A 114688-nucleotide genomic window follows, 5' to 3' on the forward strand; every position below is an offset into this window, starting at 1 on the left:
TGCTGAGATCCGCCCAATCACCCTGCGCTTCCAGACCAAACACCCACTGGCTGGATTGCCAGCGATAACCGAGCTGGCCACCAATGACGCCACCGGACCGATCGCGGCAGCCGGAAGCGAAGGCGACGCCAGCCGCGTCAAGGAAATCCACGCAGTTGTGGTTCTGCGCCCAGCCACCATTGCCACCGATATAGAACCCCGTCCAATTGTAGATTGGAATGATCGGTGCCGGAGGCGGCGCCTTCACGGCCATATCGGCAGCCATGGCGGGTCCTATGGCCAACGCCACCAGGCCAATTGTTGTCAGCAGAAGTCTTTTCATCATGCTCTCTCCTTGCCGGCCGCTTTTTGATTGCTCGAACGGCGGCTTGTTGCACTGCAATCATCCCCCAACTTCCAGCTGAAACTCTACGGGCGAGGACACAAACTCCACGTGCCATAATGGCAACACTCAAGACATTTCGAACCAGGCTTCGGTTTGCCTCGCCCGCGGAGTCGAACGACCGGCGCCAGTATCCGAAATGACCAAGAGGCAGCCGCGCACTCCGAGTCGCCCCGTCATCGGCATCAATCGTCATGATGGACCGCTTATTTCTCCGGGTCGCGCTTGGCATCGTGGCCGGCAACCTCGTCGCCTCGGCCTTGCTCGATCCAGGAGGAAATGCCGCTCGAGGGAATCAGCCGTCGCGGCAAAAAGGGATTGAGCGTGCCTGCGAACACGATCAATCCCTCATTGAATTTCTCTCGCGCGAAGGTCCGTGCCTCGGCTTCGCTTTCAAATGTACGCGTTTCCCGGGGACTTCGCCGCTTCGGCAAGGTCCCTCGCTTTTGCACCTCGAACGTGACGTACCAGGTCTGCGGCATCCGCCAGCTTTCGGATCGCGATCAAGCGGACATCTGTAGGCGAACAATGACGGGCGAGATTATGTCGGCGTTCTAGTTGCGCCGCTCTTCACGGCGCTCCGTGCGCCCTGTACGCCTTTCCTGGCGGCGTTCAGTCCGGCCCGTGCGCCGTTCCTGACGCCGCTCGTGGCGGGCTCCGCGCCTCTCCTGGCGTCGCTCCATGCCGATCGTCTGCGCGGGCGCCTGTGTTCCAAACAGGAACGTGCCGGATGCCGCCAGTCCGAGAGCAGCGGCCCATCCCAGCAACGAAAGAGCCTCACGGCGATCGACTCGTTCCGACCTTAACGTTGCACTCATGTCAGTTACTCCCGATCTTGAGGACGTTTGATTAGGTAAAGCCTCGACGTGCATTCGTTGACTAGTATCAACGGCGGGCGCCTCACTCCGAAGATGCGACCATCGGAGACGCTCACCAAACCTGGTTGCCAAACCAGCCGTACTGCGGCGGCCGCGCGACGAGCCGGATATTTTTTTCGATGTGCCTCCTCACAATTTTGTTTGGACGTTGCGGCTTCGCATCAACCTTTGCCGACGAACGCGCTGGCGGTCGTTCAGCATCGGGTGCTCCAAGCCGAGCAAGCGCCTCCCTGACGCGCGTCTGCGGGAAGTCGGCGCCCGGCGGGGCGCCGTGCTCGACCTCGGCGACGTCGGCCGCCACGATCGTGGGCCGGCTAGTGTCGAGAACGACCCGCTCGGGCAATTTCCAATCGGAATAGATGCGGATGGTGGCAGAGCGCGCAGCTTCACCGTGTATGGCAGGCCGATCCGGCACCAGGGCGTCCGCAACGAAGAGCATCGCGAGCAACGTACCGCCGACATAGAACAGATATCGTGAGATGGGCATTGTCGGCGCCATTGCCGCCGCAGATCTTCGTCTGGCAAGCAACGGGCCACGGCGGCAGAATTGGCGAAGCAACGCAACCTGCATGGGCATGGCTGCCTAAATCGAGCCGCCGTTGCTTCCGCCGCGGCGCGCCCCTGGTGAAGCACTTGCTGAGGCACGGGCGGCGCTTCGAGAGTAAGCACACACACGCTGCAGCAGGCTAATGTTCACCGCGTCCGAACGCGGCTTCGCTTGAGCCAGATCAACGAATTGAATTATCGCAACACGGCCTCGCGTAGTGTCGCACGGCCTGGTCAGTGTCAGTGACATGCCCCTTGGTACAATGGCCGGAAGGGCAATTGCAGAGATGTGGAACGCAAAGCAAAATTCTCACCGCGTACATCGAGCTTCTGGCAGGGAGGGCCGATGATGAGCCAATTCGAGCTGAGTTCGCGCGCGGCACTTTGCCGGCAGCTTGCAAGCCAGGATCCGGCGAACCAAACGGTCTGGATGGCCGAGGCAAGAAGCTGGTCACGGCTGGCCGCCGAGATGCTTCCTGAAGAGCACCGATTGAAAGGCGGCATCACCGCCCGGTTATTCTTCGCCTTCAACAAATTGGTCGCGGCGCAACACGAGCCTACACCAACCGGCAGAAATGATGAAGAGCAGATCCAAACGCGTCATGCCGTCTCGGAGCTTGTCACCGACGGCCTGACGCATTCAAGCGAGAAGCGTTCGCACGAGTGCACACCTGGCTCAAGTGTGGAGAGAGCCGGTGCACCACCTGACAGCATGCTTTCCGATGCGGCCCGGCGGGCTGCACTCGACGTCAAAGCGTCGTCATCCAGATTCCCTTAACTCGATCCGAAGTTGACCCGGTAAAATCGAAGACGAAGCAGACGCGATTTGTTGAATCCCTTGATCTAGAGCAAGCCACCGGCCCGGTGCTGCGTTGGTGTTACGATGTTGAAGTTCATTTTTGGAGAAGGTCCATGAAGTCAACGAGCGCAAGGAAGATTGCCGCTGCCGTCGCCGTCCTCGTGTGCGGCACGACGTTGTCCATCGGCTGGAGCGACCAAGGCCGAATTTCGCTGCAGGTCGACAAGGCGCAAGCAGCGACGCGATTGTACGTCACCCCCTATTATCGCGGTCACTACTACACGAATGAGGGTCTGCCCTGGTACGCGGTGCGAGCCTATTATTTCGGCGGACCGTGGAGCTACGGCTACAGCGGCTGGACCGACTATGCGGCGCGCAACGGCATCGGTTGCGTCCCAGGCTCGTTGGTGAAGGGCGGCGATGGCATCATGTACGTGTGCCAATAGCGCTTCATGATGACGCGACGGGCGGCGCCCATTAAGCCGCCCGTCGCGCTGATCTGCGCTCAGGAGATCGACGGCTGAGGGGGAAGATACCATGACCTATGTTCTGGTCGTCATCAGCTGGCTCGGCGTCGCGAATGGCGCTGTCATATCGACACAAGAATTTTCAAGCGCAGAGCGTTGCGAAGCAGCCCGGTCGGCGCTGATGGAATACGCGAAGGCGCGCAGCAGCGACGAGACACTGAGGCCGCTCTGCATGCAGAAGTAAAAAAGAGGCGAAAAGGGTGGCGCATGTACCCGAACCCGACTGAATCGTTCTGATGGTTGCCTTCGCTTACCAGCTTACGATTTCGACGGTTCCTTGATCCTGATCAATGGTCCGAGCGCCAGCCCATGGAGCCATCCAAACTCACTCTCACAGGCGGAGACCATCATGAAGCGTGGTTTGGTCACAAAACTATCACTCGCAGTTGCCGTGGTCGCCCTCGGAGTGTCCGGCTCGATGGACTGGTCGGTCGACGAAGGCCTTTCGCTCTCGCCCGGCCGGGCTGAAGCACGGGTCGGGCGGCCCTTGACACCCGTATCAGTCGCCGGCGTAGCACGGCGCACCACCAGGCGCGCGGTCGTCGGCGGCGCGGCAGTTGGTGCAGCCGCTGTCGGCACGGGGTGTGTCCGCGTTCTGGTCAATGGCAGCTACGTCTGCCGCTGATAGCCGTCGTTACCCGCACTGAACACCGCATCCTGCCGGAAAATTTTTCTGCGGGATGTGCGGTTCAGGTTTCGAAGCGCGATTGACGTTGCCACATGCGAGCGGCATGCACCGACCAAATCCTCACTGGGCCACTGTAGATTTTTCAGTCCCCCAGCGGCCCCTTGGCATCCCCGTCGCTCCCCTTCAGCAACTCGTATTTGATCCGCCGCATACGTGCCTGGGCTTCGAGCGGCTTGCAATAGGCCGTTGACGCTGCGAGCAGGTCGATGGTGGCGAGAAATGCATAGCGCGACGCCGTCGGCTTGAGCGCGTCGGGCGCTTCGGGCACATGCACGCCAAGCGCAATATCGGCGATTGAGGCCAGCCTGCTTTGCGGCCTGGTAATTGCGACGATCAAGGCGCCGTACTGCTTGGCGATACTGGCTGCCTCGATCACTTCGTTCGCTGCACCGGTGGTCGAGATGGCAATGACAACGTCATCCCGCCCGAAGGTCGCGGCGATCATGCGCATCAGGCTCGGATCGGAGGCATGCGAGACGGCGATCCCAAGACGAAAGAACCGGTTCTGAACTTCCGCCGCCGCAAGAGTGGAACCGCCCCCCACCCCGAACGCTGCAAGCTTCGAACAGCGGGAGATGGCTTCGGCAGCCCTCTCGATGTCCTCCTTGCGAAGTCCCTCCTCGGCCGCGGCAATTGCACGACGAATTTCCTGAAACACCGACCGCCAGAGCGCGGGGCGCGCCAGATCGGTCCCGACATGCGGGGGAAGCTCAACGTAAATCCGCCCGACCGCCATTGCTTGAGCCAGCCTCACCTTGAGGTCGCGGACGCCCCGGCAACCGACGGAGCGGCTGAACCGGGTGACCGTCGGCTCGCTGACGCGCGCCCTACGAGCGAGCTCGGAATTGCTGGCGTGAACAGCAAACTCCATATCGGCCAGCAGCACCGTGGCAACGCGCTGCTCCGACGGGCTGAGGCTTGGAGCGCTCTGCCTGATGAGGGAGATGATGTCGCCGGCCACGACATTGTCGTCGCCCGGCGGCTTCGAGATCGCTGCACCAACGGCTCTCGCCGGTTGATTTCGCTTTGCACGCGCCATTGCCCGCCCTTCCCCAGGTCAGATCAACCTACGCCCTTGGCAAGAAGCTGCCGTAAGAAACCTTCAGCATGGACCAAACCTATATCGGTATACCCCATCACGAATAGCATTTTCCGCTTGATAATCGCCGAATTGTGTATGTAACTTTCAAACAAGCAAAAGCGTGCCGTCAGACCGAACAGCTGAAAGGCACATCCCCTGCACCGGGAAGCAGGCGGTTCAACAAGGCGGGAGGGCGATCATGAGATACGGTCCAAGTGTCTTGATGCGTGGCGTCGTGGGGCTGGTTACCGCGTCATTCTTGCTTGCGCAGGCCAATGCCGCCACCCTGCTGCGCGAAGCCACCATCGGAGAACCGCCGCCGCTCGATGTCATGCTGACGACAGCCGACGTCGCATCGGTCATCGGCCGTCACATCTTCGAGACCCTGTATGCGCTGGACTCGACCTATACGCCGCGTCCGATGCTTGCCGAGAGCGATGGCACGGAAGACGGCGGTCGGACCATCGTCATCAAGCTCCGCGAAGGTGTCCTCTTCCACAACGGCAAGGAGATGACCGCCAAGGACGTGGTCGCCTCGATGACGCGATGGGGCAGTTTCGGCGCGCGCGGCAAGCTCCTGATGGCGGCGGCAACCTCGGTCGAGGCGACGGGAAAGTATGAAGTCACGCTGAAATTGTCCGCGCCGAACGGCGCCTGGAAGGCTCTCATTGCGGACGTCAATGGCGGTCTTGCGATCTATCCGGAAGACATAGCCGCCAAAGCGGGGAACCGGCCGATCGAGCAAAAGGACTATATCGGCACCGGGCCTTACAAGTTCGTGGAGTGGCGGCCGAACCGCTATGTCGAGGTGGAGAGGTTCGACGGCTACAAGCCGGTGAAGGAAAAGGGTGACGGTTTCGCCGGCGCCCGCGTCGCCGGCTTCGACAAGATCCGGTTCATTCCAGTGCCCGACGTCGGCACGCGCGTGAGCGGCGTGCAGGCGGGCGACTACGACTACGCGGAAATGATCTCCGGTGATCTGTACGAGTCCCTGAGCAAGGATTCATCGGTTCAGGTGCAGCGTACCAACGCGCCGATCTTCGGCCTTTTCTTCATGAACTCGAAGCAGGGAATCCTGAAGGACAATTACAAGCTCCGTCGCGCCATCCAGACCGCGCTGGACAAGTCGCAGGCGCTGCGCGTCGCCTTCGGTCCCAAGGACCTGTGGAATGCCGAGGGATCGATCTTTCCCAACGGAACGCCCTGGTACTCGACGGACGGCGCCTCCAATTACAGTGCGCACGATCCGAAGAAGGCAAAGGAACTCGCAAAGGAGGCGGACTACACCGGGACGCCGATCCGCCTGCTGGTCTCGACGAACTACCAGGCACACTATGACGAAGCCTCGGTCTTCACCCGCCAGCTGGCCGATGCCGGGATCAATGTTCAGATGATGGTCGTCGATTGGGCTACCCTTCTGAAGATGCGCGGCCAGCCGGAGCAATGGGACATCTTTGTCACCCACCATTCCTTCGCGCCCGATCCGTTGCTGCTCACGTTCCTGAATGCGAGCTATCCCGGCTGGTGGGACAGCCCCGAGATCGGCTCGCTTCGGGCTGAGTTGATCAACACGACCGATCCAGCCGCGCGAAAGTCGACCTGGGGCAAGATCCAGTCGCTGATCTATGAGCAGGTACCGGTGATGAAAGTAGGCGATGCCTACACCTATGACATTGCTTCTCCCAAGCTCAAGGGGCTCAACCCAAACGGCCCCGTGTTCTGGAATGTGTCCACGAAATAAGGACAGGCAATGAGGCCGCGAGGACTGTCGAGCGCCGGCGCCGGCGCGCATCGTTGCCGCTGATCAGGCGCTCAATCACATGTGGTCTTACGCATTCAAGCGCGCGGGAACGACGGCGGTGACGCTACTGGCAGCGTCCATCATCATCTTCGCGTTTATCCACATCGTGCCGGGTGACCCGATCTATGTTCTGCTCGGTGACACCGCGACTCCCGACCAGATCGACGCTTTGCGACACCAACTCGGTCTCGACCAACCGATTATCCTGCAATATCTCACTTGGGCCGGCCATGTGCTCGAGGGCGACCTAGGGCGGTCGATCTTCTTCCAGGCGCCCGTGCTGTCGGTGATTGCCGATGGCGCCGAGACCAGCACCTTGCTCGCCACCATGACGATGATCTGGGTTGCGGTCATCGGGGTTCCGATCGGCATGATTGCGGCGGTCCGGCACGGCACTTGGCTCGACCAGGGATTGTCCGGTGCGGCGATGCTGATGGCCTCGATACCCACGTTCTGGGTCGGGCTCTATCTGATCCTGATCTTTGCCGCGTGGCTCGGCTGGTTTCCGAGCTCCGGTTATCCGTCGATCTTCGAAGGCGGTGTCGTCAATCTCCGCTATCTCGTCCTCCCCAGCCTGGCGCTTGCGGCTCCGAATGCCGCTTTGATCCTGCGGCTGACGCGCGCCAGTATGCTCGACGTCTCCCGAGAGGACTATGTACGCACGGCGCGTGCAAAGGGAATCCGGCCGTGGCAGGTCGTGCGCCGCCATATCTGGCGCAATGCACTGCTGGCGGTCGTCTCGGCATTCGGCTTCACCTTCGCCGCGCTGCTGTCCGAAGCGGTGGTGACCGAAACCGTGTTTGCCCTGCCTGGCATCGGCCGCCTCGTCGTTCAGTCGATCCTTCGCCGAGACTACCCTGTGATCCAGGGCGTCATACTGGTCATCGTGGTGGTTTATCTCCTGATCAATCTGATTGTCGATCTGAGCTATCGTCTGCTCGATCCGCGGGTTGAACTCCAATGAGCAGCAACAGCGCGACCTTGTGGCTCAGGCCGTTCCTCGCCCGCCCGGTCGCGTTGGCCGGGCTCGGGGTTCTTCTGGCGACCGTGCTCGCCGCGATCTTCGCACCCTGGCTGTCGCCTTACGATCCGTACGCCATCGATCCCCTGATCCGCCTGACGCCGCCGAACGTGACCCACTGGTTCGGCACCGACCAGTTCGGCCGGGACACCCTGTCGCGCACCATTCATTCTGCACGCATGGCACTTCTGATCGGCTCGGGCGTGGTCGTCTTCGCTCTCGCGACAGGCGTTCCGGCCGGCGTACTTTCCGCTCTGTTCCCGCGGCTGGGTCACCTGCTGATGCGCATGGTCGACGTGCTGATGGCCTTCCCGACTCTGCTTCTCGCACTTGGCCTGATTGTCATCTTGAGCCCGAGTGTGGCCACCGTCATTCTGGCCATCGGGATCGGCTACATGACAACGACGACCCGCATCGTCTACGGACTGACACTGCGCTTGCGCGCGGAAACCTATGTCGAGGCGTCCCGCAGCATGGGCGCCGGAGCGGCATGGCTCATCAGTCGGCACATCTTGCCGAACCTGGTCTCACCACTTCTCGTGCAGGCCAGCTTCGTCTTCGCCTTCGCGCAGCTCGGCGCGGCTTCGCTCGATTTCCTGGGCCTCGGCGCCCCGCCGGACATTCCGAGCTGGGGAAATATGCTGGCGGAATCGCGGACCTTCATCACGCGCGCGCCGTGGCTGCTCTTCTTCCCGGGCATGATGATCGTGGCGACGGCATTTTCTCTGAACCTGGTCGGAGATGCATTGCGAGATCGACTCGATCCGCGGTTGCGTCAAGTCTTTGGTGAGAAGGGTTAGGCCGTGCTGAGCGTTCGCGACCTTACGGTGTCAGTGGGGCCGGAAACCGCGCCGGTCGACATCGTCGCGGGCGTGTCCTTCGGCTTGGCCAAGGGCGAGATCCTCGGTCTCGTCGGCGAGTCCGGTTGCGGAAAGAGCATGACCTCGCTTGCAGTCATGGGATTGCTGCCGCAGCCCGGTCCCCGGGTTCGGGCCGGGCGGGTCCTGCTGGAGGGCTGCGACGTAACGCAGTTGCAGCCCTGGCAACGTGTCGAAGCCGGCCACGGCCGCATGGCAATGATCTTTCAGGAGCCGATGACCTCACTTAACCCGGTTCGTCGGATCGGCGATCAGATCGCCGAAGCCGTGCGCGTGCATGAGGGGATTTCGGGCGCGGCGGCGCTCGTCCGCGCGCGCGAACTGCTCGAGCTGGTGCGTCTGCCCGACCCCAAGATGCAGCTGTCCGCGTATCCGCATCAGTTGTCCGGCGGCCAACGCCAGCGGGTCATGATCGCGATTGCGCTGGCCTGCAGGCCACAGGTGCTGGTCGCCGATGAGCCGACCACCGCGCTGGATGTCACCATACAGGTTCAGATTCTCGGGCTCTTGCGCGAACTCTGCAATCGGCTGGATATGGCGATATTGTTCATCACCCATGACATGGGTGTCATTGCGCAGCTCGCCGATCGCGTGGCTGTCATGTACGCCGGCCGGATCGTGGAAACCGCAGCGGTCGATGAGCTGTTCGGGAAGCCGCGTCACCATTACACCCGTGGACTGATGGATTGCATGCCGTCGCGAAATTCCGGCGCGCGCCGGCTGCCAACCATTTCTGGTCAGCCGCCGCTGCCAGGTTCGGTCGCTGCTGGCTGCGTCTTTGCCTTGCGTTGCGCCGCGGTGCGCGATGAGTGCCGCGTGGCGACCCCGCCTCGCCTGGAGGCCTCCCAAGGGCACGAAGTGCTCTGCGCATTTCCGCTGGCCGGCGGGGAGCTGCCATGAGCGGCAATGTCATCCTCGACGTCCGGGACATGATGGTCTCGTTCAGTGCCAGGCGAGCCGGTCGGAAATACCGGGTGCAGGCGGTGGATGGTGTATCGCTGTCGCTGGCCGAAGGCGAGGTCCTCGGGATCGTCGGCGAGTCCGGCTGCGGCAAGACCACGCTGGGCCGAACCCTCGTCGGGCTGGTCCAGCCCGACAGCGGCAACATCAATTTGAAGGGAACCGAAATGATCGGAGCCGGCGGCTCCGGCCTCCGCGAGATGCGTCTGAGCGTCCGGATGGTTTTTCAGGATCCCAATGCATCGCTCAACCCGCGGCGCGCCATTGGAGATTCGGTGGCGGAGGCGGCCGACATCAGCGGCTTCTTCAAGAGCCGCGCCGGGCGCAGCGCGGCCATAGCTGCCACCTTGACGGCCGTCGGGTTGAACCCGTCTTTCGCCGCTCGTTATCCCTACGAGCTGAGCGGCGGGCAACGGCAACGGGTCGGAATCGCGCGCGCCATTCTTCCCACGCCGTCCATCATCGTCGCCGACGAGCCGGTCTCGGCCCTCGACGTTTCCGTGCAGGCGCAAGTGCTCAATCTGATGATGGATCTGCGTGACCAATTAAGACTGTCGATGCTCTTCATCTCGCACGACCTTGGCGTGATCGGACAGATCAGCAGCCGCGTTGCTGTCATGTATATGGGCCGGATCGTGGAGCAGGCCGGGACGCGGACGGTCCTCGATCATCCGCTCCATCCCTATACGCGCGCGTTGGTGGCAGCAATTCCGAAGCCGGATCCATCGAAACGGATCCTGGGCGCGATCGAAATGGGTGAACCGCCAAGTCTCTTCACGCGACCGCGCGGCTGTGCATATGCGCCCCGCTGTCCAATGGCCAGCGATCGCTGTCTCGTCGATGCGCCACAACTTCGATCTGCCGGTGCGGACGGTAGGACAATCGCCTGCCACAACGTATAACCAGCGAGTGCCGCGCGCAGCAAAATGACGCAACGCTACAATTGATTTCTGTTCTATTCGAGCGATCCTATTCGCGCTGCGGAAGTCCGCGACCGCCATGCGGCACGCAGGTGCAAATTCGGCAAGCCTGACGCCTATTGCACCGCGATGTTAATCGCGACGCAGCATTCAAAATGAGACTGCCCGTTAAGCCGCGCACGGCTCCGGCACGTGCGCTGCATCGAAGTTCGGTTAGCTTCCACTTCAAGAACCGTTGGCCTTGCCCGAACGCCGCACCGCGCGACGGACGCGCCAAGGCGCGGTGAAAAAACAGCGACAAGAACGTCCAGGGAGGAGAGCAATGTTGAAAGGCAGTCTAGGACTGATCGCGTTGAGCAGCCTGTTACTTTCGGGCACCGCCTTCGCACAGGAGAAGATCAAGGTCGGCGTCACCGCGACGCTCGAAGGCACCTACACCGTGCTCGGCGAGGACGGTATCCGCGGCTTCCAGACGGCCCTCAACGTGCTTGGCAAGAAGGTCGGCGACAAGGAACTCGAATTTGTCATCGCCTCGACCGACGCGACGCCGGACTCCGCCGTGCGAGCCGTGCGCAAACTGATCGAGCAGGACAAGGTGCAAATCCTGCTGTCGCCGCTGTCCGGAGACGAAGGCATCGCGGTCAAAAATTTTGCTAAGACTCATCCCGAACTGACCTTCATCAATGCCGCCTCCGGCGCCCAGGAAACGACCTATGTCGATCCCGCTCCGAACTTTTTCCGCTACAACATGGATGGCGCGCAGTGGCAGGTGGGCCTCGGCAAATACGCCTATGACGAAAAGAAGTATCGCAAGATCGCGACCGTCGGCGAAGACTATTCTTTCATCTATACGCAGGTATTCGGCCTCGTGCTCGAGTTCTGCGGTGCCGGCGGACAGGTCACTAACCGGCAATGGGTGCCGCTCGGCACCAAGGACTTTGCCTCGGTTATCGCCGCATTGCCCGATGACGTCGACGCGATCTATCTCGGCCTCGGCGGCGCCGACGCCGTCAACTTCCTGAACCAGTACCAGCAGGCCGGCGGCAAGGCGCATCTGATGGGCGGCTCGATCATGATCGACCAGACCATCCTGTCGTCCAAGGGAAACGCCAAGAATGCGCTGATCGGCACGCTGGCCGCGAGCGGTCAGGCAGATACCTGGGAGAACCCGAGTTGGCAGAAGTTCGTGAAGGACTATCAGGACGCCTTCCCGCCCAACAAGCGCTTCCCGAGCCCATCGCTGCTCGCCACCAACTATTACGGCTCGACCATGGCGCTGATCCTGGCGCTGCGTCAGGTCAACGGAGATCTCTCCAACAACCAGGCCAAGTACAAGGAAGCCCTCGCCAAGATCGAGATCGACGCACCCAACGGCAAGATCAAGCTGGACTCCAACCGCCAGGCGATCGGCACCAACTTCGTCACCGAGGTCGTCGACGACGGCAAGGGCGCGCTCTTTTCAAAGGTCGTGAAGGTGATCCCGGACGTCAACCAAACGCTGGGCTACGATCCCGCAGTGTTCGCCAAAATCGGTTTGCCAAGCCGCACAGTACCGGAATGTAAGAAATACTGACCTAGTCTCGTTCGCCAGCGATGGCTGACCGGGGAGAGATTTGCAAGGCGCGGACATCGTGCGCCCTTGCATTCTCTCCCCGGTTGTTGAACGCTACCAAAAAATGGCAAAAAGTCTTGGGAGGAAAGGCATGAGCCGGGCGCTCGCCGTCTTCCACGGCCGCTTTGGCCGGGCGACGGTCTATCAGTTGAACCGCCCTTTCAACATCCACGCACATCGCGAGGGTCATTTGATCTTCCATGTCGGTGGGCGTTCCGCATGCATCGATGTCAGCGACGGACGTTACGAGCTCACCGAAGGCTCCGTCGTCGCGGTCAATCCGTGGGAGCCGCATAATTTCCTGCCGTCCGATCTCGAAGGCGGCGCCGTTTTCTTCGTGCTTTACGTCAATCCGGAGTGGTTCGCGCCCGACGCGCCCGGTGCCGACCGCCTGCGCTTCGGCCGTACCCAGTTCACGCGGTCGGTTGCGCTGGACAAGCATATCAGGCACGCAGCCGCCCTGGTGTGCGGCGCACCGTCGCTCAACAGCCTCGATGGCGAGCTGAGAGGTCTGATCGACATCTGTTACGACGAAAGCTGGCAACAGGCCGCGACCGCGCGCGATCCGCGTGCAAACGGTTCCGTCACGGATTTTCGCGTGCGCAAGTGCATCAAGATGATGTCGGAGAGCCCCGGCGCCGAGATCGAGCTCGACACCATCGCGCGCGAATCCGGCCTGTCGCGGCCGCATTTCTACCGGCTGTTCCGCACCCAGACAGGCGTCACGCCACACCTCTATCTCAACACGCTGATGATGGAGCAGGCGCTGGAGGCGCTGGTGGCGAGCGAAGCGCCGATCGCCGATATCGGCTTCGATCTCGGTTTCTCGTCGCAGAGCGGATTCACCCGCTTCTTCGCCGCCAATGTCGGCATGGCGCCGACCGATTATCGCCGCGCGGCCAAGGTTTTGCGGGCCTGAACCGCACGCGAAAAGATACTCACGATCAAGCGCCTCCCCTACAGCCGCATTAGGATGCGTCAAACGCGGTCCCAAAAAGAGGATCGCGCACGATAGGGAGCGCATGTTCATGGCAGGGCTTGCGGCCGGCAACGGTCTGCGTGCCCCTCCGCCCCGCTTGCGGGGTAGAAGATGGGGTGACGTGAAGACGGAGCGGCGATCATGAGCCGCTTTGTCGAACGCCATCCCGCCTGGGCACTGATCGTCGTCATCGCGATCGCGGTAGCGCTCTGGCTGATTTTCGCAGTGTGGCCGCAGGGCCTTGAAGATGCGGTCGGCCGCAAGCGGGTCTTCCTCAACGCTCTCTTCAACGGCATCACGCTCGGCGGTCTCTATTTCCTGGTCGCCAGCGGTTTTACCCTGATCTTCGGCCTGATGCGCAACGTCAACCTCGCACACGGTTCGCTCTATTTGTTCGGCGGCTATGTCGGCTACGCCATCAGCGCCGCGACCGGCTCATGGGTCCTCAGCTTCGTCGTCGCTTTCATCCTGACGGCACTGGTCGGCGTCCTGCTCCAAGTCATCGTCTTCCGCCGCATGGAAGGCCAGGACCTGCGCCAGACCATGGTGACGATCGGGTTGTCAATCGTGTTCGCCGATTTGATGCTGTGGGCCTGCGGCGGCGATTTCTATCAGGTCCAGACCCCGAACTGGCTGATCGGGCCTGTGGAGCTGCCGCTGGTCACCGCGGTCAAATCCTCAGGCGAGCCGGTCTATCTCCGCTATCCCCTGGTCCGACTCGTGATCTTCGCCGCCTCCGTCGTGATCGGCGTGGCGATGTGGCTGGCGCTCAACCGCACGCGCATCGGCATGATCATCCGCGCCGGCGTCGACGATCGCGACATGCTGGCTGCGACCGGGGTGCGGATACAACTCGTTTTCGTGGTGGTGTTTGCGCTCGGCGCGGGCCTCGCCGGCGTCGCCGGCGTCGTCGGCGGAACGTTCCAGTCGCTCTCTCCCGGCGAGGATATCCGCTTCCTGCTCGCCTCCCTCGTCGTCGTGATCGTCGGTGGCATGGGCTCGATCCCAGGGGCTGCGCTGGGCGCGCTCATCATCGGCCTCGCCGAGCAACTCGGCTCGGTCTACATCCCGACCTACGCCATCGTCGTGACCTTCCTGATCATGGTTCTGGTGCTGGCAATTCGGCCGCAGGGCCTGTTGGCGAGGCGCTGACATGTCCCTCGCTCACGACGCCCGGGTCACGGTTCGTCCTACCGCTGCGGTGCAGCGCTCCAGATTGCGCGGATGGCCGGAGATCGACAATCCGGCGGCCTGGGCCGTCGCGGCCATTCTCCTGATCATGCCGCTGATCGCCAACGGCTTCTTCCTGATCGAGATCTTTGCGACCACGCTGATCCTCGGACTCATGGCACTGAGTCTGATGTTTCTTGCCGGCTATGGCGGCATGGTCAGCCTGATGCAGCTCACCATCGCGGGCTTCTCCGCCTATATGGTCGCGGTGTTTGGGGTCAGCGGCAACGCCAATATCAGCCTGGGCTGGCCGTGGTGGCTTGCGGTCCCGATGGCGCTAGCGCTCGCAACCATCTTCGGCACGCTCGGCGGCGCGCTGGCGGTGCGCACCGAGGGCATCTACACCATCATGATCACGCTCGCGATCGGCGCGGCGTTCTATTATTTCACCAACCAGAACTGGGCGATCTTCAACGGCCATACCGGGATTAATACCGTTGCCACGCCGAATTTCTGGGGCGTCAACTGGCGCGCCGACATACCCTTCTACTATATCGTCCTCGCGGTAGCCGCACTGTGTTACTTCGCCGTCGACTACATCTCCCGCGCGCCGTTCGGCCTCGCGCTGCAAGGCGTACGTGACAATCCCCGCCGCATGGCGGCGCTCGGCTTCAACGTCAATGCGCATCGCGTCGCGGCCTACGCCTTCGCGTCCTTCGTCGCGGCGCTGGCAGGCGTGCTCCAGGTCTGGAATTACCGGCAGATTTCGCCGGGCTCCGTGAGCGTTGGAGCCTGCATCGATATCCTCATCATCGCAGTCGTCGGCGGCATCACGCGCCCCGTCGGACCCTTTATCGGCGCACTGATCTTCGTGCTGCTGCGCACCTTTGCACTCGACTTCCTGGTCAAGCTGGGGCTCGACGGCAACCGCTTTCGGCTCCTGATCGGCCTCGGCTTCCTCGCCATCGTGTTTTGGTCCTCGGACGGCGTCATCGGGCTATGGCAGAGCTGGCGGCGCCGCCAACGCTCCGGCGCGGGAAGTTCAAGCGGACGACGAGACCGGGAATCTGGCCAAAGATCTAGCCAAGGATCCCGCCATGGATAGCGTCGCGCAACGCCTCTCTGTCGTGGGCGCCGGCGCGGCGTTGGAGCTGCGCGGCGTGACCCGTCTGTTCGGCGCGCTCGCGGCACTCACCGACGTCACCATTACCGTCCGCCCCGGCGAACGGCGCGCCGTGCTTGGCTCCAACGGCGCTGGCAAAACCACGCTGTTCAACTGCATCACCGGCGACTTCCCGCCTTCTTCCGGCACCATCCGCTTCTTCGGCGAGGACGTCACGCACTTCCCGCCCTATGAGCGCATCCGGCGTGGCCTGCGCCGGACTTACCAGATCTCCGCGCTGTTTCCGGGCCTCACCGTCCAGGACAATGTCTACCTCGCCTGCCGTGGCGTCTCACGGGGGCGCTTCTCGTTTCTCCGCCCCGGTCAGAACGATGCGTTGATGCACGCGGCCGAAAATCTCGTGCAGGCGGTCCATCTCACAGCCGTGAAGGACCAGCGCGTTGCCGAGCTCGCGCATGGCCAGCAGCGCCAGCTCGAGATCGCACTTGCGCTTGCCGGCGCGCCGCGATTCGTTCTGTTCGATGAACCGGCCGCGGGACTGTCGCCGACCGAGCGTGCCGAGCTGATCGAGATATTGACCTCCCTGCCCGCGCATATCGGCTACATCATCATCGAGCACGACATGGACGTGGCCCTGCGCGTCGTCGAGAGAGTCACGATGATGCACAACGGGCGGATCTTCAAGGAAGGCCGTCCGCAGGAGATCGAGTCCGATCCCGAAGTGCAGGAGCTTTACCTCGGAGGCGGCCATGAATGAGGTCCGCCGTACCGCCGCCGCGCTCGAAGTCCGCGGCCTCGACGTCTATTATGGCCATTCGCACGCGCTGCAGGGTGTCGATCTGACACTCGAGGCCGGCGTGTTCTCGGTCGTCGGCCGCAACGGCATGGGCAAGACTACGCTGTGCAAGGCCATCATGGGGCTGGTGCCGGTCAGCGGCGGCTCGATCCGCATCCGCGGCGATGACATCACCCGGCAGCCGCCCGCCCACATAGCCCGACTCGGCGTCGGCTACGTTCCGCAGGGACGGCGGCTGTGGCGTTCACTCAGCGTCGACGAACATCTGCAGCTTGCCGCCGGCTTGCGCCGCGGCGCCTGGACGGTCGAGCGCATCTACAAGACGTTTCCGCGGTTGGCCGAGCGCAAGGATCACGGCGGCGGCCAGCTCTCCGGCGGCGAACAACAGATGCTCGCGATCTCCCGCGCGTTGCTCACCAACCCGCGGCTCCTGATCATGGACGAGCCCACCGAAGGGCTCGCGCCCGTCATCGTGGCCCAGGTCGAGGAGATGCTGCTGCGACTTGGCGAGGACGGCGACATGTCCGTGCTCGTGATCGAGCAGAATATCGGCGTGGCGACGGCCGTGTCGCGCAACGTCGCGATCATGGTCAACGGTCGCGTTAACCGCATCATCGATTCGGTACGGCTTGCCGCCGATCGCGAACTGCAGCAGCGCCTGCTTGGTGTCGGAATGCACGCCGGACTCGAGCTCGACCTCGACGTGCCGTCGGCGGAGGCGGAAGCGAAGCCTTCTCCGCCGCAGAGCCGTTCAGGCGGAGCGATCCGCATCTATATGTCCAACCCGACGCCGCCGACACGATGGTCGCAACCGGTGCCGATCGCCCGCATCGAGGCCGCGGCCCGCACGTTCTCGGCCCAGGTGATGCGTCTCGACGAGACGGCACGGCGCAGCCGCGAGCCGGTCGCGGCGCAAACGCAGGGCTCTCCGGTTGTGCTCGTCGTCGGTACGCTCGACACCAAGGGCACGGAGCTCCGTTTCATCCGCGACATCATCGCCGGGACCGGCCTGCGAACGCGTTTGGTCGATGTCTCCACCAGCGGCAGGCACGCGGCCAGCGATGTCTCCGCGCAGGAGATCGCCTTGAACCATGGTCGCGGCGGATCGGCGGTGTTCGGACCCGACCGCGGCGCCGCCGTCACCGCGATGGCCGAGGCCTTCGCCAGCTGGCTGCGGCGGCAGAGCAATGTTGCCGGCGTGATTTCGGCGGGCGGCTCGGGCGCAGCGTCGCTGGTCGCGCCCGGTATGCGGGCCCTTCCTGTCGGGGTGCCGAAGCTCATCGTCTCGTCCGTCGCCTCCGGCGACGTCGGGCCCTATGTCGGCCCCGCGGACATCACCATGATGCATTCGGTTGCCGACGTGCAGGGCCTCAACTCGATCTCGCGCGCCGTGCTGGCCAACGGCGCCAACGCGCTGGCCGGCATGGTCAAGGCGCGCCTTGATCAGCATGCACGAAAGGATCGCGACGACGGCGGATTGCCGTCGGTCGGCATCACCATGTTCGGTGTCACCACGCCGGCGGTGCAGAAGATCGCGGCCGACTTGCGCGAGGATTTCGAGTGTCTCGTTTTCCACGCCACCGGCGTTGGAGGACGCTCAATGGAGAAGCTCGTCGATTCCGGGCAGCTCGCAGGCGTCATCGACCTCACGACCACGGAGGTCGGCGATCTCCTGATGGGCGGCGTGTTCCCGGCCAACGACGACCGCTTTGGCGCCATCATCCGCAGCCGGGTGCCTTATGTCGGCTCGGTAGGCGCGCTGGACATGGTGAATTTCGGCGCCCCCGAGACCATCCCGGAGCGCTACCGCGGCAGGAAATTCCACGTCCACAACCCGCAGGTCACCTTGATGCGGACGACGGCAGAGGAGAACGAGCGCATCGGGCACTGGGTCTCCGATCGGCTCAATCGGATGGACGGCCCGGTGCGCCTCTTCCTGCCCGAGGGCGGCGTCTCCGCGCTCGACGCGCGAGGGCAGCCGTTCTGGGATCCGGACGCCGATGCGGCGCTGTTCGGTACGCTGGAGCGCAATGTGCGGCAGACCACCAACCGTCAGCTCATCCGCGTTCCCAAGAACATCAATGACCCCGAGTTCGCCTCCACCATTGTCAGCGCGTTCCGAACATTGTTCGGCCGCAACGGGGCGCGCCGGAGACTTGCGAGGTGACCAATGGCCCGGTTTGAACGCGCTGCACTGTTAAAGCGCTTCCGCGACATGGCGAGGCGCGGCGAGCCCATTGTAGGTGGCGGCGCCGGCACCGGCCTTTCGGCCAAATGCGAGGAGGCCGGCGGTGTCGATCTCATCGTCATCTACAATTCCGGCCGCTACCGCATGGCCGGCCGGGGCTCGTTGGCAGGATTGATGGCTTACGGTGACGCCAACGCCATCGTGCTGGAGATGGCCGGCGAAGTGCTGCCCGTCGTCACCAGGACGCCAGTGCTCGCTGGCGTCAATGGCACGGATCCGTTCCGCGACATGGATCTCTTCCTGGACCAATTGAAAGCGCTCGGCTTCGCCGGCGTGCAGAACTTTCCGACCGTCGGCCTTATCGACGGTGTGTTCCGCGCCAACCTCGAAGAGACCGGCATGTCCTATGCGCTCGAAATCGACATGATCGCAAAGGCGCGCGAGAAGGATCTGCTGACGACGCCCTATGTCTTTAGCGAGAAGGAAGCCGCCGCGATGGCGATCGCGGGCGCGGATATCATCGTCTGTCATCTGGGCCTGACGACCGGGGGCACCATCGGCGCGCAGACCGCCCTCAAGCTGACGGATTGCCCGGCGCATATCGACACCTGGGCCTCCGCCGCGCTCGGCGTCAATCCGGACATTCTGGTGCTCGCTCATGGCGGACCGATTTCCGATCCGGACGATGCCGATTTCATCATGAGGAACACGCGCCACTGCCACGGCTTCTACGGCGCCTCCTCGATGGAGCGACTGCCGGTCGAGCGGGCGCTGACGGATCAAGTGCGCAAATTCAAGGCGATCGGCGCGCGATAACGCCGAAAGGTCGAGGGAGAGAAACATGTCAGGGACTCTGGTCGGTGAATTGATCCTCTGGCTGATCGTCGCCATCGTGGTGATCGTGGTCGGCGTCTACATCGTGAATTGGCTCTATCACCGCTCGTCCAAGGAGACCTCATTCGTCCGGACCGGCCTGCTCGGCGAACGCGTCGTGATCAACGGCGGCGCCTTCGTGCTGCCGTTCATCCACGACTACACGCCAGTCAACATGAACGTGCAGCCGATGGGCATCGTACGCTCCCGGCAAGACGCCGTGATCACCCGCGACCGCATGCGCGTCGACATCGAAGCCGATTTCTATGTCCGCGTCCAGGCGACCCGCGAAGCCGTGTCTATCGCGGCCGCCACGCTCGGCCGCCGCACCATGGAGCCCGAACAGCTCCACGCCCTCCTCGCCGGCAAATTCATCTCAGCCATTCGTTCCGTTGCCTCGGAGATGACCCTCGAGCAGATGCACGAGCAGCGCGGAGAGTACGTCGCCCGCCTCAAGGCGAACGCGGCAGAGGCGCTTGCCCAGAACGGACTCGAGCTGGAATCAGTCGCGATCACCGATCTCGATCAGACCGATCTCGAATTCTTCAATCCCTCGAACCGCTTCGACGCCGAAGGCCTCACCCGCCTGATGGAGGACATCGAGGCCAAGCGCAAGCTGCGCAACGACATCGAGCAGGATTCGATGATCAAAATCCGCTCCCGCAATTTGGAGGCCGAGCGGCAGGCGCTTGAGATCGAGCGAGAAAGTGAGACAGCGCGCCTCGACCAGGAGCGTGACATCGAGATGCGCCGCGCCCTGCAGCGCACCGAGGTCGCACGTGAGCGGGCCCTGCGCGAGACCGAAGCCGAGCAGGCGCAGATTTCCGCCCGCGAGACCATCGAGAAGGCACGAATCGCCAACGACCAGGCGATCGCCGAAGCCCGCATCGCCTCGGAGCGTGAGACCCGTCAGCGGGAGATCGAGCGCACCCGCACCATCGAGGAGAAGGAACTGTTGGCACGGGAGGAGATCGAGAAGACCCGGATCGCCAACCAGCGCTCGATCGATACCAACCGAATCGCCTCCGAGCGCGAGGTGCGCCAGCGCGAAATCGAGCGAATGCAGACCATCGAGGAAGCAGAGATCGCCGCCCGCGAGGCGATCGAGAAAGCGCGTATTCAGCAAGACCGCGTCGTGACCGACGCCCGCATCGCCAACGAAGAGGAGACCCGGCGCAGGGAGATCGACCGGACCCGCGCTGTGGACGAAGCCGAGATCGCTGCCCGCGAGACGACCGAAAAGGCCCGCATCGCCCAGACCATGATTGTCAATGTTGAGCGCATCGCATCCGACGAGCGCACCCGCGCGCTGGAGATCCAGCAGGTGCGTAACATCCAGGAAGCCGAGATCGAGGCGCAGCGCGCGGTCGAGGCGGCGCGCATCGCCCGCGAGCACAGGCTCGCCGTCGAGCGCATCGCGGTCGACCAGAATACCCGGCAGTTGGAGATCGAGCGCAACCAGACGCTGGAAGTCGCAGAAGTCACGGCGCGCGAAGCCACGGAAGCTGCCCGCATCACCCAGCAAGAACGCGTTCGATCCCTGGAAATCGCCCGCAACCGCGCCGTCGAGGAAGCCGACATTGCCTCACGCGAAGCCATCGAAGCCGCCCGGATCGCGCAGGAGAAGTCCGTTGCAGCCGAGCGTATCCAGGCCGAGCGTGATACGCGCGCGCTCGAGATCGAGCGCACAGCCGTGCTCGAAGCCGCTGAGTTGAACCGGCGCGACACCATCGAGCGCCAGCGCATCGGCGTCGATCTCGCGCTCGAAGCCGAGCGCATCACGTCCTCCAGGAAGCGCGAGGTACTCAATATCGAGCACAAGAAGGCGATCGAGATCGCGGATGAGGACCGCGTCATCGCGCTCTCGGCCAAGAAGTCCGAGCGCATAGACGCCGACCGCCAGGTCAGGCAGGCCGAGATTGTCGCACGCAAGGAGGTCGAGACCACGGACGTCTCGCGCGAGCAAGCGCTGGAGACGGCGCGGATCGAACGCCGACGTTCGATCGAACAACTCGAAGTCGCCCGTGTCCAGTCGCTCCAGGAAGCCGAGATTGCCGCGCGCGAAGAGGTCGACCGCGCCCGCATTGCCTCCGATCGCGGCCTCGACGAGGCGCGCATCGGCCGCGAGCGCGAGCTGCGCAAGCTTGAAATCAATCGCGAGAAGGAGGTCGAGACCGTTCTGATGGAGAAGGCGATTGCCATTCACCTGAAGTCGTTGGAGGAATCCGCGGCCAAGGCCTCGGCCGAGGAAGCGCGGGTGCATGCCACTGAAGCCACCGAGCGCGTCATTACCGCGCGCGAGAGCGAGATCGCGAAGCGCCGGAAGACCGTGGAGATCCTGATCGCCGAGAAGCAGGCCGAGGAGACGCGAATTGCCGCGGAAGCCGAACGTATCCGCGCAGCGGTCGAGGCCGAGGCGCAGCGTATGCTCAACGAGGCTGAGAACGTGCTGACGGACCAGGCGCGCTACTCGCTGTTCCGGAGAAAGCTGCTCGACCGCATCGAGGGCATCGTCCGTGAGAGCGTCAAGCCGATGGAGAAGATCGAGGGCATCCGCATCCTTCAGGTGGATGGCCTCAACGGCAACGGCCATAGCGGCAATGGCGGCCGCAGCGCCACCGACGAGGTGATCGACTCAGCACTGCGCTACCGCGTCCAGGCGCCGCTGATCGACTCGCTTCTGGCGGACATCGGCGTCGAAGGCGGCAGCCTCGCCAAGATGCCGGGCCTGATCCGGGAAGCCCGCGACATGCAGGGCATCAAGGAGTCCGCACGCAAAAGCGGCGGTGGCGGCGAGAAGCCGGCTGCTGCGCCCTCGCCTTCAGCCGACGGCGAGCCGCCCGCCGAGCGCAGCCCCCGGAAGAAGGGCTGAGGTCGCACCATGGCCCGCGTCTACGTCTCAACCGTCGTCAACGCGCGCAACGATCGCGTCTGGGCGCGGGTACGCGACTTCAACGGTCTGCCGAACTGGCATCCCGCGATTGCGGAAAGCCGCATCGAGGGCGGCGAGCCCTCCGACAAGATCGGCTGCGTCAGGGATTTTCGCCTGCGCAACGGCGATCGCATCCGGGAGAAGCTGCTCGGCCTGTCCGATTACGACATGTTCTGCACCTACTCGATCCTCGAATCCCCGATGGGGGTCGAGGACTACGTCGCGACGCTTCGGCTGACGCCGGTCACGGATGGCGACCAGACTTTCATGGAATGGACCGCCGAGTTCGACTGCGCACCCGAGCGGGAGGCGGAGCTCGTCGCAAGTATCGGCGGCGGCGTGTTCCAGGGTGGCTTCGACGCCCTCAAACGCCAGTTCGGAGGCTGAGCGCCGTGCCGCATATCGTCAAGAGCACGATCCTGGATGCGCCGACCGGCTCCGTGTGGGCCGTGCTGCGCGATTTCAACGGGCACGATCGCTGGCATCCGGCGGTCGCGTCCTCCACGATCGAGCGCGCACAGGCCCCAGACAAGATCGGCTGTGTCAGGCGGTTCAAGCTGCAGGACGGCTCGGAGCTGCGCGAACAATTGCTGACGCTGTCGGATCTGGAGCAAACCTTCAGCTATTGCCTGCTCGATACGCCGGTCCCGATGTTCAACTACGTGGCCCACATCCGCCTGCTGCCGGTGACGGACGGCGACCGCACCTTCTGGCACTGGGAATCCCGCTTCTCGACGCGGCCGGAGGACAAGGACCGCATCACCCACATGGTCGCGGAAGACATCTACCAGGCGGGGTTCGAAGCGATCCGCCGGCACCTCAAGGAGGCTGTGTCAACATGACTGTGACGGTGAAGACCTTCACGAGCTCGAGCGAGGCCGCCGCCGCGCTGTCGTCCGATCGCAACGCGCGCTATCTCGGCGGCGGCACGCTGGTGATGCGCGCACTGAACGAAGGCGACATCTCGCTCTCGACCGTCGTGCGCGCCAATGACCAAGCCTTGACGCGCATCGACTCATCCGGCCCGCGGATCACACTGGGGGCTGGCGTGACTTTCGCCCGGATTCTGGGTGAGCGCGACCTCGCTTTCCTGCACGCTCCTGCCCGCTCGATCGGTGGCCCGGCGGTCCGCAACATGGGTACGGTCGGTGGCAATCTGTTCGCGCCCAATCCCTATGGCGATTTCACCGTGGCTCTGCTTGCGCTCGATGCCACGGTGGCCCTGCAAGGCGGCTTTGGATCGCGCGACATTCCAATTGAGGAGTTTTTGCAGTCGCGTGATAGGCAGGCCGGCACGCTCGTGCTGTCGGTGTCCTGCACGCGACCGACCAGCGCGGAGGCTTTCCGCTACCGCAAGATCGCACGGATCAAGCCCAAGGGCGGCTCGGTCATCACGCTCGCCGCACATCTGCCTATCAGTGGCGGACGGATCGCCGGAGCACGGATTGCATTGGGGTCGATGGCGCCGACGCAAATACGTGCGCGGGCGGCCGAACGCGCTCTGGAAGGCCGCGCACTCGATGCCGCGACCGCTGCGGCCGCAGCCTCTGCAGCCGCGGAAGGAACATCGCCGTCCGACAACGCGCTCGGCAGCGCCTGGTACCGCCGTGAGATCGTCGGCGTCCATCTGCGTCGTCTTCTCTTGGGTCAGGAATAGATCGTATGGCCAAGACTGCCCTGCAATTTCGTCACAACGGCAGCGATGTCGCCATTTTCGTTGATGGCGGCACCAACCTTCTCGTTGCACTTCGCGAATTGATCGGCGACATGACGCCGAAGTTCGGTTGCGGCCAGGGCGGCTGCGGCACCTGCAGCGTCCTGATCGACGGCGAGCTGCATCTCTCCTGTCTGACGCTGGCCGAGACCGTTGCCGGCCGCTCCGTCGAGACGTTGGATAGCCTGAAGCAGGGACCCAACCTCCATCCGCTGCAACGCGCCTTTGCCGAGAATTTTGCTGCCCAGTGTGGCTACTGCACGCCGGGCATGCTGATGGCTGCCAAGGCACTGCTCGATCGCAATCCCTCCCCGAGCCACGCTGAAGTCGTCGAGGCGATCTCCGGCAACATCTGCCGGTGCACCGGCTACGAGCCGATCATCAACGCCATCCTCGCCGCTTCCGGCGGCCGGGCGAGCGCCTGAAGGACCAGATCATGCTGGAACTGCGCAAAGACATTTTCGCCGACGAGCGCGACGACAATCTCAAGGAGATCGGCAAGGGCACACAGCGCCAGGACATGCTCGGCCATGTCACGGGTACCTCGAGCTATTTCAACGACCACAAGCTCCAGGGCATGCTGCACCTGAAAGTCGTCCGTTCGACCCATTCGCATGCAAGGATCCGGCGGATCGACACCGCGGACGCCGAGCGCTCAGCCGGCGTGCGCCGGATCATCCGCGGCGCTGACGTTCCCCGCAACCTTAACACGCTCTTGAGCCTGATCAATTTCGGCAAGGACGACGAGCCGTCGCTGGCCGTCGACAAGGTCCGCTACAAGGGTGAACCGATCCTGGCTATCGTCGCCGACAGCGAGCGCGAGGCCTTCGAGGCGATCGCGAAGGTGCGGATCGACTATGAACCGCTGCCGGCCGTGTTCGACGTAGAAGATGCGCTGAAGGCCGGTGCACCAGTCGTCAACGACACTTATCCGAAGAATGCCTTCATTTATCACGACGTATATGACCACCAGAAACTCCGCTTCGGCGACGCCGATGCCGCACTCGCGACCGCCGATCACGTGCTCGAACAGCGCTACCAGATGTCGCCTATCGAGCACGCGCCGACCGAAACCAACGGGTCGATCGCGGCGCCCGACACCAACGGGCGCTATGTCGTCTATACGTCGACGCAGGCATTGTTCTTCTCGGTCGACACCTGCGCCAAGATCCTCGACGTCCCCTCCAACACCTTCCATTTCATTGGCGGCACCGTCGGCGGTGGCTTTGGCGGCAAGGTGGACACGCTGACCGAACCTTTATGCATCCTGGGTGCGATGCTGACGGGACGTCCCGTGCGCTACGTGTTCGGACGCGAAGAAGAGATGCAATACGGCCCGCCGCGCGGCGCCGAGCGCATCTACATCAAGGACGGCGTGATGCGCGACGGCCGTGTCGTCGCGCGAAAGGTCCGCGCATATTTCGACAGCGGCGCATATACGCGGCTCTCGAGCTATGCCGCGGTGAAATGCGCAGCCCATCTGCCAGGGCCCTACACCATCCCGAACGTCTATGGCGACGTCTACTGCGTCTTCACCAACCGCACGCCGGCAACCGCGATGCGCGGCTTCGGCGTCACCGCGATGGATTTTGCGATCGAGTGCCAGATGGACAAGCTCGCAAACCTCGTCGGCATGGATCCGATGGAGTTCCGCATCCTCAATGCCTATCGCGACGGCGACATGAAAGCGCATCGGCGCGAGGCCAAGAACACGGCGCTGGTCGAGTGCGTCCAGGTCGCCGCCGAGAAAGCCAAATGGCCGATCCGCGACGAGTTCAAGCGCGCCTCCTCCCGCAAGGACGGTGGTGGCAACCGCGCCGCCATCCCGCGGACGCCTGCCGACACCCTCGCGAGGACAACCGCGCCGGCGCAGCAGCGCACGACTTATGATCGCCTGCCGACGGCCGCGTTGCGCGAACCACCGCGCGAGCCCCCACCATCCGCGCCGCCCCCGCCACAGCCACCGCGACCAGCATCGCCCGCGCATGGGGCGGGCCGCTTCTCATCCGTGTTCGGCACCAGGAGACGTTGAGATGACACGACATCGCGGACGCGGCATCGCATCGGTCAATTATCCCATCGGCATGAACCTCGGCGGCGATCCCAGCCAGGCCCTGGTTCATTCCAATCCAAGCGGTAAATTCACCGTGGCGCTATCCTCGATCGATCTGGGCCAGGGCATGAAGTCGGTGACGCGGCAGATCTGCGCAGAGACGCTCGGCGTACCCGTCGAGGACGTCTATGTCGACACTGCCGATTCCGACACCGGCCCGCATTGCATGGGCTCGTTCGCCTCGCGCGGCACCCATCGCGTCGGCAATGCCGTGATGGCGGCGGCGCGCGAGGCGCGCGGCGTGATGATGGAGGCCGCCGCAGAGGAGCTCGAGGTCAACGCCGCCGATCTCGAAACCGACGGGCGCGGCAACATCCACGTCAAGGGCGCGCCGCACCGCTCGATCTCCACCAAGGATGTCGCCATCGCCGCGCAGTTCAAACAGGGCAAGACCATCGCGGGCCGTGGCATCTTCCTGGTTCCTCTCTCCAACGTCGATCCGGAAACCGGCGAGATGTCGCCGGCGACCTGTTACGCCCATGCCTGCCTTGTCGCCGAGGTTGAGGTCGACGACGAGACCGGCGAGGTCACGATGATCCGCATGGACTCTGCCTATGAGCTCGGCCGTGCGCTCAATCCGCGCCTGGTCGAGCAACAGCTCGTCGGCGGCGCCTGGATGGGCGTCAGTCACGCGCTCTACGAGACGCCTGAACCCTATTATCCCGACCCTATCCACGGCCCTCGCGACTTCGTCGAATATGTCATGCCTGGTCCTGGCGACATCTGCCCGCATGACATCGCCGTGCTGGAACGCCCCGCTCCCGATGGCCCCTTCGGCGCCAAGGGCCCCGGCGAAATGTGCGCGAATCCCGTATTGCCGGCCGTTGCGAACGCCATCTTCAACGCCGTCGGCGTCCGCATCGACGACCTGCCGATTACGCCGGAGAAGGTGCTGCGCGCGATCAAGGCCGAGGGCGGCGCGCGCCCTCAGGCGCGGCGCTGAGGTCTCGATGGCCGTCCGCAGCAACATTGTCGGCATCGACAGCCCCGAGGCACTGGAGAAGGCGCTTCGGGCGGCCTATTACCTCGCCGACGAGGGACTGGCGACCGCAGCCTATCTCGGGCTGGCACTCGGCAAGCCATTGCTGCTCGAGGGTGCGCCGGGGGTCGGCAAGACCGAGGCCGCCAAAGCCATCGCCGCCGTACTCGGCCGCCGCCTGATCCGCCTGCAATGCTACGAAGGCATCGACGCGTCCGCCGCACTCTATGAATGGAACTATCCGCGCCAGATGCTCGCAATCCGCCAGGCCGGCGATGAGAGCATCGATATCTACGGCGAGGCGTTTCTGATCGAGCGACCGATGCTGGCGACGCTGCGCGCGCCTGACTCAACCGTGCTGCTGATCGACGAAATCGATCGCGCCGACCAGGAGTTCGAAGCTTTCCTGCTCGAGTTTCTGTCCGACTTCCAGATCTCGATCCCGGAGCGCGGTACGGTGCGTGCCTCGGAGCGCCCGGTCGTGGTGCTGACCTCAAACCGCACGCGGGATCTTCACGAAGCCTTGCGGAGGCGGTGCGTCTATCACTGGATCGGCTATCCCTCCGCCGAGCGTGAAGCACGCATCGTGATGATGCGGGCCTCCAGCGTCGCTGAAGGGACCGCGCGGGCCGTCGTCGCGGCCGTCGAGAAGCTGCGACGCGAGCCGCTCAGCAAGGCGCCCGGGATCGCCGAAGCCGTCGACTGGGCTGAGGCTGCCACACTGCTGCACAAGGGCGGCGCGCGCTGGCCCGATGCCTTCAGGCGCTCGATCGGCGTTGCCCTGAAAGACGAGGAAGATCTGCACTTCATTTCGCCGCGCCTCGACGCCCTGCTGGCGGAGTCCTCTGCATGAGCGCCGAACCCGAACTGCCGCGCGCTGCGCGTGTTTTCATCTCGTTCGTCGGATTGTTGCGAACCAACAGATTTGCCGTCGCACCGGAACAGACGACCTCGTTCCTGGCCGCGATCCAGTTGCTCGGCCCACGCAGCCTGGAAGACATTCGGCACGCAGCCCTCGCAACACTGGCCCCCCCACCGGAGCGTCGCGCAACGTTCGACCGGCTGTTCGATCTGCACTTTCGCGGAAACGAGGCAATCGAGCGCGTCGATGACGGTGAGGACGACGAGACAGTTCGGCTACAGGAGGAGGCCCGTGGCAACGACGAGCCGCTGTTGTCGGACGAGGTCAATGAGTCCGGTCTCGCAGCCGCACGCGCCGAAGCCCTGGTCGAGCGCCGCTTTGCGCAGCTCTCGACCACCGATGCGCTGCGCCGGCTGTCCCGTGAGGCGCCCAGGCGCCTGCCGAAGCGGCGCGGCCATCGCCGCATGCGGGCTCGCAGCGGGCCCTATGCGGATTTGCGCCGCACCTTACGCGACTCCGTTCGCAGCGACGGCGAAATCCTCCGGCTGGGACGTTTGAAGCGGCGGCAGCGCCCACGCAAGGTGTTGCTTCTGATTGACGTCTCCGGCTCGATGAAGACCCGTACCGAAGAGAATATGAAGTTCGCGCACACGCTGGTGCAGGCGGCACCCAACGTCGAGGTCTTCACCTTCGGCACGCGGCTGACCCGCATCACCCGCCCGATGCGCCTCAAGCGGCGCGAGCAGGCGCTCAACGCCGCGGCCCACGTGGTCAGCGACTGGGACGGCGGCACCCGAATCGGAGACGCGCTTCAGGCCTTTCTCGCCGTGCCCCGCTTCGGCGGATACGCGCGGGGCGCCGCCGTGATCATCGTCTCCGACGGCCTGGAGCGGGGCGAACCCGACGCGCTGCGCGATGCGGTAGCGAAACTATCGCGCCGTGCGTGGCGCGTGAGCTGGCTGACACCGCTCGCGGCTGGTCCCGGCTTTCGCCCGCAGACCGAAGCGCTGGTCGCGATCGAGCGCTTCGTCGACGACCTCGTGGATGGTGGATCAAGCGCGTCGATTGTCGCCCATGTGCTGGCGCTGGGACAAAGGAGAGTTGCGTGACCGACATCGTCGATGGGCACCATCATATCTGGCGCCAGGCCGACCTGCCCTGGCTGGTGGGTCCGATGCAGCCGCGCATCTTCGGTCCGTACGAGCCGATCCGGCGCGATTATCCGATCGAGGAGTATCTCGGCGACCTCGAAGGCAGCGGCGTCACCCGCTCGGTCTATGTCCAGACCAACTGGGCCAATGACCGCTTCGAGGACGAGGCCGCCTGGGTGCAGCAGACGGCCGAGGAGCACGGCTGGCCGCATGCCATCGTGGCTTACGCCGATTTTTCGGTGGACGACGTGCGTCCGCAGCTCGACCGCTTGAAGCGCTATGCCCTCGTGCGCGGCGTCCGCATGCAACTTCATTGGCACGAGAACCCGCTTTATCGCTTTGCCGCGCGGCCGGATCTTTGCACCGATCCCGTGATCCAGCGCAACGTCGCCCGGCTTGCGGACTATGGCTGGAGCTTTGACCTTCAGGTGTTCACGCCGCAGATGCCAGACGCCGCACACCTTGCGGAAGCCTGCCCGAAGGTGACCTTCATCCTGCAGCACGCCGGCATGCTGGAGGACCTTTCACCCTCAGGCCGCGCCGCGTGGCGCGCCGGGATGGCCCGCCTCGCCGCATGCCCGAACGTCGTCTCGAAACTGTCGGGGCTCGGAACCTTCATCCACCGCAACGACCCCGCGCATATCGCATCCGTCCTGACCGACACGATTGCGATCTTCGGCGCCGAACGTTGCCTGTTCGGCTCGAATTTCCCAATCGAGAAATTGTGGACCAGCTACCGCGAGTTGATCGACGCGTTCCGTGGCGCGGCGGCGCCGCTCCGCGATGATCAGCGCGAAGCCATTTTCAGAACCACCGCCATGCGCGTCTATCGGCTTTGAGAGCTGAGGAAACGAACGAAAACGGACACAGGGAGGGACGGAATGCCGCTGGAGATCAAGATCCTGGACTATGGCGATATCGAGCTGGAATCGAGCTTTCTGGTTCTCGGCCACGACTGCGGCCGGACCCGCCGTGTCCTCACCCTCGGCTTCCTGATCCTCGGCGGCAAATATCCGGTCGTGGTAGACACGGGTTACCGCTCCAACCAGATCATGGAAACGCTGGGGATGCGCGGCCTGCAGTATCACGAGCACATGATCGAGAACCAGCTTGCGCGGCACGGCGTGCGGATGGGCGATGTGCGATTCGTCTGCCACACCCATCTGCATATCGACCACGCCGGCAAGGACGATCTGTTTCCGATGAACACGACCGTCGTCCTCAACCGTCGGGAGCTCGAGTATTCCGTGTCCGGCCTGATGCATCCGCAATATCCGGCGCCGGATATCAAGCATCTGATCGACCGTCTGCACACCAAGAGTGCGCTGCGCTTTCTTGACCTCGAGATCACAGGTCCCATCGAGCTAATGCCGGGCGTCTACTGCGACGCAGCGAATGCGCATACCGAGGGCTCGATGAACATCATCGTCGAAACCGCCGACGGCATCGCCACTATCTGCGGCGACGTCATCTATGATTTCAACGACCAGATCGTGACGCCCTTCAACGAGATCCACGACTGGGAGCCACGCACCACGGGCAACCACGGCACCACCAAGCGGGCCGAGAAGGCCGCCATCAAAAAGCTGCTCAGCAATTCGCGCTATCTGCTGCCGGTCCACGACCGTCCCGCCAAGATCGAGGGCGGCAACGTCGTCGGCAGGCTACACGACCAGGTGCCTGGGCCGATCGTGCAGTCCCTGCCCCAGCGCAACTGGTTTCCTGCCTAGACGCCAGAGGATGGACGATGACGCACGTCACCTTGCGCTCCGAATTCGAGACCCTGATCGATCCTTATGCGCCGGTCGCGCAGATCGGCACCGGCTTCGACTTTACGGAGGGACCGATCTGGCATCCGGTCGATCATTATCTGCTGTTCTCGGACATGCCAGGCGACGTGCGCCGGCGCTGGGATGCGCGGCGCGGCATCGCCGAGGTCAAGCGTCCCTCGAACAAATGCAACGGCATGACCTATGACGCCGAACTCAATTTGATCGTTTGCGAGCACGCGACATCGTCGTTGATCCGCGAGCGGCCAGACGGACGACGCGAGGTGCTGGCCTCGCACTTTGGGGGACAGGAGCTCAACAGCCCCAACGACGTCTGTGTGCACTCCTCCGGCGCCATCTATTTCTCGGATCCCTGGTATGGCCGCATGCCGGTCTATGGCGTCGAGCGGCCAAGGCAGCTCGGCTTCCAGGGCGTCTATCGCGTCGTGCCCGGCGCCGACCCGAAGCTCGTCGTGGACCGCAATCTGTTCGACCAGCCAAACGGTCTGTGCTTTTCGCCGGACGAGAAGATGCTCTATGTCAACGACACCGTGCAGGCACTGATCCGCGTGTTCGATGTCAATTCCGACGGTTCGCTGTCGACCGCACGGGTGTTCGCAAGCGGCATCCGCTCCGAGCTCGAGCCCGGCTTGCCCGACGGCATGAAGTGCGACCAGCACGGCAACGTCTGGGTCACGGCACCCGGCGGGGTCTGGGTCTATTCGCCGCGGAGCGAGCTGCTCGGCAAGCTCCGCCTGCCCGAACTCGTCGCCAACCTTACCTGGGGCGGGCCGGATTTCCGCACGTTGTACCTGACTTCGACGCACTCGGTCTATGCTGTCCCGACCAAGGTCGGCCCGCGCCACGAGCCCTATATGAGCGGCAAGCGAGGTAGCAGCACTGCAGCGGCCGGCTCTGCTTCCGCTGCATCCGTGCTCGCCGACGGCGAGATGCAGCTCGACCCTCGACGCTGTGCCATGATCATCCAGGATCTCCAGAACGACGTCATCATGGACGGTGGTGCCTTTGCCGATTCCGGGGCACCAGGTCACGCGAAGCAGCAGCACGTCGTCGAAAACGTCCGGCGTCTTGCGGAAACTGCGCGCGCCCGCGGCGTCGCCGTCATTCATGTCTGGTTCGTCGTCGAACCCGGCGCGCCCGGCGTGACGCTGAATGCGCCGCTGTTCGAAGGTCTCGTCGACAGCAAGGCGATGGTGCGCGGAAGCTGGGGGGCGGCACCGGTGTCAGGTCTCGAGCCGAGGCCCGGCGATTTCGTGGTCGAGAAGGTGCGAATGAGCGCCTGGGAAGGCACGAAGCTCGAAACGATCCTGAAAGCCACCGGCCGCGACATGATCATCAACACCGGCGCCTGGACCAACATGTCGGTCGAGCACACGGCACGGACCGGCGCCGACAAGGGCTATTTCATGATCGTTCCTGAGGATTGCTGCTCGACCATGAATTCGGAGTGGCACGCTGCATCGATCAACTTCGCCATGCAGAACGTCGCCGTCGTGACCAAGGCCGATGCGGTCATCAAAGCGCTGGGATGAGCGGTGGCGAAGCTCCTGCACCTGTCCTGCTCGCCCCGCGACGACTCCTGGTCAAGCGCCGGCGCACGCGTTTTCCTTGACGGCTTTCGCCGAGCTCGGCCCGACTGGGACGTGGACGTCATGAATCTCTGGCGGGAGCGCCTGCCAGAGTTTTCAGGCCCCATTGTCGAAGCCAAATATGCACAGATGAAGGCGCAAGCCTTCAACGACGCGCAGCGGGACAGCTTTGCGGAAGCCGAGCGGATGGCGGTACGCTTGGCGCTTGCCGATCGTGTGCTGATCTCAACTCCCATGTGGAACTTCAGCATTCCCTATAAGCTCAAGCAATGGTTCGACATCATCGTCCAGCCCGGGCTCACCTTTCGGTTCGACCCGTCCCTGGGGTATGTCCCGCTGCTGAAGGACCGGCCGACCATCGTCATCATCGCCAGCGGCAGCGATTTCGCCACCGGAATGAACCGCGGGCGCATCGACATGGCAACGCCTTACCTGCGTGAAATTTTGCGTTTTGTCGGGATCAACAATGTCCATTTCATTCCAATCGGACCAACCACTGGACCACAACAGCCCATTGAGGTGGCCCGCGAAAGAGCCCATCAACGTCTGGCGGCAATGGCCGCGAGCTTCTGACGCGCCCTGCAGGCCAGTCGAGGCTACGGCAGATTGTCCCGCAGAAAAATGTCGATGCGGATGCGCTCCTGGTCGGGGCTGATGGGCTCGCCCGAACAATGCGCGAGCAGGATTCGCGCAGCAGACCGTGCCTCGTGGCCGGGATCCTGGTTGATGATGGCATCAAGTGCGCCGCGGACCAGGAAACGCCGAGTGTATTGAGTCAGCTCATGGGCAATCCAGACCACCTCGCGCGCGCGTCCCGAGGCCTCGAGCGCGTCGGCGATGCCACGGTTCCCGGCACCGCAGGAGTATATGCCGCGCAGATCGGGCTGGCGCGCGAGCAGCGCCGCCGTGAGCTCCCGCGTGCGCTCGCTGTCGTCGCGGCCCTCGATCACCAGTAGCGCGAGCAGGTTCGGATATTCGCCGGACAGGATCTGGTGGAAGCCGAATTGCCGTTCGGTGTGATCGCGCAGCGACAACGATCCCGCTATCACGGCCACCGTCCCCTCGCGACCAGCGAGGAACCGTCCCATCAGCGTTGCAGCGGTGCGGCCTGCCGCAGGATTGTCGATGCCGACATAGTGCAGCCGGCGCGAGCTCGGCGCGTCCGACACAAGGGTCACCACAGCGACGCCGCGCGTAGTGAGTTCGTCGATCGCGGCGCGCACCCTCGGATGATCGAGCGCGATGACGGCGACGCCCTGGTAGGCGGGCGAAAGATTTTCCAGTGCGGCAGCGAGTACGTCCGGATCGAACACGTCGACATGCAGGATATCAATGAAGCCGCGCTGGCCGGCGAGCCAGTCCGCAGTGCGCTGGACCTGCTCGGTCAGGTTGGTCATGAAGCTGTTGCTGCCCGTCGGCAGCACGAAGGCAAAGCGGAACGTCTGCCCCCGGGCAAGCCGTGCGGCCGCGACGTCGGCTCGATAGCCGAGTTTTGCCACCGCGGCCTCGACCCGCGCGACGGTCTTGGCACGCACGCCCTCACGCCGGTTGACGACGCGGTCGACCGTGGCGAGAGAAACACCCGCCGTGCGCGCGACGTCCTCAAGCGTGGCGCGAATCACCGACTGGGTCGCAACGGCTGTCATTCGCGCGCAGCCCACAACATGCCGCGGACCATCAACGTTCGAATCTCCGGTACGTCGAGCTCGTAGGCGCGGTGGCCGAGCGAGGAATAGAACACCCTGCCCGCGCCGTATCGCTTCTTCCAGACGACGGGCATCACCACGCCCTCGATCCAGGGCGCGTGCTCGCCGCTGAAGGTCGTCGTCGCCAACACCTCGTTGGCCGGGTCGACATGCATGTAGTACTGCTCGGAACGATGCTCGAAACTCTTCAGGCCCTTCATGATGGGATCATCCGGCTTCGTCAAGTCGACCTTGTAGTCGATGATATTGCCGGGATGCGCAACCCACTGCCCGCCGCACAGGAACTGGTAATCGACGGAATCGCGGAATGCATCGCCCATGCCGCCATGATGGCCGGCGAGCCCGACGCCGCTACGGACGGCAGCGCAGAGATTGAGCGCTTCCGCCTTCTCGATTGTCGACATGGTATAGATCGGGATGATCAGCGACAAATCGTGAATCGCGGGATCGGCGAACGCAGCGGTGGTGGTTTCGATCCGCACCTCGAAGCCTTCCGCCATCAGCCAGCCGCGGATCATCGAAGCACAGAGATCAGGATCGTGGCCCGGCCAGCCGCCCCATATAATCATTGCCTTGCGCATGTTTCTGTCCTTAGTCGATCTGTCCGGTTTCACGCCCGGCCGGCAGCATCGCCGGCCGCTCGACGCAGCTCTCGATCTTGACGCGCCGTCCTTCGTCGGCGGAGGTCTGGAACGCCTCCATCACCTCCAGCACATGGAATGCGAGCGCGCCGCTGGCACGATGCGGCCGGTTGTTCAGGATCGCGGAGGCCATGTCGGCGACGCCAATGGAACGGAACTCACCGTCGACATGACCGTGAGTCAGCGGCACCGGCTCCCATTCGCCGCCGGTCTTGGCGACCTGTACTTCGCCGCCGAAGCGGTTCGGGTCCGGCACCAGCATGCTGCCCTTGTCGCCATAGATCTCGATCGGTGCGTGCCGGTGCTTCGGCACGTCAAAGCTCATCGCGATCAAGACGACCGCCCCGCTCTCAAATTCGAGCGTGCCGGCGACATGGGTCGCAACTTCGACCGGGATCAACGTTCCGTTCATCGGCTGGCTGGTGACCAGCCGCTCGGATTTCGGACGCGCGGTCGAGCCCATCACGCTCGCCACGGGGCCGAGCAGCTGCACGAGGTCGGTGATGTAGTACGGGCCCATGTCAAGCATCGGCCCACCGCCGCGCAAATAGTAGAAACCCGGTGCCGGATGCCAACGCTCGTGGCCGGGGCAGCCGAAGAACGCGCTGCCGGCCACAGGCGTGCCGATCGCGCCATCGTCGATCAGCTTGCGCGCGGTCTGGTGCCCGCCGCCAAGGAACGTATCGGGCGCGCAGCCGACACGAAGACCCTTTTGCGCGGCGAGATCCATCACCTTGCGGGCTTCCGTGACGTTGATGCCGAGCGGCTTTTCCGAGTGAACGTGCTTGCCGGCGTTCAGCACTGCGAGGCTGACGTCGGTGTGGGCGAGTGGCACCGTAAGATTGATGACGATCTCGACGTCGTCTCGCTTGAGCAGTTGATCAACCCGCATCGCCGGCAACCCGAAGGCGGCGCCCTGCCGCTCCGCGACATCGCTGCGCATATCCGCGAGCGCCTTGATGTCCATGACCGGGAAGCGCTGGGCTGCCTTCAGATAAGCGGTGCTGATATTGCCGCAGCCGATGATGCCGATGCCGACTTTTCTCATTTCGATCTCCGTGAGGTACCGTTCATCCCTTGACCGCGCCTGCGGTGAGGCCTGCGACGATGTGCTTTTGCGCCAGGAGGAAGAGAATGATCGTCGGCAGGATGGTCAACGTGATGAAGGCCAGGATCAGATGCCACTCGGACGAATACTCGCCCTGATAAATCATGATACCGAGCGGCCAGGGATAGAGCGCGTCGGTGTTGAGCATCACCAGCGGCAACAGATAGGCATTCCAGCTGTTGACGAAGGTGATGGTACCGACGGTCGCCAGGATCGGCCGCGACAAGGGCAACGTCACATAGCGGAAGAATTTGATATAGCTGCAGCCGTCGACCAGCGCGGCCTCCAGCAGCTCGTACGGAATGTCCTTGAAGAAACGCCGCAGCAGCAGCACGCTCATCGCAAGACCGAAGGCCGCCTGCGGCAGGGCAACGCCAAAATATGTATCGAGCAATCCGAGATCGCGCACCTTGATGAAGAGCGGCAGCACCGCCGTCGCAGCCGGAAACAGCAGGCCCAGCGTCAGGTAGCTCAGCAGCATCGAGCTGCCATAGAACCTGATATGGGCAAAGGTGAACGCCGCCATCGAAGCGACGATCAGGGTCAGGGCCACCGTGAGGGTCGAGATGATCAGCGAGTTCCGCAAGAGCTGCCAGTAGCGTGCAGAGAACAGGATATCAGCGTAGTTCTGCCACTCCCAGTGACGTGGCAGGCCGAACGGGTTGACGCGCAATTCGCCAAGCGATTTGAAGCCACCGAACAAGGTCGCGAGCAGCGGCACCACGACGATGATGGCAACGACGGCGAGGAACACCATCTTGAACAGCATTGTGGGATCGAACGGCGCGCGGATCGCCTTGGCGTTACTCATCGCGCATGAACCATCGCTTGTACGTGAAGGCAAAGGTCACGCAGATCGCGAACAGGATGACGCCGATGGCACTGCCGTAGCCGACCCGCATCCGTGAGATGCCGTTGTTGTAGAGAAAGCTCACCATCGTGTTCGAGGAGTCCGCGGGCCCGCCGCGCGTCAATGGCATGACGAGATCGAACAGCTGCAGCGAGCCGACGATGGCGAAGAACACGGAGAGCCGAATTGTCGGATAGAGCAACGGGATGACCACATGTCGCAGGACTTGCGATCGGGTCGCGCCGTCGATACGCGCCGCCTCGACCAGGCTCTTGTCGAGGCCTTGGAGCGCTGCGATGAACAGCATCATGTGGAAGCCAAAGTACTTCCAGACGATCACGATCAGCACCGCCAGCATGGCCGTATCCGTCGAGGCAAGCAGATGCGGAGGCTCGGCGCCGAAGCTGCGCCAGATCGACGCTACAAGGCCGTAGTCGCCATCATAAACGAAGCTGAAGATCAGCCCGGTCGCGATCTCCGCCAGGATATAGGGCATGAAGAACAACATGCGCAGCGCCACCGCCCCACGAAAGCGCTCGGCGAGCATCAAGGCCAGCGTGAGCGCAAGCGGCAGCTGGATGGCGAGCGAAACAGCGATGATCAACCCGTTGTTACGCAGCGCGAGCCAGAAGGCGCGTGTCTCCAGCACAAAGCGGTAATTGTCCAGGCCAATCCAGTTGGTCGGCCTGCCAAACCCGTTCCAATTGAAGCCCGAATACCAGGCTGCTTCGCCGATCGGCAGCACAACGAACAACGTGAACAATAGCAGCGCCGGCGGCAGGAACAGGACGAGCACGGTCAGCCTGCTGTCCCAACTCGGGCCACGGACCGTAACCCGCGGTACCATCTCGCCCGCAGCGCCGATCGCCGACACGCTCGCGGTCCGCCGCGCCACCGTCAATTGCCCTGCTTCCACGCCGCCTCGATCGCCTTGGCAGCCTCTTGCGGGCTCATGCTGCCACCAGCGATCTCGGCGGTGACGTCGTTGACGACGCGGCCGACCGATGGACCCAGGCTCTGGTCATAGAAGTTCTGGTGGTAGTTCGACTTCGCCAGATTGGCGGCGATCAGCTTCATGAAGGCGTTGTTCAGCCCTGCGTCCGCGCCCTGCACCACCGGGATAATGAAGTTGCCCGCGGCAAGCCGCGTCTGCACATCTTTGGACACGAAGTATTTCAGGAAATCGACAGCCTCCTTGGGCGAGCCTTTCGTAATCAGCCAACCGGTGATGCCGCCGAGCGTATCGGTCGCCGCGCCCTTGCCGCCGGTCACGACCGGGAAGTCGAACCAGCACATCTTGTCTTCGGTCAATCCGACCTTGTCGGCGGCGAGAGCGCGTTGCAGATGATAGACCGTGCTGATCGCGAGCGTCATCGCCGCCTTGCCGTCACCGAAATAGCCGACGGCCTGCGGATTCTTGAAACCAAGGAAGCCATTCTGGAACGGCTGGAGATCCACGAGCTGCTTGAACAGCTCGCCGGATTTCAGGAAGGTTTCCCCGGCGAAGCCGCCATTCTCGCCACGCAACGCCGCATCGAACGCCGCCTTGCCGCCGATACGCACCGCAAGATGCGTCCAGTAGAAGTGCAGCGGCCATTTGTCGGCGCCGCCGACCACGATCGGGGTCACGCCGGCGGATTTCAACGTCTTCACGGCAGCAAGCAGATCGTCCCAGCTCTTGATCCCGGCAGGATCGACCTTCGCCTTGGCCATCAGCTCCTTGTTGCAGAGGAAGCCAACCTGCGAGAGCGCTGTGGGCAGACCGTAGACACGGCCGTTGCTGGTGAAGGCGGCGACCGCCGCCGGTGTCAGACTGTCGCTGTAACCCTTCACAGAATCGGTGATGTCGTCGAGCACACCGGCCTCGATCTGCGTCTTCAGGACACCGCCGGCCCAGCTGTAGATGATGTTGGGCCGGTCCTTGGATTGCAGGATGGTCGGCAGCTTGGCCTTGTAGGACTCGTTCTCGAGGAACTGCATCTCGACCTTGACGCCCGGATGCGATCCCTCATAGGCGCGCGCAACCTCCTCCCAGATTTTGACCTGGGCAGGGTTGGCCTCGATGTGCAGCCACTTGACCGTCGTGTCGGCCACAGCGAGTTTCGCTCCGAACAGGCATGCGACAACGGCCAGTCCCAGTTTCCCGAGCAGTCTCATCACATCCTCCCAACGGATCTTATTCTTTGGTGCAATCCTGCCTTCGATTTTTGAGGTACGCAACTGAAATTCTGACCTATGCACCTCACGAAGGAGATAGCTAAGGTGCGCGGGAGAGTCGGGCCGCGCGTCGCTGCCCCAACGCAAATCGAGGGAATATCCATGGCTGCCGTTTATTCCGACCTCGCCGGCAAGGTCGTTCTCGTCACCGGGGGCGCATCCGGAATTGGCGCTGCGATCGTGCGGCGCTTCGCACAGCAGAAATCCAATGTCGTGTTCTTCGACATCAAAGCCGATGAGGGCCAATCCCTGGCACGCGAGCTATCGGATCAAGGTCTCGGCGCGCATTTCATGCGTGTCGACTTGACCGATATCACAGCGTTACGTGCCGGCGTCGCGGAGGCGCGCAACGTGCACGGCGCGATCAACATCCTCGTCAACAATGCCGCGCATGACGAGCGGCACAGCACCGAGGAAATGACACCGGAATATTGGGACGACCGCATCGCGGTCAACTTGAAGCACCAGTTCTTTGCTGCGCAGGCCGTGTTGCCGGACATGAAGGCGGCGAACGCCGGCGCCATCATCAATTTCGGCTCGGTGTCGTGGATCGCCGGACAAGGCGGCATGGCCGCCTACACCGCCAGCAAATCAGGCGTGATCGGTCTCACTCGCTCTCTGGCGCGCGATTACGGCGCCTACAATATCCGCGTGAACGCGATAGCGCCGGGATGGATCATGACTGAGCGCCAGCTCGATAAATGGATGACGCCACAGGGCGAGGTCGAGCTGATGCAACGACAATGCCTGAAGCGCAAGCTCATGCCGGACGAGGTCGCGAAGTTCACTATCTTCCTCGCTTCGGAAGAGGCTTCCGCCTGCACAGCCCAGCACTACATCGTCGACGGCGGCTGGGTCTGAGTCGGACCAGGCCGGATCGTGCATTGCTTGCGAGCGGCTCGGAACCTCGTCAACCAAGCTCATGCCGAACCTTGGCCGCCGCATCGCACATCGCCTTCAACTTCCCAAACGCGACAGCGCGTGGCATGTATTTCATGCCGCAATCGGGCGCCGGAACGAGACGCTCAGGCGACACATATTTCAGGCCGTTGCGAATGCGGTCGGCGACCGTCTCGACGCTCTCGATCTGGGGGTCTGCGAGGTCGAGCACGCCGAGCATGATCTTCTTTGACGAGAGATCCTTCAGAACACCGAGGTCGAGTTTTGGCTGCGCCGCCTCGATCGAGATCTGGTCGGCAGTCGTATCATCGAGCTCGGCGAGGAACGAATAACCGGCCGGCTTGTTCGAGCCCGGCACGATCGCCGCATAGCCGAAACAGAGATGCACGACGGTCGGCACTGTGATGCCCTTCAGCGCGCGGTTGATCGCCTTGACGGCGTAGCGCTTGGCGCACTCCGGATTGTTCCGTACCCAGGGCTCGTCCAGCTGGATCACGTCTGCGCCAGCTCTTTGCAGATCGAGCGCCTCGGCATTGACGGCCTCCGCCAGAGCCATCGCGAGTTCTTCGTCGTCCTTGTAGAACTCGTTCTTGGCCTGCTGGCTCATGGTGAAAGGACCCGGCAGGGTGATCTTCGCTGCACGATCGGTGTTCCTGCGCAGGAACTGCATGTCGTGCAGCTCGACCGGCCCCTTGCGTTTCACCGGTCCGACGACGCGCGGCACCGGGGTCTGGGTATTGCCGGTGCGCGCCACGATCATCGCGGGATTGTCCCCGTCGATGCCGTCGAGCGCCGTGGCGAAGCGATTGGAGTAGCTCTCGCGGCGGATTTCGCCATCGGTCACGATGTCGATGCCGGCGCGCTCCATGTCGCGGATCGCGACGATCGTCGCATCGTCCTGTGCCTCCTCCAGATGTTCCGCCGGCAACCGCCACATGTCGTGCAGGCGGGTGCGCGGCACCACCTTCGACAGCATGGCGCGATTCACGAGCCATTCCGGTTGCGGATAACTTCCGACCACCGTGGTCGGGAGGATATGCGTTGGCATCGGCATGAGGGTCTCCTTCTTGTTGTTGTCGAGCGCAGCGAATCAAGCTGCGCGCGTCGCCTTGGCCGGCTCTTCGTCCTTTACGGGATTGCGGAGAATCCCGATCCCGGAAATCTCGATCTCCACGACATCGCCCCCCTTCATCCACAGCGGCGGATTGCGGTAAGCGCCGACACCGCCGGTCGTGCCCGTGACGATGACGTCGCCTGGCGCGAGTTCGGTGAAGGTCGAGCAGTAAGCAATCAGCGCCGGCACGTCGAAGACGAGATCGGAGATCGGGGCCTTCTGCACCTCGACGCCGTTCAGCCGGGTAATCAAGGTCTGCTTGCTGACGTCGGTCAATTCGTCGGTCGTGACGATCCAGGGCCCGAAGCCGCCCGTGCCGGCGAAATTCTTGCCGGGCGCGAATTGCGAGGTGTGGCGCTGCCAGTCGCGGATGCTGCCGTCATTGTAGCAGGCATAACCGGCGACATGGCTCAACGCGGCTTCGCGCGAGATGCGGCGGCCGGCCTTGCCGATGACAACCGCCATCTCGCCCTCATAGTCGAAGCGCTCGGATTCGAGCGGCCGGATCATCGGCTGGCCATGTCCGACCTGGCTGTTGGCGAAGCGGGTGAATATCATCGGGTGTGGCGGGGTGGGATGGCCGCTCTCGGCCAGATGGGTGGCGTAATTGACGCCGATGCAGAAGATCTTGTCGGGATCGGGAACCGTCGGCAGCAGCGTGACGTCCCGCAGCGCGTAGTCGGGCTTCTCGCCGGCAAGCTTCTTCAGTTCGTCGAGCGATCCCTTGGCAAGCAGCGTCTTCAGCGTCGGATATGCCTTGAGACGCTTGCCGGCATCGATGACGCCGTTGTCGGTGACAATGCCAAAGCTCGCGGTGCCGGCGATCGTGAAACTTGCGATTTTCATCAGTCAAACGCTCTCTTCGATGGAGGAAACATAGTCGTTGATCGGAAGTGCGATCGCGCCATTGCGGATCGGAACGCATTGTGGCGGGAAATCCTGGCGGAAGCGGGCGCCGGCCGCCTCGGCGCGGTCGAGGAACCGCTCCAGATGGTCCATCGCTCCGGTTGGAAGATCGTGCAGGACCATCAGCGTCCAGGGCTGCCGGCTGCACTGGACAACGGCTCGCTCGGTCCAGCCGTCGGGATCGTCCCAGTCGCGGGGGATCGCATTCCAGAGCACGCAGCTGTGCTTGTTGCGGGTGAGGTAATCGACGACGGACGGCTTCAGCAACCGCGTATCAAGATTGCCGCCGCCACCGAACGGCCGGAACCAGCGCTGCGGATGGGCGAGATCACCGATCGCAGCCTGCGTGCGGCCAATTTCGCTCTTTGCTGTATCGCGATCCGGCTGCTCACCGAGCGGGACGCTGTGGGTGAAGGTGTGATTGCCGATCCAGTGCCCCTCCCCGTGCGCGCGCTTCGCAAGGCCATGTCGCGCGGGATCGGCGAGCTTCTCGCCGATGACGAAGAACGTGGTCTTGATGCCGCGCTCGCCCAGGATATCGAGCACGCGCGGCGTCACGCTGGGATCAGGGCCGTTGTCGAATGTCAGGGTCAGATCGAACACGCGAAATTTCCTCAGCTCGCCGGCTGCATCGCGCCCGATGCGATGTCGTCGTTGGCCTGACCGGCGCGCGTGCCGGTCTGCCAGATCGCCGCCTTGCGCTCGATCCACCGGATCGCGGCGTTGAAGGCGATCGCCATGAACAGCACGAGAAGGACGCCGGCGAACACGTGCGGACTGTCGAGGATCGTACGGTAGCGCGAGATCAGATAACCGATGCCGGCCGAGGAGATCAGCATCTCCGAGACGACGACGCCAACGATGACCAGCGCGCCTCCCACGCGGAGCCCCGACAGCACGGTTGGAATCGCCGCGGGAATGATGACGCGAACCAGCCGCTGGCTGAGCGTGGCGCCCATGCTGCGTGCCGCGAGCAGGAGTTGAGGGTCGATGGTCTGGATGCCGGCGGCGGTGGCCAGCATCGTTGGCAGGAAGCCGTAAATCGAAGCGAAGGCGATCTTGGATTCGGAGCCGATGCCGAGCCACACCGTGAAGACGGGATAGAGGATCACGAGCGGCACCGCATAGAGGCTCGACACCATCGGCATGATCAGGACGCGCGGACGCGGCAGGCTGCCGACGATGGCGCCAAGCAGGATGCCGCCGCCGCAGGCGAAAGCCATGGAGATCAGCACCTCATAAAGCGTCACCGCGAGCGCGTGACCGTATTCGGGAGCCTCGGTCCATCCGGCCATCAGCGTCGATGACAGGGACGGCAGGAACAGCTCGGGAATGAGAGCTGTGCGCGGCAGCAGCTCCCACAGCGCAATCAGGCCGACCACGATCAGATACCGCAGCGTCTTCGCACTTATCTTCGCGGTCATCTTCTTCGCAGTCATCTTGGCGCTCATCTCTGTCTCACGCCGATTTGCGGATATGCCGCCAGATGCGGTCGCGCAAGCTCCCGAAGGCATCTCCGCTCAGCATCTCATAGGTGCGGGGCCGCGGCAGCTGGACCTGGAGATGATCGACGATACGGCCGGGCCGCGCCGACATCACGATCACCTCGTCGGCGAGATAGACCGCTTCGGTGAGGCTGTGTGTGACGAAGACGACGGTCTTGCCGGTCGCCGCCCAGATGCGCAGCAGTTCGTCACCCATGGTCATGCGGGTCTGCTCGTCGAGCGCCGCGAACGGCTCGTCCATCAGCAGCACCGGCGGGTCCTGCACCAGCCCGCGCGCGATCGAGACGCGCTGCTTCATGCCGCCTGACAACTCGTGCGGATGGCGCTTGCCGAAGCCGTCGAGGCCGACCAGCGTGAGCGCATCCTGCGCCTTGGCGCGGCGCTCCGCCTTGGGCACGCCACGCAGGGCCAGCGGAAACTCGACATTGTCTTCGGCCGTCAGCCAGGGGAATAGGCTCGCCTCCTGGAACACCACGCCGACCCTGTCCGGGTCGGGCTGCGGAATCGGCGCGCCGCTGATGGTGATCGTGCCCGAGGTCTGCTGGCGCAGGCCCGCCATCATCATCAGAAGGGTCGACTTGCCGCAACCGCTCGGCCCGACCAGCACGACGAAGCGACCCGGCTTGATATCGAGCGAAACATCTTCCAGGGCGACGACGTCCTGAGACCGGGTCTTGAAGACCTGGCCGACATTCTTGACCTCGATCGCGCCGGCGCGCGCAGGAGGTTTCAACGGGGTCACGTTCGCCAATGGCTGCATCGCGTTTCCACCCATCTGACAAGTTCGTTGAAGGTCATGGCGATCGCGGCGACCATTACGACGCCGGCGAGGAGCTGCTTCATCTGGAAGTTCTCGCCCCAGGTCGCGATCTGGTGGCCGATACCGTCGCGCGAGGCGTACATCTCGGCAAGGATCACGCCGGTGAGGTTGAAGATCATGGAGATCCGCAGGGCCTCCAGCAGCACCGGCAGCATGCTCGGCAGATAGACCCGGAACGCGGTCTGCATCGGAGTTGCGCCATAGGAGCGGGCCACCGTGAGATGCTCGACCTTGACCGACTCCACCGCCGTGGTCGTCGACATGATCACGATGAAGATCGTGGAGAAGAAGCCAAAGCCGACCTTCTGGGCGAAACCGACGCCGAATACGAGGATGAACATCGGCAGGAAGATCGACTTCGGGATGCTGAAGGCGAAGAACAGCAGCGGCTTGGCCACGTCAGCGAAGTAGCGGTTCTCCGCAACCAGGAAGCCGATCACGGCGCCGAAGGGAACGGCTAGCGCGAACGCGGCCAGCACTTCGGTTGCCGTCACCATCAGGTCTTTCCTCACGGCCGCGCGCTGCAGGAGATCGCCGAGCGTCGCGAACGTGTCGGACGCCGAGGGCAGCAGGCGCGGATTGACGATGCCGGTGCGCGACAGCACCTCCCACAGGGCCAGGACCGCGATGACGATCGCGATCCGTGCAAGCTTGATGGCGTGTGAGTTCTGCATCGTCAAGGCTTGGTCGGAACTGGCTTGAACCTGGTCGAGATCACGTCCTCGACCGGTACGATATCCTTGAGTCCGCCGAGCTTGGCGAGGTCCAGCGACAGCTGCACGGCCGCGTTCACGTCAGGCGCGCCCATGTCGCCGCTGGTCTCGAGCTTCATGATCGTGTTGTCGTATTCCAGGGCGGCGATCTCAGCCGGCATTTCGTAGAGCTCGGCGATCAGCTTGACGGTCACGTCGCGATTGGCGCGCATGAACGCAACCGCGCCATAGAGGGCGTTCACCGCCTTCTGAACCAGCTGAGGCTTTGTCTCCGCCAATTTGTCGAGCACGATCCAGCCTGCCGTGAGGTTCGGCGGCACCGCCGTGGCGTAATCGAGGATCGACTTGGCTTCGCCCGACTTCGAGATCTGGAAGCTCAGCGGCGAATAGACCACGGCGGCCTCGACGTTGCCTGCCAAGAGGTTCGGCACCAGACCGCCCCCACCAACCGGGACGCGTGTGAAATCGATCTTCTTGTCCTGGAGCGTCCATAGTGCGAGCAGGTCGGAACCGGAGCCGGCGGCGGTGATCGCGACCTTCTTGCCGTTGAGGCCCTTGACGTCGAGCGTCGACTTGGTCGGAACCATCAACTGCCAGCCGAAATTTCCCATCGCGGCATTGGCCACGATCCGCGACATCACCCCCTTCTTGCGCCCCGCGGAGACCAGCGAGGGTGGATCGAGGATGATGTCGGCCGCGCCCGCAGCCATGCCTTCGAACGTCTCTGCACCACTGCGGTAGATCGTCAGCTCGGCCTGGATGCCTTCCTTCTCGAACAATTTCTGCCGCACGGCCGTCTCGGCGATCGTCGTCGGCCAGTAGGTCTTGGTCGGCAGGCCCACGCGAATGGTTTCGGCAGCAGTGGCAGGGCCGGCGAGCACGCCGGCTGCGAAGAGCGACGCCAATAGCGCCTTGCGGCGAGTTATTTTCATGATCTGTTTCCTCCCGGTCTCTGTTTTTCTTTGCCGGATTTTTCCGGATCGTCAGGTTGCGCCGTTCACCTCCGCGATGCGAGGCGCGGCGAGCTCGACAAACTCTTTGGTGATGCCGAAGTGCTTTGCCAATGCGCGAACCGCCGCATCCGCGTCGCGTTTGACGACGGCGGCGACAATTGACTTGTGTTCAGCCTCGACGTCGCGCGGCTTGCCGACCTCCCTGCGGATCGAGAGGCGGCGATATCGCTCGCTTTGTTCGTGCAGCACGTCGCGGAAGCCGAGGAGCCACGGTGAGCCGCAGGCATTGACCAGCGCACGATGGAAGATGCGATGGCGGACCACCCACTCCTCATAATGCACCGTCGGATCGTCGGGATAGCGATAGGGAACGGCCTTCAGGTCCGTCCAGGCGGATTTCACCGACGCAAGCCAGGCATCGTCGCCCCGTTCGATCGAGCGACGGAGCGCAAGGCCTTCGATGTCGATCCGGGTCTGCGTCACGTCGGCGAGATCGGCGAGCGACACCGGGCTCACCCGGAAACCACGCTGGTCGGACGCCAGGACGAGCCCATCGGCGACCAGTCGGGAAAGCGCCTCACGTACAGCGGCAAGGCTCACGGAAAACTGCTTGGCGAGGCCGGCGATATGCAGCTTCTGCCCCGGAAGCAGCCGCGTCGCCAAGATGTCGGCGCGCAAGCGCTCGTGCAACGCCGATGTCAGGCTGCGCGGACCATCCCCGGGGCTTCCGGTCATATGAAACTGAAGCGGACCCATGGGACGAATGATGGCAAGGCAACGCGGAGGGGTCAATAGAAAATCGAAAATCGATTTTTCTAGCCGAAATTGTTTCACGCCCTATCGGACGCCTGGGGAATGCAGCGGCGCCATCGCGATAAGCCGCCTCTGGATGCCCAAAACGGCCCACCGGACCAGCTCGGCGCAGGCCGGATCCCCCGTGCCACTGCCCTCGTACAAGATCCGATTGGCGCGCCGCTACTTTGCCAGGCGAAACTTTCCGCCTTCGACCTTGATCAGAAAGGCCGAGCGCTCATCATAGCCGTTGTGATCGGCCTTGCTCATGTTCGACAGCCCGTTGTTGAGATAGATGTTCTGCCCGCGCTCGAGTGCGTCCCGCAGCGCCGCGCGAAATTCGGTTGTGCCAGGCTTTGCCATCTTCAGCGAATCCGGTGCAGCTTTTCCGATCAGCGCGACGACATCCCAGAGATGAGCAGCGAACATGTTGGGCTTTTGCCCGTTCGCCGCTTCATACGCGGTCACGAACTCCTCCGTCGAGCGACGGAACGGATCTCCCGTGGGAAGATCGGCGGCAATGGTGAAAGCCTCGCCCGCGAATACGGCACCTTCGACGTTCGCGCCACCGAGCTTGATGAACTCCTCGCTTGCCACGCCGTGTGTCTGAAATATCTTCCCGGCGTAGCCGCGCTCGCGGAGCGCCTGCTGCGGCAAGACCGCCGGAGTTCCTGCGGACGCGATGAAGACGGCATCGGGATTGGTAGACATCACCTTCAGCGCCTGACCGGTGACGCTGGTGTCGGCGCGCGCATAGACTTCATGTGTGGTTACGGTCAGCCCCAGCGCGGGCGCGAGGCGGCTCACCTCCTTGTAGTAGCCCTCGCCGTAGCCATCCGAAACGCCGATATAGCCGAGCGTCTTCACGCCTGAATTCGCGATATGCTTGAGGATGGCCGCCGCCATGAGGTCGTCATTGGGAACGACCTTGAAGGCCCAGGCGCGCTTCTCATCCATCGGTTGAACGATGGCGGTAGCGGCAGCGAGCGACAGCAGCGGCGTCTTCGATTCGAGCGCGATGTCCAGCATCGGCATGGTCACCGGGGTCAGCGAGGAGCCGACCAGCACATCGACCTTGTCCTGTATCACCAGCCGGCGTGCGTTCTGGACCCCTTTGGTCGAATCCGACTCGTCGTCCAGGACGATATAGGTCACCTTCTCTCCACCGATCTCTTTCGGAAGAGCTGCAACCGTCTTGAGCTGCGGCTGCCCCAGTGCCGATCCCGGGCCACTTGCCGAAATCACAATTCCAATTTTGATCTCCGCGTGAGCGGTATTTCCATAGAGGACGCATGCCACAAGAAGCGAGGCTCGCGCGAAACCGATCTTCATGTCCTGTTCCTCCCTGTCCGCTTTGATGCGTCCGCCGGCTGCATCGGGCGCCCCGGCTCGAGCTTGCAGCGCTCCCCACGAGGCACCGTCGCCCCTCAGAAGGCATGTCGTCCGACATACGCGTTTCCTCCTGCGGTCCCGGGCAACCGGGCGGACCATGCTAAGCGGATTGCAGCAACGTGTCTGTCCCTAGCGTTAGGGACAAGACACAGGTGCCCGAACCGGAATCTCGAAGTAGGCGGACGCACCGCCGCGTTCTCGCGGCGCAAATCGCCCGAGGTTTGCTTCGTCACTCCACCCTCTTGTCCAAGAAGGCGCAAGGAAGGCCGGGTGCTGACAACGCGCCCGCGGTCTGCTGCGCGAAAAGCGCACGCAGGAAAACCGCACAGCAGCATACAGGTGGTGCCAATCACTCGGCCTTCCCTGCGCGATGGTTGGACGGCTTATGCCGTGCTCTCCCGGGAGCCGAACTTTCCCTCTGGCCTCCCTCGCTCTCACAGAAGTCGCCGACAGCGCGCCGGTTGACGCAGATGCCGCATCCGCAAGAGCTTGACCGTAGCAACGACGGCCAGGACCACACGTCTATATTTTGGCATTCGATGAAACACGCGGAAACTAACAAAAGACTTTAAAACAAGCGCTTTTCTACTACCCTGATGCAGGTTGTTTCAGCGGGCTTCGCAAAATTAAGGGCCCGGCCCTAAGTCTTTCAGCGTTCGCACGACAAACTGAAGCTCCCGAAGCCGAACCCTTTGGTTCCGACCATCAGGAGCCGAAACTACATGGATACTACCATCATCGCGGGCACCGCGGGCAAGTTCGGCAAGCCCTCTGTCAGCTCGGACTCGCCTTGGTTGCTGATGAAGACGGCAAGGATCACGAACAACACGTTGGCGATTGGGATGACTGCCTTCGCGATGATGGCGTTCATTTCCTTCTTGTTATGCCGAAAGTCCCCCGAACCACGCACCGAAATAGCCGGCGTAGAGCGCGGGCATTTCGAGATTCATCGAGTGTCCGATACCGGGCACCAAGACGAGGCGGCAGTCCGGCATTGCCGCGGCCATCACATGAAGATCGGCGGGAGGGATCCAGCCGTCCCGTTCGCCCCACAATACCAGGTGCGAATGCCCGATCTCCGGCATGCGGCTCTCCAACTCCCGGCTCTCACGCTCGCGCGTAAGATTGACGGGTGTCCCAATCCAGATGCCTTCGGAAACGCCAAAGGTTTGTTCGATGATCCGGTCGAACAGCGCCTGGATGTCCGCGCCCCCTGGACGGAATTGCGGGACCCTATTCGGCGCCATGCTTTCCGGCACGAACAGCGATGAGGCCGCGGTCGCCATTACTGAACGCGTCAACTCCTTGCTAGCCATCATGGCCCGAAACAGTCCGATCTGATCAGTATTGAAGGCCATGCCCAACGGCGTGACCGGATCAAGCGCGAACACCCGTCCGAAACGGCGCGGTTGCATCAGCAGCATACGAGCTGCGATGATGCCGCCGGTGGAATGCGTTGCAAGATGGCAGTAGTTGATATTCAGGGCATCGAGCGCCGCCAGCATGTCCTTTGCGTGCTGCTGCATCGTGTAGTTGGTGTAGTCAACCGTAGGCTTCGGCCGGTCGCTGTCGCCGCAGCCGCGCCAGTCGATGCCGATGACACGAAGACCAGAAGGAAACAGCGGGGCAGCAAGCTCGATCCAGTCCTTGCTGGCGAGATTGCCATGGATGAAGACGACCGTGACGTCGCCTCGTCCCCACTCTCGCCAGCCCAGCTGGACTTCGCCCGCCTGCACCCTCGGCATGAACCGGCCCTACTTGTTCAGGCCGGCGGTAGGCGCGGCGCCGGGCGGTGTCGGAGCCACCGGCAAGGCCGAGACCACCGCCCCCTTGATCATGCGGTCGGTCCCCAGCGGCGATGAGGTGTCGACGCTTCCCCGCGTCACGAAATCCACAACGTCAAACGGGTATTCGACCGGATTGTCTGTGTGAATGAAGTGCCCGGTCTCCGGATAGATCTTCAGGATCGGCCGATTCCCCGCATTAGTCATGCGCGTCATGAAGGGCGTGATGGCGTCGCGTCCGAGGTCCGTGAGCCCGTTGAATGCCGGCGTCGGGATAAACGGTTCCTTGTCGCCGAATGCGAGGAAGATCGGCGCCTTTATCTGCGTGAGCCGCTCGTACAGGTTCTTCGGATCATCCTGCTGCAGCTCCGCGCCGATTGTATAGACGTCGTAGATAAAGATGTTGCACCACTGCTCCAGCTCCTTCGGATTGCCCTTGGTCAGCCCGACGCGCTGCTCGGTATGGAGGCGGGCATATTCGCTGTCGCTGAAGAAATAGCCGCTTTTGGCGGCCGACACCGCGCCGGTCTCCGGGTCACGCTTCTTGAAGTAGAAGAAGTCCCGGATGTTCTGCTCGTCACGCGCCTTCTCCGCGGCGAGGATCCCGGTCTGGTCCCAGGTCGCCTTCCACTTGTCGAAGTCATGATCGAAGGCCGGGTCGAACAGCGGCGCCTTTTTGCCTTTTGCGATGGTGATCTCGCGTGGATATTCCTCGAGACCTGACGGCGCCTCCAGCGCCAGGCCCTGGACTGCATCCGGCCAGGTCAGGGCATAACCCATCACGAACTGACCGCCGAGCGAATGGCCGAGATAATACGCCTTCTTGACGCCGAGTTGGTTGACGACGAGGTCGTAGATGACCTCGCGCATGTCCTGCATCGTGCGTGCCGGGCTCTTGTCGAGATTGCCGGGTCCGGACATGCCGTAATGCGGCAGGTCGGGCACGATCACGCGAAGGCCGCTGCGCAGCGCATACTGCATGATGTTGCCATAGTGACCGCCGAAAGCGCCTTTGCCATGGATGACGACGAGGACCTTCGGATCCTTGTCCGTGCCGGCATATTCATCCATGTAGCCGATCTGCCAGGAACTGCCGCCCTTGTCTTTGGCATTGGCGTATTTGACTGGATAGGGATAGGTCACGAACTCTTTCCAGAACGACTTTTTGGGGTCGATGTTCTCGGCGACGCCGGGCACGCGATAATTCTTGTCAACGAATTTCTGCGCGCGGTCGAGGCTCGCCACATCATCCATGAAGGCAACGAACTTCGGGTCATTCTTGCGCTGGTTGATGATCGGAAACACACCATAATGGGCGACCGGGCTTTCCTGAGCGATAAGGTCTGCACCGGGCACGCGGTCGACAGCCTTCTGAGCCAGCTTGAAGTTCAGCCACAGATCGTTGGTGATGTGCATCACCAGCGTGCGCGCCTGGATGCGGCCGAGATAAGCATTGATGTTGTGCGTTTCGCCGACACGGTTACGCCAGACCAGGTCGACCGCATCGTAAAGCTTGGCACGGTTAACGACGTTCAACGCCGCCTTTTCGTTCGGGGGGTCCCAATAAAAGATTTCGGGCTGGACGGCCCCCCAATTCTGGGTCGTACGGAAGGCAAAGTCATAGCCCGTCATGCCAAGGATCGACCAGCCGAACGCCACGCCCGGCATCGGATGCTTCTCCTTGGGCAGCTTGTAATAATCACCCTTCGTTTCCTGCCACACCGGATCGGATTCGATCGCTGCCGTCATCATCTGGAATGTCCAGTTGCCGACGGGATCCTCGCCATCCGACTGCGTGGTGCCGCCGATCGGCATCAGTGCGCCGATATATTCGGGATGCATCACGCCCCAGACGTAGGTCTGCGTGCCGCCCATGGAAACGCCGGACACCAGCGCAACGCGCGCGACCTTCAGCCCGTCGCGCAGCATCCGGTAATTGGCCTGGACCATGTCATAGTAGCTATACTGCGGAAACTTTACGCCGAGACCGTCCGACGGTTTGCTGGCGCCCCAGGTTCCGAGGGGATCGACCATGATGACGTAGTAGCGATCCGTATCGATCGGCCGGCCCGGGCCAATAATTGGCACGGTGCCTGACAAGGCTGCTCCTTTGACCCACTGCTCGTACATGTCGGTGGCATCGCCGGAATAATACGAGTTGATGACCACGGCATTGGTGATCTCACCGGCGGCGTTGCGCCGCGGCGTACCGACCGCGATATAGGCGGTGTGCAATTTCCCGACGCCAAGCGATTCGAGCGTGACGCCGCCCTCGCCGCCATTCTCCCACTTCGAGGGATCAGCGAGATCGTACTTGCCGCCAAGTCGGAAATTCGCGATCTCGTAGGTCTTCTTCAGCCCGTCATGCTGCATCTGCGACGAGCGGCGCGTGAAGGGCTGCGCGACCGCGATGGATGTCCCGATCAACAGCAACAGCAGGCTGATGAGATACCGCCGCATGACATGTCTCACGAGCATGGCGAACTCCTCCGGCAGGCTTTGATTTTACCGAACGCTAGGAGCGTACGCGGCGCGACCCTTGATCTAGCGCAAGGTAATTCGCACTGCCCGCGCGAGAGTCTTCAAACCGAATTACATGCCGGGTCGCCGCGATGCCTTTCCTCACGCACGGCTCCTACCGGATCCGGTATGAGCTCGATGGTCCTGCGACGGCACCGGCCTACGTGCTGGTCAACGGACTAACCCAATATTCCGAACTGTGGACTGCTTATCGCGACGCGCTCATCGCACGGGGATTTCGCGTTGCGACATTCGATCTGCTCGGCCAGGGTGCCTCCGACAAGCCTACGCTTTTCATCAACCAGGACGACCATGTCCTTGCGTTGCATCGCCTGATCGAAATGCTCGGTGAAGGTCCGGTCTTCCTCAGTGGAATCAGTTTCGGTGGCCTGATCGCGCTGCGCTACGCGATCGAGTATGGGAGGCGCCTCTCGGGTCTGGTGCCAATGAGTTGCTTTGCCGAGCTTTCGCCTCAACTCCTCCTGATCGGCAATGCACTACGCACCGGCTTGATTTTGGGTGGAACCGGTTATCTCCAGGATCTGCTGCTGCCGATGAATCTGTCCAATGAATGGTTGAGACCGCTGCTGGACAAGCTCGACGGGGTCAAGCGGCAGGGCTGGCTGGTCAATGACCTCTACGCGTTGCAGAACCTGATGGATTCGTTCCTCGACTTTCAGCCGCTGACGCCGCAACTCGCCTCGATCGCCGTCCCGACCATGATCCTGAACGGAGAGTTCGACTTCCTGACGCCGCGCGCCCTGCACGAGACGCTGCGGGTCGGAATCCCCAACAGCGCGCTCGTGATCATCCCAAGCGCCTATCACGCTTTCACGTTGGAGAAGGGTGCGCTCACAGCCGACCTGCTCGCGCGCTTCGCCGATGACGTGCTGGCCGGACGCTGGCAAGGTAACAAAGCGGTCTGGATTGCGCCCGAAGAACCTGGCGGTGAGCTCACTCCGTTTCCCGCCGGCTACGACCATCTGCGTGCCATCCCCGTCCAGAGGACCCAGGCATGAGCGGACTTCTCGGACCACTCGACTCCGAAGGCCGCGTGCCGCACGGCCAGCAGACCCGTGTCGCCGCTTTCCTGATCTCGGCCCATGGCGCTCTCGCAAGGCAATTCGCCCTCGCCCTGCCGGCGAAGTTCGAGGCCGGCTGGCAGACAGAATTGAATGCTCAGTTCTACCGTGAGAGCGAAATTGTCTCGCTTCTGATGCGCGCAACCGCATGGGTGCCGGATCTCGCCTTGGGCTATATGACGATATCCTGGGAGGCCGCCTGGCTTCCGATGCCGAACGAAGGCATTCCCGATCGCTCTCTCTGGCAAGCAGTCCACCTCGCCACGCTCGCGCATGCCGTCCACGCAGGGATCCGGCCAGCGGCGTTGCTACCGCTTGAGGCAAACCCGAATGACCCCTTCGTGATGGCATTGCGCCGCATCGAGTTCGAGAGCGGACGTCTGTTGCAGGCACAGATCTTGTTCCTGAAGGGTCCCGACCAGTTACCCTTCCGCGACACCGTCAGCAGAGTCCTGGAAAGCCGACACACCGAACTGCGCAAGCTCTGGCATGACACGCTCGCGAGCCTGGGAATCGTGCGCGAATGATGCGGAGCCTTGACGCAGATCAAAGCTGCGTAACTTCCGCCCTCCAGCATCAATTGACAGCCATGCACGCGCCGACCGGAGTTCGTTCTCATGAAGGCCATTTCCCTCGAAGAAGCCGTCGCAATGATCCCGGCCGGCGCGAGTGTCATGGTCGGCGGGTTCATGGGTGTCGGAACACCGGAGCGTCTGCTCGACGAGATCGTGCGCCAGAAGAAGACCGGCCTGTCGTTGATCTGCAACGACGCGGCGATCCCCGGCAAGGGCGTCGGCAAGCTGTTCGATGCTGCGCTGGTCGCGCGATTGACCGCAACGCATATCGGTCTCAATGTGAAGGCACAGCAGCAGATGCTGGCAAACCAGATTGCCGTTGATCTGGTACCCCAGGGAACCTTCGTCGAGCGCATTCGTGCGGGTGGATGCGGCCTGGGTGGAGTTTTGACGCCAACCGGCGTCGGCACGCTGGTTGCGCAGGGCAAGCGCGAGATCGAAGTCGACGGAAAGCCTTTTCTGCTTGAGACAGCCTTGCGTGCACAGTTCGCGCTGGTTCACGCCTTCCTTGCTGACTACCTCGGCAACTTGGCGTACGCACTGACCTCGCGCAACTTCAATCCAGTCATGGCGATGGCCGCCGACACCGTGATCGTCACGGCGGAGAACATCGTGCCAGTCGGCGTGATCGCGCCCGACCACGTCGTGACCCCGGCGCCGCTTGTCGACTACCTCATTACAAACGGGTGACGACATGGATCCGCAGATCATCATCGCCCGGCGCGTCGCCAAGGAGCTTCGGAGCGGCGACCTCGTCAATCTCGGCATCGGTATCCCGACGCTGGTCGCGAACTACGTTCCAACGGACCTGAAAGTATTCTTCCAGTCGGAGAACGGCCTGATCGGAACGGGGCCTATCCCCGAGCAAGGCCTGGCGCACCCGACGCTAACGGACGCAGGGGGGCGGCCGATCAGTGCGCTGCCGGGTGCCTCGACCTTCGACAGCGCGATGTCGTTCGGGCTGATCCGCGGCGGCCATGTCGACGTCACGGTGCTTGGCGGCCTTCAGGTCGATGCCCATGGTCATCTCGCCAACTGGATGATCCCGGGCAAGATGGTTCCTGGCATGGGGGGCGCCATGGACCTCGTCAGCGGTGCCAAGCGGGTCATCGTCGCCATGCAGCACGCAGCAAAGGGCAAGTCGAAGATCGTTGCGAAATGCAGCTTGCCGCTGACCTCGGTGCGACCGGTGCATCTGGTCGTCACCGACATGGCTGTGATCGGCTTTGCCGCTGGCAGCGCGACGCTTCTTGAGACTGCGCCGGGCGTCACGATCGGCGAAGTGATGGCTGCGACGGAAGCCGACCTCCTCGTCGGCGACCATGTCCCCGAGATGATGATCTGAAGGTAAAGGACATGCGGATATTCGGCGACTTCAATGAGATAAGATCCGCGGTCGGCACCGAAATCGGCGCCAGCGACTGGATCGAGGTGACGCAGGACCGGATCAACAAGTTCGCAGAAGCGACCTGTGATGAACAGTGGATCCATGTCGACCGAGAGCGCGCGAGGACAGAAATGCCCGGCGGCACCACCATTGCCCATGGCATGCTGTCCCTGGCGCTGGCACCGATGTTCATCCGCTCGGTGATGGGGTTGAAAGGCCTCCGAAACACCCTGAACTACGGCGCCGACAGGATCAGGTACCTTTCGCCGGTCCCGGCGGGCTCGAAGCTGCGCGGCCGTGTCAGCGTTGCTGAGACGGAGGACGTGCCTCCCGATGGGCTGCGCGTGAACTATCATCTGGTGATCGAGATCGAAGGCGGCAAACGACCGGCCTGCGTCGCCGAGTTGATCGCCCTGCACTATCGCTGAGTCGCGTCCCATCCTTTTCAATCGATGATATGATACCCGCCATCAATATAGAGAACGCTTCCCGTAATGAGCTTGGCGCCGTCGAGCGCGAGAAATGCAGTGGCGTTGCCGACGTCGTCAATGCTGACGAGACTGCGCGCCGGCGCCTTGGATTGCGCCTTGTCCATCAGTTCATCGAACTCGGGAATGCCTGATGCCGCGCGCGTGGCCAGCGGGCCGGGCGAAATCGCGTGCACGCGGATACCCTTCGGGCCCAGCTCGGCGGCGATGTAGCGCACCGAGGCCTCGAGCGCAGCCTTGGCTACACCCATCACATTGTAGTTCTCCACCACCATCTGGCTGCCGTAATAGGTCATGGTGAACATGGTGCCGCCGTTTTTCATCAGCGGCTCGGCCAGATGAGCCATGCGCATGAAGGACCAGCAGGAGACCTCCATCGTCTTCAGAAACCCGTCGCGGCCGACGTCCACCACACGTCCGTGCAAGGCTTCCTTCGGTGAGAAGGCGATCGAATGCAGCAGGAAATCGAGCTGGCCCCAGTCCCTCTCGACGCGGGCAAACACCTCTTCGGTCTGCCCTTCCGTCATTACATCGAGTGGCATGAAAATAGACGCCTCAAGTGCCTCCGCAAGAGGCTCGACGTGCTTCTTCGCGCGGTCGTTCAGGTAGGTGACGGCGAGATCGGCACCAAGGGCGCGAAAGGCCTTGGCGCATCCCCATGCGATCGACTGGTCGTTGGCGATGCCGACGACGAGGCCTTTTTTCCCCTTCAGGGCAATCTTGGTATCCGGAAATACGGGGATCATGACGCCCTCTCCTGTCGCTGATTGGTCGATGCTGTCTTCATCAGCAGCGACACTGTGTGCTGCGCAATCATCAACTCCTCGTCGGTCGGAACCACATAGACTGGAATGCGACTGTCGGAGCCTGAGATCAGCTGTGCGTTGCGCGAATTCAGGGCCGGATCGAGCGTGACGCCAAGCCACGCGAGCTGGCCAACGACATGCGCGCGAATTGTCGCGGAATTTTCGCCGATGCCGGCCGTAAACACAAACGCATCCAGCCCCTGCAGCGCCGCGGCAAGCATGCCGGCATTGAGGCCTATGCGATAGTTGAAATATTCGATCGCGAGTCTGGCTCGCGGATCCTCACTGCTCTCCAGCTCCCGCATATCGTTGCTGACGCCGGACAACCCTTTCAAACCGCAATCCCGATAAAGGAAGTTCTGGATGTTGGAGGCTGACATCCCCTTCTCGGAAATCAGATAGAGCACCACCCCGGGGTCGATTTGACCCGGGCGGGTTCCCATCGGAAGCCCGTCGAGAGCGGTGAAGCCCATGGTGCTTTCGACGCTTCGTCCCGCGCTGAGAGCGCACATCGAGGCGCCGCTTCCGAGATGAGCGACGATCACGCGCCCATTCGCGATTTTCGGCGCGACCCGTGGCAAGGTCTTCGCAATGTATTCGTAGGAGAGACCGTGAAAGCCGTAGCGGCGCACGCCTTCGGCATAGAGCTGATGCGGAATCGCATAGTGATCGGCGACCGGGCTGTGCGTACGATGAAATGCCGTATCGAAACAGGCGACCTGGGGAAGCTGGGGGAAATTTGCGAGAATGGAGCGGATTGGCGCCAAATTATGCGGTTGATGCAGCGGTGCGAGCGCGATGAACCGCTCCAGCCGGGTCACGACACCATGATCGACTTGAATTGGCCGGTCGTAGTCCGGGCCACCGTGAACGACGCGATGACCGACAGCGATCGGGTGAATGCGTAGTTCGTCCCGCAACCAGGCGCCGGCGATGTCCATCGCAGCCGGCACGTCGGGCACGGCCTCGATTGGATAGGCGCGATCCGCCAGCGGATTGCCGGTGGATCCAGTCGCCCGCAAACGCGGGCGGCTGCCGATCCCATCCATCTGCCCTTTCAGCTGTCGCCGCAGTATTCCTTCGCCCTCGATCGAGTAGACTTGGAACTTGACGCTGGAGGAGCCGGCATTGACCACAAGGATGGTGTCCATGGCGTTCACGCGGCAATCGTTGGAGCACGCCGGCGCCGGGCATGGGCATACAGCGCGGCGACCGCGCACGAGGCCATCCGCGCGCGCGCCGAATCCGCGCGTGAGGTCAGGACGACCGGGACCCGGGCTCCGAGCACGATGCCCGCACCGTCCGCCTTGGCGAAATAGGCGAGATTCTTTGCAAGCATGTTGCCGGCCTCCAGGTCGGGGACGACGAGGATCTGTGCCCGACCGGCGACCTCGGACTTGATCCCCTTGATCCGTGCCGCCTCCACATCAATGGCGTTGTCGAAAGCCAGCGGTCCGTCGAGGATCCCTCCGGTAATCTGCCCGCGGTCTGCCATCTTGCAGAGTGCCGCCGCCTCGATCGTAGATGGAATTTTTGAGGTCACGGTTTCAACTGCAGACAGGATTGCCACGCGCGGCGATTTGCCGAATCCCGCTTCCAAGTACAGGTCGATCGCGTTCTGGACAATGTCGCGTTTGGCGTCCAGATCAGGGAAGATGTTGATGGCCGCATCCGTCACGAAGATGGTCTCGGCATAGGCGGGCACGTCCATCACGAAGACATGGCTGATACGACGGTCGGTGCGCAGGCCTCCGGCCTTCGCGGTGACGGCGCGCATCAACTCGTCCGTATGCAAGCTGCCCTTCATCAACAGCTCACCTCTGCCGGCGTGGATCAGCTCTACCGCCTTTGCGGCCGATTCATCACTATGCGCTGCGTCAACAACCTCGAACTCCGCGATATCGAGACCGAACGTAGACGCCGTAGTCCTGATCTTCGTCTCAGGGCCGACCAGGATCGGGCGGATGATGCCGGCCTGCGCGCTGTCGACCGCGCCGCGCAATGAGCTTTCATCGCAGGGATGAACGACGATCGTCGGGGCTGCCGGCACGGCCCTAGCGGCCGCGATCAAGCGGTCGTATTTGCTTGGAGACTGTGCCTGCGATGTGTCGGCTGACATGAGCCGGTTCCTTCCAGACAGTGTTACGATGCCTTCGCCTTGGGGTCGAAAGGGGCAACGTTCGACGCCCTCCCCGACGTTTCGGCGTCGAGACCGAACAGCTGTGCGACACGCTGCAGGCGGCTGGCGCGCTCGCCAGTGATGTCCTCGCTGGCCGACAGCACCTCGCTCATCGTGGTGAAAGCCGCGCGGCGTTGATTGACATCGTCGGGAAGCAACTTCGGGATAACGGCCAGCGCCGCCTCACGATCGAGCAGCAGCATGAAGAACTGCTCGCGAACCAGCATCTTGAACTCGGCAAGCGTTAATCGCGCTCCGCTGTCGTCGCGACGAGCCTGACGCAACGCCTCGATGCTGCGTTCATCCACCATTCCTCTCGCCGAGCCGATATAAAGCAGGGCACGGATGGCCGCCTCGCGAAGCCCGCCTTCGTCAATCCTGGATCGGAGCTCGGCGATCCGTTTGTCGAGCATGGCACGGTGTTCGGCCGGCATCTCGCGCCCGCGCGACGGTTCAGCTTTCGGATCTATGCCGACCGCCGCCTGTAGCGCCGGCGAGCCGTAGACGTTGAGGAAGATCGCCTCGCTCATCGCTTCCTGCGAATCGCGCCAGCTGTCCAGCGCATGAACGATCTGCTTAGAGACCTGCTCCTGAAATGCCAGGAACGGATTGTCGTTCGAAACCGCCTTGCGGTTTTCTTCTAGCCCTTCCGCTGCCGACTTCACCGCTGTCATCCACGGATTTTGACTGCTGAAGGCCTCATACTGCGTCCGCAGCGGGTGCAGGTTACGCATCAACTCTGCCGTCTGCGGCGCCACCATGCCCTTGATCCAGGGCTGCACGAACTTGCGATAGGCGGCAAGATTGAGCTCCGAGACGCGTTTGGCCGCGGCAAAGCGCCGCTCGTCCTCAGGCGAATTGCCGCCCATGGCCCGAATATCGTCGAGCGTTCGAGCCTCGCAGCGCATCACCCATTGGCCCACAACGAGATCTGAACTGGTGGTTTCCTTGTCCTTGGCTTCGAACGTCGCTTCGTAAAGGCCGGGCGGTAGTACATCGATCAGATCGATGTTGCTGGAAAATTCAGCGTGCTCCTTCTTGGCGACGCCGCCCGAGACGAAGATGCCGAGATGGCCGACGCTCTCGTGAACGGTATAGACGATCGTTTGCCCATAGGCCCTGATGTCATCCACGTCGGCGTAGCATTCGAGGATCCAACCCAGCGCCTGCTGCGGCGGAGTGATGTTGTCGCCCTTGGAGCAGAACACCACGATCGGCGAACTGATGTTGCGCAGGTCTACCTTCTGCCCGTCGGACAGGGTGATATTGCCGGCGGCCAGGTTGTTTCCAACGAAGAGTTCGTCGACAATGAACTGAATCTCCTCGGCGTTGAGATTGACGTGCCCACCCCACCAGCGCTCGAATTCAAGGTAGCGATCGGCTTCGGTATCGACCTTCGAATAGACATTGTACTGCTTGGTCCAGAGCGTGTTCGAGGGGTTCTGGCCTTCGAAGTTCTGGACAAGCCAGGCACCATCGAACTTCCCGCCGCCGAGATCGCTAACGAGCGCAGTTAGCCAGCTTCCGCCCAGCAGGCCGCCTGAATATCGCATTGGATTTTTACCATGCACGCCCGCCCAGTAAGCGAGCGGGGCTCCGGCGATGATCAGTGGGCCGAATAGTTCGGGCCGAACCGAAGCCAGGATCATGACCGCCCAGCCGGCTTGGCAATTACCTATGACGCAGGGTTTCCCGTCGGCTTCCGGATGACGACTGATCACCTTTTCGATGAACAGTGCCTCGGCACGCGCGATACGCTCGATCGTCTGGCCCGGCACCGGCTCCGGCAGGAAGCCGATGAAGTAGCAGGGATGTCCCGCCTTCATCGCGACGCCGATCTCGCTGTCGGCCTTGAACCCGCCGATGCCTGGACCGTGCCCGGCGCGCGGATCAATCACGATGAACGGCCGCCGCGCGGAATCGATTTCGACGCCGGCTGGCGGGACGATGCGGACAAGCGCGTAATTGACAGGCTCGTCCAGCTTGCGGCCATCGATGATCAGTTCGGCCGCATATTGCAGAACGTGTGGGGCAGTTTGCGCGACGTGCTCCCGATATTGGTCGCCGCGCCGGCGCATCACATCGAGAAACAGTATGCTCCGTTGTCCCGCATCGACCATGTATTCGACGGCCGAGGCGACGAGACCGGACATCGGACCACCGGGCAATCCAGGCACTTCCATCTGCATGCTCCGATCTCTATGTCGTATGAATGCATCCAAAGCCCGCCGCAACGGCAGGCCATTGATATAGGTCAATGCTGGACGGCCCGTACGCTGGCCAAGTCGTGTCACGTCCGTCATCCCGACCGAATGTGTCGAGTTGACTGCCGAGGTTCAGGCCGCCGGCTTTTTGCGGGCCCCCTTGACACAAATCAAACGTGCAACCGACCGCCCCGTCATAGACCAGTCTGAGGCCGACGTTTTTTCCGGCCGTCCGAGCCGAGACCTCGCATGTCGAACATCGCTAAATACAGCGTGACGGAACACTTGCGGGACGGCAGCACGGCCGAAATCCGAGCGCTGCGGCCGGCCGACGAGACGGCTGTTCTCGACGCGCTGGATCAGACCAGCAAGCAGTCGTTGCAGCGCCGTTTTTTCGGGATCAAACGTCATTTCTCGGACAAGGAGCGCGCGTTCTTCATGTATGTCGACTTCATGAATCACGTCGCGCTGGTGTGCGAGGTCGAGAATCCCGAACGGAGAATGATTGTCGGAGGCGCTCGATATGTCGTGTTTGAGCCCGGACGAGCCGAGGTGGCGTTCGTCGTCATCGACGCTTGGCAGGGCCGAGGCATCGGCTCCATCTTGATGCGCCACCTTGGCGAGATCGCCTTCAATAACGGATTACGTGAGCTGACTGCGGAGGTCCTGCCCGAAAACAAGTCAATGCTGGCGGTGCTCGGCAAGTTTGGCTTCAGGCGGGACGGGAACCGCGACCCCCACACGATGCATTTAACGCTACACCTGGGCAAAGAGGGGCGGTGATCGATGAGCGGTGCATGGTTCGGGCCCGCGCTCAAGATCATGCCGCGCGAGTGCATCGTCGCACCCCATCGCCGGTCGGCCCGGGCGCCCTGGTTATCCTGTTGCCGGCCGTCCCGGTCGGCCCGGTTATCGTCCCAGGGCTGGTTATCCGGGCTGCTACTATGGCTACCGCGTATACGGAGCGGCGGGCGCCGTAGGAGGGGCCGCCCTCGGAGCTGCAGCCTAGGGGAGCTCCAGCAGCTGCTAGTACGACAACTATGGCAATTACGTCCCGGTCAGTATCCTTACTGACTGCTGCCCATCGGCGACAGGTCACCTCACGCCGTCGCCGGCGCTTTCTTCGTACCTGTGTATCGATCCGTGGCAGAGACTTTGCGCCCACACATTTGTGGCCTCAAAGAACAAAAACTTGGCGACTTCCCGCAAGCGAGTGTCTGCCGAGTACTGCTATGTCCGACTCACCCCAATGCGCAGGCTGGTTGCGGACGACCAAAGCGCTTGGTCAATGCTCCCACAAGACATCCAGGATCGAATTTTGGTCGACGGCAGCACGCCCGAAAGAGCACTTACGCAACTGAAGATCGCGCAGGCTTACGTTAGGCTTGCGTGCATCCCCGACAACGATCAAACTTTATCCGTTTCGGTCGCCACGGTGGCAAGCTGTGTAATACGCATGTTGCGGGGTCCCGAACTCGATCTGAATGGCGTACCACTATTTTGGCTGGAGCTGTTCGATCTCAGTGCCGGGCTTTCACTCGACAGCTGCTGCTGCCACAGGATCGAGGATGCGGTACCGGTGTTTGAGGGCTTCGTTGCCCAGGCCGCAGCCATGAGCCAGCCCGAAGGTGAGCCGCTATGAACGATCACCGGGATCATCTCGAAGCACTGCGAAAGCAAGCAGCAGAGGCTGCGTTGATAAGCGCGCTTGCGACATCGCCTGGGAAGCGAGACCTTTTCGCCAAGATTGCGGAACATCTCAACACCCTGGCGGCTGCTGTGGAGCTGGCATCGAAGGCCGGCTTCATGTCAGAGGCAGGTCCCGGACCACATAGTTAGGGGCTGCTGGGGCAAAGATTTGATCTAGCTCAACGCGGCCTTTGGTTGTGCGCCGACGGTCGGCACATGAAACCGCTCGTCAGAAAACGCGGCACGGCTAAAACGCTGAAGCTGTCCTACACGGAATGGCGCGCCGAATTGTCGCGGAATACGCCAACCAGCTGGGGCGACCATCAAGCAACTCCGCCGCCGCCTACATTAAAGCCGCGATCATCTACAACTCCGGACGATGCTCGATCCGAACGCTTCCATCCACCCTGCTGCAACCTGTAGCATAGTCTTGACGGGTGTTCGGTATGACAAATTTGAAATCGCGAGCCGCCTATCTGGCTCTTCTTTTGGTTCAGCTCAGTGGAGCCCTTTTCATAATCTTGGAGGGCTTGCCCGAATTTAGGCGCTTGATGAACCATCCCGGTGAGCAGCTGCCGTTCGAACGATCTGACAATCTTGCTGCACCGATCATGATCATGGCAATGCAGGTCGCCTATTGGTATCGCCTGCAGCGCGTTCCGCTTCCCCCTCAGCGCTCGAATCCAATCCTGAGTCACCTGTTTTTGTTTCTGGGGCGTCTTGCCTTCATTTTTGGTGGGTCGCTGTTCGGCGTCGTGTTCTTCAGACATTTGCCCGAGATCCATCAGGGCGCCGATCTATGGCTCATGTTTCGTCGCGGGCTGCAACTCCTGGCGTCGCTGTTCGCGCTATTCTGCGTAACGCTTGAATTAGAGCGATTAGGGCGCGCGCTTGGAAGTAACCAATAGCCGCCTCGCCTACTTCAAGACCCGCCGGCTTCACGCCGCGGCCAAACCTGCATTGGGACAAAATACCGAAGCCAAACACTATTTCCATCTCGTGCGGGCGAAGAGCTGCAATGACGGTCTCAGTCGAAGAGGCACATTATGAAAATTCTTGCCCTGTTGCTCGCTTCCACATTGTCGATTGCATGCGCAAGCCAGAGCCAAGCCCTAGTGAGAATTGCGAACGATCGAGGTGGCTTGATCCAACGTTACCTGGATCGTTATGATGAGTTAAAGGGCACGGGGCAAACCGTGGTAATCGATGGCCTCTGCGCGTCCGCTTGCACGATCGTATTGGCAAAGATCCCATCAGGTAGAGTTTGCGTAACTGAAAGGGCAAACCTTGCTTTCCACGCAGCATGGGACCTCGGCGCTGGCGGACGACATATTACAAATCGAGAAGCTACACGGATGATCTATTCGATGTACCCGGCTCCAGTTCGGAGCTGGATCTCAGGGCGAGGTGGTTTGTCGCCTCACACAATTTTCCTCCGCGGGACGCAGTTGCAGACCATGTTTCCGCGCTGCTATTTGGACGCTGCAGTTTTCCTGCGGTCGTAGTCCACCAAGGGCGCCTCTAGTGCGGAAAGAACGGCCTGGTCGTCGGGCGGCCCACCACAGCACCGAGTGTGCTTTGCAGTTCGACAATTTCAACCGCGGCATCCATACTGAATGCTCTCGCTCACAGGAACTCCTAATTCCTCCGAGATGCGATCTTCTTAAGCGTGGCGATTTGTCGAAAGAAGTCTTTTATCGATTGAGCCGGGCTTCCAAGAACCTTGGCCCCGGGTGCAATATCTGAGATGACGCCTGCTTGCGCTCCGATCTCCGAACCTCGCCCTATCCGGAGGTGCCCCGCCATAGCCGCCTGCCCCCCAACGCGGACGAAATCCTCAAGCACGGTTGAACCCGAGATCCCGACTTGCGCAACTACAATGCAACAGCGACCGAGAGTAACGTTGTGGCCGATTTGCACGAGGTTATCGAGGCGAGAGCCAGCGCCGATCACCGTGTCACGCGATGATCCGCGATCAATCGTCGAATTGGCACCAACTTCAACATCATCTTCAAGAATAACTCGCCCAAGCTGGGGGATCGAGAGAAACCCCCCACTGGTGGAGGCAAATCCGAACCCTTCCTGCCCAATCCGCGCACCCGGATGAACGTAGACGCGCGCTCCCAAAACCGCGAAACTAAGGCTCACATGTGCGCCAATCCGGCAGTCCCTACCGATGGTGACGCCGCTTCCGATGACTGCACAAGGACCGATCCGACAGCCCGGTCCTATCTGCGCTCCGCTTTCGACAACAGACAGGGGCCCAACTTCTGTTGAAGGATCAATTTGAGCGCCATCCGCTATTATTGCCGAAGGGTGAACACCAGGACGAGGCGGTGGCACAGGGTAGAACAGGGCAGCAACGCGGGCCCAAGCCGCATACGGTTCGCTCGTTTGGATCGCCACAGTTGCCGCTGGTACTCGTGAAGCCATATCAGGGTGAACGAGCACCGCGCCGGCGGAGGTTTGTTCCAGGGCGGAAGCGTAACGGCGATTGTCTAGAAAGCTCACTTGAGTCGGTCCGGCCGTTTGTAAAGGGGCCAAACCTTCCAGCAATAATTCACGATCGTCTGCCACACCCCGCGCCGTGCTAGCGACGAGCGCGAGTGGATGCGGACCAGTTCGCCGGAAGAACCTTGCATTGCCGAGCACTGTTTCGAGCATCACCTGCCCCTGCAGCAAACCGAGTTCAACTGGCATTCCTCGTACGTCTGTCTCAGCCACGTCGATTTCTGGTCAGTAGCAGGCGCGGAGAAACGCGTTCCCTAGATCCGCCCACCCAACAGCAATGTTGCTCTCCGCTTGTCGGCAGAATTGATTCAGATCAAGCCACACCTTTCAGCTGAGCACTTCACGCTGGATAGTGGGACCCGCAACGCGTTCAGAACCGGTTACAAGCAACTCGATGGCCGAAATCGATGTTGCCACCACGCCGCCCTTGGTCCGCCCATTGAAACGTTGAACTTGCCGGCTCTTCTCTAGGCATGCCAGAGTTGACTTAGATCAACCTTCCGCTCGGCAACCGCCCTTTTTTGATCGGGACAGGCTGGCAACTATCAAGCTTTCCGTTTCCGAGATGAAAAGATGACACGAGCATTGCTCTTCATTGTGGTGGCAATCCTGTGCGCATCATGCAGAACCGACGCGCAGCTTGACCCGATCCAGGCCACCGCGATTATCGATGCCGCCGAAGTCACCGATAGAGAAGAATGCCTCTACCAAGAAGTCGCCCGACTATTGGAGCCAAAGGGCAGTTCACCCATCAGCTTGCAGAATGTTGCGGTGGCCGCCACTCGGTTTTGTAGCGCTGCTGTGACAAAACGTCTCCAGAGGGCGGCCTCCGTATCGCCATCTGATGCGCAAACTCTCGCACGCGATGATCAGATGAAGACGGAACATCGCGCGTTCGCCATCGGGTTAGAATTGCGTGAGAAAAGGACAAATGCGGGAGTGGCACGAAACTGAACGTGGCGGCTCCCGCCCGTCTTGTGCGTCTTGCAACAGGTCCACCTCAGTAGCCACCCCGCCAGTGTCTTCGCAGCGATCTATCGCGGAATATTCGAAGCTTGCCGCTCCTGTGCTTCGTAATATTCGGCTGAAAACTTGATCGACCACCGGGAGAAGAACGAACGTAATTTCTGCGTGGGTCTTTCCACGCCAAGATGTTCGGCGACGTGCGCATTGCGAAGCCATCCAGCGAGCGACGCAAAACATGCTGAGCGCATCAACGCGTGAAGCACTGCGAGGCCGACCGTATCTGCCTGTCGATAACGATAGCCTAACTTTTTAATGACGTACTGACGCTGGATGCTTTCGTAGGCCCTGCCCATGAGCCGAGCGAACGAACTTTTCTTCGCCTGCGGCCACGCTGCCGGATACACCGGCAAGACTAGGAGCTTGCTCTTAGCGATCACCGTAGCCAACGGATGCAAAAGCTGTGTCCAGGCTGGCCAAGACGCTAATTTGGCAAACAATATCGCATGCATCACTGTCGCGACCCCGAAAGAGATCGGAAGCCACACTACCGCAGCCACGATTACAAGCAATGCGATGTTCGGGGTGAGATGACGACATTTTCGAAACACCCACGCCATACCTTTTGCAAAGGCAACGTGCAGGATTCGCTCGAACGCCCGATAGCTAATTCTGCGCCGTAGGCACGACCAGCGACGGCGCATTGACACGATCCACTTTCGACGCTTCGTCTCGGATAGAGGAAGGATGCACAGCGCACCGGTGGCGACAGCGACGATTAGGTTGCCCAGAACCTTGGCCGCGAAAAGCGGAAGCCTGACAATCTCCATGACCACTGGAAAAGTATAGTCGAGCAATCGCATCAAAACCGCGATAGTGAAACGCAGGATCTTGTTCGCGGCGATCGCTATCAAAGCAAGTGGAACGATGATCACGTCGTCCAGTGCACCGCGCACACGGCGCTCTTCAATCCATGCGGGGCTCTGCTCATTGGCCACGGCACTACCGGTCGAGACGCGTTTTTTGCCTAATCAGCTACGCTGACCGCGAGACAAACTACTGCTCTATCTGAGTCAGGCGTTAGCAGGTCATTCCGGTCGCACATCTGCGGACGGCTCGACGGGTTTGCCGGACGGTTGTTCGTGCCACACAAACGCCGTTCACCCGAGTTCTGCCCACACCGCAGGCAGCAGCGATTTCCGTGATCATGCTGTCCGGCTGCGCGATCATGGGAGCAACGGGCGTGGCTTGCGCCGACACCGCGAGAGACAGAGCGAACGCGCCAATTGCAATCAACCTGATCATTCTCACCTCCTCGAAGAGCGATGAACGGGCCAAGCTGACGTCGCACTTGCTTCCAAGACTTGAGATGGATCAAAGGTTCTTAACTAACCCGGCTTCTTCAGCGGTGTTGGGATAAGTGGTCTCGGCTCCTCAGGCGACCTTCCCAATCGATTGCAGTCTGCGTGCGGAGCCTTCCATCATTGGGTGCTGAGGCACAAACTGCATAGACTTCCTCTCGTGACAGTTCTACCATTTTACCCGGTTGGCGTGTATCGGGGGACACTATGATCAGCTTGACCCGCGTTTTTGATGTCGCCGTGCTAGCGTTAGGCACGTTCAACCTCGTGCTGGTGGCACTGCTTATCTTGTCGTTCTGAGGTGCTCCGCAGGCCTCGCTTTGCGATGAAGTGCGGACAGTCGCGCTACCCCCATAGACAGACATCGTCCCTATCCGCAGCCAAAACCTCGCACATGTAAGGGACCCAAAAGAAGCATGCTTTGCCGAGGATTTTTCCCTCCCCCTTCGGGCGCAGGTAACTCCTCCCTAGCTGCAATCAGGAGTGGCTCACTCCGCAAATGCGCGATAGATCGTCGCCCGGCCGATCTTCAATGTCTTGGCAATCGTAGACGGCACCACGCCGTCGGCCCTCATCCTTCTAATCTTCTCGGCATCTATGATCGCCTTGCGGACCTCGTAGACGCCGCGCGCGCTCCTTCAAGCAGTGGCTCGCCGCGAGTGACCAGGGCAATCACGCCTTGGCACAAGGTGCACTAGTCAAATCCTGAGTTTCTGCTTGTCTGGGGCGCGCCTTGCCGATTCTTTCCAGCCCCCAAGCTTCCAGGATTGGCGAGATCGTACAGGCCCCGGCGCGGCATCAGCTTCGCCGGGGCCACGGAGGCGGGGATGGTCCAGGACTATGGACACAGAGGCAGATCGGCAACGAGGTTTGGAGTTGGGTCGCCGCTGGGCAGAGCATGCTTCGGCGCACGAGCTTGCCACCATGGTGAGCGGGTCGTTTGATGATCTCAGCGAAATTCTGCCAGCGGACGCATCTGATCAGTTCGTCGGCGGCTTCCGCGAAGGCGTGTTGCACGTCTGGCGCGGGGCCTAGGATCTCAGCATAGGGGTGCGGGGATGAGACCAAGCGCCCTTGCCCCATCGCGGAAAATTCCAGGCGGCCAGTTGACTGGTCAATATTCCTGACACAACTCAAGCGCGCAACTTGCTCAATTTTCCCAACTGTTGCCACGTAAGCACATCGAATTCCAGTCGGCTCAGCTAGCTTCGAGCTGGACCGCCGGACTGCCAAGAAAAGAACCGGCATCGTTAGCGTGAAACGTGGATGGAGCAAAAAGAATGAAGAAGATTTGGTTGAGTGGCATGGCCTTGCTGGCGGTGAGCATGGCGGCACCCGCGTCAGCGGCTGATCTGGCTGCTAAACCTTACGTCAAGGCCCCGCCCCCGGTGATCGCGCCGATCTATGATTGGACCGGGTTCTACATCGGCGCCAACGGCGGTTGGGGACAAAGCCACGGCTGTGTGGATTTCGTGACGCCAGCAGGGACGGTCGCAGGTGGTTGCGCCGATCGCTCCGGCGGCCTCGCTGGCGGACAGATCGGGTACCGCTGGCAAACCAATCAGTTTGTGCTCGGCCTGGAAGCGCAGGGAGATTGGGCAGAAATCAAGAATACGCGCGTCAGTCTGATCGACCCATTGATTTCGACCACTGGGAAGATTGACGCCATCGGACTCTTCACGGCGCAGCTCGGCTGGGCATGGAACGCCTCGCTGTTTTACGTGAAGGGCGGCGCCGCCGTGACGCGCAACCGATTCGACATATTCAACAACGTCACCGGGGTCGGCCTGGCATCGGCAGGCCACACGCGTTGGGGCGGCGCCCTTGGCGTGGGTTGGGAGTACGGCTTCACGCCCAATTGGTCGTTCGGTGTCGAATACGACCATCTCTGGATGGGGCGTGACAGTGCCGGCTTCGCAGGAGTAGTCACTCCCGGAGGGTTCGTCCTCACCGGCAGCGGGGTCAGCCAGGATGTAGACATGGTCACGCTTCGGTTGAATTACCGTTTCGGGGGATACGGCGCACCGGTCACGGCCAGATACTGATCGCCTCCATTTACGCAACCAAAGCCCCGGCACCGCCGGGGCTTTTTTGTGGTTATAAATTTTTGGCCCTTGCTAGCTTCGGTTTCTGCATTGCGTCAGTAGCGTTGGTTTTGACGCTGGCCTGCAGGCTTCCGTCCTCTACCTATGAACCCACATTTGGCTACACCACTTCACGGCGAGCGATGCGCCAGGAACAAAACCTCGCTTAGAAAGGAGCCGAACATCTCCAGCGCAAGCAACTCTCGATGGAGATGAGACTGCGTCATCGCCGCAAGACAATCATCGCGAGCTGTTACCATTCTGTGACGCATTTGGACGCCGCTTATGCCTAGTAGTGAATGCCCATCGTAGATCAAGGCCCCGAGTTTCGCGCTAGCCACCACTGGTTGCATTATACTTCCCAGAGGTTTTGCAATGAGATTAAACAAACCGGGAAGCTCCTTCATCTACGCGGCCGCGGTTGCTGCTCTCGCGCCTTGCGCTGATGTTTCGTATGCCGATCAGGGCGGTAGCTCATTCTGGTTTCCGGGCCAGTTTGCGAGTCTAGCCGCCGTGCAGCAGACGCCGGGCTGGGCGCTCAGCGTCATCGATTACCATTCCGGGGTCGCCGCCGCGGGGAGCGCTGCCGTGGCCAAGCAGATCCTCGCCAGCAGGATCCCAGCCAACGTCAACGTCAGTTTGAATCTGCGTCTGAGCGGGCGAACCGATCTAGTCGCCCTCGCGCCATCCTATACTTTCGCGGCGACAGTGCTTGGCGGTCAGTTGGTAGTGGGCATGTCCGGCCAATACGGCAGAGCCGCCGCCAGTATCGCAGGAACACTGACTGCGATAGCTGGACCGATTGTGGTGACGCGCATCGGAACGCTCGAAGGCTCGCTTGTCTCATACGGCGACCTCGCGCCATTCGCGGAGGTGTTTTGGAACGATGGCGTCAACAATTATATGGCTTACGTCACCGGCAATATTCCCGCCGGGGACTATGATCCGACGCGGATCCCCAATATCGGGCTCGGTCATGGCGCGATCGACATGGGAGGCGCCTATACCTATTTCGACCCGGCGGCGGGAAACGAAATATCAGGGGTCGCCGGCCTCACCTACAATTTCAAGAACCCAGACACCCAGTACCAGAGCGGCATCAATCTCCACTTCGACTGGGGCGTATCGCACTACCTCACCAAGCAGCTTTTCGTCGGCCTTGCTGGCTACGCCTATCAGCAAATCACCGACGACTCAGGGCAGAACCCGATCCTCGGTGGCTTCAGATCACGCGTGTTCGGTCTCGGTCCGCAAATCGGATACAGCTTCCCGGTCGGAGATATGCAGGGCTCCGTGGGTCTCAGGGGATACGGCGAATTTGGTGCAGCCAACCGTCCGTCGGGATGGAACACCTGGCTGACGTTCACTATTTCCCCGTCCGCGCCTGCCGCCGTAGCACCCAGGAAGCATTTGGTTGTGAAATAAACCTCTTCCGAACTGGAAGGTCCGCTGCGGTCGGCCGACGTCTCAAATGAGTCAACTGCGAAGACCTCCAACCTCGCATGAATGCGCCGCTACTTGGCTGACGGCCATTAGCAGGAGCCAAACTAATGCAGGGCGCGCTCTGTTGCTCGCAAGCGGCGGGAGACTGGTCCAGCTAAATAGCTCTATTTTGAATGGCCGTTGGTAGAGTGCGAGATTTGTTTTTCTTGCAATATGCGACGACCGCACTGGAGTTCCTCTGCAGGCGCTCGTAGTCCAAAACACTGTTGCTTGCTGCCGCGTTGTAGTAGCCGCTCATGAAGTATCTTACAAAATCTTGATCCGCCGGACCGTAGGCCAACCATGTTCCACAGGTGATCTTGTTAAAATCCAGCGTAGCGGCAGGCACTGCGGTCACGCCTATCGATTTTTCCAGCCCTGCCATCACACTGGCATTCGGGTTGGATTGGCACCACCCTCTTACGCTAATGACATTTGCCCGATGCAGATCAAAATCTACAAATGTCCTCCGACTTTCATAACTAAACCAGCCGGTCATCCAAGCCGAAAATTTGCTCGACGGTGCAGCCGGCATGGCGAGATATTCGCTACAGGTGATGCTGCGAATATCCGCGGTCGTGGCAAGCGCCTCACTGGCGAACGTTGGGACAATTAGGACGAATGTAAGAATACTGAACCTGCACCTCATTGTGATGACCTCCCGTAACGAGTGACCGACGGACTAGTCGCGATTTGCTGTCACAGAACCTGCATCCCGTGACTCCCAGAAGTAAACACCCTCGGTGGCAAGTGCCCTATTTGATCTAGATCAACCTATCAGGTAGGAGGGGTGCAGCCCGCTGCGCTGGAGGCCCCGATAACTGCAAATCGTCCCATCATTGTCGAACCGATCAGGTCGATCCTGGCAAATTTATTCGGCTCATCCCGTCATAGCAGACGTTCTGAATCGCAAACGGCAGGTCCAAAGGCCCATAAGCGGAAGTGCGCTGGGCGGCACTGATCATCCGACAGGCGTCAGTACGGCAGGTGCGCATCGACATAATAGTCGCGATCGAAATACATGCCGCGCTGCAGGTCACTATCATTATGTGCCCGACGGGTCGTGACCCGATACTGCTTCCGCGAAATGAGCGGACTCGGGGACGCGATTTCAACGCGTCGGCGGCATCAGCGCACGCAGGATACCCGGCTTCCAGGCCTGACGCGCACTGTCGAACGCCGCGAAGTCGTGATCGAACTGCCAATAGGCCCAAGACCAGCCGAGCCTGTCGGCGCTTCTCGCCACGAATGACAAATATCTCTGCCGGCTGTCGGATGGTGCACGCTCGTAAACTCCGAACTCGCCGACATAAACCTGGCGCTGCTCTTTCTCCGCCCAGAGGCTCATCTTCCGGAAGTCGGCGTCAGCCTTCGCCTCATCCTCCGGGCTGCCCCAGTCCAGGGGCCCGATCCGCGAAAACGTCGGAGACCACGGCGCGCCCTGATGGGTGAACCGTATCGGCGCGTAATAATGAAACGTGACGATGAGATGCCTGTCCTCGGCCGGCAGAACCAGCTCGTCGACAGGGATCTCATCGGTATTGAGAACGGCGGCGATGACCGGCCGTTCGGGATTGGTGCGGCGGATGATGCCGAGACATTCATTGAGGAGCGCATTCCAGCCGGCGGACGTCATTGCTCCGCCAGGCTCGTTCAACACCTCGAAGACGAGCGCCGGATATTTGCCGGCATAGCGCTCGGCGAGCTGCCGCCAGAATGCCTTGAGCTTCTCGGCGCATTCGGAAACGTCGCGTTGGCAGAGGTGGGTATCGTGCTCGTCGACGATGGGAACTAGCTTCCTCGCGAGAACCTCCTCGATGACGGCGTCAAGCCGTCTCAGGACGATCTCGTCCATGACATTCCCCGGGCCCATGAACTTGAAGCCGAAGAAATTGATCCTGACATGCGCGAAACCGGCCTTCTTGATCGCGGTCAAATTGTCCAAGCGAAATGGCGCGTTTTGGCCGCCTTCCCAGATTCCATCGTAGCCGAGAATGTTGATACCGCGGCCCAGTTTTGGCGTGTCACGGGAGGCGGCCTGCTCGGCCCCATGGGCGTGGGAGACCAGCAATGCAAGGAAGAACGCCGCGGCCGCAAGATTGAAGCTTCTCGGCCAACGCGCGCGCATGGCGGTCATACTGCTTCCATTCCTAAAGTCTGGAATTCGGTCGGTCGCACCGGCCTACATGCCGCAAAGAAAAAACCCACCAGGAGCACCGATGTGAACATCGTCGAACGAAGGAACGTCGTCTCCGTAAAATTGGTCTGAAAGCTGAGGACGACGAATCCGATGATGAGAGCACAACGCGACCGGTCGATCGTGCGAGCGGAAATCAGATGGAGAATCTTGTGCGAGAACAGGAGGACGCTCGCGGCAAAGAGCGTGTACCCCAGAAATCCGGTTTCCATCAAGATCGCGATGTAGCCGCTATGATAATTGTCGAGCACCCAGCCGTGGTTCTGTTCGAAATAATCGTAGATAGACGGGATCGTCCAGAAGCCGTTGATGCCGAAGCCGAGCAGCGGCGCATCGTTGAAATGGCTTATTGCGTAGTGCCAGATGAAGGTCCGTTCGGTGAAATCGATACTCGCATCGCCGATATGGATGGCGTCGTATCCCGTCGCGTAGAAATACAGGATCAGAAGTCCGGCCAGGACGCACATGATGAACGGCAGGAGCGCATAGAGCCTCATGCAGCCGACCGACCACATCGAAGTCACGAGCATGGCGCAGGCGGCCAGAGCGACAGCGCCGGCGCCGCGCGATTCCGACGCGAAGACACAGGTTGACGCCAGCAGGAACACGGCGAGGAAGGCCAGCCACCCCTGCCCCGTCATCTTTCGATAGCTGGCCAAGAACATCAGATACGCGCCGACGAAGCCGAGCGTTTGCTTCGATTCGTAGACGCCCTGCCATTGACCGTTGTGCATCCAGCTGTGGTCGATCCCGATGTCGGGCACGGCTACCGCACAGACAGCCGACGCGGCGACCAATATGAGAAGCCCAAGGGCCGTGGCTCTCACGATTTCGTCCAGGTCGACGCGCGTGACGAGGCAGAATGCGCCGAACGTCGTCATCGCAAGCGCCGCGCTCTTCATGATCGCTGCGACGCTCAGGCTGGACCAGAACACTGAGACAATTGCGAAGGCGTAGAATGCGACCAGCGCCACCAGATCGGGGTTGACCTGCAACCGCAGGCGCGGCTGCACGAATGCGCTTGCGTAGATCAGGACAGCCCACATCAGAAGGGCTATGGCCTGTTGCAGAAAGCTCAGCTCCGCCGGCAGTAGCGCGGCGTTGAAGATGCCCATCGATGCGACCACGTTGATGGTGATCGAACAGCTGATCGCGACCCTGGCAATCCTCTCGACGCCAATGCTGCGCGTTTTCCAGATCGCGCTCCCGGGTGCTCCGGAATCCACCTCGGTCTGCAGACTGGCCATGAGATGACCTTCCTTAAGCGCGGTTAATAATTCGCTAGCGCGGGTCGATCTCCACGCCGCCAGGCGGCGCCGTTGCGAAATTAACGGTTTGGTAACGATATGAGCCTTGCGCGAGGCATTAATGAAAACGGCACGCCGCCGGTGTCTCGCCCGTAACGACCCTGCTATAAAGCGCATGTCCGGCTCGATCGATCGTCCCGAGCTATCCGGTTTCCCTGGTTATCATGAACAGACCTAGCAACACGTTCGACATCGCCATCGAGCAGGGATTCGACTTCCTGTCGCCTGATTACGCGGCGCTGTTTGATAACTCGGCCGCCACCGCGTTCCAGCATCCGCTCTGGCTGGACACCCTCTACACCAGGCTCGCGTCTCATGCAGGCGCAACTCCTCTGGTTGTCGTGGTCCGCCACCGCGCGACGGGCGCCCTTGCGATGGTGCTGCCCTTGCTGCGGATCCGGCGCGGCCCGATACGGACCGTCGAATTCGCCGACCTCCGCGTCTCCGACTATCTGGCGCCGGTGTGCAGCCCGCAGGTATTTTCCGAGCTGCTCAAGGACGAGAGTGCCTGCGCAGAAATCCGGTGTCTCATTCGCCCGTTCGATCTGCTCCGAATGACCAAGCTGCCGGACGGACGGCTTCCGATCGAGAACCTGCTGGCGACGCCCCGCCGCGTCGCGATGGACTCCAATGCCTATGCGACCGTTCTTGTCGCGCCGTTCGAGCAATGGCGCGCCAGTGCGATGGACCGTTCCTACCAGAAGGAGCTCGCAAAAAAATCCCGCCAGCTCCAGAAGAAGGGGGACTTAAGTTTTTCATGCTGCAGCGACAGCGCCTCCGTCCTCGACGCGCTGGATGTGATGCGGAAATTTCGCGGTCCGCGCTTTCAGGCGCAAGGCGACGGAGATCTGCTCCAGCGTCCCGAATATTACGGCTTCTATTCCGAAATGGCGCACCGCGGCCTCGGCTCCTTTGTCCGGCTCTACGCCATGAAGATGGATGGCGAGGTGATCGCCGCCGTGCTCGGGCTCTGCCATCAGGGCAACTTCCTCGTCATCATGAGCGCCTTCGACATTGCCGGATACAAGAGCCAGTCCCTGGGCGCGCTGATGTTCGAGCAGGTGGCGAAGGACTGCATCGAGCGTGGGGATCGGATGCTCGATTTCACCATCGGTGACGAGCCCTACAAGAAATTGTTCGGCGCGCAGCCTTCGCCGATGTGGGCGGTCACGCAGGCCGGCAGCACCACGGGCGCCATTTCCTTGTTCGCTCTGAAACAGGCTCCCTGGCTCAAACTGGCCGCCAAGCGAATGTCAGAGTTCAGGCTCCTGCCGACCCGCACCTCGACGCCCACGCGCTGACCAGCGCGAGGACCCGACGGGCGCGGCTCTCAGGCGCGTAGCGCGCTTCGAACATGCGCGAGCCAGCCCGGCCGCATCTGATCGACCCGGTGGGTGATACTGCGTCGCAGGAAGTGCAGCCGCCGCCGCACGTCCCAGCCGATATCACTGCGGGACGTCAGGGCCTGCCGGAAGCGCGCCATCTTCAGTGACTGCTGGTCCGCCGCGATCTTGTCGGGATCGGAATAGAATTCCGAAATCTTCTCCTGGCTCATGCCCTCGGTCATGAGCCAACGCGGCGCATATTCGGTGCAGAGGCGCTCGACGTCGACCAGCAGGCGGGCGACGCCGGTGCCGGCGGCGGGGCAATTGGTCTGGAAGGCATCGCCGATGAGCACGACGCCGGGCTGGAGATGTCCTTCCACGACGGACAGGTCCATCACCCAATTCTGCACCCGGTCGGTCACGCGGAAATCGCCAAGGTAAGGCCGCAATCCCGGCAGCAGGCGCAGAACCGTCGCTTCCGGTTCGCGGCGCAACTCGCGCATGATCGGATCGGTCGGGTCGCGGAACATGAAGAGGTTTGCCCGCATGCCGGCACGCACGGGAAACAGGCTGAGATAATCGATGCCGTCCGCCGTGCGCTCGCCGTAACAGGTCAGCGCTTCGAAATCGAACGGCGCATCGTCCCGGCGGGCGATCGTGAAGCCGAACGAAACCGAATGGCGCTCGGCCAGCACACGCCGCCTGATGCCGAGCTTGTAGCCGAGAACGCCCGCCATGCCCGTGGCCAGCACGACGAGGCGCGCAGTTATACGCCGTCCGGATGCGAGCTCGATATGCTGGACATCGTCGCTACAGTTGACGGCAGTAACCTCGTCGACGATCAGGCTGGACGGATCAGGCAGTTGGCTGCGCGCCATGGCGACGAGATCGGCATAGGCTAATCCGTAAGCCCGGCCGACGCTGACATCGACCACCTTGCCTTCCCTGATATTGAGCACCTGATCGTATCGGCAGGCCACATTGTCGAGCGCGTCAAGGAAGCCCAGCTTGTGCAACATCTCCAGCTGATGGCCACCGATTTTCTCGACCCGGAACTCGTCCGGATAGACCGCGCGCTTGTCGACGAGAGCGACCCGATGCCCTGCCCGCGCGAGCACGGCCGCCGCGAGCGAACCCGCGAGGCCGCCGCCAACGATCGCGATGTCGGCGACGATCGTCGAAGGGCCTGCTGCGGCAATCGGCTCGGGCACGTTGCTATCCGCCGTCATGGTCCAGGCTCCCACGGTCAACGATGGTTGCCCGTGCAATTCTCTCGCCTGATGTCGCATCGCAGGACCAAACGCGATCATTTCTCGATATCTCGGTTAATGCAGCGGAGACCTGCCCGGCCCGATGAGATTCGGCACGCGCCTTGCTCGGGAAGGCCATTCCCGGCGAGCCGGTCCGCATTCGAGCGGCTCATCTCGCCTCATCGGCCGTCGATGCGGCGCTGTGCTGCCACGCGATCGGGCGGACTTTGCTCGATCTGGGACAAATGGGGTCAGCGATGTTCCATAGTGAAGCAACAGGCATGGCCGCGACGTCGCCGCGGCCGGCAGGATCATGGAGGCCGCCATTAACACTCGCGGTTTTTCGGCATGCTAGGCTGTCGCAAGTATCGGAATATGTCTCTTCAGGGGAGGTCGCCCCTTAAATCTCCATGATCGAATCCATCATCCAGTTCATGCGGCGCGACGTGACGCGCGGTGTTGCCGGAACCATCCTCCTCAAGGTTGGTAGCGGCGCGCTTGCGTTCGCGTTGTTCTCGCTTGCCGCACGAACGATGTCGCCCGATGGGTTCGGCATCTTTGCGACCTGGCTTTCGGTGGCCCAGATGGCGGCGGTCGTCGGTCTGGTGGGACAGGAATCGCTGCTGGTGCGATTTCTGAACGAGTATCGGGTGGGAAATCAGCCTGATCTCACCAAAGGCGTGCTGCTATCCAGCCTCAAGATTTCCTCCGTCGCTATGCTGATTGCGATCGGCGCAATCGCGATCGGCGCGAACATCAAGGGCGCCTCGTGGCTGCTGGTTCTCGCGGTGTCGGCCTACACGGCCGTGAATGCGGGACTGATGCTCGGCAGCCAGATCGCACGCTCGCTGGTCAGCATTCTCATGGGAGAGGGAAACCGGGAGTTCTTCTGGCGCGTCAGCGTCGTGCTGTTTCTGCTCGCGATCATGTTCGGCCATCGCCAGCTCGATCCCGCCGAATTGATCGCCGTGATGACGATTGCAATGTCGGTCGGACTGATCGCACAGATCATCGCGATTGCGCGCACCCTGCCGGATTTCCGCGGCACGGCGGTGGGATCCGAGACGTCGCGCTGGAGATCGAGTGCGCTCCATTTCTGGATCGCCTCCATCCTCGAAGCAGCGAACCAGTATTTCGACGTCATTCTGGTCTACTGGATGCTGGACCCGACAACCGCCGGAATTTACTTTGCCGCTTCGCGCCTGGCCAACATCTTCGCCATGCTGTCGGCCGCACTGTACAGTTTTGGCGCACGTCGGCTCCCCTCGCTGTACTTCAGCAAGAACCATCAGGAATTCGAGCGAACGTTGCGGCTCATGGCGGAAGTGACCGCGGTGTGCGTGGTCAGCGGACTTTTCCTGATCTGGGTTGGCGGTCCCCATCTGCTCAACCTGTTCGGGCCGCATTTCGCTGCGCAGCACTGGGTCCTGATCGTGCTCGCGATCGGGACGGCGTTCCAGGCGGCGGGCGGTCCGTCTGCGGCGATCCTGCAGCTGACCGGCTATGAGCGCGAATATGTCCCCGTGATTGCCGGGAACGTCGCGCTGCGGCTGGTCGGATTTCTCGTCCTCATTCCCTGGCTCGGCGTTCTTGGCGCAGCGATCTCGGCCACTGTGTCGCTGGCGCTCGCGACCATCGCCCTCAACATCCTCTGTCGCCGGCGAACCGGGGTCGATCCTTCTGTTTTGGGGCTTCTGCGCTTCTCGGCATCGAAGCCTAGCGCCTACGCGGTCCGTGGCGCGGACTCTGCCGAATAGACCTCTGGTCAACCGAGGCAATGGCACGGCTGGGCTTTCCGTTGCCGGATAGCGTCAACCAGCCAATCCCAGCACTTCGCCGCGACGCGATGCCGAAGGGCCGGCCGGCACACGATTGACGACGATGCCCGTCGGCACTTGGGGAAACCGGGAGAGCGCAGCGATTGCCCTGCGCATTGCGGCCGAGTCGACAGCGTCTTCGCGCGCGACCAGCATGACAAGATCGGCGTGAGCAGCCAGCGCCGCCGCCTCCGGCTGCAACGCCAGGGAGGTGGCGTGGACGACGATCAGATCGAACTCCGAACGAATATCGTCCGCAGGCAACGGCTCGGGCCTCTTGCTGGCGCTCAGGAGCTCGTCGACGCTGCGAAAGTCCGCGGTTGTCATGCCGTCGGCCTGGCCCTTGGCGAGGCCAGCCCCGGCACCGCCGAGGTCCGGCTCGACCCGGATCAGGACGCTCAGCTTCCCGGTGTTCACCGCCCATCGATTCAGCGACCGCGCGACGGTGTTGCCGCCGGCGCGCTTCCCGACCGACATCACGAGAACGACCTTGCCACGAGGTCCCGGCACCTTCTCCAACCGCTCCAGCAGCGGACGCAGATGGGGACCGAGATCGAGCTCGGTCGTCGCGGACACCGGACCTTGCCAGATGTTTCTGGGGACTTCGCCGGGCGTCAAGTCGGGAATGCGGGCCCATACGGGCGGACGTGACCACGTCGCAGGCTGGCGCGGAGCCGGCTCGGGGTCGCGGATATCAGGAGCAGATTTGTCCGATCCGCGTCCCGTGGCGGCAACGACCGCCGTCGATGTCAGCAGCGAACCGATCGCGAGAGCGGCGAGCAGCAAAGACAGCGGTGGAAGGGTCGAGCGCAGCGGCGGAATGGCGGACGACGCAATCTTGGTCTGAGAGCTCTGCAACAGGCGTTGCTCGTTCGTCGTCTTGGAGCGCGAGAGGAACTGCTCGTAGATGTTTCTGTTGGCCTCGGCGTCGCGCTGCAGCTCCTGGAGCCGGACCAGTGCCTGACCATCGACCAGAAGCTGCGATTCCGCCGCCTTCATCTGGCCTTCCAGCGCCTTCTGCTGTTCGCGTTGGGCCTCGTATTCCGATTTTGCGGTATCGATGCCCTTCGTCCGCTCGACCTCGATCTGCCTGTTGAGATCGGTCAACTGACTGTACGACATGACGAGGTCGGGATGGCGATCGCCGAACACCGCCCGCTTCTGCGCAATCTGGTCATTGAGCGCCGACCGCTGTGCGCGTAGGGCGCTCAGCAGATCCTGCTTGATGGGGCCCTCGACATTCGCCTTCACGTCGCGCTGTGCCTGCTCGTAGCGGGCCTTCGCCTCTTCGGTCCGGGCGCGCGCGGCGGCAACCTGCTGCGACAGTTCGGTGACCCGCAATTGCTGGGTGGTGGAATCCTTGCCCGCGTTGACGATCCTGTGCTCGAGCTTGAACGTGGCGACGGCGTCCTCCGACGTCTTCAACCGTTCGTTCAATGATTTGAGCCGGCCGCTGAGCCAGTCGGCGGCCTCGTCGGTCGCATCGGTGCGGCTGCGGCCCTGGCTGGCGACGAACGCCTCCGCAATGGCATTGGCATAGTAAGCCGCCCGCTCCGGCCGGTTCGACGTGAAGCGGATGGCGATGACATAGGTCAGCCCGCGCCGGGAAATGTCGAGGCGGTTGCGGAATCTCTCGAGCAGGCGCGCAGGGTCGGTATGTCCCCCGGAAATGTCTTGGTCGTCCCGAATCTTGAGCTGCTCGATCAGCGGCTCGAGAAAGCCGTCGGACTTCGCCACTTCGACGAGGCTTTGCAGCGCGGCGCTATCCTGCCCGATGCCCGGCAGAACGTCCTGCTCCGAGGTCACGCGTTGCTCACGGGGATCCACCACGACCAGCGCGGTCGCCGCAAACCGAACCGGGATCACCAAGAGAACGACGACGCCAAGGACAAAAATAGCGAGAGCGAGCGTCAGGATGCGGCGAGCATTGTCCCGGATGAAGGAGAGCGCACCCGCGGCCGTGAGCGCACCGCCCAAGCGCGGGACGGATTCGCGCGACTCGCCGTTCGACGCATTTCGCGTTTGCCACGACGCGGCGGCACCGGTCGATCCGGAACTTGTCGGGTCTGCACGGCGACCGAACGGCATGGATTTTACTCGGATTCAACTGCGAACACTGTTCAGTGCCTGCTCCAACGTAAATATCTATGGTTAATCCGCGGTTACCCGTGCCTGGCGCGGCCATGACCAATTGGTTAACGCGCTCGCTTCACTTCGTCGGGAACCAGCGGAATTCCCGCGCGAACGACGCCGTTGCGGCAGGCCGCGCATTAACTCCGTTTGTTGCTAGTCGGTGTCCGGACGATACCCGCATGGTAGATACGGGGTTAAGAAGTTGAAAAATTCGTTTCTTCAGTGGGTCGGGATCCGTGCTCCATTACCAGCCAAACAAGGCGTTGGGCGAGACGACTGCGACAGCACTCCCGCCGCCCAACGGTGGCGGGCGAAAGCTGCACGTGCTTCTCGTACAGACCCAGGCGGAGAACGCGGGTGCGCAGGAGATCTCGCGCCTGCTTGGCGCCGGGCTGACCGCCCGCGGCTATCGGGTCACCAATCTGTTCTTCTTCCGCAAGTCGGATTCGTTCGATGAGCCACCCGACACGCTCTATTGCGCGTCGAGCCGGCCGGGTAATCCGCTGGCGCTGCTGCAAATGCTGTGGACGCTCGGCGGCCATATCAGGGCCACAAGGCCCGACGCCGTTCTGACCTTTCAGCACTTCGGCAATGTCATCGGCGCCGGTGTGGCGCGCCTCGTCTGCCGCGCGCCTGTCATCGCCAATCAGGTTTCATCCGCGCTGTCGATGAGCTGGCCGGTCCGCACCGCCGACATCGTCATGGGCAGCCTCGGCTTCTTCGACCGCATCACGCTCAACTCGCTGGACATGCAGCGCGAGTATTCGCGCTACCCCAGGGCTTATCGTTCGCGCATGGTCCATGTCCCGCACGGCTTCGACGACAAGGCGCTCACCCTGACCAAGCCAGCCGCGCGACAGAAATTCAATTTGCCGCCGGATCGCACCCTGCTCGGCTGCGCAGCAAGACTACACCCGCACAAGCGCCTCGACGCGGCGATACGTCTGTTGCCGGATCAACCCTCCTGGCATCTCGCGCTCGCCGGCCAGGGAGCCGACGAGGCCCGGCTGCGGCAGTTGGCGGATGAGTTGAGAGTATCGGACAGGCTGCATCTGGTCGGTGAAATCACCCCGCGCCAGATGGCGGAATTTCTCGCCGCTCTCGACGTGTTCGTATTTCCGACACAAGCGGAGACCTTCGGCCTCGCCGCTGTGGAGGCCGCGAACGCCGGAGTTCCCTCCGTCGTCACCGATCTCCCGGTCTTGCGCGAGGTGTTGTCCGTCGAAGGAAAACCGACAGCGCTGTTCGTCGATGCCTCCGATCATACCAAGCTGTCGGCCGCCGTCTCCAAGCTTCTGACGGACCAACGACTGAGCGACGAACTGCGACAAAACGCCAAAGGCCTGAAGCTGCGCTATTCAGTGGATGCCATGGTGGAGGAATACGTTCGAATTCTCGGCCAGGTCATTTGATCGGGACGCATTGAAACGGATCGGCTCGACATGACCATCGGGTTTCGCTGTGAGATTGAGCATGCGCGGCGGTGGATGGTCCGCGAGACGCTGTCGATCGACGGCCGGGATGTACCGGTTCGGATCGCATGGTCGGCCACGGCGGAGCCGCGGCCGACGGGTCTCGACATGCTGTTTGAGCTCGAACGTTTGGTGTTGCACAAAGGCAAGCACAGCGGCACCGACAGGCTGAAGATCGATCCGGACCGGATGCAGGCTCGCGCCGGCACGACTGAGGTGATCGTCGATTTCACCGGTGCCGCGCGGGATCCGAACTGCTCCGCCCGGCAGTATCTCCGTCCGCTGTTCAATGGAGCCGCAGGCGAAAACGCAGCCCTTGCCGCCATACTCGCCGGCGATCTGCCGGTGATCGAAATCATCGACGAGGTCGACGGTGCAGTCCTCGATCGTGGCCACCCCTCCGGAGAAATCGCAGCCGGCTTGAGCGGCGCGCTCGAGACGGTCATGGCACGAACCCTGACCATGTTGGCAGCGATCCTGTCGGGACGACCGCGCATCGTGCCGCAGCTGGCACGCCCCGCCCTAATTGGTAACGGCCGCCCGCCGGCGGCGTACGTCGCGCGCGGCCTCGCGATATCGATCGCCAAGGAGATCTATCGCCTCTGCTGCTATGCCCCGCACTGGCATGTCGGATGGCGCATCAACAGAGGTGCAGGCGTCTGGCAGACCGGAGATCTGTCTGGGCCTCGCTGGAACGTCCTTTCCGATCCCGGAAACCACTTCTACGCCGATCCCTTCCCCATCACGTGGCAGGGAAGAACATTTGTCTTCTTTGAGGATCTCGATCACCGGATTGGGAAAGGAATCATTTCCGCGATCGAGTTCAACGACGCAGGCCCGGTCGGAGAAGTTGTGCCCGTGCTGAACGAGCCCTGGCACCTCTCCTATCCTTTCCTGATCGAAGACGATGGTGCGTTGTGGATGATCCCGGAGAGCTCGATCAATGGGGACGTCGCCATCTATAAATGCGTTCGGTTTCCAGACAAATGGGAGCGGCACGCGACGCTGCTTTCGGGCGTCGAGCTGGCCGATGCCACGATCACGCGGCACAACGGCCTGAATTATCTGTTCGGAGCCTGGCGCGACGGCACCGGCGGCTATTCGGATTCGCTCGCGATCTATTACGCCGAGCATCTCATGGGCCCTTGGTTGCCGCATGCCAGCAACCCGGTCCTGATCGATCGCGCGAGCGCGCGGCCGGCGGGGAATTTCGTCACCATCAATGAGCGATTGTGGCGACCGGTCCAGGATTGTGCCGACGGATACGGCGCAGCGCTCGCCCTGGCGGAAATCGTCGAACTGTCGCCGACGACGTTCAAGCAGATTGTCCGCCACTCTCTGCGGCCCGGACCGGCATGGCCCGGTAGGAAGTTGCACACCTTGAACCGCTGCGGACAGCTCGAGGTGATCGACGGATCGCGTGTCCAACCCAAGGCCCGCGCCTTCGGGGGCAAATTTCCATTGACTGTTTTGTCGCCGCGAACCAGTCCCTCTACCGCCAGCTAGCGCGGATGGCTGAATTCGAGAATGTCGCTCACTTCGCCGCGTCGATCCATATCCCCGGCTGCGAATGCTCGCGGATGTGGCCGACCAGGAAGTCGGAAAAGACCCTGATCTTGGCGGGCAGTCCGGCACGGTTCTGGTAGGCGATGTTCATCGTGAGCAGCGGCAGCTCCCAGTCCATCAGAACCGGGACGAGACGGCCCGCCGCGATATCGCTTTGCACGATGTAGAGCGGCTGGATGAGGATGCCGAGCCCCGCCAGTGCGGCGCCGCGGATGACCTGGCCGTCATTGCTGTCGAGCGTCGGCGTGACGCGGACAGTCTGCGCGCCGTTGCCTTTGCGCAGGCGCAGCGAATAGGGATCGTTGGCGAGATTGTAGACCAGCATGTTATGGCGCGCGAGATCGACGGGCTGCTCCGGCTCGCCGCAGCTGGCCAGATATGAAGGCGCAGCAGCAAGCACACGCCGCATCTGGCCGATGCGGCGGACGATGATGTTCGAATCCGGCTCCTGCTCGCGCGTCCTGATCGCCACGTCGATGCCGGCCTCGATGAAATCGGAGTAGCGGTTGGCGGTGGTGATCTGCATGTTGAGCTTCGGATAGCGCGCGCGGAAGGCCGGCAGCATCGGCGCCAGATAGATCACCGCAAAGGACAGCGAGCTCGTGACCCGCAGCGTGCCCTGCGGCGACAGCGCGCGATCACTGGCGATGTCCTCGGCTTCCGCCAGTTCGCTCAAAACCCGGCTCGAGCGCTCCAGCAGCTCCTGCCCCGCCTCCGTCAACCACAGCCGACGGGTGTTGCGCTCGATCAGCCGGACCGCAAGGCGCTCCTCGAGCGCGCTGAGATGGCGGCTCGCGGCCGCATTCGACATGCGCAGGGCTTCGGCAGCTTTGGACAGGCTGCCGAGCTCGGCCGTCTTGGAGAACACTTCCAACTGGAGCAGGCGGTCCATTTTTTCGCGAACAGGAAAAGAGACTTGCGATTATTGACCTTTATTTCCTTATCCCGCAAGTCAAGATAGCCCAAACACAAGCAAGATAGCAGGCGAGGAAACAGGGAAATGTCGGGCCCGATCAGGCACATCGTGATGTGGCGGCTGCGCGGGGAGACGCCCGCGGAGCGTTCCGCCGCCCGGGTCAAGGTCAAGACCCTGTTCGAGGGGCTGCGCGGCCGGATCGACGGCCTCACCCATATCGAAGTCGGTCTCGATGTCAGCGATGTCGACTACGCCTGCGACGTCGTTCTGTTCTCCGAATTCACCGACCACGCTTCGCTCCAGGCCTACGCCACCCACCCGGAACATCTGCGCGTGCGCGAGGCGCTGGGCGACTTGCGGATCGGGCGCTTCCAGGTCGATTATCCCATCAAAGAGACCGGCGCATGATCGGTACGTTCACCTTTGAAAACCTGCCCTGCCGCGTCGTGTTCGGCAGCGGAACTTTGGCTAGCGCCAAGGCCGAGGTCGAGCGGCTCGGTGGCAAGCGCGCGCTGGTGCTGACGACGCCGCAGCAGGAGGCGCAAGGCAAAAGCTTGGGCGCGGCGCTCGGTGCGCTCTACGCCGGCATCTTTCCAGGCGCGACCATGCACACGCCGGTCGAGGTTACGGAGCGTGCGCTTGCGGCGATGAAGGCGTGCGAGGCCGACTGCGTCGTTTCCCTCGGTGGCGGATCCACGACCGGCCTCGGCAAGGCGCTGGCCTTGCGCACCGGAATCAACCAGCTCTGCATCCCCACCACCTATGCCGGCTCGGAGATGACGCCGATCGTCGGCCAGACTGAGAACGGCCTGAAGACCACGGTGCGCGACGCCGCCATCCTGCCCGAGACCGTGATCTACGATGTCGACCTCACCTTGACGCTGCCGGCGAGCCTGGCCGCGACATCAGGCATCAACGCGATCGCGCATGCGGTCGAAGCGCTCTACGCGCGCGATGCCAATCCCGTCACGTCGCTGATGGCGGAAGAAGGCATTCGCGCGTTGGCACGTGCCCTGCCCGCCATCGCCGCCAAGGGCGACGATCGCGAGGCTCGCACCGAAGCGCTCTATGGCGCCTGGCTGTGCGGCGTCTGCCTCGGCACCGTCGGCATGGCACTGCATCACAAGCTCTGCCACACGCTCGGCGGAACCTTCGACCTGCCGCATGCCGAGACCCACACCATCGTGCTGCCGCATGCGTTGGCCTACAACGCGCCGGCCGCGCCCGATGCGATGGCGCGCATCTCACGCGCAATCGGCGTCCCGGATGCATCGCAAGGACTTTTCGAGCTCGCGAAGCGACTGGGTGCGAAGCTCGCATTGCGCGACATCGGCATGCCCGAAGGCGGCATCGACAAAGCTGCCGACCTCGCGGTCACCAACGCCTACTGGAACCCGCGCCCGCTCGACCGCAACGCCATCCGCGACCTGATCGCGCGCGCCTGGGCCGGCGAGCGGCCCAAAGCGATGGCTTGATTCGATGCAGCGCACGCTCATCAAATCCGCTGTCATCATCAGCATGGATGACACGATCGGCGATTTACCCAGCGGCGACGTGCTGATCGAGGGCAGCCGCATTGTTGATTTGCGTCCGTCGATCGACCTCGGCGGCAGCGCGGCCGAGACCGAGATCGTGGACGGCACCGGCCACATCGTCATCCCTGGCCTGATCAACGCGCATATGCACACCTGGCAGACGGGCCTGCGCGGCTATGCCGCCAACTGGACGCTGCTGGAATATTTCCGCCGCATGCATGCCGGGCTCGCAACGGTCTTCCGGCCCGAGGATATCTATATCGCGACCTTGGCGGGCGCGCTGAACCAGATCAACCAAGGCACCACCACGCTGGTCGACTGGTGCCACAACAATCCGACACCCGATCATACCGACGCCGCCGTGCGCGGCCTGATCGAGAGCGGTATCCGCGCGGCCTTCTTCCACGGCTCGCCCAAGCCCGAGCCGAAACCGGGCGAGCCGCATTTCTCGGAGATCCCGCATCCACGCCATGAGGTCGAGCGACTGCTGGCGGGGCCCCTCGCCGACCGCGACGGCCTCGTCACGCTTGGGCTCGCGATCCTCGGCCCGCACTATTCGACGCTCGACGTCGCCCTGCACGATTTCCGCATGGCGCGCGAGCTCAAGCTGATCGCATCGATGCATCAGGGCGGTGGTCCCGCGAAGACGCCCGGGGGTTGGGAGAAGCTGATCGAGGCGGGTCTCGTCGGCGCGAGCACCAATATCGTCCATGGCAACGACCTGCCTGACGCGCTGCTGGACCGGATGGTCGATCTCGGCGTCTCCTTCTCGGTGACGCCGGAGAACGAGATGATCCAGGGCCACGGCTTTCCGATCACCGGACGGCTGCTCGAGCGCGGCGTGCGGCCGACTATCGGCATCGATCTGGAATCCGTGCTGGCCGGCGACCTCCTCTCCGCCGCGCGGGTTGCGCTCTCGATGCAGCGGGCAATGGATAACGCCGAATCGCGCAAGGCCGGCGGCACCATTCCGGCGACGACCACGATCCCGGTCCGCGAGGCGCTGCGCTGGATCACGACGGAAGGCGCGCGCATGCTCGGCCGCGAGGACCAGATCGGCTCGCTGACGCCGGGCAAGCTCGCCGACCTCGTCATCATCGATTGCTCCAATCTCAACCTCGTCCCGGTGCACGATCCCGTTTCCACCGTGGTGATGCAGACGAGCCTTGCCAATATCGAGGCCGTGATGATCGGCGGCGTGTGGAAGAAGCGGAATGGGCGGCTGCTGGCCGACGGTCTGGAGTCGAAAAAGCAACTGCTCGTGCAATCCGGCCGACGGCTGGTGCAGGACATCGAACGACAGGGACACGCCGCCTGAGGGCGTCAAGGACAACAACAATGACGGACGATTCGAAGAACATCGCTTTCATCGGGATCGGCAAGATGGGCCTGCCGATGTCGGTGCTCGTCGCCAAGGCCGGTTACGCCGTGACCGCGTTCGACCGGAGCGCCGCACGACTCGACGAGGCGCGCGCGCAAGGCATTTCGATTGCCGCTTCACCGGCCGAGGCCGTTGGCGGCAAGGCCGCGATCGTCACGTCGTTGCCCGATGACGCTGCCTTGCGCGGCGCGTTGCTCGGCCCCACCGGCCTCATCGCCACGATGGCTGCTGGATCTGTTCTGATCGAGACCAGCACCGTGAGCGTCGAGGCTTCCGCAGAGGTCGACGCCGCCGCACAGGCGCGCGGTGTCTTCTATCTGCGTGCGCCGGTCTCGGGCAATGCCAGCATCGTCCACACCGGCGCGCTGAGCTGCTTCGTCTCGGGCCCGAAGGACGCCTACGAAAACGCAAAGCCGCTGTTCGCCGCCTTCACCCGCGCGCAGACCTATCTCGGGCCTGGCGAGGAAGCGCGATATGCGAAGCTTGCGGTCAATTTGATGATCGCGGTGTCGGCCGCAATGATGGCGGAGAGCCTGGCGCTGGCGCGCAAGGGCGGCATCGGCTGGCAGGACATTCTGAAAGTCCTCGACGACAGCGCAGTGGCCTCACCGATGGTGAAGTACAAGACCGCGCCGCTGCGCAACCGCGACTTCGACTCGACCTTTTCCTGCAGGCAGATGGCCAAGGATCTAGACCTGATCCTCGGTGCCGGACACGCCGTCGGTGTGCCGCTGCAGCTCGCAGCCCAAGTGCGCGAGACCTATGGCGCGCTGGTCGCGCAAGGCGACGGTGACGCCGACTTCATCGCGACCGTCAAGCATCTGGAACGGTTGTCCGGGCTTGGCGAACCGAAGCTCTGATTTACGAGGCACCTATGCGCAATTTCAACGAGAACACGATCACCGACGCGGTGCTGGAGCGGATCGCGGGCGCGACCGACCCGCGGAACAAGCAGGTCAGCGAAGCGCTGGTGCGCCACCTTCATGCCTTCGTCCGCGAGGTGCGACCGACCCAGAAGGAATGGGAGTACGGCATCGACTTCCTGACCCGCACCGGCCACATGTGCGACGACAAGCGCCAGGAGTTCATCCTGCTGTCGGACGCGCTCGGCGTCTCGATGCTGGTCGACGCGATCAACCATCCGGTGCCGGAAGGCGCCACCGAGACCACGGTGCTCGGTCCGTTCTTCGTGCAGGCGTCGCCCGAGAAGAGCAACGGCGAGGACATCTCCGGTCCCATGGAGGGCGATCCGATGCTCGTCACCGGCTCGGCGTCGACCGTCGACGGACGGCCGCTTGCCGGCGCGGTCGTGGACGTCTGGCATTCCGACGATGATGGCTATTACGACGTGCAGCAGCTCGACAAGATCGGCGATCTCGCGATGCGGGCGCGCTTCCACACCGACCAGAATGGTCGCTTCAATTTCTGGTCGATCAAGCCGGCTGCCTATCCGATCCCGCATGACGGCACGGTCGGCGACATGCTGGAGGTCCAGGGCCGCCATCGCTGGCGCCCGGCGCATGTTCATTTCATGATCTCGGCGCCCGGCTTCGAGCAGCTCGTGACCCATGTGTTCGTCGCCGGCGACCAGTATCTCGACTCTGATGTGGTGTTCGGCGTCAAGGACAGCCTGATCCGCGAATTTGTGCGGTGCCCGCCCGGCCGTGCGCCCGATGGTCGCATGGTGGACAGCGAGTATTTTCACCTCAACTATGATTTCGGCCTGAAGCAGGTCGCTAGCAGCGCAAGAGCCGCTTAAGCTGAACGACGGCGGACCAGACAAGAGTCCGACAACAGGGCCAGACAGGGAGCAAGGATGGGACCGCGGGTCAGCACGAGCATATTGGCCGATCGCCTCACAGGCATGATCGGTCCGCGCGCGAGCGTCGCGCGTGGCGTGCTCGATCAGCACGGGCAGAGCGAGTCGCATTATCGCAACCTGCCGCCTGACATCGTCGTCTTTCCTGAAACCACGCAGGAGGTCGCGGAGATCGTCAAGCTGTGCGCGGGCGCGAATATGCCCATCGTGCCGTTCGGCGCCGGGACCTCGCTCGAAGGCAACGCGGCCGCGGTCGCGGGCGGCGTCTGCTTCGACTTCGCACGCATGAACAAGGTGCTGACGGTCCACGACAGCGACATGGATGTCGTGGTGCAGCCGGGCATCACCCGGAAGCAGCTCAATGCGGAGCTGCGCGGCACTGGATTGTTCTTTCCGATCGATCCCGGCGCCGACGCCTCGATCGGCGGCATGACGTCCACGCGCGCCTCCGGCACCATGGCGGTGCGCTACGGCACCATGAAGGACAACGTCATAGCGCTGGAGGTGGTGCTGGCCGATGGGCGCGTGATCCGGACCGCCAGACGCGCGCGCAAGTCGGCCGCCGGCTACGACCTGACCCGCATGTTCGTCGGCGCCGAGGGCACGCTCGGACTCATCACCGAGATCACGCTGAAGGTACATCCCGTGCCGCAGGCGATCTCGGCCGCGGTCTGCAGCTTCGGCACCCTGCAGAGTGCCGTGGACACCGCGATCTCGGTGATCCAGTCCGCGATCCCCGTCGCGCGTATCGAGCTGCTCGACGACGTCATGATGCGCGGCATCAACGCCTATGCGAAGCTCGGCTATCGCGAAGCCCCGACCCTGTTCTTCGAATTCCATGGGTCCGAGACCTCCGTCGCCGAGCAGGCCGAGGCCGCGCAGGCCATTGCCGCCGACCATGGCGGTCATGGCTTTGCCTGGGCCAAGGCGCCTGAGGATCGCAGCCGGCTCTGGCACGCCCGCGACAACACGCTCTATGCCGGCCTGGGCTTGCGCCCCGGCGCGCGTGCCGTGATCACCGATGTCTGCGTGCCGATCTCGCGGCTGGCGGAATGCCTCACGGAGACCCGGCGCGACGCGGACGAGCACGGTTTTACGGCGCCGATCGTCGGCCATGTCGGCGACGGCAATTTCCACATGCTGATCCTGATCGACCCGGCAAAACCGGAGGAGACCGAAGGCGCCAAGGCGCTCCAGGCCCGCATGGTCGCCCGCGCGATTGCCATGGACGGTACCTGCACCGGCGAGCACGGCATCGGGCTCGGCAAGATCGACTATCTTACCGACGAGCTCGGCGAGGCCGTCGATGTGATGCGGTCGATCAAGACCGCGCTCGACCCCCACGGCCTGATGAACCCCGGAAAGATCTTTGCAAGCGGAGCGCGCGCATGAGCACCGCCGCATTGGCCGTCGAGCCCGCCGCCCCCACGCCGCTGCTGGAGCTACGCGGCATCAGCAAGGAGTTTCCCGGCGTCAAGGCGCTGGATGACGTGTCCTTTGCCGTCTTTCCCGGTGAAGTCCACATGCTGTTGGGCGAGAACGGTGCCGGCAAGTCGAGCCTGATGAAGGTGCTGTGCGGGGCCTATCGCGCCGATGCCGGCGAGTTCTACTATGGGGGCAAGACGGTCGCGATCAACTCGGCGGCGGATGCGCAGAAGCTCGGCATTGCCGTGATCTTCCAGGAATTCTCACTGGTCCCTCATCTCGATATCGCCCAGAACATTTTCCTCGGCCGCGAGCCCAAGGGCCGCATCCCCGGCACGATCGACCGCCGCAAGATTTTGGCCGACGCCGCGCGCGTGCTCGGCACGATCGGCTTTGACATCGATCCCTCCACCATCGTCGACAAGTTGGGGGTGGCGCAGCAGCAGATGGTCGAGATCGCGAAAGCGATCAGCCAGAACGCCCGCATCCTGGTGATGGACGAGCCGACCGCGGCGCTATCCGATCGCGAGACCGAGCTGCTGTTCGCGCTGATCGCGCGGCTGAAGGCCGACGGCGTCTCCATCGTCTACATCTCGCACCGCATGGCGGAGGTGTTCGCGCTCGGCGACCGCATCACCGTGCTGCGCGACGGTCGCCGCATCGACGGCGTCCGCCCGGCCGACGTCACGCCGGACCAGCTCGTCCGCATGATGGTCGGTCGCAACGTCGACATGACCTATCCGCGCAATTTTGCCGACAAGCCCGGCGAAGTGCTGCTCGAGGTCAAGGGCCTGAGTGCTACCACCGGAATCTCGGACATCAGCATTGAGGTGCGCCGCGGCGAGATCGTCGGCCTCTGTGGCCTGGTCGGCTCCGGTCGCAGCGAAGTCGCGCGCGCGATCTTCGGCGCCGATCCCGTGAGCTCAGGCGAGATCATCTTCGACGGCAAGCCCATGTCCGGCGAACCCGACCTCGCCGCCCGCCGCGGCATCGCGCTGATCCCGGAGAGCCGCAAGAGCGAGGGCCTCGCGCTGTTGCGGTCGGTGGGGGACAATCTGGTGGTGTCAGCGCTGCGAAAACTGTTCCCGAGCGGTCTGTTCGACCAGCGCCGGGCACAGCGCACGTCCGACGGCCTGATCCGTCAGCTACGCATTGCGACGCCAGGCGCGCGCCAGACCGTCGGCCTGCTCTCGGGCGGCAATCAGCAGAAGGTCGTGATCGGCAAGTGGCTTGCCGCCGGCTCGAAACTCTTCATCTTCGACGAGCCGACCAGGGGCATCGACATCGGCGCCAAGTCCGAAATCTTCGCCCTCATCGACCGCCTTGTCGCGGAGGGCGCGGCGGCGCTGATGATCTCGTCCGAACAAGTCGAGATCTGCCATGTCTGCGACCGCGCCTATGTGATGCGCGAGGGGCGTATCGCCGGGCACCTCGCGCGCAACGAGCTGACGGAGGAGAACATCGTGCGACTGGGGATGCATCATGCGTGAGGCCGCGGTCGTCTCTCAACCCAATCCGCTGCAACGCATTCCCGGCGTTGCCATCGTGCTGGTGCTGCTCATCGCGCTGTTCAGCACGATCGCGCCCGGCTTCCTGTCGGTCGCCAACCTCTCCAACGTGCTGGTGCAGTCGACGATCCTGACCATGCTAGCGCTGCCGATGACCTTGATTATCATGACCGAGGGGCTGGATCTGTCGATGGGCGCGGTGCTGACGCTGACCTCGCTCTGCGTCGCGATCGTCTCGCTCGCCACCCACTCGATGTTGCTCGGCCTCGGTGCCGGGCTCCTCGTCGGCGCGGCCTTCGGCTTCGCCAACGGCTGGCTGGTCGCCATCGTGGGCATCCCGCCGTTTGTTGCGACCTTGGGCACGCTCGGCATGGCCCAGGGCCTGTCGCTGATCGTCAGCGACGGCCAGAGCGTGGTCGGCATCCCCCACAGCGTGCGCGACATCTATTCGGCGACGCTTCTCGGCGTGCCCGTGCCGATCGTGATGGCACTCGTCACCTATGCGGCCTTTCACGGCCTGCTCTATCACACCCGCTTCGGCACCTACATCTTCGCGCTCGGCGGCAACCGGGAGGCGCTGCGCTATGCCGGCCTGTCACCCAACCGGCTGCTGATCGCGGTCTATGCAATCGGCGGCGCCATGGCCGGGATCGCCGGCCTGCTGATGACCGCGCGGATGAATTCCGGACATCCAACCGCGGGCCTCGGTCTCGAATTCGATGCGATTGCGGCCGTCGCCGTCGGCGGCACCTCGTTCGAGCGCGGCAATGGCTGGCTGCTCGGGACGTTGCTCGGCGTGCTCTCGGTCGGCGTGCTGCGCAACGGGCTGAACCTGATCTCGCTGCCGTCCTCGGTGCAGGTCGCGAGCGTCGGCGTCCTCGTCATCGTTGCCCTCTTCCTTGACGGCCTGCGGAGCCGCGCATGACCGACATCAGCAAAGACGCCATCGCGCCGCCCCGCTCGTTCCTGTCGCAGGACGCGATCCAAGTGTTCTATCGCCTACTTGCGGCGCTGCTGATCTGCGCGGTGCTCGCCGTGCTCAGCGATTCCTTCCTGAGCCTCGGCAACATCCTCAATGTGCTCAGGCAGGCGAGCCTGACCTTCTTCATCGCCTCCGGCCTGACCCTGGTGGTGCTGACCGCGGGCCTCGATCTCTCTGTCGGCGCCAATGTCGCGCTGTCCGCCTGCATCGCCGGGACCGTGATCCACAAGACCGGCTCGCCCGCGCTTGGCATCCTCACCGGGCTTGCCTGCGGCGGCATCGTTGGCCTCCTCAACGGCGTGATGGTCACCGCGCTGCGCATCCCCTCCTTCATCGCCACCTATGGCATGCTATGGGTGCTGAACGGTCTCACCTATTGGTACATGGCGGGCGAAACCCTGCACGGCTTTCCGGCCGGCTTCCGCCAGATCGGCAGCGGCTATCTGTTCGGCCTGCCGATCCCGGTCTATCTGCTGCTGGTGTTCCTCGGGATCGGGACGCTGTTTGCGCAGCGAACGATCTGGGGCCAGGAGATCTATGCGATCGGCGCCAATCCGGTCGCGGCACGGCTCTCCGGCATTCCGGTCGCGCGCCGCCTGCTGCTGGTCTACGCCGTCTCCGGCACCATGGCAGGGCTCGCCTCGATCATCTTCCTGTCGCGGCTCAATTCGGCCGAGGCTGACATCGGAGAAAGCCTGACGCTGCCCGCGATCGCCGCCGTGCTGATCGGCGGCACCTCGCTGTTCGGCGGCGTCGGCACCGTGTTCGGCACCTTCATCGGCGCACTGATCCTGACGCTGGTGCTGAACGGCATGAACCTCTTGTCGGTCAGCGCCAACTGGCAGCCGCTGGTCACTGGCATCATCGTCATTCTCGCGGTCTGGCTCGACATGAAGACCCGCCGCCGCGCGCAATGAGTTCTTGGACGACCAACAAGTAAAATGAGGGATGGAGGCTACATGAAACAGAAACTGGGCTATTTGGCGCTGCCGCTGCTGATGGCGGCCGCGCTCACAACGCAAGCGCGAGCCGACGGCGAGACCATCGCCGTCTTCACCAAGAACCAGACCAACCCGTTCTTCCAGACGGTGCGGGTCGGCGCCGACAACATGGCGAAGACGCTGAACGCGAAGACGCTGCAGTACATCCCGACCAAGCCCGACAGCATCCCCGAGCAGCTAAGCCAGATCGAGGACGTCGTGGTGAAGAAGCCGAGCGCGATCGTCTTCACGCCGGTCGACTACAAGGCGATGGTGCCGGGTGTCGAGAAAATCAACGACGCCAAGATTCCCGTCGTCAACATCACCGACCGCTCCGCCGGCGGCAAGTTCCTCTCCTTCGTCGGTGCCGACGATTACAGTCTCGGGCTCGAGACCGCGCGCTTCCTGCTCAAGACGCTGGGCGGCAAGGGCAACATCGTCATCATCGAGGGCGTCAAGGGCTCGCTGACCAATGTCGATCGTGTCCGCGGCTTCAACGACGCGCTGAAGGAAAATGCCGGTGCAAAACTGCTGGCCTCGCAGCCCGGCAACTACCAGCGGCTCCAGGCGCTCCAGGTGATGGAGAATCTGATGCAGTCGAACGCGCAGATCGACGGCGTGCTCGCCGCCAACGATGCGATGGCCGTCGGCGCGATCGAGGCGCTCGACGGCGCCAACCGCAAGGCGCAGGTGATCGGCATCAATGGCACCAAGGAGGCGATCGACGCGATCAAGTCCGGCAAGCTGCTCGCGAGCGGCGACTACAACGGATTCTTTCAAGGCTGCCTCGGCACCATGATGGCGATCCGATCCTTGCGCAACCAGCCCGTCATCGCCGAGATCGTGCTGAAGCCGACCGTCATCACCAAGGACAATTACCAGCCGTTCGACGTGCCGCTGGAGCAACGGAGCTGCCCGACTTTCGAGGAAGCCAGTAAGCTCGGCGGCAAGTAAGTCAGCACACTTTCACGACAAGACCGGACGGCCGCAGCCGCGGCCGTCCCAAGAACACGAGACATAAACGGAGACCATCATGCTGTTCGCTATTCACGCCCTCGACCGCGCCGGCGCGCTACCGGCCCGGCTCGCCAATTACGATGCCCACAAGGCTTTCCTGAGCGACACCACGCGCTTCGGCGTCAAGATCGTGATGTCGGGGCCGCTGGTCTCCGACGACGGCGAGAGGATGATCGGCAGCCTGTTCCTGATCGAGGCGCCCGGCCGACGCGACGTCGAAGCCTTCAACCGCGCCGATCCGTTTGCGGCGGCCGACATCTGGGACAAGGTCACGATCACCGGCTTCCTGCGCCGCCAAGGCTGAGGGCGGCTAAACAAAAAACGCGAAAACAACCCCATGCACAGTAGAACGAGGTTGTTTTTGCAGATGAATTTTTGTCGCAAACGTTTTTGAATCGTCGGGCAAAACAGGAGCAGAGTGCCATCCTCGCCCTATAGTCGCCCCAGCGCCTCGATCCAGAGCCTTGCCGCCGCCCCAACGGCTAACCGCTCGCCACCGCCGCACCATCTTCGAGATGACAGGCCACCCACTGCTCGGGTCCGGCCGCGCGCAGCGTCGGCTCCTCGCTCCGGCAGCGATCGAACACGTATGGGCAACGGGTATGGAAACGGCACCCGCTCGGCGGGTTGATGGGGCTCGGCACGTCGCCCTTGAGGATGATCGGATTGCGCTGAGCTCCCGGCTCCGGCAGCGGCACGGCCGAGAGCAGCGCCTTGGTGTAAGGATGCCTTGGCGCGGCGAAGATCTCGTAGCGCGGCGCCACCTCGACGATCTTGCCGAGATACATCACAGCGACGCGATGGGTCATGTGCTCGACGATCGCGAGGTCATGGCTGATGAACAGCAGCGCCAGGCCGAACTCGCGCTGGAGATCCTGCAGCAGATTGACGATCTGGGCCTTGACCGAAACGTCGAGTGCCGAGACCGCCTCGTCGCAGACGATCAGCTCGGGCTCGGCGGCGAGCGCCCGCGCGATGCCGATGCGCTGGCGCTGGCCGCCGGAGAATTCATGCGGCCTCCGGTTCAGCGCCTCGCGCGGCAGGCGCACGGTGTCCATCAGCGCCGTCACGCGGGTTTCGAGATCGATCGCGGATTTGGCCAGGCCGAAATTGCGGATCGGCTCGGCCAGGATGTCGCGCACGCGCATGCGCGGATTGAGGCTCGAGAACGGATCCTGGAACACCACCTGCACGCGGCGGCGCATCTGGCGCATCGTGCTCGGATGAGCGTCGTCGATGCGCTGACCGTCGAGGATAACCTGTCCTGACGTGATGTCGAACAGTCGCAGGATCGCACGGCCGACCGTCGATTTGCCGCAGCCGGACTCGCCGACCAGCGAGAGCGTCTCGCCGCGCGCGATCTCGAACGACACGCCGTCCACCGCATAGACCCATTCGGACTTGCGGCTGAACAGGCCCTTTTTGACCGGGAAGTGCTTCTTGAGGTCGTTGACCTGGAGCAGCGGGGGACTCATGCCGCGACCGCTCCCTTGGCCGCATAATGGCAGGCCGCGACGTGACGTGGCCCCTTCTCTTCGAGCCCCGGCGCGTACTGCCGGCAGAGATCGGTCGCGAGCGCGCAACGTCCGGCGAAGACGCAGCCGACGATGGGCTTGCGCAGGTCAGGCACCTGCCCGGGAATCTCTGCAAGCCGCCTCGCGGTGCCGGTCAGCGACGAGCCGAGCCGCGGCACTGCGCCGAGCAGGCCCTGCGTATAGGGATGACGCGGCGAACGGAACAGGTCCGCCACCGGCGCTTCCTCGACCTTGCGGCCGGCATACATGACCATGACGCGCTCGGCGATCTCGGCGACGACGCCGAGATCGTGGGTGATCAGGATGATCGCTGCGCCAACCCGGTGCTTGAGATCGAGCATCAATTTGAGGATCTGCGCCTGGATCGTCACGTCGAGGGCTGTGGTCGGCTCGTCGGCAATGAGCAGCTTCGGATTGCAGGCGAGCGCAATGGCGATCATGACGCGCTGGCGCATGCCGCCGGAAAGCTGATGCGGATATTCGCGCACGCGACGCTTCGGCTCGGGAATGCCGACCAGAATCAACATCTCGATGGCGTGTGCCTCGGCGGCCTGCTTGTCCAGCCCCTGGTGAATCATCAGCGTTTCGCGGATTTGACGCCCGACGGTCAGCACGGGGTTGAGGCTGGTCATCGGCTCCTGAAAAATCATCGAGATGTCGTTGCCGCGGATCGCGCGCATCTCGCGATCCGACATCTGCAGCAGGTCCTTGCCCGCGAAGCGGATGCTGCCGGCGATCCTGCCCGGCGGTTCCGGGATCAGCCGCATCAGCGACATCGAGGTCACCGACTTGCCGCAGCCGGACTCGCCGACGATGGCGAGCGTCTCGCCCTCGTTGACATGGAACGACACGCCTTCCACCGCACGGTTGATGCCGCTGGGCGTACGGAAGTGGGTCTGGAGGTTTTCGACTTCAAGCAACGCCATCGGGATCAGCCTCGAAACATCAGAGGCTCTTGGCCATGCGCGGATCGAGCGCATCACGAAGGCCATCGCCGAGCAGGTTGACGGCGAGCACGGTCACGGACAGGAAGGCCGCCGGAAAGAACACGATGTAAGGCTTGACCTGCCACAGCGCCCGCCCCTCGGCCATGATGTTGCCCCAGGACGGAATGGTCGGCGGCGTTCCCGCGCCGATGAAGGACAGGATCGCCTCCGTGATCATCGCACTGGCGCAAATGTAGGTCGCCTGGATCAGCATCGGCGCCAGCGTGTTGGGCAGGATGTGGCGCAGGATGATCATCGGTGTGCGCGTGCCACAGGCTACCGCCGCATCCACGTAAGGCTGCTCCCGCAGCGACAGCACCACACTACGGACAAGACGGGAAACCCGCGGAATCTCGGCAACCGTGATCGCGAGAATGACGTTGCCGACGCTGCCGCGCGTCAGAGCCATCAGTGCGATCGCCAGCAGGATGGGCGGGATCGACATCAGGCCGTCCATGAAGCGCATCAAGATGCCGTCGGCCCAGCGGATGAAGCCGGAGACGATGCCGATGGCGAGACCGACCGCGGACGCGCATATCGCAACTGATAGTCCGACCGTGAGCGAGACCCGCGCGCCGAACAGCACGCGCGAATAGATGTCGCGACCGAGCACGTCGGAGCCAAACCAGAAGGCAGCGGACGGCGCGCGGGTGCGCTTGGCGGGCGCGAGCGCGGTCGGATCGACCGTTCCAAGATAGGGCGCGAAGACCGCGATCAGGACCAGGATGAGCAGCAGCGTGCCACCGATGGCGACGGTGGGATGGCCCCGCAGGAGGCCGATGAAGCCGCGCCGGATCACGACGGGCCGGAGTATCTCAGGCAGTTGCGGCGCGAGGACGAAGCCCGCCGGCAGCGCTTGCGGATTGACGGTCGTGTCGGTCAATAGCGGATCCTCGGGTCAACGAGCGTATAGGTGACGTCGATCATCAGATTGACGAGGACGTAGACGAAGCTGAACAGCAGCACGATACCCTGGATGACGGGATAGTCGCGGCGCAGGATCGCGTCGATCGTGAGCCGGCCGAGTCCGGGAATCGCGAACACGCTCTCCGTGACGACCGCGCCACCGATCAGGAGCGCGATGCCGATCCCGATCACGGTGACGATCGGCACCGCCGCGTTCTTCAGCGCGTGGACGAACAGGATGCCGCCCTGCCCGAGCCCCTTGGCGCGCGCGGTGCGGATATAATCCTGCTGCAACACTTCGAGCATGGTGGCGCGTGTGATACGCGCGATCAGCGCGATGTAGACACAGCCGAGTGCGATCGCCGGCAGGATCAGGTTTTGCAGCCAGGGCCAGAAGCCTTGGGCAAGCGGCGTATAGCCCTGCACGGGAAGCCATTCGAGCTCCAGCGCGAAGACGTAGGCGAGGACATAGCCGACGACGAAGACCGGCAGCGAGAAGCCGAACACGGCAAAGGCCATGATGGCCCGGTCGATCAGGCTTCCCGCCTTCCAGGCCGCCAGCACGCCGAGCGGCACCGCGACCACGATCGTGAGCAGGAGCGTGACCATCATCAGCGACAGCGTCGGCCCGAGACGCTGCCCGATCATCGTCGAGACCGGCAGATTGGTGAAGATTGAGGTGCCGAGATCGCCGTGCAGAATGCGCCAGACCCAGCTGCCGAACTGGATCAGGAAAGGTCGATCGAGGCCCAGGCTCTGCCGGATGCGCTCCACATCCTCCGGACTTGCCTGATCGCCCGCGATCACCACGGCGGGATCCCCCGGCGCGATGTAGAGCAGGCTGAACACGAACAGCGCGACAATCGCCATCACTGGCAAGGTCGAGGCGATACGCCGGAGGATGTAGGAGAGCATCTGGTTTCAGCGCAGGGTCATGCGGATTTCGACACGCCCCAGAAGAACGGCAGCGGCCCTTTCGTGATGCCGGAGACGTTCTTGCGCCAGGCCGTGTAGCTGAGGAAGAACCCGGTCGGCGCGTAGACGACGTCCTCGAGCGCGACCTTGTTAAGGCGAGCGACCGCGGCCTTCTCCTCGTCGAGGTTCTTGGCCTCGAACCAGGACGTAACCTCCTTCTCGGTGCCGGGGCTGTTGGGCCAGCCGAACCAGGCCTTGTCGCCGTTGGCGCGAATGGCAGTGTAGGGCGCCGGATTGATGCAGTCCGAACCCGCATGCCAGGTGTGGAACATGTTCCAGCCGCCCTGTCCGGGCGGCGTCTTCTGTGCGCGGCGGGAGCCGACCGTGCCCCAATCGGTCGCGACGAAGTCGACATTCATGCCGAGCTTCTTCAGTAGATCCGCCGTCACATCGCCGAACGCCTTGGTGATCGGCTGATCCTGCGCCACCAGGCACGTCACGGGCTGGCCGGAATAGCCGCTCTCGGCGAGCAGCTTCTTGGCAGCGTCAAGATCGCGCTTGCCCTTCAGGACCTCGCCGCCCGCCTCGGTGTAGAGCGGCGTATCGGGCGTGAAGAAGCCTGGCAGCGGCTTCCACAGCGAAGTGTCGTCGCCGACGAGCGCGCGCATGTAGTCTTCCTGGCTCATCGCCATCAGCACCGCGCGCCGCGCCCGCACGTCGTTGAACGGCGGATACAGGAAGTTCATACGGAACGAGCCGACATTGCCGAGGGGATCGCCGATGTCGACGCTGATGTTCTTGTTCTTCTTCAGGACGGGCACGAGGTCCGCAATCGGATTCTCCCACCAGTCGATCTCGCCGTTCTGCAACGCGGCCGCAGCGGTCGCCGGATCCGGCATCACGATCCATTCGACGCGGTCGAGCAGCATCTGCTTGCCGCCGGCGAGCCACGACGACTTTTCCTGCCGCGGTACATAGTCGGCGAACTTCTCGAACACGGCTTTCGCGCCCGGGACCCACTCACCCTTGGCGAACTTCATCGGCCCCGAGCCGACGTAATCGCCGATCTGCTTGAACGGGTCGGTCTGCGCAATGCGCTCGGGCATGATGAAGGCGCAAGGCGAGTTGTTCTTGCCGAGCGCATAGAGCATCTTCGGAAACGGCTGCTTCAGCACCCATTTGAAGGTGCGGTCGTCGACAGCGGTGAGTTCCTGCTGCAGCGCCTTGAGCATTAGCCCCATCGGATCGCGCGCCGCCCAGCGGGTGAGACTTGCAACGACGTCCTTGCTCAGCACCGGCTCGCCATCGTGGAATTTGAGGCCCGTTCGCAATTTGAACGTCCAGGTGGTGCCATCGTCGGTCACTTCCTCGGACTCGACCATCTGCCGCTGCGGCTGGAGCGAGGAATCGACGCCGTAGAGCGTATCCCAGACCAGCGCGGCGGCATTGCGCACGACATATTGCGTGCCCCAGATCGGGTCGAAATTGGCGAGGTTTGCTTGCGGCACGAAGCGCAGGGTGCGCGCGGAGGCGCCTTGTGCGATCGCCGGGGCTGAAATGCCGCTCAATGCCAGACCGCCCGCGCCGGCCAGTCCCTTCAATACGGTCCTGCGATCCATGAAATCCTCCCAATAGTGCCGTGATGCCGGCCATCGTTGGCCAAGAACAGGTGAAACCAGAGCTCATTGGCGTGCAAATGGTATGCCACTAACCGGACCTTCGCCAGCGGGATATCCGCACCATCTGGGCCAGTCGAGACATCAAAGCGCAGCCGCCAGCACCGGGCCGGTCTCGATATGCGGGATCGCCTCGACCAGCTTGCGCGTGTAGTCGGTCTTGGGATTGTCGAACAACGCCCGGCTCTCGCCCTGCTCCACGATGCCGCCATTGCGCAGCACGATGGTGCGGTCGCAAAGCATGCGTACCACGTTGAGATCGTGGCTGACGAACAGCAGTGCGATATCGTTCTCGCGCCGCAGGCGGTCGAGCAGTTGCAGCACTACGGCCTGCACGGAGACGTCGAGCGCGGCGGTCGGCTCGTCCAGCACCAGAAGCCGCGGCCGGCAGGCGATGGCGCGGGCGATGCCGACGCGCGCCTTCTGCCCGCCGGACAGCTGATGCGGAAAGCGCGGCAAGAGATCCAGCGGCAGCCCCACACGCTCGGCGCAGTCCTCCACCCGCTTGCGCAGCGCATCGCCCCCACGCATGCCGTCGAGCCGCATCAGGGGATGGGCGATGCAGTCGAAGGCCGTGAAGCGCGGATTGAGGCTCTCGTTCGGGTCCTGGAAGACCATCTGGATGTCTTTGCGGAAGCGTGAGCGGTGAAAGTCGCGCGACGCCACGTGGCCGATCGACTGCCCGTCGAAAACGATCTCGCCCTCGCTCGGATCGATCAGGCGACAAATCATCCGCGACGTCGTGCTCTTGCCGGACCCGGATTCGCCGACGAGGCCGACGCTCTCGCCGCCGGCCATCGTCATCGAGAAGTCTGCCACCGCCGCGGCACCCTCGTCGAAGCGTTTTGCGAGCTTGCGCACTTCCAGCAGCGGCGGAGTCCCGTGGGCGAGCTCCTGCCGGGGCTTGCTGACCACAGCCGCGTGGCGCTCCCTCTCCTCTTCCGTCACGAGGTCCTCGATCTGGGAGGTCGCGGTCGGCGACGCCGCCACCAGACGCCTGGTATAGGCGTGCTGCGGCGCGCCGAACAGCGTCCTGGGGCTTGCCTCTTCGACGATGCGGCCGCGTTCCATCACGGCAATGCGGCGGCAATATCGCGCTGCTAACCCGAGATCGTGCGTGATCAGGATCGTCGCCATGCCGCGCGCGGCGGCAATCTCCGCCACGAGGTCCATCACCACCTTCTGCGTGGTGACGTCGAGCCCGGTCGTCGGCTCATCGGCGATCAAGAGCGCGGGATTACAGGAGATCGCGATCGCGATCATGACGCGCTGGCACATGCCGCCGGAGAGCTCGTGCGGATAGGCGTTCATCCGCGCTTCGGGATCGCGGATCTGAACGGCGCGCAGCAGCTCCAGCGCCTCGGCGCGGGCAGCGTCCTTCGATATCCGCTTGTGAGTTAGGATCGCGTCCGCGATCTGCAGGCCGATCGCGCGGATCGGATTGAGCGCCGCCCGCGGGTTCTGGAAGATCATCGACATCGCGGCGCCCTGGAGCTGACGCAGATCGTCACCCCTGAGTTTTGTGACGTCCTGGCCGCGAAACAGGATCTTGCCTGCCGTGACGCGGCCGGCCGCATCGAGCAGCCGCGCCGTCGCAAAGCCGGTCACCGACTTGCCCGATCCGCTTTCGCCGACGAGGCCAAGCATCTCGCCGGCTTCGACCGTGAGCGTCACGCCGCGCACGGCCTCGACCATCCCGCGTCGCGTCGAGAATGCGACGTGGAGATCGTCGATCCTGAGCAATTCCTCGCTCATGTGCGCATGCGCGGATCGAGAATGTCCCGCATCCCGTCGCCGAGAAGGTTGAAGCACAGCACGGCCATCATCAACGCGAGGCCCGGAAATGCCACCAGCCACCACCGCCCCGTCGAGATGAAGCGCGCCCCCTCCGCGACCATGATACCCCATTCCGGTGTCGGCGGCTTGACGCCAAGGCCGATGAAGGACAGGCCGGCGGCGTTCAGGATCGCCCAGCCGAGGTTGAGCGAGATCTGCACCGCCATCGCCGGCAGGATGTTCGGCAGCAGGAAGCGCAGCACCACCGAGAAATGGCTCTCACCGCAGGAACGCGCCGCCTCCACCCAGCCGACATTGCGCCGGACGTTGACCTCGGCGCGTGCGAAGCGGATGTAGAAGGGAAGATTGATGATCGCGGTCGCGATCACGATGTTCTCGATCCGGTTGCCGAGCGCCGCAACCATTGCCATCGCCAGCACGAACAGCGGAAAGGCCATCATGACGTCGACGAAGCGGCCGACCGAGCGGTCGAGCCTGCCGCCGGCATAGCCGCAGAAAGAGCCGACGACCGCGCCGATCACGAAGGAGATGCCGACCGCCGAGACCGCGATGGCGAGGTCGAGGCGGGCCGCGACGACGAGGCGGCTGAACACATCGCGCCCGAGCTGGTCGGTGCCGGCGAGGTGCGCCGCGCTCGGCGGCTGCAGGGACTCCGAGACGTTGGAGACGACGGGATCATAGGGCACCAGCCACGGTCCGAAGATCGCGACCAGGACAAACAGAAGGACACCCGCCGCGGCGACACCGGTCAGCGGGTTGCCGCGCAAAATCCAGACCGAATGGCGGAGGGTTGCGCTGGTCATCCGATCGACACCCTGGGATCGGCGATGCCGTAGCAGACGTCGACCACCAGATTGACCAGCACGAAGATGCCAGCCATCAGCAGCACGAAACCCTGCACCGGCGCGTAGTCGGACGACAGCAGCGCATCGAGCGCGTAGGAGGCGACGCCCGGCCAGGAGAACACCTTCTCCACGAGGACATTCGCGCCAAGCATGGTCGAGAACACGATGCCGGCAATGGTGATGACGGGAAGGATCGCATTGCGCAGCGCATAGGTGACGACGACCTTCTGCCAGGACAATCCGACCGAGCGCGCGGTGCGCACGAAATCGCTGCCGAGCGAGACCAGCATCGACGCACGCGTGATCCGCGCCAGCGGCGCGATGACGAACAGGGCCATGCTCAGCGCCGGCAGGATCAGCTGCTTGCAGGCCGCCCACCAGCCCTCGATGTCTCCCGCGAGCAGGAAATCGACCGACAGGAACCCGGTACGCTGCGGCGGCAGCGACGTGAAGACGTCGATCCGCCCGGTCGGATCAGGCGCAAGACCGAGCAGATAGTAGAAGACATAGATCAGCAGCAGGCCCGAGACGAAGGTCGGGACGCAAACGCCGAGCGCACAGAACAGCCGCACGCCGTGATCGACGAGGGATCCCGGTTTCAAGGCTGCGACCACGCCGAGCGGCACCGCCGCGAGCAGCGCGATCAGGAGCGCCGTGAAGGTCAACTCCAGCGAGGCCGGCAGCCGTTCGCGAAGGTCCTTCAGGACCGGCTGTCCCGTCATCATCGAGCGGCCGAGATTGCCGCGGCCGATATCGGAGAGATAGAACACGAGCTGCTCCGGCACCGACTTGTCGAGTCCCATCTGCTTGCGGATCTGCTCGATCTCCTCCTTGCCGGCGTTGGGCCCCGAGGCGAAGAACACCGCAGGATCTCCGGGGAGGACCCGCATCAGGAGAAAGGTGAAGACCAGCACGCCGAACAACGCCGGCAGCGACGACAGAAGCCGCCTCCCCGCCCGCGCCACCGTCGCACCAAGACCGGTCATCACCTTTCAGAGCCTCCGTTTGCGGACATCACTTTTCAATCAAATTACTTGCGGCTGACGTCGCGATAATCGACCTGACGATGGAACTCGTAGGTGTAGCCCTCGATCGACGACGCCATCACGGCGTCCTGGTTCGGCTGCCACAGCGGGATCTGCGGCATCTCGCTGAAATGGATCGCGTTGAGCTTGCGGCCATCCTCCTCGTACTTGGCCTTGTCGGGCTCGAAGCGCGCTTCCTGCGCGATTGCAGCTAGCTCCGGATTGTTGATCGAGCTGTAATTCCAGCGCTGATTGCCGGTGTAGAAGTTGCGATAGAAGTAATCGGTCGAGGGCAGCCAGGCGACGATGCCCTCCGTGAACAAAGGCAGCTTCTTCTCGTTGATCTGCGTCGACATCTGCGCATCCGGCAGCTTCTGGATGTCGACCTTGATCCCGATCTTGGCAAGCGATTCCTTCACGAGAGCCGCCATCGGCTCCGCGGTCGAGGCCTGGCCGACGTTGAAGCTGAAGGTGGTCGAAAAACCCTCCGGGAGTCCCGCGGCTTTCAGATACTCCCGCGCCTTGTCGAGGTCGGTCTTCACCGGCGCCTGGAACGGATAGATGCCGTTCAGCGGCTTGCCATCCGGCCAAGTCGCACCGAACAGCGGGGCCCCGCGGCCGAACAGGGCAGCCTTGAACATGTCCTCATAGGGCAACGCGAAGGCGACGGCACGGCGGACATTGACGTTGTCGAAGGGCGGGATCTGGTTGTTCATCGAGACGAAGGTGATCGAATTGTATTGCGGCGTCGAGATCACCTTGAGCTTGCCCTTGGCCTCGAGCGACTGCACGTCGCTGGCCTGGAGATCGACCACGAGATCGGCATCGCCGCGCTCAACCAGATTGGCCCGGGTCGCGGGCTCCGGCACGGACTGCACGATCACGCGCTTGAAAAAGGCCGGCTTGTCGGGCGAGCCGCGGTTCCAGTCCTCGTTGCGCTTGATGATCACCTGCTCGCCGGGCTTGAAGCTCTCGATCACATAGGCACCGCTGCCGGCGGTATGCTCCTTCAGCCAGGCGGTGGCCCAGGGATCTTCCGGGGTCGCGTGCTCCTTGGCGACCTTGGAGTTGATGATCAGCGGGTAGACCGTCGCGAGATTGGGCAGCGCAAGCTTGTCGGGTTTCGGCAGCGTCACTTCGATCGTGAGGGGATCGATCACCTTGAACTGGTCAGCCGACGTCAGCGATCCCGTCAGCAATTGTGCCTTGCCAAGGATCGGCGCGGTGACGCAGCGATCGAGCGACCATTTCACGTCCTCAGCGGTCACGGGCGAACCGTCCTGGAACTTGGCATCCTTGCGCAGACGGAAGGTCAGCTTCAGTCCGTCCGGGCTGACGTCGTAGGATTCGGCGAGCTCGCCGGTGATCTTGTCGAGGTCGAACACCCATTTGCCGCTGAGCTGCTTGCGGCCGAACGCCACCAGGCGGTCATAGGTGCTCATGCTCAGCGCAAAGGATTCGCGCGTCGAGCCCGGGATGTTGGGATCGAGCGTGTTGACGGATGCGCCGGTGACATAGCGCAAGGTCTCCGCCCTGGTTTGCGCATGCGAAGGCGCGGCGGCGACAAGCAGAAGCGCAGCGGTGGCGAGCACGGAGGATGCCGGCCTGAAAGACACAAAACGCATTCGTTTTCCCCTAAATTTTCGACAAGAACGCCAGCAGCACAGGTCAAGAAAGAAGCAATTTGCGCGCCAGTCTCATGATGCGCTCTTGTGGACGCTTTGTCGCGGCGGCGCATGGACGATCATCGCGATTCCTCCATTTTTCGCGCTGGCCGCGTGACCAGGGCCTGCGGCACGTCATAGGCGCGGAGCGAGGCCCAGTGCCGTTCGACATCGGCACGAAACAGGCCGCGCGTCAGGCCATTCACCAGCTTCGGCACCGCGGTCGTCATCGCGTTGATCGACGACCCCGACGGGCCAAAACTCATGGTGGAGGCGATGGCGAAAAGATGGATATTCGAGATCCACGGCGTCTCGCCCGCGACGCGCTCGGTGAAGGCGTAATCGTCGGCCAGATAGGGAAAGCGGCCGAGTCGCGCGTTGCGCTCGTTTTCCGGCGGCTGGTAGCGGTCGGCCCAGGTTGCGATATTGCCGGCAAATGCGCGCAGCTCGCCACGGCCGGAAAAATCCATGTCGATGCCGGTGCCGCAGATGACGAGATCTGCGGTGATGGCGCCGCGCGGGGTCTGCAGTTCCAGGCCGCGATCGGTCTCGCGGGCCGCCTCGATCGGCGCGCCCTCGTGCAATGTGAAATTGGCATGACGCGCGCAGCGATCGTAAGTCGGTTGCGGAAAGCCTTCGCGCATCTCGAGGATGGTGCGCATGAAACGCCAGCGCCAGACATCGTCGAGATCGCTGAGATGACGCAGGAAGCCGCGGAAGGTCAGCCAGCGATAGGGCTGGATTACCTGGATCTGCGCCCGACGACACAGCAGATGCACTTCCGCCGCGCCCGCTTCCAGCGCGGTTGCCGCATTGTCGAAGGCCGATGCGCCGGCACCGATTACGGCGACGCGCTTGCCGCGAAGGGTTTCGAAGTCGATATCGTCGGCGACAGTTGCGACCCTGCCCGTCGGTAGGTCGCGCAACGGCTCCGGAATTATCCAGCCGCCCATTCCCTCCTGCCCCGTCGCGAGCACGATCTTGCGCGCATGGAGTGTCTCGACGCCCTCGCCACGTTTCACGCGTGCAGCCACTAAACCATCTGCCGCCGGAAGGATTTCCAGAAGCTCGCATCCATTGCGCACCGGCAAGCCGATCGTGCGCCGCAGCCACAGCAGATACTCAGCCCAGTGCTCTCTCAGGATCAGGTTCAGCGTCTGCCAGCTTTCCTGACTGAAGCGGGCCTCGTGCCAGGACTGATAGGTCAGGCTGGGGATATCGAGGTCCGGGCCGGTATAATCCTTCGGGCTGCGCAGCGTTGGCATGCGGGCATAGGTGAGCCACGGGCCTTCCATCCCCTCCTCGGCCTTGTCCAGCAGCAGGAGGTTGCTGACGCGGGAGCGCATCAGGCCGAAGCCGATGGCGATGCCGGATTGGCCGGCGCCGATCACCAGCACATCCAGCGCCGGCTTGCCGTCCGGTCCCTGCTTCGGTTCGAGCCAGGCAGCGCCGGGATGCGCGATCCTGGCGAGATCGGCGCGAACGTTCACTTCCAGTTGTGTCAGCGCATCACTCATGCCGCGAGCCAGCCTCCGTCGACCACCATCACGGTGCCGGTCGTAAACGAGGACGCATCGCTGGCGAGGTGAAGCGCGGTCTGCGCGATCTCCTCGGCCTGGCCGAACCGCTTCATGGCGTGACGGTTGCGGGAGGTTTCGCGCACCTCGTCAGCATTGGCGTGGCGGGCAAAGCTGCGGCGAAGCATCGGCGTGTCGACCGCGCCCGGCGCGATGGCGTTGACGCGAATGCCGTCGGTTGCGAAATCCACTGCCATGGTCCGGGTCAGGCTGACGATCGCGCCCTTGGCGGCGATATAGGCGCTGTTGCCCTTGCCGCCGGCAATCGCGAGCTGCGATGCCAGCGTGATGATGGAACCGCTCTTCTGCCGCTGCATCTGCGGCACGGCCGCCCGCGCCCACAGCCAGGTGCCGCCGACATTGGTGCGGAACACCGCATCCCAATCTTCCAGGCTCGTCGTCAGCACCGTGCCCCCGCAGGAGAAGCCGGCGGCGGTCATGAGGACATCGAGCCGACCGTGCCGCGCGATCACAGCGTCGACAACGGCGTCGGCGAAACCGGCATCGCCGACGTCCCCGACATACGTCGTTGCTTCGCCGACCAAGCTCTGCGTTTCCTGAAGGCCTGCGGAATCGCGATCGACCAGAGCAAGACGTGCGCCCTCTTCCGCGAACAGCTTCGCGCTCGCGCGGCCGATACCCGAACCCGCTCCGGTGATGATGGCCGTGCGCCCCTGCAGCCGCATGTCAGATCCACTCCTTGTGCTGCGTCAACCAGGCGCTCATCGCGGCCGCCGACTCGGCGCAGCCGAACCGCGCGCGCCAGCCGAATTCATCCGCCATCCGCGTCACCGACAGCGGCGCGCGATAGGGCCCATGCAGCTTGATGACGGTTTTCTCGGCGGGCGACGCGAGGCGGCACTCCAGGCCGGGATGCAACGCCGCAAAGGCCTCGCCCCATTGCAGCGCCGCCCAAAGCCCGCCGCTGGAGATGTTGTAGAGCCGATGGCGCGGCCGCTCGGCTTCGACCAACAGTGCCACGGCTTGGGCGGCATCCGGAGCGTAGATCCAGTCCCTCATGCCCGCTTCAGGCATGACCGCCGGCTCGCCGCGGGCGAACGCGGCCAAAATCTGGAACTGGAGGCTTGGCGTGTCGCGTACGGAGCTCGGTCGCTCCCACGGTCCGAACAGGGCGCTCAGCCGTACGCTCAGGAAATCGCCGCCGAAGAGTTCGGCATGGCGCGCGACAGAGCGCTCCGAGGTGAACTTGCTGATGGCGTAGAACGAGATCGGATCGCAAGGGGTTTCCTCGTCGAGAATCTCGACCCGCGCACCCGCAGCACCATAGGCCGATGCCGACGAGAGATTGACGACGCGGCGCACGCCATGGCGGATCGCCGCAAGCAGGATCGGGATCTGCGCCATCACATTGATCTCGAGAACGCGCGCGGTCGATGCTCTCTCCAGCTCATCGCCGGCGGTGATCGCCGCGCCGAGCACGATCGCATCAACGCCTTCGGCGATGACGGCGTCGATGGCATCTGCGTCGGTGATATCGCCCTGCACGGCTTTGAGCCGGGCGCCGTAATCGGCAAGAGACCGCCGCGCGGATGGCGGCAACTCCGTGCGATCATACAGTGTCACCTCATGCCCGCGCGCAAGCAGCGCCTCCGCAACATTGAGGCCGACAAAGCCGGTACCGCCGAAGATGACGATCTTCATCGCGCGCGATCCGCTATCACAGTAGCTTCGCTCCGAAATTCCGCTCCGGATCCATGTCGGCGACGAGCCGCCCGGTCGGCTTGGCCGCTTCGCCACCGCTGCGTGCCAGGAACTGGCCGCTGCCGGCGCTCGCGAGGCACTTGTTGCCCTCGATGATGACGCGCCCACGCGACAGCACCGACACCGGCCAGCCCTTCAGCTTGCGACCTGCAAACGGCGTGTAGCCGGTAAGGTCGTGCATCATTTCGTCTGATATCGTGGTCTCGCGATCGGGATCCCAGATAGCGATATCGGCATCGGCGCCCACCGCAATCGAGCCCTTGCGCGGATGCAGATTGTAGATCTTGGCTGGCGCGGTCGAGGTCAGCTCGACGAATTTTTCCAGACCCAGCCGCCCCTTCGACACCATCGCGTCGAACAGCAGCGGCAGGCGCAGCTCCAGTCCCGGCAGGCCATTGGCGACCTGCTTGAAATTGGGGTTGGGACCGGCGCGCAACTTGCCGGTCTCGTCATAGCGATACGGCGCGTGATCCGACGAGATGGTCTGGAGATCGCCGAGCGACAGCGCCTGCCACAGCGCCTCCTGGTCCGAATGCGTGCGGGGCGGCGGACTGCACATCCACTTGGCGCCTTCCGCCCCGGGCTTGTCGAGATCGCCTGCGGTCAGGAACAGATATTGCGGACAGGTCTCGGCAAACACCTTCAACCCCTGCCCCCGCGCGTCGCGGATGACCTTGGCGCCCTCGGCAGTCGAGACGTGGAAGATCATGATCGGCTGGTCGATCAGCGCCGCCATGCCGATCAGCCGGGTAAAGGCCTCTGCCTCCGACACGCGGGCGTGGCTGACGGCGTGGTATTTCGGCATCGTGTAGCCCCGCGCGAGCAGGCGCTTCACCATCCAGGCGATGATGCCGTGGTTTTCGGCATGGGCGCACAACATCGCGCCGGACTGGCGTGCGGCGAGAAGGATGTCCAGCAGCGGCTCGTCGTCGACCTTGAGCCGGTCATAGGTCATGAAGATCTTGATCGAGGCATGGCCCTGCTTCACCAGCGCCGGAATATGCTCCTCGACCGTTTCTTTGGTGGCATCGGCGATGATCATGTGAAAGGCGTAGTCGATCACGGCGCCCTTCTTGGCCAGCGCGTGATAATCCTCCACCACCTGCGGCAGCTTCATGCCGACATGCTGGGCGGCAAAGGGGATCACCGTGGTGGTGCCGCCGAAGGCGGCCGAGACGGTTGCGCTCTCGAACGTGTCGGCATTCATGATGCCGGCAGCGGACAACTGCTCGATATGGGCGTGGCTGTCGACGCCGCCGGGCAGGACGAGCTTCCCGCGCGCGTCGATCTCGCGCTTCGCGGACGGAAGCCCACGCCCGATAGCGGCGATGGTCTCGCCGGAGATGGCGACATCGGCTTCAAAGACGTCGGTCGTCGTCGCGACGCGCCCACCGCGAATGATCAGGTCGTAAGCGGGTTCAGTCATGAGGCACTCCATGATAGGCTTAGGGCAAGTGATCGAAATTTTGCAGGAAGACCAGCATGTCCCGACCGCGCATTCTCGTCATCAATCCGAACTCCAACCCAGCGGTCACGCAGGGGCTCGAGGACGCGCTGAAGCCGCTCGGTTTCGAGGGCGGGCCGGAGCTGGTCTGCCAGACCCTGGCCGAGGGACCGTTCGGCATTGAAAGCCAGGCCGATGTCGATGGCGTCGCCATGCCGCTGCGCCGGCTGGTCGAGGGCGACAACAGCTCGGCTGCCTTTGTCATCGCCTGTTACAGCGATCCCGGGCTTCAGGTCTGCCGCGAAGGCACCGACCGCCCCGTGTTCGGCATCGCCGAGTGCGGCGTGCTGACCGCATTGGCCCGCGCCGAAACGTTTGGCGTCATCGCGATCGCCCAGCGCTCGATCCCGCGTCACATGCGCTATCTCAGGCAGATGGGACTGACCGAACGCCTTGCCGGCGAGCGGCCGCTCAACATGAGCGTCGCGGAAACCGCCTCGGGCGAAGGCACGCTGGCGAGGATGATCGAAATCGGCCGCGCGCTGCGCGACGAGGACGGGGCGCGCGCCATCGTGATGGGCTGCGCGGGCATGGCGCGCCATCGCCGTCCCCTCGAAGACGCGCTCGGCATTGCCGTGATCGACCCGACACAGGCGGCCGTCACGATGGCGCTGGGTACGGTGCAGTTCTCGAATCACTAGGCGTCCTTCAGCTCTTTGGCGTCCTGTCGCGCGAGCCATTGCGCGTGGCTCTCGCGAACAAGCGCAAACGTGTCCCGCTGCGTCGTGTAGAGATTGCCGAACATGCGGCCGATCGGCCGGTAGGCGTCGAGATCGACATACATATTGGTCTCGTCGACGAGGCCCTCGCGGGCGTGAACCCGGAGCACTTCGCCGACCAGCAGCTCGCGATCGGGCGAAAAATTCAGCGAGACATGGCGCCGGCATTCGAGCGCAAAGGGTGCCGCAGCGAGGCGCGGCACCTTCACGTCGATCGAGGGAAGGGTCGCGAGCCCTGCCGCAGCGACCTCGCTGTCACCGGACGGAAAATCGACCGCGCAGTCGTTCATCGCCCCCGACAGCGCCTCGTCCACCATGTGAACGACGAACTCGCCGTCGCGATGGATGTTGCGGGTGGTGTCCTTCGGGCTGTGATCCGGCTTGTGCTGGAGACCGAGCACGATCAGCGCCGGGCTCTCCGAGAACACGTTGAAGAAGCTGAAGGGCGCGGCGTTGACCGCCCCGTTCGCGTCGAGCGTCGTCACCAGCGCAATCGGCCGTGGCACCACCACGCCGCAAAGCAGCTTGTAGCGGTCGCGCGGATCGAGCTCGCGCAAGGATATGCCGGATGTGCTCTGGCCGGTCATCGACGTCACTTCTCCGGCGGTGGCACCGCGCCGGTACGGCTGGTAATCAGGCCGTAATGCTCGATGCGGCGGTGCTGCGCGAAATTGAAGATCGTGGTCTTGCCGAAGGTGGTGGCATCGAGGTCGCAAGCGTGGACCAGCAGCTCGTCCTCCTCCGTCTTCGCTTCGGCGACGATTTCGCCATTGGGATCGACGATCAGGCTGCCGCCAAACAGCGGGTGTCCGTCCTCGTTACCGGCCTTGGCCACCGCGACAACCCAGGTCGCGTTCTGATAGGCGCCGGCCTGCACCGAGAGGCGGTTGTGAAACAGGCGCTTCTCGACGCCCTCATCGCGCCTCTCCGCATTCACCGACGGGGTATTGTAACCGATCAGCACCATCTCGACGCCTTGCAGGCCCATCACCCGATAGGTCTCGGGCCAGCGCCGGTCGTTACAGATGGCCATGCCGATGATGCCGCCCAGCTCACGCCAGACGTTGAAGCCGAGGTCGCCCGGCTCGAAATAGCGTTTCTCCAGATGCTGGTGCGAGCGTTTGGTGTCGTATTCCACATGGCCGGGCAAATGGATCTTGCGATATTTGCCGATGATCTTGCCGGATCTGTCGGTCAGGATCGCGGTGTTGAAGTGATGTCCATCAGGCGTCAGCTCCGCATAGCCGAAATTCATCGCCATCTGATGCTGCGCCGCGCGCTCGAACAACGGTCGGGTCGCGGCGTTCGGCATCTCGCGCTCGAACCAGATGTCGAACTCGGGGCGGTCCTCCACGTACCAGCGCGGGAAGAAGGTCGTGAGCGCCAGTTCCGGATAGACGATCAGGTCGGCGCCCTTGCTTTTGGCCTCGTCCATCAGCGCAATCATGCGCTTGACCACGACCTCGCGGCTGTCCGCTTTCTGGATCGGGCCCATCTGGGCGGCGGCAACATTGACGATACGCATCAGCGATTTCCTGGTGATGTCTTGGGCCAAACTACAGTTTTAATCACGTGCCGGCGCGCGCAGCATAACGCAGCGTCGCCCGGACTTGCCAGCCGGCGCCTGCACATCTGCATGGTGTGCGCTGCACGATCCCCGCTCATTACTGTTCCGCATCGGCAACATCCAGGCCATGGTCGAGCGCATCCAGAAGCTGCTCGGCCTCATGCTCGGAAATCACGAGTGGTGGTGCGAGGAACAGCGAGGTCTGCTCACCGCTGGTCCCGATCACGGCACCGGCCTCCAGCGCCCGCTCCGCGACGCGCGAGGCGATCGGCACCTCGGTGGTGTCGGCGTGCCAGGAGCGCCAGTCCGGCCCGTGCAGCTCCACGGTCCAGTGCAGCCCCTGCCCGGCCACGCGCTGCACGCTCGGATGCCTTTGCGCGATGGCGAGCAGGCGGCGGGTGAACAGCTTTTCGAGAGCCCCGACGTGCTCCAAAATCTTGTCTTCGTTGACAACCTTCAGGTAGGCGCTGACCGCGGCCATGCTGATGGGATGGCCGCGCAGCGTGCCGTAATTCTGCCAGCTCGTGCCCTTGAGC

109 protein-coding genes (1 of these 109 cut by a window edge) are annotated in these 114688 nt (G+C 63.0%); 58 read left to right on the top strand and 51 right to left on the bottom strand.

What is annotated here, in order from left to right; translation table 11 throughout:
- The 3 genes from C7G41_RS08830 to C7G41_RS08840 form a co-directional block, all read right to left on the bottom strand.
- A partial coding sequence (locus C7G41_RS08830) for an outer membrane protein (RefSeq protein ID WP_373681105.1) occupies nt 1-325 on the bottom strand: 325 nt, incomplete at its 3' end.
- Nucleotides 326-588: 263 nt separating this feature from the next.
- On the bottom strand, nt 589-864 hold the full coding sequence (locus tag C7G41_RS38205; protein ID WP_106942208.1) for a hypothetical protein: 276 nt from the start codon (nt 862-864) through the stop codon (nt 589-591).
- A 448-nt stretch (nt 865-1312) separates the two neighbouring features.
- Nucleotides 1313-1747 carry a hypothetical protein gene (locus C7G41_RS08840; RefSeq protein ID WP_245446482.1) on the bottom strand — a complete coding sequence of 145 codons (435 nt, stop codon included), beginning with the start codon at nt 1745-1747 and terminating at the stop codon, nt 1313-1315.
- 405 nt (nt 1748-2152) lie between these two features.
- Here C7G41_RS08840 and C7G41_RS08845 point away from each other — a divergent pair, with 405 nt between their 5' ends.
- The 4 genes from C7G41_RS08845 to C7G41_RS08855 all read left to right on the top strand — a co-directional run bounded on the left by C7G41_RS08845 (nt 2153) and on the right by C7G41_RS08855 (nt 3757).
- Complete coding sequence (locus tag C7G41_RS08845; RefSeq protein ID WP_245446484.1) at nt 2153-2584, top strand: hypothetical protein; 432 nt, start codon at nt 2153-2155, stop codon at nt 2582-2584.
- A gap of 134 nt (nt 2585-2718) precedes the next feature.
- The gene (locus C7G41_RS08850; protein ID WP_106942210.1) at nt 2719-3051 is read left to right on the top strand and encodes a hypothetical protein; all 333 of its coding nucleotides are present in this window, start codon (nt 2719-2721) and stop codon (nt 3049-3051) included.
- Nucleotides 3052-3142: 91 nt separating this feature from the next.
- The gene (locus C7G41_RS37705; RefSeq protein ID WP_199198267.1) at nt 3143-3316 is read left to right on the top strand and encodes a hypothetical protein; all 174 of its coding nucleotides are present in this window, start codon (nt 3143-3145) and stop codon (nt 3314-3316) included.
- 165 nt (nt 3317-3481) lie between these two features.
- Complete coding sequence (locus C7G41_RS08855) at nt 3482-3757, top strand: hypothetical protein (RefSeq protein WP_106942211.1); 276 nt, start codon at nt 3482-3484, stop codon at nt 3755-3757.
- Between the two features lie 145 nt (nt 3758-3902).
- Here the strand turns inward: C7G41_RS08855 and C7G41_RS08860 are convergent, their stop codons facing one another.
- Nucleotides 3903-4859, bottom strand: coding sequence for a MurR/RpiR family transcriptional regulator (locus tag C7G41_RS08860; protein ID WP_106942212.1), 957 nt, complete (start codon nt 4857-4859; stop codon nt 3903-3905).
- A gap of 241 nt (nt 4860-5100) precedes the next feature.
- On the opposite strand from C7G41_RS08860, the gene C7G41_RS08865 reads away from it, so the two are divergent.
- From C7G41_RS08865 to C7G41_RS08985, 25 genes are all read left to right on the top strand, one after another.
- Nucleotides 5101-6642, top strand: coding sequence for an ABC transporter substrate-binding protein (locus C7G41_RS08865; RefSeq protein ID WP_106942213.1), 1542 nt, complete (start codon nt 5101-5103; stop codon nt 6640-6642).
- Between the two features lie 79 nt (nt 6643-6721).
- Complete coding sequence (locus C7G41_RS08870; protein WP_106942214.1) at nt 6722-7666, top strand: ABC transporter permease; 945 nt, start codon at nt 6722-6724, stop codon at nt 7664-7666.
- Nucleotides 7663-8523 (top strand): ABC transporter permease, encoded by an 861-nt coding sequence (locus C7G41_RS08875; protein WP_106942215.1) that lies wholly within the window; start codon nt 7663-7665, stop codon nt 8521-8523. The genes C7G41_RS08870 and C7G41_RS08875 overlap by 4 nt, the downstream gene beginning before the upstream one ends.
- 3 nt (nt 8524-8526) lie before the next feature.
- Nucleotides 8527-9501: an ABC transporter ATP-binding protein gene (locus C7G41_RS08880; RefSeq protein WP_106942216.1), complete on the top strand. Its 975-nt coding sequence runs from the start codon at nt 8527-8529 to the stop codon at nt 9499-9501.
- Nucleotides 9498-10463, top strand: coding sequence for an ABC transporter ATP-binding protein (locus C7G41_RS08885; RefSeq protein WP_106942217.1), 966 nt, complete (start codon nt 9498-9500; stop codon nt 10461-10463). Before C7G41_RS08880 ends, C7G41_RS08885 begins: the two co-directional genes overlap by 4 nt.
- Before the next feature lie 340 nt (nt 10464-10803).
- Complete coding sequence (locus C7G41_RS08890) at nt 10804-12054, top strand: ABC transporter substrate-binding protein (RefSeq protein WP_106942218.1); 1251 nt, start codon at nt 10804-10806, stop codon at nt 12052-12054.
- Nucleotides 12055-12184: 130 nt separating this feature from the next.
- On the top strand, nt 12185-13012 hold the full coding sequence (locus C7G41_RS08895; RefSeq protein ID WP_106942219.1) for an AraC family transcriptional regulator: 828 nt from the start codon (nt 12185-12187) through the stop codon (nt 13010-13012).
- A 201-nt stretch (nt 13013-13213) separates the two neighbouring features.
- Nucleotides 13214-14224, top strand: coding sequence for a branched-chain amino acid ABC transporter permease (locus C7G41_RS08900; protein WP_106942220.1), 1011 nt, complete (start codon nt 13214-13216; stop codon nt 14222-14224).
- 1 nt (nt 14225) lies between these two features.
- Complete coding sequence (locus C7G41_RS08905) at nt 14226-15347, top strand: branched-chain amino acid ABC transporter permease (protein WP_106942221.1); 1122 nt, start codon at nt 14226-14228, stop codon at nt 15345-15347.
- Nucleotides 15340-16122 (top strand): ABC transporter ATP-binding protein, encoded by a 783-nt coding sequence (locus tag C7G41_RS08910; protein ID WP_106942222.1) that lies wholly within the window; start codon nt 15340-15342, stop codon nt 16120-16122. Before C7G41_RS08905 ends, C7G41_RS08910 begins: the two co-directional genes overlap by 8 nt.
- On the top strand, nt 16115-18328 hold the full coding sequence (locus tag C7G41_RS08915; RefSeq protein ID WP_106942223.1) for an ABC transporter permease: 2214 nt from the start codon (nt 16115-16117) through the stop codon (nt 18326-18328). Before C7G41_RS08910 ends, C7G41_RS08915 begins: the two co-directional genes overlap by 8 nt.
- A gap of 3 nt (nt 18329-18331) precedes the next feature.
- The gene (locus C7G41_RS08920; protein ID WP_106942224.1) at nt 18332-19165 is read left to right on the top strand and encodes a phosphoenolpyruvate hydrolase family protein; all 834 of its coding nucleotides are present in this window, start codon (nt 18332-18334) and stop codon (nt 19163-19165) included.
- 25 nt (nt 19166-19190) lie between these two features.
- Entirely contained in the window at nt 19191-22094 is a 2904-nt protein-coding gene (locus C7G41_RS08925; protein WP_106942225.1) for a flotillin family protein, read from the top strand.
- A gap of 9 nt (nt 22095-22103) precedes the next feature.
- Nucleotides 22104-22541 carry an SRPBCC family protein gene (locus C7G41_RS08930; protein WP_106942226.1) on the top strand — a complete coding sequence of 146 codons (438 nt, stop codon included), beginning with the start codon at nt 22104-22106 and terminating at the stop codon, nt 22539-22541.
- Nucleotides 22542-22546: 5 nt separating this feature from the next.
- Nucleotides 22547-22996 (top strand): SRPBCC family protein, encoded by a 450-nt coding sequence (locus C7G41_RS08935; protein ID WP_106942227.1) that lies wholly within the window; start codon nt 22547-22549, stop codon nt 22994-22996.
- On the top strand, nt 22993-23811 hold the full coding sequence (locus tag C7G41_RS08940; protein ID WP_106942228.1) for a xanthine dehydrogenase family protein subunit M: 819 nt from the start codon (nt 22993-22995) through the stop codon (nt 23809-23811). Before C7G41_RS08935 ends, C7G41_RS08940 begins: the two co-directional genes overlap by 4 nt.
- Before the next feature lie 5 nt (nt 23812-23816).
- Entirely contained in the window at nt 23817-24293 is a 477-nt protein-coding gene (locus tag C7G41_RS08945) for a (2Fe-2S)-binding protein (protein WP_106942229.1), read from the top strand.
- A gap of 11 nt (nt 24294-24304) precedes the next feature.
- Nucleotides 24305-25900, top strand: coding sequence for a xanthine dehydrogenase family protein molybdopterin-binding subunit (locus C7G41_RS08950; protein WP_106942230.1), 1596 nt, complete (start codon nt 24305-24307; stop codon nt 25898-25900).
- Nucleotide 25901: 1 nt separating this feature from the next.
- Nucleotides 25902-26924: a xanthine dehydrogenase family protein molybdopterin-binding subunit gene (locus C7G41_RS08955; protein ID WP_063992928.1), complete on the top strand. Its 1023-nt coding sequence runs from the start codon at nt 25902-25904 to the stop codon at nt 26922-26924.
- Between the two features lie 7 nt (nt 26925-26931).
- Nucleotides 26932-27813, top strand: a complete 882-nt coding sequence (locus C7G41_RS08960; protein ID WP_106942231.1) for a MoxR family ATPase — start codon at nt 26932-26934, stop codon at nt 27811-27813.
- Nucleotides 27810-28931: a VWA domain-containing protein gene (locus C7G41_RS08965; RefSeq protein ID WP_106942232.1), complete on the top strand. Its 1122-nt coding sequence runs from the start codon at nt 27810-27812 to the stop codon at nt 28929-28931. The genes C7G41_RS08960 and C7G41_RS08965 overlap by 4 nt, the downstream gene beginning before the upstream one ends.
- Nucleotides 28928-29812: an amidohydrolase gene (locus C7G41_RS08970; protein ID WP_106942233.1), complete on the top strand. Its 885-nt coding sequence runs from the start codon at nt 28928-28930 to the stop codon at nt 29810-29812. Before C7G41_RS08965 ends, C7G41_RS08970 begins: the two co-directional genes overlap by 4 nt.
- A gap of 42 nt (nt 29813-29854) precedes the next feature.
- Complete coding sequence (locus C7G41_RS08975) at nt 29855-30703, top strand: MBL fold metallo-hydrolase (protein WP_027569306.1); 849 nt, start codon at nt 29855-29857, stop codon at nt 30701-30703.
- Nucleotides 30704-30720: 17 nt separating this feature from the next.
- A complete protein-coding gene (locus C7G41_RS08980) occupies nt 30721-32295 on the top strand; it encodes an isochorismatase family protein (protein ID WP_106942234.1) in 1575 nt (524 codons plus the stop codon).
- A gap of 3 nt (nt 32296-32298) precedes the next feature.
- Complete coding sequence (locus C7G41_RS08985) at nt 32299-32925, top strand: FMN-dependent NADH-azoreductase (RefSeq protein WP_106942235.1); 627 nt, start codon at nt 32299-32301, stop codon at nt 32923-32925.
- 23 nt (nt 32926-32948) lie between these two features.
- Here C7G41_RS08985 and C7G41_RS08990 read toward each other — a convergent pair whose 3' ends face one another.
- Genes C7G41_RS08990 through C7G41_RS09015 form a run of 6 tightly spaced genes read right to left on the bottom strand, consistent with a single transcriptional unit; the run spans nt 32949 to nt 38814 of the window.
- Entirely contained in the window at nt 32949-33998 is a 1050-nt protein-coding gene (locus C7G41_RS08990) for a LacI family DNA-binding transcriptional regulator (protein ID WP_106942236.1), read from the bottom strand.
- On the bottom strand, nt 33995-34639 hold the full coding sequence (locus C7G41_RS08995; RefSeq protein WP_106942237.1) for a ThuA domain-containing protein: 645 nt from the start codon (nt 34637-34639) through the stop codon (nt 33995-33997). Before C7G41_RS08995 ends, C7G41_RS08990 begins: the two co-directional genes overlap by 4 nt.
- Before the next feature lie 10 nt (nt 34640-34649).
- Nucleotides 34650-35747, bottom strand: a complete 1098-nt coding sequence (locus tag C7G41_RS09000) for a Gfo/Idh/MocA family protein (RefSeq protein ID WP_106942238.1) — start codon at nt 35745-35747, stop codon at nt 34650-34652.
- Nucleotides 35748-35769: 22 nt separating this feature from the next.
- Nucleotides 35770-36618, bottom strand: a complete 849-nt coding sequence (locus C7G41_RS09005; protein ID WP_106942239.1) for a carbohydrate ABC transporter permease — start codon at nt 36616-36618, stop codon at nt 35770-35772.
- Entirely contained in the window at nt 36611-37552 is a 942-nt protein-coding gene (locus C7G41_RS09010) for a carbohydrate ABC transporter permease (RefSeq protein ID WP_106942240.1), read from the bottom strand. The genes C7G41_RS09005 and C7G41_RS09010 overlap by 8 nt, the downstream gene beginning before the upstream one ends.
- 2 nt (nt 37553-37554) lie before the next feature.
- Nucleotides 37555-38814, bottom strand: a complete 1260-nt coding sequence (locus C7G41_RS09015; RefSeq protein WP_106942241.1) for an extracellular solute-binding protein — start codon at nt 38812-38814, stop codon at nt 37555-37557.
- A 162-nt stretch (nt 38815-38976) separates the two neighbouring features.
- On the opposite strand from C7G41_RS09015, the gene C7G41_RS09020 reads away from it, so the two are divergent.
- A complete protein-coding gene (locus tag C7G41_RS09020; RefSeq protein ID WP_106942242.1) occupies nt 38977-39735 on the top strand; it encodes an SDR family NAD(P)-dependent oxidoreductase in 759 nt (252 codons plus the stop codon).
- Nucleotides 39736-39784: 49 nt separating this feature from the next.
- Here the strand turns inward: C7G41_RS09020 and C7G41_RS09025 are convergent, their stop codons facing one another.
- The 12 genes from C7G41_RS09025 to C7G41_RS09080 all read right to left on the bottom strand — a co-directional run bounded on the left by C7G41_RS09025 (nt 39785) and on the right by C7G41_RS09080 (nt 52231).
- Nucleotides 39785-40828, bottom strand: a complete 1044-nt coding sequence (locus tag C7G41_RS09025; RefSeq protein ID WP_199198268.1) for a uroporphyrinogen decarboxylase family protein — start codon at nt 40826-40828, stop codon at nt 39785-39787.
- Nucleotides 40829-40864: 36 nt separating this feature from the next.
- Nucleotides 40865-41734, bottom strand: a complete 870-nt coding sequence (locus C7G41_RS09030; RefSeq protein WP_106942243.1) for a fumarylacetoacetate hydrolase family protein — start codon at nt 41732-41734, stop codon at nt 40865-40867.
- Nucleotides 41735-41737: 3 nt separating this feature from the next.
- Nucleotides 41738-42397, bottom strand: a complete 660-nt coding sequence (locus tag C7G41_RS09035) for a polysaccharide deacetylase family protein (RefSeq protein ID WP_106942244.1) — start codon at nt 42395-42397, stop codon at nt 41738-41740.
- A gap of 11 nt (nt 42398-42408) precedes the next feature.
- Entirely contained in the window at nt 42409-43245 is an 837-nt protein-coding gene (locus tag C7G41_RS09040) for an ABC transporter permease (protein ID WP_245446486.1), read from the bottom strand.
- A 7-nt stretch (nt 43246-43252) separates the two neighbouring features.
- The gene (locus C7G41_RS09045; protein ID WP_245446488.1) at nt 43253-44059 is read right to left on the bottom strand and encodes an ABC transporter ATP-binding protein; all 807 of its coding nucleotides are present in this window, start codon (nt 44057-44059) and stop codon (nt 43253-43255) included.
- Nucleotides 44038-44793 carry an ABC transporter permease gene (locus C7G41_RS09050; RefSeq protein WP_106942246.1) on the bottom strand — a complete coding sequence of 252 codons (756 nt, stop codon included), beginning with the start codon at nt 44791-44793 and terminating at the stop codon, nt 44038-44040. The genes C7G41_RS09045 and C7G41_RS09050 overlap by 22 nt, the downstream gene beginning before the upstream one ends.
- Nucleotides 44794-44795: 2 nt before the next feature.
- Entirely contained in the window at nt 44796-45764 is a 969-nt protein-coding gene (locus tag C7G41_RS09055; RefSeq protein WP_106942247.1) for an ABC transporter substrate-binding protein, read from the bottom strand.
- 51 nt (nt 45765-45815) lie between these two features.
- The gene (locus C7G41_RS09060; RefSeq protein ID WP_245446490.1) at nt 45816-46520 is read right to left on the bottom strand and encodes a GntR family transcriptional regulator; all 705 of its coding nucleotides are present in this window, start codon (nt 46518-46520) and stop codon (nt 45816-45818) included.
- Between the two features lie 240 nt (nt 46521-46760).
- Nucleotides 46761-47909, bottom strand: coding sequence for an ABC transporter substrate-binding protein (locus tag C7G41_RS09065; RefSeq protein WP_106942249.1), 1149 nt, complete (start codon nt 47907-47909; stop codon nt 46761-46763).
- A gap of 778 nt (nt 47910-48687) precedes the next feature.
- Complete coding sequence (locus C7G41_RS37330) at nt 48688-48840, bottom strand: hypothetical protein (RefSeq protein WP_158267997.1); 153 nt, start codon at nt 48838-48840, stop codon at nt 48688-48690.
- A gap of 10 nt (nt 48841-48850) precedes the next feature.
- Entirely contained in the window at nt 48851-49714 is an 864-nt protein-coding gene (locus C7G41_RS09075; RefSeq protein WP_106942250.1) for an alpha/beta fold hydrolase, read from the bottom strand.
- 9 nt (nt 49715-49723) lie between these two features.
- A complete protein-coding gene (locus C7G41_RS09080; protein WP_106942251.1) occupies nt 49724-52231 on the bottom strand; it encodes an alpha/beta hydrolase in 2508 nt (835 codons plus the stop codon).
- 134 nt (nt 52232-52365) lie between these two features.
- Between C7G41_RS09080 and C7G41_RS09085 the strand changes: the two genes are divergently transcribed.
- From C7G41_RS09085 to C7G41_RS09105, 5 genes are all read left to right on the top strand, one after another.
- Complete coding sequence (locus tag C7G41_RS09085) at nt 52366-53292, top strand: alpha/beta fold hydrolase (protein WP_106942252.1); 927 nt, start codon at nt 52366-52368, stop codon at nt 53290-53292.
- Nucleotides 53289-53882 (top strand): hypothetical protein, encoded by a 594-nt coding sequence (locus C7G41_RS09090; protein WP_106942253.1) that lies wholly within the window; start codon nt 53289-53291, stop codon nt 53880-53882. The genes C7G41_RS09085 and C7G41_RS09090 overlap by 4 nt, the downstream gene beginning before the upstream one ends.
- A gap of 90 nt (nt 53883-53972) precedes the next feature.
- Nucleotides 53973-54620, top strand: a complete 648-nt coding sequence (locus C7G41_RS09095; protein WP_106942254.1) for a CoA transferase subunit A — start codon at nt 53973-53975, stop codon at nt 54618-54620.
- A 4-nt stretch (nt 54621-54624) separates the two neighbouring features.
- A complete protein-coding gene (locus C7G41_RS09100; protein ID WP_106942255.1) occupies nt 54625-55275 on the top strand; it encodes a 3-oxoacid CoA-transferase subunit B in 651 nt (216 codons plus the stop codon).
- Nucleotides 55276-55286: 11 nt separating this feature from the next.
- Nucleotides 55287-55745: a MaoC family dehydratase gene (locus tag C7G41_RS09105; RefSeq protein WP_106942256.1), complete on the top strand. Its 459-nt coding sequence runs from the start codon at nt 55287-55289 to the stop codon at nt 55743-55745.
- A 17-nt stretch (nt 55746-55762) separates the two neighbouring features.
- Here the strand turns inward: C7G41_RS09105 and fabI are convergent, their stop codons facing one another.
- Genes fabI through C7G41_RS09125 form a run of 4 tightly spaced genes read right to left on the bottom strand, consistent with a single transcriptional unit; the run spans nt 55763 to nt 60979 of the window.
- Nucleotides 55763-56551, bottom strand: coding sequence for an enoyl-ACP reductase FabI (gene fabI, locus C7G41_RS09110; protein ID WP_106942257.1), 789 nt, complete (start codon nt 56549-56551; stop codon nt 55763-55765).
- Nucleotides 56548-57762, bottom strand: coding sequence for an acetate/propionate family kinase (locus C7G41_RS09115; protein ID WP_106942258.1), 1215 nt, complete (start codon nt 57760-57762; stop codon nt 56548-56550). Before C7G41_RS09115 ends, fabI begins: the two co-directional genes overlap by 4 nt.
- Nucleotides 57763-57767: 5 nt before the next feature.
- Nucleotides 57768-58730: a phosphate acetyltransferase gene (locus C7G41_RS09120; protein ID WP_106942259.1), complete on the bottom strand. Its 963-nt coding sequence runs from the start codon at nt 58728-58730 to the stop codon at nt 57768-57770.
- 23 nt (nt 58731-58753) lie between these two features.
- Entirely contained in the window at nt 58754-60979 is a 2226-nt protein-coding gene (locus tag C7G41_RS09125) for a DUF3141 domain-containing protein (protein ID WP_106942260.1), read from the bottom strand.
- Nucleotides 60980-61243: 264 nt separating this feature from the next.
- Here C7G41_RS09125 and C7G41_RS09130 point away from each other — a divergent pair, with 264 nt between their 5' ends.
- From C7G41_RS09130 to C7G41_RS38220, 4 genes are all read left to right on the top strand, one after another.
- A complete protein-coding gene (locus tag C7G41_RS09130) occupies nt 61244-61777 on the top strand; it encodes a GNAT family N-acetyltransferase (RefSeq protein ID WP_106942261.1) in 534 nt (177 codons plus the stop codon).
- Between the two features lie 535 nt (nt 61778-62312).
- Nucleotides 62313-62636 (top strand): hypothetical protein, encoded by a 324-nt coding sequence (locus C7G41_RS09140; protein WP_146159756.1) that lies wholly within the window; start codon nt 62313-62315, stop codon nt 62634-62636.
- A 493-nt stretch (nt 62637-63129) separates the two neighbouring features.
- Nucleotides 63130-63591, top strand: coding sequence for a hypothetical protein (locus tag C7G41_RS09150; protein WP_245446493.1), 462 nt, complete (start codon nt 63130-63132; stop codon nt 63589-63591).
- Between the two features lie 138 nt (nt 63592-63729).
- Nucleotides 63730-64188 carry a hypothetical protein gene (locus C7G41_RS38220; RefSeq protein WP_106942264.1) on the top strand — a complete coding sequence of 153 codons (459 nt, stop codon included), beginning with the start codon at nt 63730-63732 and terminating at the stop codon, nt 64186-64188.
- A 133-nt stretch (nt 64189-64321) separates the two neighbouring features.
- Here C7G41_RS38220 and lpxD read toward each other — a convergent pair whose 3' ends face one another.
- Nucleotides 64322-65407 carry a UDP-3-O-(3-hydroxymyristoyl)glucosamine N-acyltransferase gene (gene lpxD / locus C7G41_RS09160; protein WP_199198269.1) on the bottom strand — a complete coding sequence of 362 codons (1086 nt, stop codon included), beginning with the start codon at nt 65405-65407 and terminating at the stop codon, nt 64322-64324.
- A 360-nt stretch (nt 65408-65767) separates the two neighbouring features.
- On the opposite strand from lpxD, the gene C7G41_RS09165 reads away from it, so the two are divergent.
- On the top strand, nt 65768-66148 hold the full coding sequence (locus C7G41_RS09165) for a hypothetical protein (protein WP_106942265.1): 381 nt from the start codon (nt 65768-65770) through the stop codon (nt 66146-66148).
- 80 nt (nt 66149-66228) lie between these two features.
- Here the strand turns inward: C7G41_RS09165 and C7G41_RS09170 are convergent, their stop codons facing one another.
- Nucleotides 66229-67155 carry a hypothetical protein gene (locus tag C7G41_RS09170; protein ID WP_106942266.1) on the bottom strand — a complete coding sequence of 309 codons (927 nt, stop codon included), beginning with the start codon at nt 67153-67155 and terminating at the stop codon, nt 66229-66231.
- An 851-nt stretch (nt 67156-68006) separates the two neighbouring features.
- Entirely contained in the window at nt 68007-68120 is a 114-nt protein-coding gene (locus tag C7G41_RS38995; protein ID WP_373681113.1) for a helix-turn-helix domain-containing protein, read from the bottom strand.
- Between the two features lie 678 nt (nt 68121-68798).
- Between C7G41_RS38995 and C7G41_RS09190 the strand changes: the two genes are divergently transcribed.
- Nucleotides 68799-69563 carry an outer membrane protein gene (locus C7G41_RS09190; protein ID WP_106942269.1) on the top strand — a complete coding sequence of 255 codons (765 nt, stop codon included), beginning with the start codon at nt 68799-68801 and terminating at the stop codon, nt 69561-69563.
- 414 nt (nt 69564-69977) lie between these two features.
- Nucleotides 69978-71027: a transporter gene (locus C7G41_RS09200; protein ID WP_106942271.1), complete on the top strand. Its 1050-nt coding sequence runs from the start codon at nt 69978-69980 to the stop codon at nt 71025-71027.
- Nucleotides 71028-71199: 172 nt separating this feature from the next.
- Here C7G41_RS09200 and C7G41_RS09205 read toward each other — a convergent pair whose 3' ends face one another.
- The 3 genes from C7G41_RS09205 to C7G41_RS09215 form a co-directional block, all read right to left on the bottom strand.
- The gene (locus C7G41_RS09205) at nt 71200-71733 is read right to left on the bottom strand and encodes an HdeA/HdeB family chaperone (RefSeq protein WP_106942272.1); all 534 of its coding nucleotides are present in this window, start codon (nt 71731-71733) and stop codon (nt 71200-71202) included.
- A 462-nt stretch (nt 71734-72195) separates the two neighbouring features.
- Nucleotides 72196-73221 carry a glycoside hydrolase family 5 protein gene (locus C7G41_RS09210; RefSeq protein WP_106942273.1) on the bottom strand — a complete coding sequence of 342 codons (1026 nt, stop codon included), beginning with the start codon at nt 73219-73221 and terminating at the stop codon, nt 72196-72198.
- Complete coding sequence (locus C7G41_RS09215; RefSeq protein ID WP_106942274.1) at nt 73218-74528, bottom strand: O-antigen ligase family protein; 1311 nt, start codon at nt 74526-74528, stop codon at nt 73218-73220. The genes C7G41_RS09210 and C7G41_RS09215 overlap by 4 nt, the downstream gene beginning before the upstream one ends.
- 224 nt (nt 74529-74752) lie before the next feature.
- Here C7G41_RS09215 and C7G41_RS09220 point away from each other — a divergent pair, with 224 nt between their 5' ends.
- On the top strand, nt 74753-75889 hold the full coding sequence (locus tag C7G41_RS09220) for a GNAT family N-acetyltransferase (RefSeq protein ID WP_106942275.1): 1137 nt from the start codon (nt 74753-74755) through the stop codon (nt 75887-75889).
- Between the two features lie 29 nt (nt 75890-75918).
- Here C7G41_RS09220 and C7G41_RS09225 read toward each other — a convergent pair whose 3' ends face one another.
- On the bottom strand, nt 75919-77142 hold the full coding sequence (locus C7G41_RS09225) for an NAD(P)/FAD-dependent oxidoreductase (RefSeq protein WP_106942276.1): 1224 nt from the start codon (nt 77140-77142) through the stop codon (nt 75919-75921).
- 431 nt (nt 77143-77573) lie between these two features.
- On the opposite strand from C7G41_RS09225, the gene C7G41_RS09230 reads away from it, so the two are divergent.
- Nucleotides 77574-78920, top strand: coding sequence for a lipopolysaccharide biosynthesis protein (locus C7G41_RS09230; protein ID WP_106942277.1), 1347 nt, complete (start codon nt 77574-77576; stop codon nt 78918-78920).
- Between the two features lie 54 nt (nt 78921-78974).
- Here the strand turns inward: C7G41_RS09230 and C7G41_RS09235 are convergent, their stop codons facing one another.
- Nucleotides 78975-81068 carry a GumC family protein gene (locus C7G41_RS09235; protein ID WP_106942278.1) on the bottom strand — a complete coding sequence of 698 codons (2094 nt, stop codon included), beginning with the start codon at nt 81066-81068 and terminating at the stop codon, nt 78975-78977.
- A 281-nt stretch (nt 81069-81349) separates the two neighbouring features.
- On the opposite strand from C7G41_RS09235, the gene C7G41_RS09240 reads away from it, so the two are divergent.
- Entirely contained in the window at nt 81350-82525 is a 1176-nt protein-coding gene (locus C7G41_RS09240) for a glycosyltransferase family 4 protein (RefSeq protein WP_106942279.1), read from the top strand.
- Nucleotides 82526-82555: 30 nt separating this feature from the next.
- Nucleotides 82556-84091 carry a hypothetical protein gene (locus C7G41_RS09245; RefSeq protein WP_106942280.1) on the top strand — a complete coding sequence of 512 codons (1536 nt, stop codon included), beginning with the start codon at nt 82556-82558 and terminating at the stop codon, nt 84089-84091.
- A 28-nt stretch (nt 84092-84119) separates the two neighbouring features.
- Here C7G41_RS09245 and C7G41_RS09250 read toward each other — a convergent pair whose 3' ends face one another.
- Complete coding sequence (locus C7G41_RS09250) at nt 84120-85043, bottom strand: LysR family transcriptional regulator (RefSeq protein ID WP_106942281.1); 924 nt, start codon at nt 85041-85043, stop codon at nt 84120-84122.
- Between the two features lie 108 nt (nt 85044-85151).
- Between C7G41_RS09250 and C7G41_RS09255 the strand changes: the two genes are divergently transcribed.
- From C7G41_RS09255 to C7G41_RS09305, 11 genes are all read left to right on the top strand, one after another.
- On the top strand, nt 85152-85475 hold the full coding sequence (locus C7G41_RS09255; protein WP_106942282.1) for a Dabb family protein: 324 nt from the start codon (nt 85152-85154) through the stop codon (nt 85473-85475).
- On the top strand, nt 85472-86542 hold the full coding sequence (locus C7G41_RS09260; RefSeq protein WP_106942283.1) for a maleylacetate reductase: 1071 nt from the start codon (nt 85472-85474) through the stop codon (nt 86540-86542). Before C7G41_RS09255 ends, C7G41_RS09260 begins: the two co-directional genes overlap by 4 nt.
- A gap of 4 nt (nt 86543-86546) precedes the next feature.
- Nucleotides 86547-87920 carry an amidohydrolase family protein gene (locus tag C7G41_RS09265; protein ID WP_106942284.1) on the top strand — a complete coding sequence of 458 codons (1374 nt, stop codon included), beginning with the start codon at nt 86547-86549 and terminating at the stop codon, nt 87918-87920.
- A 20-nt stretch (nt 87921-87940) separates the two neighbouring features.
- Nucleotides 87941-88843: an NAD(P)-dependent oxidoreductase gene (locus tag C7G41_RS09270; RefSeq protein ID WP_106942285.1), complete on the top strand. Its 903-nt coding sequence runs from the start codon at nt 87941-87943 to the stop codon at nt 88841-88843.
- Between the two features lie 14 nt (nt 88844-88857).
- A complete protein-coding gene (locus C7G41_RS09275) occupies nt 88858-89742 on the top strand; it encodes an intradiol ring-cleavage dioxygenase (RefSeq protein ID WP_106942286.1) in 885 nt (294 codons plus the stop codon).
- Nucleotides 89743-89799: 57 nt separating this feature from the next.
- Complete coding sequence (locus C7G41_RS09280) at nt 89800-91194, top strand: FAD-linked oxidase C-terminal domain-containing protein (RefSeq protein WP_106942287.1); 1395 nt, start codon at nt 89800-89802, stop codon at nt 91192-91194.
- Complete coding sequence (locus tag C7G41_RS09285) at nt 91191-92717, top strand: sugar ABC transporter ATP-binding protein (protein WP_106942288.1); 1527 nt, start codon at nt 91191-91193, stop codon at nt 92715-92717. Before C7G41_RS09280 ends, C7G41_RS09285 begins: the two co-directional genes overlap by 4 nt.
- Nucleotides 92710-93660: an ABC transporter permease gene (locus tag C7G41_RS09290; protein WP_106942289.1), complete on the top strand. Its 951-nt coding sequence runs from the start codon at nt 92710-92712 to the stop codon at nt 93658-93660. Before C7G41_RS09285 ends, C7G41_RS09290 begins: the two co-directional genes overlap by 8 nt.
- Nucleotides 93657-94634 (top strand): ABC transporter permease, encoded by a 978-nt coding sequence (locus C7G41_RS09295; protein WP_027569272.1) that lies wholly within the window; start codon nt 93657-93659, stop codon nt 94632-94634. Before C7G41_RS09290 ends, C7G41_RS09295 begins: the two co-directional genes overlap by 4 nt.
- Before the next feature lie 42 nt (nt 94635-94676).
- Nucleotides 94677-95651, top strand: coding sequence for a sugar ABC transporter substrate-binding protein (locus C7G41_RS09300; RefSeq protein WP_199198270.1), 975 nt, complete (start codon nt 94677-94679; stop codon nt 95649-95651).
- Nucleotides 95652-95730: 79 nt separating this feature from the next.
- On the top strand, nt 95731-96018 hold the full coding sequence (locus C7G41_RS09305; protein ID WP_106942291.1) for a YciI family protein: 288 nt from the start codon (nt 95731-95733) through the stop codon (nt 96016-96018).
- 178 nt (nt 96019-96196) lie between these two features.
- On the opposite strand, the gene C7G41_RS09310 is transcribed toward C7G41_RS09305, so the two are convergent.
- The 13 genes from C7G41_RS09310 to hydA form a co-directional block, all read right to left on the bottom strand.
- Nucleotides 96197-97189 (bottom strand): ABC transporter ATP-binding protein, encoded by a 993-nt coding sequence (locus C7G41_RS09310; protein WP_106942292.1) that lies wholly within the window; start codon nt 97187-97189, stop codon nt 96197-96199.
- Nucleotides 97186-98175 carry an ABC transporter ATP-binding protein gene (locus C7G41_RS09315; RefSeq protein ID WP_027517118.1) on the bottom strand — a complete coding sequence of 330 codons (990 nt, stop codon included), beginning with the start codon at nt 98173-98175 and terminating at the stop codon, nt 97186-97188. The genes C7G41_RS09310 and C7G41_RS09315 overlap by 4 nt, the downstream gene beginning before the upstream one ends.
- Nucleotides 98176-98194: 19 nt before the next feature.
- Entirely contained in the window at nt 98195-99118 is a 924-nt protein-coding gene (locus C7G41_RS09320; protein WP_106942293.1) for an ABC transporter permease, read from the bottom strand.
- Nucleotides 99115-100056 (bottom strand): ABC transporter permease, encoded by a 942-nt coding sequence (locus C7G41_RS09325; protein WP_106942294.1) that lies wholly within the window; start codon nt 100054-100056, stop codon nt 99115-99117. The genes C7G41_RS09320 and C7G41_RS09325 overlap by 4 nt, the downstream gene beginning before the upstream one ends.
- A gap of 17 nt (nt 100057-100073) precedes the next feature.
- Nucleotides 100074-101675 (bottom strand): ABC transporter substrate-binding protein, encoded by a 1602-nt coding sequence (locus C7G41_RS09330; RefSeq protein ID WP_106942295.1) that lies wholly within the window; start codon nt 101673-101675, stop codon nt 100074-100076.
- A 141-nt stretch (nt 101676-101816) separates the two neighbouring features.
- Nucleotides 101817-103487 (bottom strand): ABC transporter ATP-binding protein, encoded by a 1671-nt coding sequence (gene nikE / locus C7G41_RS09335; RefSeq protein WP_106942296.1) that lies wholly within the window; start codon nt 103485-103487, stop codon nt 101817-101819.
- Entirely contained in the window at nt 103484-104332 is an 849-nt protein-coding gene (locus tag C7G41_RS09340; protein WP_106942297.1) for an ABC transporter permease, read from the bottom strand. Before C7G41_RS09340 ends, nikE begins: the two co-directional genes overlap by 4 nt.
- Complete coding sequence (locus C7G41_RS09345; protein ID WP_106942298.1) at nt 104329-105363, bottom strand: ABC transporter permease; 1035 nt, start codon at nt 105361-105363, stop codon at nt 104329-104331. Before C7G41_RS09345 ends, C7G41_RS09340 begins: the two co-directional genes overlap by 4 nt.
- A 41-nt stretch (nt 105364-105404) precedes the next feature.
- Complete coding sequence (locus C7G41_RS09350) at nt 105405-107024, bottom strand: ABC transporter substrate-binding protein (RefSeq protein ID WP_106942299.1); 1620 nt, start codon at nt 107022-107024, stop codon at nt 105405-105407.
- A 119-nt stretch (nt 107025-107143) separates the two neighbouring features.
- The gene (locus tag C7G41_RS09355) at nt 107144-108580 is read right to left on the bottom strand and encodes an NAD(P)-binding domain-containing protein (RefSeq protein ID WP_106942300.1); all 1437 of its coding nucleotides are present in this window, start codon (nt 108578-108580) and stop codon (nt 107144-107146) included.
- The gene (locus C7G41_RS09360) at nt 108577-109326 is read right to left on the bottom strand and encodes an SDR family oxidoreductase (protein WP_106942301.1); all 750 of its coding nucleotides are present in this window, start codon (nt 109324-109326) and stop codon (nt 108577-108579) included. The genes C7G41_RS09355 and C7G41_RS09360 overlap by 4 nt, the downstream gene beginning before the upstream one ends.
- Nucleotide 109327: 1 nt before the next feature.
- The gene (locus C7G41_RS09365; RefSeq protein ID WP_106942302.1) at nt 109328-110302 is read right to left on the bottom strand and encodes an NAD(P)-dependent oxidoreductase; all 975 of its coding nucleotides are present in this window, start codon (nt 110300-110302) and stop codon (nt 109328-109330) included.
- Between the two features lie 16 nt (nt 110303-110318).
- A complete protein-coding gene (hydA, locus tag C7G41_RS09370) occupies nt 110319-111788 on the bottom strand; it encodes a dihydropyrimidinase (RefSeq protein WP_106942902.1) in 1470 nt (489 codons plus the stop codon).
- Between the two features lie 56 nt (nt 111789-111844).
- Here hydA and C7G41_RS09375 point away from each other — a divergent pair, with 56 nt between their 5' ends.
- Nucleotides 111845-112507, top strand: coding sequence for an aspartate/glutamate racemase family protein (locus tag C7G41_RS09375; protein ID WP_106942303.1), 663 nt, complete (start codon nt 111845-111847; stop codon nt 112505-112507).
- Here C7G41_RS09375 and C7G41_RS09380 read toward each other — a convergent pair.
- The 3 genes from C7G41_RS09380 to C7G41_RS09390 form a co-directional block, all read right to left on the bottom strand.
- On the bottom strand, nt 112504-113172 hold the full coding sequence (locus C7G41_RS09380; RefSeq protein WP_199198272.1) for a flavin reductase family protein: 669 nt from the start codon (nt 113170-113172) through the stop codon (nt 112504-112506). The two genes, C7G41_RS09375 and C7G41_RS09380, sit on opposite strands and share 4 nt — an antisense overlap.
- Nucleotides 113173-113177: 5 nt before the next feature.
- Nucleotides 113178-114110, bottom strand: a complete 933-nt coding sequence (locus C7G41_RS09385) for an N-carbamoyl-D-amino-acid hydrolase (protein ID WP_106942305.1) — start codon at nt 114108-114110, stop codon at nt 113178-113180.
- Nucleotides 114111-114249: 139 nt separating this feature from the next.
- Nucleotides 114250-114688, bottom strand: the end of a protein-coding gene (locus tag C7G41_RS09390; protein WP_106942306.1) for an aminotransferase class III-fold pyridoxal phosphate-dependent enzyme. The gene runs 854 nt beyond the window's last position; only the last 439 of its 1293 coding nucleotides appear in the window; its start codon lies beyond the right edge, outside the window; the stop codon is at nt 114250-114252.

It is taken from the genome of Bradyrhizobium sp. MOS002 (assembly GCF_003020115.1).
GTDB lineage: Bacteria > Pseudomonadota > Alphaproteobacteria > Rhizobiales > Xanthobacteraceae > Bradyrhizobium.

Excerpts from the sequence above, each read along its gene's own strand:
- C7G41_RS09265 (WP_106942284.1), top strand. The coding sequence starts at position 86,547 with ATGCAGCGCACGCTCATCAAATCCGCTGTCATCATCAGCATGGATGAC.
- C7G41_RS09055 (WP_106942247.1), bottom strand. The coding sequence starts at position 45,764 with ATGAAAATAACTCGCCGCAAGGCGCTATTGGCGTCGCTCTTCGCAGCC.
- C7G41_RS08890 (WP_106942218.1), top strand. The coding sequence starts at position 10,804 with ATGTTGAAAGGCAGTCTAGGACTGATCGCGTTGAGCAGCCTGTTACTT.
- C7G41_RS08925 (WP_106942225.1), top strand. The coding sequence starts at position 19,191 with ATGTCAGGGACTCTGGTCGGTGAATTGATCCTCTGGCTGATCGTCGCC.
- C7G41_RS37330 (WP_158267997.1), bottom strand. The coding sequence starts at position 48,840 with ATGAACGCCATCATCGCGAAGGCAGTCATCCCAATCGCCAACGTGTTG.
- C7G41_RS09365 (WP_106942302.1), bottom strand. The coding sequence starts at position 110,302 with ATGAAGATCGTCATCTTCGGCGGTACCGGCTTTGTCGGCCTCAATGTT.
- C7G41_RS09260 (WP_106942283.1), top strand. The coding sequence starts at position 85,472 with ATGATCGGTACGTTCACCTTTGAAAACCTGCCCTGCCGCGTCGTGTTC.
- C7G41_RS08850 (WP_106942210.1), top strand. The coding sequence starts at position 2,719 with ATGAAGTCAACGAGCGCAAGGAAGATTGCCGCTGCCGTCGCCGTCCTC.
- C7G41_RS09065 (WP_106942249.1), bottom strand. The coding sequence starts at position 47,909 with ATGAAGATCGGTTTCGCGCGAGCCTCGCTTCTTGTGGCATGCGTCCTC.
- C7G41_RS08875 (WP_106942215.1), top strand. The coding sequence starts at position 7,663 with ATGAGCAGCAACAGCGCGACCTTGTGGCTCAGGCCGTTCCTCGCCCGC.
- C7G41_RS09075 (WP_106942250.1), bottom strand. The coding sequence starts at position 49,714 with ATGCCGAGGGTGCAGGCGGGCGAAGTCCAGCTGGGCTGGCGAGAGTGG.
- C7G41_RS09210 (WP_106942273.1), bottom strand. The coding sequence starts at position 73,221 with ATGACCGCCATGCGCGCGCGTTGGCCGAGAAGCTTCAATCTTGCGGCC.
- C7G41_RS08995 (WP_106942237.1), bottom strand. The coding sequence starts at position 34,639 with ATGCGCAAGGCAATGATTATATGGGGCGGCTGGCCGGGCCACGATCCT.
- C7G41_RS09295 (WP_027569272.1), top strand. The coding sequence starts at position 93,657 with ATGACCGACATCAGCAAAGACGCCATCGCGCCGCCCCGCTCGTTCCTG.
- C7G41_RS08855 (WP_106942211.1), top strand. The coding sequence starts at position 3,482 with ATGAAGCGTGGTTTGGTCACAAAACTATCACTCGCAGTTGCCGTGGTC.
- C7G41_RS09090 (WP_106942253.1), top strand. The coding sequence starts at position 53,289 with ATGAGCGGACTTCTCGGACCACTCGACTCCGAAGGCCGCGTGCCGCAC.
- C7G41_RS08840 (WP_245446482.1), bottom strand. The coding sequence starts at position 1,747 with ATGCCCATCTCACGATATCTGTTCTATGTCGGCGGTACGTTGCTCGCG.
- C7G41_RS09385 (WP_106942305.1), bottom strand. The coding sequence starts at position 114,110 with ATGCGTATCGTCAATGTTGCCGCCGCCCAGATGGGCCCGATCCAGAAA.
- C7G41_RS09085 (WP_106942252.1), top strand. The coding sequence starts at position 52,366 with ATGCCTTTCCTCACGCACGGCTCCTACCGGATCCGGTATGAGCTCGAT.
- C7G41_RS09355 (WP_106942300.1), bottom strand. The coding sequence starts at position 108,580 with ATGAGTGATGCGCTGACACAACTGGAAGTGAACGTTCGCGCCGATCTC.
- fabI (WP_106942257.1), bottom strand. The coding sequence starts at position 56,551 with ATGATCCCCGTATTTCCGGATACCAAGATTGCCCTGAAGGGGAAAAAA.
- C7G41_RS08845 (WP_245446484.1), top strand. The coding sequence starts at position 2,153 with ATGATGAGCCAATTCGAGCTGAGTTCGCGCGCGGCACTTTGCCGGCAG.
- C7G41_RS09080 (WP_106942251.1), bottom strand. The coding sequence starts at position 52,231 with ATGCTCGTGAGACATGTCATGCGGCGGTATCTCATCAGCCTGCTGTTG.
- C7G41_RS09165 (WP_106942265.1), top strand. The coding sequence starts at position 65,768 with ATGACACGAGCATTGCTCTTCATTGTGGTGGCAATCCTGTGCGCATCA.
- C7G41_RS08885 (WP_106942217.1), top strand. The coding sequence starts at position 9,498 with ATGAGCGGCAATGTCATCCTCGACGTCCGGGACATGATGGTCTCGTTC.
- C7G41_RS08945 (WP_106942229.1), top strand. The coding sequence starts at position 23,817 with ATGGCCAAGACTGCCCTGCAATTTCGTCACAACGGCAGCGATGTCGCC.
- C7G41_RS09060 (WP_245446490.1), bottom strand. The coding sequence starts at position 46,520 with ATGACCGGAAGCCCCGGGGATGGTCCGCGCAGCCTGACATCGGCGTTG.
- nikE (WP_106942296.1), bottom strand. The coding sequence starts at position 103,487 with ATGAGCGAGGAATTGCTCAGGATCGACGATCTCCACGTCGCATTCTCG.
- C7G41_RS08905 (WP_106942221.1), top strand. The coding sequence starts at position 14,226 with ATGTCCCTCGCTCACGACGCCCGGGTCACGGTTCGTCCTACCGCTGCG.
- C7G41_RS09330 (WP_106942295.1), bottom strand. The coding sequence starts at position 101,675 with ATGGATCGCAGGACCGTATTGAAGGGACTGGCCGGCGCGGGCGGTCTG.
- hydA (WP_106942902.1), bottom strand. The coding sequence starts at position 111,788 with ATGACTGAACCCGCTTACGACCTGATCATTCGCGGTGGGCGCGTCGCG.
- C7G41_RS09280 (WP_106942287.1), top strand. The coding sequence starts at position 89,800 with ATGGGACCGCGGGTCAGCACGAGCATATTGGCCGATCGCCTCACAGGC.
- C7G41_RS08955 (WP_063992928.1), top strand. The coding sequence starts at position 25,902 with ATGACACGACATCGCGGACGCGGCATCGCATCGGTCAATTATCCCATC.
- C7G41_RS09220 (WP_106942275.1), top strand. The coding sequence starts at position 74,753 with ATGAACAGACCTAGCAACACGTTCGACATCGCCATCGAGCAGGGATTC.
- C7G41_RS09340 (WP_106942297.1), bottom strand. The coding sequence starts at position 104,332 with ATGACCAGCGCAACCCTCCGCCATTCGGTCTGGATTTTGCGCGGCAAC.
- C7G41_RS09230 (WP_106942277.1), top strand. The coding sequence starts at position 77,574 with ATGATCGAATCCATCATCCAGTTCATGCGGCGCGACGTGACGCGCGGT.
- C7G41_RS08990 (WP_106942236.1), bottom strand. The coding sequence starts at position 33,998 with ATGACAGCCGTTGCGACCCAGTCGGTGATTCGCGCCACGCTTGAGGAC.
- C7G41_RS09235 (WP_106942278.1), bottom strand. The coding sequence starts at position 81,068 with ATGCCGTTCGGTCGCCGTGCAGACCCGACAAGTTCCGGATCGACCGGT.
- C7G41_RS09380 (WP_199198272.1), bottom strand. The coding sequence starts at position 113,172 with ATGACCGGCCAGAGCACATCCGGCATATCCTTGCGCGAGCTCGATCCG.
- C7G41_RS09040 (WP_245446486.1), bottom strand. The coding sequence starts at position 43,245 with ATGAGCGCCAAGATGACTGCGAAGAAGATGACCGCGAAGATAAGTGCG.
- C7G41_RS09250 (WP_106942281.1), bottom strand. The coding sequence starts at position 85,043 with ATGGACCGCCTGCTCCAGTTGGAAGTGTTCTCCAAGACGGCCGAGCTC.
- C7G41_RS09105 (WP_106942256.1), top strand. The coding sequence starts at position 55,287 with ATGCGGATATTCGGCGACTTCAATGAGATAAGATCCGCGGTCGGCACC.
- C7G41_RS09030 (WP_106942243.1), bottom strand. The coding sequence starts at position 41,734 with ATGAAAATCGCAAGTTTCACGATCGCCGGCACCGCGAGCTTTGGCATT.
- C7G41_RS09315 (WP_027517118.1), bottom strand. The coding sequence starts at position 98,175 with ATGGCGTTGCTTGAAGTCGAAAACCTCCAGACCCACTTCCGTACGCCC.
- C7G41_RS09290 (WP_106942289.1), top strand. The coding sequence starts at position 92,710 with ATGCGTGAGGCCGCGGTCGTCTCTCAACCCAATCCGCTGCAACGCATT.
- C7G41_RS08910 (WP_106942222.1), top strand. The coding sequence starts at position 15,340 with ATGGATAGCGTCGCGCAACGCCTCTCTGTCGTGGGCGCCGGCGCGGCG.
- C7G41_RS08895 (WP_106942219.1), top strand. The coding sequence starts at position 12,185 with ATGAGCCGGGCGCTCGCCGTCTTCCACGGCCGCTTTGGCCGGGCGACG.
- C7G41_RS08940 (WP_106942228.1), top strand. The coding sequence starts at position 22,993 with ATGACTGTGACGGTGAAGACCTTCACGAGCTCGAGCGAGGCCGCCGCC.
- C7G41_RS09275 (WP_106942286.1), top strand. The coding sequence starts at position 88,858 with ATGCGCAATTTCAACGAGAACACGATCACCGACGCGGTGCTGGAGCGG.
- C7G41_RS08975 (WP_027569306.1), top strand. The coding sequence starts at position 29,855 with ATGCCGCTGGAGATCAAGATCCTGGACTATGGCGATATCGAGCTGGAA.
- C7G41_RS09190 (WP_106942269.1), top strand. The coding sequence starts at position 68,799 with ATGAAGAAGATTTGGTTGAGTGGCATGGCCTTGCTGGCGGTGAGCATG.
- C7G41_RS09115 (WP_106942258.1), bottom strand. The coding sequence starts at position 57,762 with ATGGACACCATCCTTGTGGTCAATGCCGGCTCCTCCAGCGTCAAGTTC.
- C7G41_RS09005 (WP_106942239.1), bottom strand. The coding sequence starts at position 36,618 with ATGAGTAACGCCAAGGCGATCCGCGCGCCGTTCGATCCCACAATGCTG.
- C7G41_RS09095 (WP_106942254.1), top strand. The coding sequence starts at position 53,973 with ATGAAGGCCATTTCCCTCGAAGAAGCCGTCGCAATGATCCCGGCCGGC.
- C7G41_RS09270 (WP_106942285.1), top strand. The coding sequence starts at position 87,941 with ATGACGGACGATTCGAAGAACATCGCTTTCATCGGGATCGGCAAGATG.
- C7G41_RS09375 (WP_106942303.1), top strand. The coding sequence starts at position 111,845 with ATGTCCCGACCGCGCATTCTCGTCATCAATCCGAACTCCAACCCAGCG.
- C7G41_RS09205 (WP_106942272.1), bottom strand. The coding sequence starts at position 71,733 with ATGAGGTGCAGGTTCAGTATTCTTACATTCGTCCTAATTGTCCCAACG.
- C7G41_RS37705 (WP_199198267.1), top strand. The coding sequence starts at position 3,143 with ATGACCTATGTTCTGGTCGTCATCAGCTGGCTCGGCGTCGCGAATGGC.
- C7G41_RS09100 (WP_106942255.1), top strand. The coding sequence starts at position 54,625 with ATGGATCCGCAGATCATCATCGCCCGGCGCGTCGCCAAGGAGCTTCGG.
- C7G41_RS09360 (WP_106942301.1), bottom strand. The coding sequence starts at position 109,326 with ATGCGGCTGCAGGGGCGCACGGCCATCATCACCGGAGCGGGTTCGGGT.
- C7G41_RS08960 (WP_106942231.1), top strand. The coding sequence starts at position 26,932 with ATGGCCGTCCGCAGCAACATTGTCGGCATCGACAGCCCCGAGGCACTG.
- C7G41_RS08920 (WP_106942224.1), top strand. The coding sequence starts at position 18,332 with ATGGCCCGGTTTGAACGCGCTGCACTGTTAAAGCGCTTCCGCGACATG.
- C7G41_RS09225 (WP_106942276.1), bottom strand. The coding sequence starts at position 77,142 with ATGACGGCGGATAGCAACGTGCCCGAGCCGATTGCCGCAGCAGGCCCT.
- C7G41_RS09120 (WP_106942259.1), bottom strand. The coding sequence starts at position 58,730 with ATGTCAGCCGACACATCGCAGGCACAGTCTCCAAGCAAATACGACCGC.
- C7G41_RS08965 (WP_106942232.1), top strand. The coding sequence starts at position 27,810 with ATGAGCGCCGAACCCGAACTGCCGCGCGCTGCGCGTGTTTTCATCTCG.
- C7G41_RS09300 (WP_199198270.1), top strand. The coding sequence starts at position 94,677 with ATGAAACAGAAACTGGGCTATTTGGCGCTGCCGCTGCTGATGGCGGCC.
- C7G41_RS09215 (WP_106942274.1), bottom strand. The coding sequence starts at position 74,528 with ATGGCCAGTCTGCAGACCGAGGTGGATTCCGGAGCACCCGGGAGCGCG.
- C7G41_RS08950 (WP_106942230.1), top strand. The coding sequence starts at position 24,305 with ATGCTGGAACTGCGCAAAGACATTTTCGCCGACGAGCGCGACGACAAT.
- C7G41_RS08930 (WP_106942226.1), top strand. The coding sequence starts at position 22,104 with ATGGCCCGCGTCTACGTCTCAACCGTCGTCAACGCGCGCAACGATCGC.
- C7G41_RS08870 (WP_106942214.1), top strand. The coding sequence starts at position 6,722 with ATGTGGTCTTACGCATTCAAGCGCGCGGGAACGACGGCGGTGACGCTA.
- C7G41_RS09015 (WP_106942241.1), bottom strand. The coding sequence starts at position 38,814 with ATGAGACTGCTCGGGAAACTGGGACTGGCCGTTGTCGCATGCCTGTTC.
- C7G41_RS08980 (WP_106942234.1), top strand. The coding sequence starts at position 30,721 with ATGACGCACGTCACCTTGCGCTCCGAATTCGAGACCCTGATCGATCCT.
- C7G41_RS09045 (WP_245446488.1), bottom strand. The coding sequence starts at position 44,059 with ATGCAGCCATTGGCGAACGTGACCCCGTTGAAACCTCCTGCGCGCGCC.
- C7G41_RS09000 (WP_106942238.1), bottom strand. The coding sequence starts at position 35,747 with ATGAGAAAAGTCGGCATCGGCATCATCGGCTGCGGCAATATCAGCACC.
- C7G41_RS09020 (WP_106942242.1), top strand. The coding sequence starts at position 38,977 with ATGGCTGCCGTTTATTCCGACCTCGCCGGCAAGGTCGTTCTCGTCACC.
- C7G41_RS08860 (WP_106942212.1), bottom strand. The coding sequence starts at position 4,859 with ATGGCGCGTGCAAAGCGAAATCAACCGGCGAGAGCCGTTGGTGCAGCG.
- C7G41_RS09310 (WP_106942292.1), bottom strand. The coding sequence starts at position 97,189 with ATGAGTCCCCCGCTGCTCCAGGTCAACGACCTCAAGAAGCACTTCCCG.
- C7G41_RS09245 (WP_106942280.1), top strand. The coding sequence starts at position 82,556 with ATGACCATCGGGTTTCGCTGTGAGATTGAGCATGCGCGGCGGTGGATG.
- C7G41_RS09150 (WP_245446493.1), top strand. The coding sequence starts at position 63,130 with ATGACAAATTTGAAATCGCGAGCCGCCTATCTGGCTCTTCTTTTGGTT.
- C7G41_RS09200 (WP_106942271.1), top strand. The coding sequence starts at position 69,978 with ATGAGATTAAACAAACCGGGAAGCTCCTTCATCTACGCGGCCGCGGTT.
- C7G41_RS09325 (WP_106942294.1), bottom strand. The coding sequence starts at position 100,056 with ATGCTCTCCTACATCCTCCGGCGTATCGCCTCGACCTTGCCAGTGATG.
- C7G41_RS08900 (WP_106942220.1), top strand. The coding sequence starts at position 13,214 with ATGAGCCGCTTTGTCGAACGCCATCCCGCCTGGGCACTGATCGTCGTC.
- C7G41_RS08915 (WP_106942223.1), top strand. The coding sequence starts at position 16,115 with ATGAATGAGGTCCGCCGTACCGCCGCCGCGCTCGAAGTCCGCGGCCTC.
- C7G41_RS38205 (WP_106942208.1), bottom strand. The coding sequence starts at position 864 with ATGCCGCAGACCTGGTACGTCACGTTCGAGGTGCAAAAGCGAGGGACC.
- C7G41_RS09285 (WP_106942288.1), top strand. The coding sequence starts at position 91,191 with ATGAGCACCGCCGCATTGGCCGTCGAGCCCGCCGCCCCCACGCCGCTG.
- C7G41_RS09130 (WP_106942261.1), top strand. The coding sequence starts at position 61,244 with ATGTCGAACATCGCTAAATACAGCGTGACGGAACACTTGCGGGACGGC.
- C7G41_RS09350 (WP_106942299.1), bottom strand. The coding sequence starts at position 107,024 with ATGCGTTTTGTGTCTTTCAGGCCGGCATCCTCCGTGCTCGCCACCGCT.
- C7G41_RS09305 (WP_106942291.1), top strand. The coding sequence starts at position 95,731 with ATGCTGTTCGCTATTCACGCCCTCGACCGCGCCGGCGCGCTACCGGCC.
- C7G41_RS38220 (WP_106942264.1), top strand. The coding sequence starts at position 63,730 with ATGAAAATTCTTGCCCTGTTGCTCGCTTCCACATTGTCGATTGCATGC.
- C7G41_RS08865 (WP_106942213.1), top strand. The coding sequence starts at position 5,101 with ATGAGATACGGTCCAAGTGTCTTGATGCGTGGCGTCGTGGGGCTGGTT.
- C7G41_RS09255 (WP_106942282.1), top strand. The coding sequence starts at position 85,152 with ATGTCGGGCCCGATCAGGCACATCGTGATGTGGCGGCTGCGCGGGGAG.
- C7G41_RS09050 (WP_106942246.1), bottom strand. The coding sequence starts at position 44,793 with ATGCAGAACTCACACGCCATCAAGCTTGCACGGATCGCGATCGTCATC.
- C7G41_RS09125 (WP_106942260.1), bottom strand. The coding sequence starts at position 60,979 with ATGCAGATGGAAGTGCCTGGATTGCCCGGTGGTCCGATGTCCGGTCTC.
- C7G41_RS09025 (WP_199198268.1), bottom strand. The coding sequence starts at position 40,828 with ATGCCGATGCCAACGCATATCCTCCCGACCACGGTGGTCGGAAGTTAT.